Genomic DNA, 115,343 nt, shown 5'->3' with positions numbered 1-115,343 from the left:
TAGCGCATCTAGCACGTCAAATAACTGTTCGACGACCACAGGTTTAGTCACAAACTCATTCATTCCTGCATTGAGACAACGCTCTTTTTCACCCGCAAGGGCGCTGGCAGTCATCGCAATAATGATCGCATCTTTATACTTATCACCACCTTGACCTTGACGGATCGCTCTTGTGGCCTGATAACCATCCATTCCTGGCATATTACAGTCCATAAAGATTGCATCAAAATCAACCTCTTGATGCTCAAATAACAGTAGTTTATTCACAGCATCTTGACCATCAACGGCAAAACTCACCTTAGCACCTTGTCCTTCCAAAATACCTTTTGCCACAATCCGGTTGATTTGATTATCGTCTACCACCAAGAAGTGACAGCCCGCGACCAAGTTACCACTTAACGCGACTGTCTCACCTGACTTCTTCAAGCTAGGCTGTAATCGAATTGCTTTATTTAAGTCAAATAGCGCGACAAATTCTCCAACCCGAAGCGGTGAAGAGATATGCACTATGTTATCAGCATCGTTAATATTCTGAAGCTCATCCCCCACTAAAATAAGTTTTTCAAAGTGATTTTGAGCTGATTTCATTTGCATATAATCTTGCTCATTGGTAATGATGCATATATCACTCTGTGTCTCTCTATCAACGTACTCGCCACCGCATTTAGCGATAAGCTTAGCGATAGAGTATGACTCCAATTTGGTTTTACTGAGCACAGAGGCTGTTTTTCCGGCCAATACTTCAGGCACGTTGATGGGCTTAGTTTGCGCACTAGAAAACGGTAATTCAAACCAAAACTTGCTGCCTTTAAACTTTTCACTCTCAAAATGAATATGACCGAGCATTTTTTCAACTAACTGCTTACAAATAGAGAGTCCAAGGCCTGTTCCACCAAACTCGTTCGAGGTATTAGCTGATTCTTGACTAAACGATTGAAATAGCTTGTTTTGATTAGCTTTTTCAATTCCAACCCCAGTGTCTTCAACTATGACTTTAAGCCATACCGTGTCGTCTAACTGTTCGGTGATAACGGTCAATTTCACATGACCTTTTTTAGTAAATTTAATTGCGTTACTAAGGAGGTTATAAATTATTTGTTTAACGCGCGCCGCATCCCCGCACAGTTCAATATGCGCTAAACCAGTTTGGTCCAAAATATAAGTGATCCCCTGTTCTTTGGCTTTCGCCGACATAGACAGCGCGACATGTTCAATGACAGAGAGCGGGTTGAATGGTTCATTATCGATATCCAGCTTACCCGCTTCAATCTTCGACAAATCCAGTACATCATTAATTAACGACAAAAGCGTAGTCGAGCTTGTTTCCATCATTTCTAGGTACTTATGTTGGTGCTTAGTAACGGGCTCTTTTCTCACCAAGTTTAGTGATCCTAAAATCCCATTGAGAGGCGTCCTCATTTCATGGCTGATAGTGGAAATAAATGCACTTTTCACTTCTGACGCTTTCGCTGCTTTATCCCGAGCGTCCACCAGCTCTTTGGTACGCTCCTTCACCTCTTGCTCTAGTCGTTCATTTGCACCAACTAACTGTGCTTCCGCTTCTTTTTTCACAGTGATGTCTTCAACAAATAGTGCAACCCCCTGAATGCGTCCATTTCCTGCGTAGATTGGAGACAAGCTAAGCGAAAGCCAGATGTTTTCATGGGCGTTCAAGTCTAGTTGTAATGACTTAGACTCCACCACTTCGCCCTGTAAAACCATATTGGCATAGTGAAATAAAAACTGATGCACAGCCTCTGGCAAAAACTGTGGGTTGTTACCTAAACGACTGTCATTCAGCTGCTTAAAGAAGCGCTGTGCTGACTCGTTAAAGCTGGTGAGCTTTAAGTTGCTATCAAAGCCAAGCACACCATCTGATGCACCATCTAAAATCGCCTTAAACTCTGCTCGCGTTGAATCGAGCGCACGTAAACTGCTCGTATATTGCCAAAATGCAAAAAAGACTAGAGCGAATACACCGCAGGCAATAGCGAGTAAAACATAGGTGGTTAATCGTTTTTCATTGAGGCTTTGCTGATAAACAGCAAAAGGGATAAGATTAACGAGCTTAACTTCTAAGTTGTTAAAGTTAGCCCCTTCAACCTTGCTAATGAGCGCAAGAAACTGCTCTCCCGTTGATTTTTCTTCCACCAGTTGGATTTTATTGGACCATGGCGTCACGCGATATAATGTTTGAAAGTTGATTTCGGGGTTTATATCTTTGCTATATCGTAGCGAAAATTCAGGATGATAAATAAACGAGTCATCTGCACCTAAGAGCATCACTTTTTGCATACTTGGCGCTTGAGAGACAATTCTATCTATCATCTTTTCAGCATTGGTATTAATTACCAATATACCAAATAAGTCGTTATCTATATCGTAAGTCGGTAAAGTAAAACGTTTGGTTGGTTGAAAAGGCGTGACGACTTGTCCGTGCTCGCGATTTAAGTTGATTGTTGTGGAATAGATAGTGCGTTCTGGCAGTTGCAGTGCTTGGATAAAGTAATCACTTTCGCTCTTATCTTGTAGTTTGCTATCGGATACAGCAATTACCTGCCCTAGCTGTCGCTCAACCCTAACCATTTCCATCCCAGAATGGGCGTCAAGTAGGCGGATTTGGTTAAGGCCATCATACGAATATAACATTGACCTAAAAATCGTACTTAGTCGTGCCCGCCAAACATCAAGCGGCGTGTTTTCTTGAGGGTCGATACCATCGTTTTTTTCCGCTCTTGCAATACCCTGAATTGGCGGGGTGTCTAGCAGAAAATAAAGAAACCGGCGGTTATCGTCGATCTCTCCCAAGTAAATATTGTTTTGCGCCGAATGTACCTGCTCTAAGCGCTGATAAAAGCTTTCGTTAAGGTCGCGATGGATACTATTTTCAAAATATAAGATGGCACTCACCATCACGGCGAGCAGCAGTACAATAGCGCCCTTAGCAATATTGGAAGAAGACACATTTTCTCCTTGGACAGTGGCCTGACTGTTAGGCATAAAGACCTAAAATGCGTTTGCACTTAAGCACAAGGAGCAGCTATAAGCAAACGCATTATTAAATCTAGTCCAAATAGAAACAAAGACAAAGATTACTTACCCTGCACACGGAGGTTATTTACAACGTGATGCCTTTACGGTTATGAAAACGGTGATAATCAATGCTTGGCCCTTCTGGTACCACTTGGGTTGGATTGATCATCGTATGGCTAAAGTAGTAGTGCCTTTTAATGTGGTAAAAATCAACCGTATCTGCAATACCTTGATGTTGATATAAGTCACGCACATACGCAGAAATATTGGGGTAATCTTCGATTTGCTTAATGTTGCACTTGAAGTGACCATGGTACACGCTGTCGAAACGGATGAGAGTCGTAAATAGTCTCCAGTCGGCTTCTGTTAATTGTCCTTTCACAAGATAACGTTGCGCAGCGAGTCTTGCTTCGAGCTTATCTAGCGCGTTAAATAACGCGCTTACCGCACTGTGATAAGCATCTTGGGTTGTCGCAAATCCGGCCTTATATACGCCATTGTTGATGTTGTGATAAACAAAGTCGTTTATTTCATCGATTTCATGTTGTAGCGCCTCTGGGTAATAATCGGTGTCGTTTCCCGTTATCTGGTTAAAGGCACAATTAAACATACGAATGATTTCACTCGATTCGTTGCTCACGATTTGCTCCGTTTGTTTATCCCAAAGGACTGGCACCGTGACTCGACCCGAATAATTTGGGTCGTTTTTCGTATACAGCTGATGCATAAAACTGAGCTGATACAGGCTATCACCGACTTCTGGACGCTGACTGGTAAAACACCAACCTTGATCTAACATATCAGGGTCTACAATCGATACATCAATATGCGCCTCTAATTGTTTAAGCTGTCTGAAAATAAGCGTTCTATGAGCCCAAGGACACGCAAGGGAAACATACAAATGGTAGCGTCCGGATTCGGCTTTAAAACCCGCTTTACCCGTTGGCCCCGCACTGCCATCTTCTGTTACCCAATTTCTTAGTTTTGCAGACTCACGCTCAAACTTGCCTTGGCTACTTTTTGTGTCATACCACTTATCGTGCCACTGACCGTCAATTAATAATCCCATGTAAACCCCCTATACAATATCGCCGAAGCGTCCTTGTTGATAATCTTTTACCGCTTGATGAAGCTCCTCTTGGGTATTCATCACAAATGGTCCCATATGCGCTATTTTTTCATTAATCGGCTGCCCTGCAAGGATCAAAAAGCCAACATCATCCGTCGCGAGGAGAGCGAGGTTTTGACTTGGGTCAAGCTCAAGCAACGTTTGCTCCCCATAGTTTTCAAATCCAGCGATGCGGTTAATATTTACGCCAGCACCATCTTGTGTTGCCTGTGCTTTGTTCGTTCGGATAATGTTCATAATAGCTCTCGGGTTAACCTGAACTTGGAATAATCAGTTCAGCGCAATTATTTAATAGTTAGCCTACCAAACCTGCGCGAGAATAAAATTAGTCAAATTTGGCTATTTCGTTCTATTGCGTCGAATGATTGTTCCAATCTATTACAACGCGTAGTCACACTGGTCAGAACAGTCTTTAACATTGCTCTCACCTAACAATTTTTAACAGTATTTACACAATTATCTGACAAGCTTGTGGAGCTACAATTTAACCCTTAATAGGAGCAAAGGATGAGGTCCCTAAGTTTATTGTTTGCGCTGGCACTACTTGCGGCGTGTAGTTCAACAAGTCCGGTAAGCGTAAATACGGTTGCAGGTCCCCCAACGAATCTTACGGTTGAGATCACTGATGTGACCAATACCGATGGTCAAATGCTAGTACTGTTATTTGACAATAGCGCTGACTACCACAGCGATAAAAATGTGAATGATCCAGACGCTCACTTTTTTCGCAAGCTGATTGTCACACCACAAACTCCTACCACGACGGTCACTTTTGAAGGCGTGCCTGCAGGCCAGTATGCGATCCACGTGATCCATGACGAAGATGGTGATGGCGGCATGGATCGGATGATCTTCCCATTTACCGGCATGCCAAGTGAGCCTTATGCACTGTCGAATAACATTCACGATAGCTTTTCAAAAGGCGATTTTGAAGAGGCTTTGTTTACTGTAAAGGCCCCTGACACTAAGATCCAACTTGCCCTCTCTACGCATTTATCAAAAATGACGGGGCTGTAATACTTGAATACTCACAGGTGCTGCAATGCCTGTGAGTTACCTTTTAAGTTCTGACATTTGTCATTTTATTTTCTGACAACCCTCACTCACGCTTCATCTTATAGCAGCGCATACTGCAAATCGTACAGTTCAGTAGGAGCGAAGACGATGCGCAACGCCATTGAGTTATCAAATATCAGTTTTGCATACAACAATACTAAGCCAATATTATCAGACCTAAACCTTACGCTTGAACAGGGTAAGGTTTATTCCATTCTTGGTCCAAATGGCGCAGGAAAAACCACCCTGATCAATATAATGCTTGGCAGACTAAGACCCACATCAGGACGAGTTTCAGTTTTTGGCCATCAGCCTGAGTCTGATTTTTGTCGCCAGCGCGTGGGTGCCATGATGCAGTTAGGCGGGCTACCTCTGCAAACCAAGGTGAGGGAGTTTCTGGCGTTATTTGCAAGTTACCATCAAACCCCAATTCCATTGGAGCGATTAATTTCACTCTGCCAATTAGCACCATTTTTAGAACAAACTTTCGACACGTTATCTGGAGGTCAAAAGCAACGACTGTTTATGGCAATTGCACTAGCAGGCAATCCCGACATTGTTTTTTTGGATGAACCTAGTGTTGGTATGGATGTAGAGTCGAGGCAGCAACTGTGGCAGGCCATACGCACATTAAAACAGCAAAATAAAACGGTACTTCTTACCACACACTATCTTCACGAGGCAGAAGCATTAGCGGATGAATTATTAGTGTTAAAAGAAGGAAAATGTACCAAGCTTAACGACATACCTGAGCTTGCCAACACCTATCGTCGCTCACAAATCAAGTTCACCAGCGACCTGCCTGCTGCTGCACTGGTTAACGCATTTCCTATGATAGATCTGCATGTTAAAGGCGATCAGTTCACTATATTGACGGATGAGCCAAACCATATTGTGCAGCAGGTATTAGAAAAATTTTCTATCCGCAATTTGTATGTAGCCCCAATGAGCCTCGAAGAAGCTTATTTATCCCTAATGAATGCTAGGAGCGCTTAACCATGATAAACACAGCATCCTTTATACTTGAAAGCAAAACTGAACTTTTGAGCACATTTAGAAGTAAGGGTTTTGTGATCCCAGCCACACTATTTCCTTGCTTGTTTTATCTTTTCTTCGGCGTGGTGTTCAGTCATCATGACTCCCATAACTATATGTATATCAATTATCTGATATTTGGCATGATAGGACCTGCGCTATTTTCCTTTGGCGTTAACGTCGCCCTTGAAAAGCAAAATGGTTGGCTGATACTCAAGCAGCTCTCTCCCGTTTCTCCCTATCAGTATCTGCTCGCAAAATGTGTGAGTGCGACGGCTTTTTCATTGCTCGTAGCCTGCCTAATGAGCTTGCTGGCATTATTTTCCGGCGTGTCCTTAAGTTTAGCTCAATGGTTACTCGTGATTGCCATTGCCCTGCTCGGCACCTTGCCTTTGTGTATGTTAGGGCTGTTAGTTGGGCTGTCAGTGTCAGCAAAAGCGGCACCTGCGGTGGTTAACTTAATTTACCTACCACTCTCGTTGCTTTCTGGCCTGTGGCTGCCTATCATGTTATTCCCTGAAGCGATGCAATGGTTTGCTTGGCTGTTGCCAACTTTCCATATTTCCCAATTGGCGCTTTCGACCATTGATGCCACCTTGGGTTTTCCAGTTTATCTCCATGTGGCCGTCCTAATTACACAAACGCTTGCATTATTCTTTGTCGCGCAAATTAAATTTAAGCAGGCTTAACAGGACAACTAAAAGCGCACGGTCCCAACCTTGTGCGCTTTTATTTCGTAATTACTTAACCTGAGGTTTGGATAAGGAATGTTCCAACTCATTGTTGCTAAAGCACAACTTAGTTTTTTCCTTGTCTAGCCAGAGAGTTTTAGGGAAAACACCGCTTCCGCGTCCTGCTCTCGCTAAGGTACCTACATCCTGTAGGCAAGGCGAATTTACGCACCAATAGCTGGCTATTGGAAGTGAATTCAACGCAGTTAGCGCTAAAACTGGCTGCTAGAAAGGCATTAATTATCCGCAGCTCAGGTTACTTACTCTCTACTAGCTTACTATCAATGCTGAATTTACCAGCACCTGACGCGGCGAGTGCGAGAAAGCCACCAGCCATTGCAATATTTTTAAAAAACATTAAGAACTGCATTTGGTCGGCCAGATCAAAGTGAAACAGCAACGCACTGACAATACTAAACCCTGCAAATGCAATCGCTGTCAGTTGAGTATATGCCCCCGCAAGAATGAAAAGCCCTCCTATCAATTCAAAGGCTATAACCAATGGCAGCAGCTCGCTTGGTAATCCACTTGAAGCCATGTATGCAGCATTACCTTCGAAGTATTGGATTTTATTAATCGCAGCCAGTATAAAAATGGCTGATAGCCCTACTCGGCCAAATAAAGATAATACTGATGCCATTGTACTGTTCGGTTTAATGATGTTAATTAGCCTGAGGTTTGGATAAGGGATGTTCTAACTGGCTATTTTTAAACTCAAATTAAATTATTTCCTTATCTAGCCAGAGAGTTTTGGGGATAACTAGGCGAATTTACGCACCAATAGCTGGCTATTGGAAGTGAATTCAACACAGTTAGGACAAAAACTGGCTGCTAGAAAGGCATAAATTATCCGAAGCTCAGGTTAATTAGGTTCATGATACTTTCCTCGATAAATATAGATGGTATTGGATTGGCTCTCGGTGATGAGCCGTTGGAAGAAAGTATATGTTCGCTTTAAAACAATTAAATTAGTAAAAATATCATACATCATTCTATTGAAAAGAATTAAAGCTATCCAAACAGATTCGCTTCCAATAGGTAGTCAATCACCGCCCGTGTTCTAGGCGGAATTTGTTTACGTGATGGATAAACGAGAGAAAACACCAGTTGCTCGCTACTTAGCTCTGGACAGATCATTTGTAACTCCCCGCGTTCAACTTCTTGCTTCACAGTAGAAGGCAATAACTGCGCAACTCCTAACCCTGATACTGTCATTTGTTGTAACAGCATAGGGGAATTGCACCAATGCACTTGAGTTGGTGTAAAGTTTACGGCTTCACCACTGCGATAAAACTGCGTCATCCCCGTTGATTTAGCCTGCTCTAACAGTAACCAAGGTAGCTGGTTTAGCTGTGTGTCTTTGCTTGGTAACCCATGCAATGCTATCAGTTTAGGACTTGCATAGAGCTTAAAACATTCTTGATGTAATTGCCTTGCAATCAGTGCGCTGTCTTTAGGAAAGCCAACCCTGATGGCGAGATCTATTTGGTCGTTAATAATATCGCGCTTGTCATCATCAACGATGATATTTAATTGGATCTTCGGATATCGCGCCGTGAGCTCAGAAAGTTTTGGTAACAGAAACTTATGTGCGATGTCGTGTGTCATGGTTATTGAGACCATACCATGAGGCTCTTTGTTATCGAGCAATACCTCAACATCATCCAAAATAGCGTGCAATGAATGCGCTTGAGCCAAAATGTCACGCCCCTCTCGCGTTAGCGTGAGTTGCCTCGTGCTACGCTGCAGTAGTCGAACACCCAGCATGGTCTCTAACTGGGACACTTGTTCACTCACTCTAGAACGGCTAGTCGCGAGCTTTCGCGCAGCTTGAGCAAAGCTTCCCGCATCCACAACCGTTGCAAATATTGCTAATAGTTTTAATGCATTTAAGTCTATTGTACTCAATTTCAGAACTCACCATATCGAATTAACCCACTTATGATAACAAAAATTACCACGCATAATAGCCACATCCAATACATTCTCATTTTCAAAAGAGGTATACATCATGATCGCAATCACAGGCGCAACAGGCAAATTAGGTCAATTAGTTATCGAGTTTTTGGCACAAAAGATACCAGCTAAGCACATCGTGGCTCTAGTTAGAGATCTCGATAAAGGAAAGGCACTCACCAATTTAGGGGTCACCGTAAGGCAAGCTGATTACGACAAACCGTACACACTTGACGCAGCACTTACAGGTGTTGAAAAACTGCTACTGATCTCAGGCAATCAGATCGGAAGCCGAACAGCTCAACACAAAGCAGTTATTGACGCCGCAGTGAAAAACCAAGTGCGCTTAATTGCCTATACCAGCATTTTGAATGTGGACAATTCACCACTAGAGCTGGCTAAAGAGCACAAAGAAACAGAGGCGTATTTGAGAGCAAGCGGCGTGGCTTATAGCATGCTGAGAAATGGATGGTATAACGAGAACTACACTGATTTAGTACCTGTATTTACAGCAAATCATGCGATTACCTCAATCGCGCCGCAAGCTCAGATCAACAGTGCTGCTCGTGCAGACTACGCATTGGCTGCTGCCACCATATTAAGTAGCGCTGGCCATGATAATTCAGTCTATGAGCTGGCTGGCGATAACGCATTTACAATTGCAGGTTTGGCACAAGCGGTGTCAAAGCATACTCAAGTTGAAGTAAAAGCAAAGTTTGTATCTGACGAAGAATATTTGGCCCACTTGGTTGCTCTCGGCGTGCCAGCGGCGTTTGCTGCGTTATTGGTTGACGCTGAGGCACAAGCGCAACAAGGATATTTGGCAACCCAGAGTAATGCGCTCAGCCAGTTGATTGGTCGCCCGACCACAACGGTGGCCCAGTCGCTCGCAAAAAATTAAGCATATTTTACCGCTGATCTTGTGCACGGGCTTTGCTTGTGCACTTATTTTTTACTCAACCTTACCTTCTAAGGTTGATATCAATAAGTCTCGACTCACTAAAAAGCCACAAATGCTCACCACGACTAAAAAGATACCGTACATAGAGCCGATATAAACCCAGTCGCTTTGGCCAAACCAAAGGCTTGCACGAGTACCATCATTCACTAATAAGATATTAACAAGAGACAGTGTGATCACGCTGCGAAAATAAATCGGTTTATCCATATGGCTCGCAAATGCTGCGATAATGAGGGAGAACAGGCATAAGTAGAAGCCTATAACGGAAAACGCACCAGGTTGCATACTTGGATAAAATGCGACGAGAGAAAGGAGTACAGCAGCCCAACCGGTAGTTTTGTATATCATTATCAAGTCCTTTGAAAATGTTAAAAAGTGTTTGTTATGTAAACAGACTGGAGTATGAGGTAATACTCGTAATTACGCAACTAAATGGTGATAAATATTAGCTGATATGACCTTTATTCCTTAGTTTTAAACCTATCAGATTGCCTTTGATTTTAAACCTAATCCTAAAGCATTAAGTGAAAATTTAATTAACGCATTATCAAGATGATAGCGCAGCTGAAACTCTTGTCTTTAACTGCGGTACACTGTCTTTTTCAAACCAGTCGTGCTTTTTTAACCAGATCTGATTACGAGGGCTGGGATGAGGTAATGGCAAATGACTTTGACTGGAAAAGTCAGCATTTTTTACCATCTCAGTTACTGATGAATATTGCGTTAAGTAGCATTTTTGCGCATATTGCCCAATAAGTAGTGTCAACGATACATGGCTGAGTGTAGCTAGCACCTGAGAATGCCACGTTGGCGCGCAGATTTTAGGTGGTGGTAAATCTCCAGATTTCCCTTTACCAGGGTAACAAAATGCCATTGGCATAATGGCAAAGAGTTCAGGGTTATAAAACTGTATTCGACTTACACCCAGCCAGTCTCGCAATCTATCTCCACTTGGGTCATTAAACGGCTGGCAGGTTTGATGTGCTTTTAACCCCGGCGCTTGGCCTATAATTAAGACTTTGGCCTTATAACTGCCTTGGATGATAGGTTTTGCGCCCATGGGAAGCGCTCTATCACAAAGCTTGCACTGCCTAACACGTTCAAAAATATCCATCTTTCCTTACTCATTTTACCCAATGACACCAAGGGTCATTATGGCATAGCCATATTCAAAACCCCATTTAACCAACAAAACTTAAAGTGCTTAGTCGTTAAAACGACTCCACTCAACTTAAAACAAGTGCGAATCACTATCATTTAGATGCAAATTATTGGATAATATTCTATTACGTTTGCTGTCTTTTAAAGGGGTGCTATGCCTAGTCGGGATAACACAAATAATAAGGCTATTTTGTACAGAGCTGAAGTGCTTGCACGCTTTTTCATCGCTATTTTCGGCGGCTATTACGTGACTGTTTTAGCCTCATCTTTATTGGCTTTAACTTTACCTACTCCGCGCCTAGATGCGCTGTTATATGCATTAACAACTGGCATCGTCTTTTACGCCATTGTCTTTATTTGGGTGTTTGGATGCCGCTCTTTTAAAAAGGTATTTCTTGGCATGATCGGACTACTTTGTATTCTTTACGGTACTTTGACGCATTTTGGAGGCTCCCTGTGAGAGAGTCATTTTTCCGCAGTATGACTTGGCTACACACTTGGGTTGGTTTACTCGTTTGTTGGTTGCTGTTTTTAATCTTTTTTGCTGGTACTGCGAGTTTTTTCAGACATGAGATCAGTCTGTGGGCGCAACCTGCAACGCACCATCTACCTCATTATGATAGTGCCCAACAAAATGAAACGGTCAAAAAGAGTATCGAACGATTTCAAGATATAGCGCCAAACGCCGAGTCTTGGCGTATTGAAATGCCGACGGAGCGTCGCCCAAGCCTGCTATTAATGTACTCCGAAAAGCCAGCCGAAGGAGAAAGGCGCGGAAAACGTCACTCTGAGTATCTTGACCCAGTAACGCTGGAGGCACTTCCTGAGTTTAGGGAGACTAGAGGCGGTAACTTTTTTTACCGTCTGCATTTTGACTTGCATTACATGAACGCGATCACCGCGCGTTGGATAGTCTGTTTTGCAACTCTGTTTATGTTGATTGCGCTTATTTCTGGCGTGGTGATCCATAAACGCATTTTCAAAGACCTATTCCAATTTAGAAATGGGAAAGGACTAAGAAGTTGGCTTGACGCTCATAATGTTTCTTCCGTGGTAGCATTACCGTTTCATATTATGATCACTTACACCGGCCTAGTGACGCTCATTTTTATGTTACTGCCACAGCCCGCCGAACAGCGCTTTGAAGATACAAAAACGCTTAGAGCCGAACGCTATCCATTTCTGGCCCCTACCCAAGAGGCGGGACAACCACTGAAGGGGCTTGCATTAAATACAGCGTTAGATCATTATTTTACTAACTCTGGTGACGCACCGCTTCGCCGCATTGTGATCTCATCGCCAGGGGATGCAAGTGCAACGATTAAGCTTTATGCCAATGCTCAACGCGCAGTGCAGGATGATCCGCCCAGTTGGATGTATAGCGCAGCATCTGGTGAGTTGTTAAAAACACACAATGTGACGCTGTCTGGCGCTGAAAATCTCTATGGCGGAATGATAGCACTGCACACCGGGCGTTTAGCGGAGCCACTGTTACGTTGGCTATACTTTGTTGCCGGATTAGCAGGTTGTGCCATGATTGCAACGGGTGCTGTTATGTGGGCAAAAAGACTACGCCAAAAGCTCAAGGGTGATGACAAGCCGGGTGTAGGCCTTAGGCTTGTGGAGTCGCTCAATTTAGGCACCATCATGGGGCTGCCAGTCGCAACAGCGATGTTCTTTTATGCAAACCGTTTGCTTCCAATAGAATTAACTGGACGTGCAGACAAAGAAGTTCTGGCGTTCTTTGTTACGTGGGGAATATTCACTCTGGCCGCTCTATTTAAGTCGGATAGGCTCGCGTGGATGCTATCTGCGAAAGTAAATGCAATCATATGGGGCTTACTGCCTGTCGTAAACATGCTAACGACTGATGGCAGCCTCGTGAGCTATTTCATTAATGGTCAGTGGGTATTATTTGGTTTTGATGTGATGGCTCTTGGTATCGCATTCGGTTTCTTGGTTCAAGCCAAAAAGCTCAGCAGTACCAAAGCAGCACCAGCGACACCGCGTCGCCAAGCAAAACGCGAGGTAAATGCCTAATGGAATGGCTAACGTTTTTACTATGCCTGCTAGCATTTATGGGTTTTGCAGTAGCAAAGCCCAATCACTATAAAGAAGTATTTGGTACACGTCCAAAAGGTAACGTAACAAGTCAATTAACCATTGCCGGCTGGCTCTGCCTCGGCGGCAGCTTAGCACTTGCTCTTAAAACTCAGGGGACCTACGGTAGCTTAGAGTTTATTGGTTATATGACCTTAGCAGTATTACTACTTATCGCTATCTTTGCGACCAAACCTAGTTACTTCAGATCACTATTTTACCTAGTCATTATCACTATGCTGCTCAGTACGCTGTATTGGATCATATTTTAACTAAGGCGCCACTAATGGCGCCTTTTTTAGATCACAATTTTACTAACATTCCTTTGTTAACTCTTTGAAACCACATCATTTAGCATAAAATATCAGCAATAATGACGCTATACACCGCAAATTTACTAACTCAAACTAAGTTAGGTTAGTAAAATCATGATCTCATGAGCTCAATTAGCTTAATCTGTTGGTAAAAATATGATCTGGTAGTCTTGTTCTCGGACTAACTTAGTAAAATTCTGATCTAAGTGCCAAAGGAAATCTGTTGGTTAGTTAAATTCTGATCCAGAAAACGAGAAGAGTAATTCTGCTCAGATCCGAGCTTAAGCTTTATCTTACCTTCAAGGTCTATGTGATAAGAAGATTAGCGTGCAATTTCAATTTGAAACTACCTCTTAGGATGATGGCAGTTTATCAGTGCCAGTCCCTTTATCTTTGAGCCTTTATCAACTCAGGGTAGGAAGCGCCCCTACCCTGAACACGATTTACTCGGCTTTATTCCAATCCAGCTGCATATCCCACACATATCGGTGCTCTGGCTCTAGAGGCTGTTGAGAATCATCGACTTGTTCAAGCACATTACGCGCTTTTACTATAGTGGCGTCACGACCGAACAGGTAGCTTTGCTCTTTGACAATGGTTAAGTAGGCTTTATTCAGCGCCAGCGCACGTGGTTTTGATGGTGTGATCAATTCATAAAGGTTCTTCGCAGACTGCACTTTTTTGCTGTTTACCGTGCCATCTTCGTTAAACCAACGCATTAGCATCTCTTGGTTTTGCCTAAACTCATCACCGCCGCCAACACGCATCATATAGGTCAAGAATTCGCCCTGCTCTTCGCCTTTGTTAGGTACGTCTTGCATCTCTTTTAAATTGATATAACCCCAACCCAGTTTGCCTTCAACTTTACGCGCAAACGAGAAGGTTTGGTCATAGGTTGAGCCAATGGTTTTGTGACAGCCATTACAAAATGCAAGCTCTTGCTCATGTTGCGGACGAAGTGCGCCATTTTTATCCTCTATATAACCGTTAATCGTCCAACCAAAGTTGTTATTGATCCCTTGGTCGCCCAAATAAAGCGTTTGTGGGTAATTTTCGAATGACTTTTCTTTCGCTTCTCTGTAGTAAGCAGCACCGAGTGACTGCTTGGATTTAAAGTTGTGCTTCTTCATGTAGCGCACTTCTTTCATTCTTGGCGCATTAAATACTTGGCCATTATCATCCACCCCAATATACCGAACGGTATGTAAAAACTCGGTGTCTTGTGGGTATAACTGATGAGCAAGCTCGATAGTATTGGCATCACCAAGGTAACGTTCACTGCGCAGCATGCTAGTGATCTTCGTGAGTTTGCCATCACCATTTAAATCTACGCCAACTCGCGATTCAGAAATCACTGGCGTTGATATTTCGTCAAGTCCCTTTACAGCCATTTCAACTAGGCTTAAGTTGGCAAGGTAAACGTCCTGATTATACGTTTCGCCTTTTTCTCTGAAGGCGTCAGCAAGGCGGATCATGACATCCCCCGTCGAGCCATTGGTTGGCCAAAAAGTACTAGGAAAAGGTTTATAATTGAATGCCACCCAGCCACTGCCGTCCTTTGCTATACCAAGCTCATCGAACGCTTTTTCTGGATATGCCAAGTTGTTAAGTGGAGTGATCTCACCTTTCCAGTCAGGGTTATTTTTTAGTTTTTCGATAAAAGGGGTGTAATTATCTTGGTTGACCCAGTTAGTAATATCTTGATCTGATATATCCTTGATAAGCTCAGAGCGATCTTTAAACAGGTTTTTCCAATGGTTTTTAAACCCAAGATCGGAAAACTCATAAGCGCCTTGTAAATTGGCATCGCGCATCATGTTTGGTCGGTTTTTTTCATCATATGATTGATGGCAGGCATAGCAAGGGTTATTCACGCCATCCGTTTTGGTGTAACACTGAGGTGGGATCACTGATTCAGGGTTATAGACTTCATTGTGCTGCATAAATGCGGCCGCAGGAATATCATCACCCTGTTTATAAGGTGCTGTAGTTTGCGCCGACATAAGTGCGGTATTGGTTAGCCCTTGAGTCTGTTCATCATTACAACCAAACAAGGCTACGCTCGTCAATGCCACTAGAGTTAGGCTAACATATTTCATTTTTATGACTCCAAAATTTTGCTAAAAAAAAGCAGCGCACCATTCAGTGCACTGCTACTTGCTTAATTATTTTGCTTTAGGGTCATAAAGCCAAAGCGTGTTGTTTTCTTGGAAGCCATCTTCACCAATGATGATGCGACCATCTTCCATAACGATTACGTTATCAGGCTGCGAAAGCTGATTGACGTCACAACGCTCAGCGCCAGTTAGTGACGAGCGGTAAGTTGCGCCCATGACAACCGGCTCAATGCGAGTTAGGTTATAGTTGTTATCGATATGAGCACGGTATACACCGCCACAATCTTTAACACGCGCAGAAAGCTGCATGTCACCTTCGCCATCAATCATGGTGTTGTCGATATCAGAGATACCGATATACATATAGGCTTTATCTACCACTTCACCGGCAACAACATCTTGACCAGTTACCGCCTCAAGTACGCGGTTATGGTTGATGCTTAAGCCTTCAAGTTTACGCCATTCAGCCGTAGCGCCTTTTTGGCGTGCAGCCTGACGAGACTCTAGGAAGATAGCGCGGTTGTCCATCGCTTTACCTGCCGTTACTTTACCGCCACCGTTTGCAACTGTTGGATAAGTAGCAGCGCCTTCCGCCCACGCTTTTACATCAGCAACAGACAAATAGCTTGTTTGACCTTCAACATAGTCAGTCTCATTGATGCCGTCGTACTCAGCCACCCAAGTTTCAATCTGTGCATTACTGCCGCTACCCAGCTCAACCCAGCTAATGTCAAAGCCAGTTACAGCCGGATCGGTAAGGCCCGCATCTTGAGTTAGCTTTGCTGCGTATAGGGTACCTGCACTTAAGTCTTCTGGTTGATCTGCAACAAATTTAAATAGTACGCCACCGGTATCATCTTGTGATGAATAAACAGTACGACGGTCAGGCATTACAACTGAGTTTTCATGCTCATAACGACCGATTGTGAAGTGTTTTACAACATCAGGCGTTTCGGTTGTAGGATTTTTGATTTCCGCAATGTAACCGTAGCGATAAGGGTTAGGGAAATCAGGTGCCATTAACGCTTCCATTGTGTCATTGCCTGTTTCAGCAGGATTATTCCACTGTGGATCTTGTGTTGAATCAACTTCAGACCAGACAATCCATTCTTCCGAAGTCAGCGGTGTGCCCCAAGGTGATACTGAACCAAAGCAGTTAGCAGCAGTGCCTTTAACACCGTCGAAGTCTACCATCATGGCTTCTTCGATTGACCATTTACCCGTTGTCGCTTTACTCATTTTCAAACGACTGACACCACCTGGGTACGCTTCCCAGTTTGTGAATAGATAACCTGTGTTTGCATCGACTGGAATATAACCATTGAAATCAGGGTTATCATTTTTAATGATTTCTTCACCAGTTGAGATGCTGTAATGTACACCCAAACCACCCGCTACCCCTTTAGTGCCAAGGTTTGCGAATGTGTCACCTGTTTGGCCTAGAATTTGATATTGACCAATTGCAGAAATCACGGTTTGTTGTTCCATGGTCGAAGCTGGAACTGGCGCGCTTGGGATATTTGCAGGTAGATTATTAAAGTTCACACCGGTTAGTACACCGACAGTACCTGTATTGAATGGCTTGCTATTGAACTTATCAGTAGCTGTGTTGGTGTCATTTGGGTGCTGAACGTTGAAGAACAAGTCACCCCCTTCAGAAAGAAATAGGCCAGTTACTTCAGCACCAGCAGGGACGGTTGCGATGCGAACAAGGCCTGGTACGCTGTAACTACCATCACGACCATTTTGGCCGTCTTGTCCATTTTGACCATCCTGTCCGTCAGTACCATTTTGTCCATTTGTGCCGTTTGAGCCATTAGTACCATTCGATCCATTAGTGCCGTTTGCACCGTCTTGGCCAGCAGTGCCCTGCTCACCTTGAGGACCCGCAGGACCTTGTGCTCCATCGTCACCATCACAGGCTGTAAGTGCCATTGCAACTGCTGCTGCAATAAGAGAATATGCTACACGCTTCATGAGTTACTCCAGTTCCTAAGTATTATTTTTTGTAAAGCGTGCAACAGTGTGAAGTGTTCCTGTTACAGTTGACTGAATGATTTATTAACCATTTCCTACAGGAATAAGACACTTATACTCAACTCACATACAGCCTCCCTTCTGTTAGCAAGTTAAAATACCCATAAAAGGAACTTTAGTGTAAAGGGGGTTTACACTATTCTTTTCGAACGGTTTCGTGTCTCATATAGATAAGTTCATTGGTGTTAAAACCATATTGTTCTGACATGGTTTTAAACTTGTTCATTACAGTATCCGACACTTTAGGTGCTCTAGAAAGCAACCAAAGGTAATCACGATTGTAGCTGGTAACAAATGCATACTGGTAGTCTTCATCTAACTCGAATACCACATAACTGCCATAAAACGGACCAAAAAATGACACTTTCAGATGCGCTATTTCATCATTTGCAACAAACTTAGCTTTGCCAACCGCTTCTTTCCACTCTCCTTCCTCTGTTACATATCCCTTATTTACGACTTTAATTGAACCGTCGGGATTTTGGCTATAAGTTGCCGTGACGTTCTGCATTCCTCTTTCAAATGAATGGTCTAATCGCGCGATTTCATACCAAGTGCCTGTATAGCGCTCAACATTAAAGTCTTTAACTGGTTTGATGCCCTCAGGCAGCCCTGTGCATGCTGAAACTGCAAGCACTAAAATCGCTGTGAAAAATAGCTGTCGTACTTTCATATAAGTTCTCCATATTCCATCTTGATGTCATACGTAGTAACCAAGCACTAAGATTAACGATAGGTTCGATTTTTATTTAGTAAAAGCAAAATTTAATTCAAACCCTTACCATGCCAATTTCACTTTATTTATTTTAAACTTACGTGTAAATGAATAGATCGCAGCAAAGTATGATGAATACAGCACAGAGCAAAAAAATACTAACTCATGGTTTGGGTGTAGCAACGGGTAAGGTTGCGTTTTATATTGAACATCCGCCACGCATAGAACCTTATAATAATTTGATGCAAGTCAGTGCGTTAGCCAATAGGGAGATCGAACATATTAATGCGCATTGCGGCAATGGTTGGCGGAAAATCTTCAATGTTTTTGCCAAGTTTTTATTTGCTGCAAAGCTGCCAGATCACGATATTACTAACTATTCAACTTGGCAGTCATATCGAGATAGCGCGTTACTTCAAGCTTCAAGTCAAGAAGCCCTGCTCTTCTCAACGCCTGATTTTTCAGCAAAAACATACGATTGGCATATAATTGCAGGACGCACCTACGCGAAATCATTGCTTAGAGATCAGATTTTTACTAACAATCTAATTTGGCTAGATGATGAGTTCGCCGTTGACTATAACTTGCGCCTTATCATTTCGCCATTTTTGGATTACCGCCAGCTTAGTGATATAAAAATCAATAAGTTAGTAGATATAATAAGACAAAGTTAGATATTAGGCGGCAACTAAACAGCATGCCAAGTTGTGAAGAGATCAAATTTTTACTAAGTAAAATACTGATCTACATTTCCGTATCATGTCATTGAGATCAGAGTTTTACTAACTTTTTAGAAGTAAATGACCTGAGGTTTAGATAAAGCGCAGTGACGCCAGTGGCGGGGCAGCAATTGGCTTGGTATAGATCACTATTTTACTAACTTAATGTAAGCAACTTTGAAAGAGTAAGAAAGGAAAAGCCACACCCGAATATGGTCTGGCTTATTTAACCGAAGCTCAGGTTATTTAGATAAAAACTACTGCTTATCTACCACAAAGCCCGCAAAGCCAAGGGCTTTAAAGAAAGGTTTGGCAATGCCAAAACCTGCGGTGTCTAGCAACTCTGCAAGGCGCATTTTATCCACGGGGTAAAACTCATGTTCTAAATTCACCCTCATACGCTGCTCGCCAACATCAGTCAGCCCAAGTTGTTTGCAAACAATTAATTGCGCTTCACGTTCAAAGCTTGTCGCAGGTTTTTCTAAGTCGGCAATAAAAAGACGCCCATTCGACTTTAGCTGCTCACTCATTTGTTTAAACAAGCTTGCTTTATCGCCGTTATCTTTTACAAAGTGCATCACCAGCAAGCACAATACTGCATCCGCTTGGTAGGCCTGTGGTGAAATCGCGCCATGATGGATCTGCACACGCTCCTGTAGACCCAACTTAGTAAAATGCTGATCTGCAATTGCCAACATATCAGCAGATACATCTTGCGCTATAAACCGCCAACTCGGGTTTAGCTGAGCAAGTTCTACAATTTCTTTGCCTGTCCCTGCACCCACAACCAAAATGGTTGCGCTATCTGGGTAAAGTGCTAAAAGTTGCGCCCCGGTAAGTTGGTGAATTAACGCATAACCTGGCACCAGTTTTGTGATCCTAGAGTCGTAGTTTTGGGCTTCTTCGCCCGTAAAAGTCGGCATCCAAATTTCCTTATGTTTGTGGTACTAAATTTAAAGATGAGTAGCCTCCCGGCTGTTTATTCACATGGATACGGGTGGCGATCCGCTCGCTCATCTGAGCAACATGCGAGATCACTCCAACCTTGCGGCCTTGTGATTGCAACGCGTCTAGTGCATCAATTGCGACACCTAGCGTCTCGGGGTCTAACGTACCAAACCCTTCATCAATGAATAATGAATGTATTTGCACTTTATTTGATGAAAGCGCGGCAAGTCCAAGTGCTAAAGATAAAGATACCAAGAAGGACTCTCCTCCTGATAAGGTGTTGACGCTACGTTGTTCGTCAGCCATGTCTTTATCTATGACCGCAATTTCTAAAGATTGCTCGATATTGGTAAGCAGATAACGTCTAGAAAGCGTATGCAATTGCTGGTTAGCATACTGCAATAAGATTTTTAGCGTTTGCGTTTGTGCCCAATTACGCAACTTTTTGCCTGTTGCGTCGCCTAATAACTTATCTAGCAAATGCCACTGCTCGTAGTCTTGTTGCAACTGAGCGAGATTTGCGGCTTGCAAAGAGAATTGTTGTTTATTCTGAGCATCAACCTCTAATGCACTTTGCACTTGTAGTAACTGATTTTGAGTTTGTTCAAGTGCTTGCGTCGTCTCGGCATGACTTTGCTTAACTTGTTCACTATCAACCCCATCAGGGTACTTACTTTCAAGTTGGCTGAGTTCTTCACGCTGATGACTAAGCTGCAGCTTAGTGTTTTGAAAGGCTTGTTGAACTTGCGCACACTTTTCTAAATTCGCTCGAGCTTCATCCAAAGAAACCTCAAGTAACGCTAATACTTTTACTTTGTCTAGCTGCCCTTGCTGGTCGAGCAACCATTGTTCAAAACGCGCATCAAGTTGCTGCAACCGGGATGTTTGCTCGGCAATTTGCTTTTCTAGTTGCGTCAGACTGTGTTGGGTCTTTTCACGCTGTGCTTCGGTTTGGCTCAGCGCTAGCTGGGTTTGTGTGATCTGCTCTCGGCTTTGCTGTTCTTGCAGCTTAAGCTCTGCAATCCAATCATCCAATCTGGTGTGCTGCTGTGGTAAGTATTCAGCACGTTCGCGATTGAGGCGTTCAATATTCTGCTGATGTTGTAAAAGCGTATGTTCTAATTCTTCAAGTCGCTGCGCTTCATCTTGTTTTTGTTGACTGACAAGATGTAATTGATGCTCAAGCTGAACTTTTTCCGCCGTTAACGCATCGGTGCGCTCGGTGGTTTTTAACCAAGTTTGCACCCCCGTTTTAAGTTGCCTAATGGCAGCTTGAGGAGATGAATCAAAGTCTTGCCACCACGACTTATCGGAAATTAACGCTTCAAGCCGATTGCGTAAGGCAGCCACTGTTTGTGATAGCTGATCATATTCGGTTCGCAAAAAGGCAATATGATTACCTAAATCATGGTGCTGCTGCTGAAGTGCCTGCCCTTTATGTTTAGCCTGCTCGAGGTGTTGTTGTGCCTGCTGAACCAATTGCCACTGGCGGTCGATATTATTGCGTAACTTGGATAGTTCATTTAGCCGTGACTGAATACTCACGAGTTGCAATTCAGCTTGCTCAGCGCTGCCAACTTTATACTCATCACTCAACGCATCTAGTCGAGCGCGATTCTCATTTATTTGCTTAGTGCAGTGAGCAATTTCCTGAGTGACTGACTGCCATAGCGCATTTTCACGCTCTTTTTCACCGACTTGTTGATTATAACGCTGCAACACTTGCTCACGAGCTTGCTCAGCAGCTTGATACTGAGACCGAAAATCCGATAGTAACTGCTCCCAATGGGCATCGATGTGCTCTACACCATAAGGATGTTCTTTTGAGCCACATACCATGCATTCTTGCCCTGCTCGCAATTGAGCGCGTAAATCGCTGATCCGCTCACTTGCGCGTAACTGCACTTGCTCCAAGTTATCACGAGTTAGGGCTAGGCGCTGCTTAGACAACTCATCTTGCTGCTTGGTATCTCGGATCAGTATCTCAAGCCTTTCCAAGCCAATATGATGTTGAGTTTGTTGCGATCGTAGCTGATGCAGCAAGGCATCTCCTTCTTCGATACTACGATAAGCCTGCACGCATAGAGACCAATTCTGCAATGCCAGATTTAGGTCTTGTTGAGTCAAAGGTGCGAGTGCTTCTTTTAATGCGGAGAGCGCGCTGGCTTCGGTGTCGTAAACCTTTTGTAGGTGCTGTACCTCAGCCTCATGCTTGCTCAATTGTGTACCTAGCGCTTGCTGTTCGTTCGGTAATTTTTGCAACTGGACTTCGTAATCATTACGTTGTTGTTGGTACATTTGCAGATCATCGAATTGAGGTTGAACCACGTTCCATTGCCCGGCAATATTGCTAACTGAGTGCAAATTCGCTTGCTCATGCTCTAACTGCTGTAATTCAGTATCGATTTCGCCTTGTTGCACTTGATACTTCTGTATTGCAGCCTCATGTTGCGCAATAAGATTGGCGTGTTTATCTAGATAGGGCTTAGTTTCTCGTTCTTGCGCTTTATGTAGGCTCAGCTTTTCATCCAATATACGAATGCTGTTAAAGCTTGGTTCTAACTTTACAAAATTGGCTTGCTGCGTAATAAGCTGCTGTTCCAGTTGCTGCTGTTTTGCTTTGAGCGTTGTAATGGCGGATGCAAAATCTTGTTGCTGCAGTGCTAGCCGCTCTTGAGATAGCTGCGCAACGCGTTTATCCGCCAGCTCATGCTGCTCACGGTTATCACGCATCTCATTGGCTTTTAAGACTTGCTGCGCATATTCCTGCTGTGGCTTTCCCTCTTCTATTTGCTGCTCAAGCGTTTGTAGTGAGTGTTCCACCTCAGCTATTTTTTGCTTTCTTAGCTCGACATCCGCGAGCCATTGCAGCTGAGCCTGCAGCTTTGTACTTGTTTCTTGTTGTCGATTTCTTGTATCAAGCAATCCCAACTTCTGTGCTTCAAGTTCGGCTTGCTGCTCTGGTGACAAGAGCACAATTTGACCTAGCCTATCTTGCTGAGATTGCAGCTCAGTTTTCTTTTGCTTGTGCGCTTCAAAAACCGCTTTACCGATATTGCTGAACTTTTCGGTACCCGTAAGACATTCTAGTAACTGAGCCCGTTCATCTCCCCCTGCCTTCAAAAACGCGGAGAATTCATGCTGAGCAAGCAACACAGCTCGAGTAAACTGTTCAAAGTTAAGCCCGACTAGCTGTTCGATTCGTTGTTCTGTTTCTTTTTTCTTCTCACAGACTAGGGTCATATCTGGTAGGCTAAACAACTCAATAGTGGCAGTTTTTAAATTACCTTTAGGGCTTTTTTTAGCGCGCTCTACCGACCAACTAGCTTGATAACGTTTGCTATCTTGAGCAATAAAAACCACGCTAGCAGATGCCGCAACACAGCCCCGACGCAATAGGTTTCGCGGGTCGTTTAACTTAATGTTATCGCCATTAAAGGCAACTTTCTCTTTGTCGTCCGATTTTAACCGTGCGGTTTTGCCATAAAATGCAAGGCAAACCGCATCCAGTAAAGTGCTTTTTCCCGCCCCTGTATCACCGGTAATGGCATAAAGACCGGTGTCTTTGAGTGGTGCCGCAGTAAAGTCGACTTCAGCACTTTCTATAGAGGCAAGGTTGGTGATTAATATTTTTTCAAGTTTCATTGCACTACTCCTCCATGCTCGCGATCACTTCTGCTAATTTTTCATGCAATGTCGCGGGTGCTTTTTTCTGCTCAGGTTCAATTTCGCGATAGGCAATATCCAACAAGGTATTGGGCGATAACGATTCAACTTTGCCCAAATCTTCAAACAACCACTCACTGGCGGCTGCGCCTTTAGACACCCGCTCAATACCACAAAACTTAATATCCTTCCCTTTTAGCGCTTCATCAATCTCGGCTCGAAAGCGGCTATTGGTTTCAGCTGCAGATAATTTTAAGCGAACATAGGGAGCGCTATCGAACTTGCTAAAATCCTGCGCCGCGATAGCCTCGCATAATTCAGCCAAGCGCTTTGCACCATCTTCAGGGATATATAACACATCTTTAAAACGGGGAACGTAAAGGGGGTTTACATCGACCAGACCTTGCTCATTAAATTCAGCGAGCAATACTTGATGCTTATAATTGCGTTCGGAAAATGACATTGGCAAAGGTGTGCCGCAGTATCTGATAGCACTTTGCTTAGCGACGGTTTGCGCTTTATGTAAATGGCCTAGCGCAACATAGTCAAACTGCTCGCCAAACACGCCGGCAGACACCGCATCAAAGCCGCCAATGTTGAGGTTACGCTCAGAATCTTCAGAAATCGTTCCACCCTTGGCGTGCAGATGCCCCATTAGCACAATAGGACCTTTCACTTCTTCTATCGTGCTTAGCGCATGCTGATAAGCTAATTGTACCCCGGTTTGATAGTCAAACTCGTCATCTAGCGGTTTTGGTAAATCAGCACTGCGCAAAAATGGCATTGCCACAACATGCATATGCTGCGCGGCGATGGGTAAATCGATAACAACTTGTTCAGGCGCTTGCTTGTTAAAGCGTCCAATAACATGGGTGTTGAATAAGGTTAAGAGTGGTTTTGCGGTTTCAATGCGATTAGCGGAATCGTGGTTGCCTGCAATCAGAATAATGTGCAGCTTAGGACACAGTTGAGATGCTTTTTGGATAAAGGTATACAGTTGCTTTTCAGCACTCGCGGGCGGTGTTGCGGTATGAAAAATATCACCGCTGATCAACAGTACATCAATTTGCTGTTCAACCAGCGCATCGCATAGCCAGTCTAAAAACAGCTGATGCTCTTCACTGCGATCATGCTCGTAAAACGATTGCCCTAAGTGCCAGTCAGACGTGTGTAAAACCTTCATTTAGCGTTCCTTTTCCTATAGAAACGCTAATATAGCATCGTCGAGCAATATTCGTCTTGTGAATATTGACGCTTTAACAGCTTAGTGAGTCAACTGCCACCAAGCAAAAATGATTATAGGTAATGCCAGTAAAAAGAATTTAGCAGGTAACTTGAAAACACGACTATGCTTATCTTGCACGCGTTTAATCGCCGATTTCTCGTTACAGGCAGCTACTTTATCAACATAAAAATAGCCGTCATCTAAATAATCTTTACAGTTTTGTTCGTCTGCAGGAATTGCAACAAACTTCTCTTGTTTTTTTAGTATGTAGAAATCCATACTGCCCACCACATTTGATTCGCTAAACGGGTATTTAGTACAGAGCAAAACTAACGCCAGTTTTACCCATAGATTGTAAAGTGCGCGATTTTAAAGACAAACTTGGGTCAATATCAACAACTAATTTTGTTTTCTTTATTTATTTATAAAATGTAGACAATAACCCAGCAAAATACCTTTTTGGCATACAAATTAATTTTTTTGAGCATTGTATTTTTTCTATCAAAAACAACAGATTAAAAAACACTCAAAACAGCGTAATTTCAGTCGTGCCTAAATCTTGTTACTTTATCTCAAAACTTTGATTTATGTGTTTTTATTTGTCAGTTTATTGACACGTAGAAGGTTTTATTTGTCTTCCTTTGTCACCATGCAAATCCCCTCTACTCACTCCGAGCAAAAACTGAAATAAAAATGTTTATTGGTCAATGCTTTGGCACGATAAAATGGGAAATAACAATGAAAAAATCAACACCAGCCATGCCTTTATTGGTTGCACTAGCGCTATCCGGTGTCGCACACGCCAGCGCCATTTCGCAAACCAAAGGGCATTTTGAAGATAAGTTTCGCCAATTAGATGAGACTTTACCGACCCCAAATATCTACCGCAGCGCAGCCGGTGAGCCCGGAGAGCGTTATTGGCAACAAAAGGTGGATTATGATATTGATGTAAACTTGGACGAGAAAGCCAAAAGGTTAACCGCTACGCAGACCATACATTACAAAAATAACTCTCCTCACACCCTCAAATATTTATGGCTACAATTAGACCAAAATATCTTCAAAAATGATTCAATTGCTGAACGCACTGCAACTTTTGGGAACGAATTACAGAGTAATCCGGTTACAAAACATGCAAAAATTTCACTAAATCAACTCAGACGCCAGCAGTTTATGGATGACACTGAGCTTGGTTTTATCATCAATAATGTCAAGGACGGTCGCGGTAAACCGCTCAAGGTCACGATTGTTGATACCATGATGCGTGTTGACCTAAACGAACCACTCAAATCAGGTAAAGATCTACAATTTAGTATGGACTTCGCCTTTAATATTGTTGAAGAAGATGCCGTTGGCGCACGTTCGGGTTATGAGCACTTTGAAAAAGACGGTAATGACATCTTTTTGCTCGCGCAATGGTTCCCTCGCCTAACGGCGTATACAGATTATGAAGCTTGGACCAACAAGGCGTTTCTTGGCAGTGGTGAATTCACGCTCGAGTTTGGTGACTACGACGTTGAAATCACGGTGCCGGCCGATCATATCGTTTCTGCAACCGGTGAGTTAGATAACCCAAAGCAAGTTCTGAGCAAAACCCAGCGTGACAGACTAGCGCAAGCAAAAACAGCAAAACGCCCGGTATTCGTCGTTACTGAAGAAGAAGCACTAGAGAACGAAAAAGCGGGTACAGACGACACCAAAACGTGGCGCTTTAAGGCCAAGAATGTGCGAGATTTTGCTTGGGCTTCATCACGTAAATTTATGTGGGATGCTAAAGGCTATCAGCAAGGTGGTGACGAGCAGCCTCTCGTGATGGCCATGTCATTTTTCCCCAAAGAGGGGGGGGACTTGTGGAAAAAGTACTCCACCGAAGCCGTTATTCATACCATGGAAGTCTATTCACGCTTCTCGTTTGATTACCCCTATCCAACCGCGCAATCAGTAAATGGTCCTGTCGGTGGGATGGAATATCCGATGATCACTTTCAATGGTCCGCGTACGAAATTGCAAGATGATGGCTCTCGCACCTATTCACTGGCCGAGAAACGTTTTTTAATCGGCGTTGTCATTCACGAAGTAGGGCACATCTACTTCCCTATGATAGTCAACTCAGACGAGCGCCAGTGGACATGGATGGATGAGGGCCTCAATAGCTTTTTAGATGGCGTTGCTGGCCGCGAATGGGATCCCACCATTCCTTGGGGCGTTGAGCCAAGAGATGTTGCTGCCTACATGAAATCTGAAGATCAGTCTCCAATCATGACGCAATCAGACAGCGTATTGCACTTAGGCCCAAATGCCTACACGAAACCTGCTGCAGCGCTTAATATTCTGCGCGAGGTGATTTTAGGCCGTGAGCTATTCGATTTTGCATTTAAAGAATATGCCCTACGCTGGAAATATAAACGCCCAACGCCAGCTGATTTCTTTAGAACGATGGAGGAAGCTTCTGGGGTCGATTTAGATTGGTTCTGGCGTGGCTGGTTTTACAGCACTGATCATGTCGATATCTCACTAGATAAAATCTATCAATTGCGGTTGGACACCAAAAACCCAGACATCGACTTTGGTCGCCTACGTGAGTTTGAAAAGAACAAACCAATGTCGTTATTCGTCAAACGCAATCAAGAACAAGGGCGCGCACTTTGGATTGATAAAAACCAAGACATAACAGACTTTTACGATAATAATGACCAGTTTACGGTAACCAATGAAGAACGAAATGAGTATCGTGAGTTTTTATCTGAGCTTAAACCTTGGGAAAAACGTACTCTTGAGCGCGCGGTAAAAGAAGACAAAAACTATTACGTACTTAAGTTTAGTAATGTCGGTGGACTCGTGATGCCAATCTTACTTGAGCTCACGTACCAAGATGGTAGCAAAGAAGAGCGGACTATCCCTGCCGAGATTTGGCGTCGCAATGCCCGTAACGTCAGCAAGCTAATTATTACAGATAAAGATAAACCGCTTGCGTCCGTGACCGTTGACCCGCGGTGGGAAACTGCTGACGTTGATATTGAGAATAACCATTACCCAAGACGCATTATAGAATCTCGCCTAGAGCTCTATAAAAAGAAAGAACGTGAAGGTAAAGTGTATCGCGATATCATGCAAGACGTTAAAGCCGAGCTAAAACCACTTGAAGAGAAAAAGGATAACTAATGAAAACCTGGCGCTTAGCCTGTTTATTTGTGCTGATTTCACCGCTTTGTCAAGCGCACCAATTAAAAGCAGCGGTCAGCACGGTGTTATTTAACGAACGCAGTGGTAATATCGAAATCATGCACAGATTCTATCTCCATGATACTGAGCATGCGGTAGAGAGCCTATTTAGTCACAATGCCGATATATTTAACAATGTTGCTGATAGAGTAAGCTTTGCGAATTATGTCAGTAAGCGCGTTGAATTAAAAACAGGCGCAGGGAAAGTGCTGCCTTTAAATTTGGTTGGTGCGGAAATCGATGGCCAATTCTTTTGGGTATATCAAGAAACCCCGCTGTTCTCACCAATAACAGAGCTTAAAATGCGTCACAATGCACTCAGAGATGTGTGGTCAGAACAAGTCAATTTAGTAAACTTCGAAGGCAAAGGAAAAGTCAGGTCGCTGCACTTTGATGGTAATGATGATTGGCTAAGCGTCACGTTTTAGGTTATCTAACTCGCTAAAGTTAAAAGGCACTCCGGTGCCTTTTTTACTTTATCAACTCAAGTTCTGCGCTAAAGTTAAAGAATACTTTTTAATGCACGATGAGGAAAAGGAATGATAGCCTCAATAAAGCTGGTGTTGACCTGCATATTACTGACGTCATTTAGCGTCTGTGCAAACGATTTAGTGCGCTATAACATCTCTAAAGAATTTGCAGATCCAAAACAAGACTACTACATCGCGTTATTAAGGCTGGCTCTAAATAAGAGCCGCGATAAATATGGCGCTTACCAACTCAGTGAAAACTCTTTCGATCATACCCCTCAAGGACGCACCTTAGAAATTTTGGAGCAAGGGAAGCTTTTAGATGTTCACTGGAGTATGACATCCATCAAAAGAGAAAAGAGTTTAGCGACGGTATATGTGCCGCTACTAAAAGGAATGATGGGCGCGCGTTTATTTCTCATCCACAAAGATACCGAAGAAAGACTCTCTTTGCTTCACTCTCCCGCCCAATTAATGAGTTTCACGCTTGGTAGTGGTATCGACTGGCCCGATACTTCAATCTACGAAAAAAATGGCTTTGTTGTAGTCACTAGCATGGCTTCTTTGCTACCAAAGATGTTAGAAGAAAAACGCTTTGAGCTCTTCCCTCGCGCACTTCACGAACCATGGACAGAGTTACAAAGCATGGATAGCACAGTAGTAGAGTCTAGGTTCGCGTTTTGTTATCCCACTGCTATGTACTTTTTCGTCAATAAAAATAATAGTCGACTCAAGGAACGCCTTAGCTATGGCCTCAACAAAGCAATAGAAGACGGCTCATTTGATAGACTATTTTTCAATCATCCAATTACTCGTGAAGCCATTGCAAAAGCCAAATTTGAGGATAGGAAAGCTTTAAAACTTCAAAACCCAAACTTGAGTGGTCACACAAGGGATACCCTGTTTAACGCCAAATATACTTGGCAACCTATCCACCAGTGCATATCGCCCAACTAGGTCCAGTCCAGCGTGATAAGCTACTGACACTTGAATTATCGGCTTTGGTTAATTAATTTGGGATTGGTATGTGTAAGTAAGGGATCTCTAGTTTTTTGTAGATTTATCAGCCTAATCAGTAATTCGTTTTATACGATAACATCGCACACCAGCGCTTAGTGCCTAAGCCCTGTTTATCTTTCAAGTTTGTTTTTGCAGCAACGGTCAACAGGCCCTAGAACTTTCAGCTAGAATGAATTCACCACCAACAAATAACACAAATAAAGAAGGCCATTACCTTGATCAATATTCCACCCAATATCCCACGCTCAAACAGCCCGATTGGTCGAAAGCTTGGTAGCTTGATGCTTAAGATGATGGGGTGGAAGATAGCTGGCACCTTCCCAAGTGAAGAAAAGTTTGTAGCAGCCGTCGCGCCGCATACGTCAAACTGGGACTTTTTTATTGGCATTGCTGTCAAGCTTGCACTTGATGTTGAAATTCGCTTTTTAGGCAAGCACACCATTTTTACCCCACCATTTGGCTGGTTATTACGCAAATGGGGTGGAATTCCGGTTAGACGAGATACACCGCATGGTATGGTCACGCAGGTTCGCGATATTTTTAATGCCAGCGACAAATTGATTTTGGGCTTAGCTCCAGAAGGAACTCGTAAATACACTCCAGAATGGAAAAAAGGCTTCATCTACATTGCGCAATCCGCCGAAGTCCCCATTGTGCCTATGGCAATAGACTACCGCAGTAAAACTTTTGTTATTATGCCTGCGATCGACAATACAACAGAGCTCACGCCAGATCAGTTACTTAATCAAGTCAAACTACAATTTTCAAAACAAATGGCAAAATACCCTGCACACGCATCAGGACTATGAATAAAAATATCGATGAAGATCAAAAAGATTAAATTGAAATACCATTATTTCAGACAAAAAATAATAAAACTATCAGCTATTTCAAAAAATAAAGCTAATCCAATCAAACACTTTGAAACAGCACACTTTGATTACATTAGCTTGACAATTACAAGCCATAACACACTTAACACGCTCACATTGTAAAGATTTGTTAATGACATTTATACATATATATCATGAAGATATTTAATTTTAACCATCATCAATGAAAACATTCAGTAAATTAAAAGTTGATAAGAAGACCGCATCATGAATAGTATTTCACTACTTATTAACGTCATCGTGGTGAATTATGCGAGTGCTCATTGTTGCATTACTTATTGGTTTTATTGGAATTGCCTTTTGGAAAATGATGCCAGAAGCTCAACCTTCACAGGTAAATTTAATTCAAACTTCACACAACTTAGAAACTGATAACCAGGCAACTCCAAAGCATGAGACGCTTGAATCGAGCCCTGAGCAGGTCACCCCTACAGCGACGCCAATACAAAAGGGCAACGACTTTTACGCTGTGAATAAGGTATCAAATAAAGCAAAAGCAGTGCTTTCAGCCGCAAAGGTTTTACCACAAGATTTAAGCAACGAAGCGTATATTGAGTTTGACTTACCTACACTAAGAGAATTAGAAGGCGGTGATAACTTTGAATTGTTAATTCCGCAAACACAAGAGTCATTTGTAGCAGAAGTGACAGGCATATCTTTAGCGGAAAACGGCGATAAAAGTGTTTTTGGTAAGGTAACCGGTGCTGATGGTCGTTTCCATACCACCGTTTTAACCGTAGGCAAAGACGCCGTATATGGTCAACTTACCGCCCCAAGTGGCAACTATGTATTTGAATCAAAAGATCAATTTGGCTGGATTGCTGCCAAGCGAGACTTATACCGCTCCCACAAAGAAGAAGAACTACATCCGCATGATAGCCATGACGAAACAGACCATAACTCAGTTTCTGTGAAGAAAGATATTTTTCAACCCAAAAGTAACGTTAACTAAAAAGAAAGGAAAAACAATGAAAACAACAGTAAAGGCAGCATCGCTGGCAACGGCACTCGCTCTATCTGCAAGCGCATCAGCAGTAACCGTCGATATCGGCATTCTTTATACCGATCAATCTGCGGCTGCTACGTCAAACATTAATACTAAAATCAATCAGCTGATTGCGTTTACAAACCAAGTTTACAGCCAAAATGGCATCGATCTGCAACTACGTCTTGCAGGTACACAAAACTTAGGTAACTACAACATCACACCAACGAGTGCTTGGTTAGATTCTGTGACTAACAGTAGCTATGTAGCTAACCTTCGTAATACTTGGCGTGCAGATATGGTTGCGGTACTTGGTACAGGTGAGCGCAATGGTAACTACATCACATGTGGTCTAGCTTGGGTAGGTCAAGGTAGCAATGGCAACCTATATTCAAGCATGAGCAACCGTATGTTCAGCATTACAGGTATCGATTGTGGTGCAACAACCTTTGTACATGAGCTTGGTCACAACCAAGGTCTAGCGCATTCACGCAAACAAGGTGACACCAGCGGTGGTGTATACGTTGATGGCATGGGCCACGGTGTACAAGACAACTTCGCTAGTATCATGGCTTATCCACATGTATTTGGTAATGCAACACAATACGACTACTTTGCAAACCCGAACTGGTCTCTTGGCGGCGTGCCTTATGGTGTAGTTGGTCAATCATATGCTTGGAAAACGGTAGATGCGACTAAAACGAGTATCGCAAACTTCAAGTAATCGCAATGTAGTTAATTAAGCACTACTGCAATAAGTTAAAGTTTCAAACTAAAACACACCCAAACCCGCGCTCTTAGCGGGTTTTTTTGTGTTTTGTATGCTTATTTTTCCAGCCATTGATTGATTTCTTGATACATAAAGTCGCGGATTAGAGGTTGCGCTTCTTTGTTGGGGTGTAAGTTATCGCTTTGCATTAATTCCGGTTTGGCCGCCACTTCTAGCATAAAGTAGGGCATTAGGTAGCTACCGGTTTGCTCTGTCACTTGTTGGTAGCTCTCGGTAAACATACTGGTATAGCGAGGACCTAAATTAGGGGGGATTTGGATTTCCATTACGGCAACGTTGGCGCCTGCTTGTTGGCTAGATTGCACCAGCAGTGTGAGATTTGCCTTTAACCTTTTTACAGGAAATCCGCGTAGGCCATCATTACCACCCAATTCGATTAATACATGAGTAGGCGAAATCGCTTTCAATTGCTGATTTATTTTTGCCACAGCATTACCTGTTGTTTGACCGCTAACGCTAACATTGATAATTTCGATCGGATTTTGTTCTGTTTCGTATTTATTTTGTAACAATTTAACCCAACCATCATCTTGTTTCAGGCCATAAGCGGCGCTTAAGCTATCACCAACTATCATGAGTTTTTGCTTGGCATTTGCGCTTAACGGCGTCATTACAATAACAAGTATGAACAACAACTTTAGGAAATAGTACTTCATGTCAGTGCTTTCTCAGTTAAATATGATCCAAGTAAAAGGCCTTACTAAACAGGTCTCTACCGTTGAAGATAATCTCACTATCCTTAGTGATATCGATTTCACTGTCAAGTCAGGTGAGTCCGTGGCTATCGTTGGCGCTTCAGGCTCAGGTAAGTCAACCTTACTTAGTTTGCTTGCCGGATTAGATATCGCATCCAAAGGAGAAGTTCATTTAGATGGCGAATCATTACAAAAAATGGATGAAGAAGCTCGAGCTCAACTGCGAGCAGAAAAAGTCGGCTTCGTATTTCAGTCATTTATGTTAGTGCAAAGCTTAACAGCACTTGAAAATGTGATGCTTCCTGCTGAATTAGCTGGGGACAAAGGTGCAAAAAATCAAGCGACAGAGTTATTAGAAAAAGTTGGCTTGTCTCATCGTCTAACGCACTATCCTTCACAACTTTCGGGTGGCGAACAGCAACGAGTGGCTATAGCCAGAGCCTTTGTTGGCAAACCCAAAATCCTATTCGCCGACGAACCATCGGCTAATTTAGACAGCAAGAACGGCCATCTTATCGAGCGTTTGCTGTTTGACCTAAACAAAGAGAATGGCACCACTTTGGTGCTTGTTACCCATGATGAGCAACTCGCTCAACAGTGTGATCGCATCATTCATATTGAAGCTGGAAAACTAGAAGTAATAAAACAAGGAGCGGCTGTCAATGTGGTTTAAGTTAGCACTTACTTTATTCTCTAGGGAATTTAGACGAGGCGAGCTCACCATCATCCTAGCTGCAATTGCGCTTGCAGTATTGACTGTGTTTAGCTTGTCTTCCATTACCGAGCGGATCCGTTTGAATCTAGAACAAAAATCCGCAGACTTTATCGCTGCTGACAGGCGGCTTTCGAGCAACCATGATTTCGACGACCGAGTACTGACCACAGCACGAGAGTTTGGCTTAAATACCGCCAAGCAAGTATATTTTGACTCGATGTTATTTGCCAACGATGAGTTAATACTTGGCGCGCTAAAAGCGGTGACAGATACATATCCACTTAGAGGTAAACTTACTTTAAGAGATAGCCTTAATGGCGAGAATTACCAAGTTCAAGCCGCTCCGAAAAAGGGCAATGTATGGCTCAGCGAAGGCTTGTTTTATTCCCTTGGCCTTAAAATTGGCGATGTGGTAGAAATAGGGGCAGGGCAGTTTACAGTGAGTAAGGTGCTTATTAGCGAGCCTGATGCCCCTTTCTTCTCGCTGGCGGGGAACAAACGCGTCCTTATTAATCATGATGATATTGCGGTGACTAAAGCCATTCAACCCGGGAGCCGAGTATTCTACCGACTATTATTTTCGGGCTCAGAGCAGCAGCTGGGAGAGTACTACACTTGGCTCAAGCCACAACTCAAAAGCAACCAATCTTGGCAGGGAATAAAAGATAGGCAATCACCTTTAGGTGAAAACTTAGCTCGCTCAGAGAGCTTTTTGCTCCTTGCTGGACTATTTGGGATCATGCTCGCTGCCGTAGCGATGGCGGTTTCTGCAAAGCGCTACTGTGAGCGCCAATATGATCCCGTCGCCATGATGAAAACGCTCGGAGGTAGTCGCAAAACCATCCGCCGTATTTATCTTTTACACCTTTCTTTAGTGACCTTTTTTTCCGTTGTAGTCGGTCTTGCTATCGGTTACGGGCTGCAAAGTGTTGGGGCCGCTTACCTGATTAACTTTATGGATACGGCCCTGCCTGAAGCAGGGTTTAGGCCTTGGCTGTTGAGCATTGCCGTGGGTGTGGTGTGCGCAATGATGTTTTCATTAAAACCACTATTAGATTTATTTGATATCCCGCCGCTGCGCGTCCTAAGACGCAACCTTGGAGACACCATCGCGATTAGTCGAATTCATATGGCGCTTTCAGTATTAACAATTTTCGGGTTAATGTGGCTATTTAGTCGCGATATTAAGATCACCGCGATTTTATTCGGCGCAACCTTGCTACTCATGGCCGTGCTATACGTGATCTCACGACTATTATTTTCAGCGGGCAGAAAACTCGGGTTGAGTCCGGGCTCAAGTTGGTCTCTTGCCATTGCCACACTGCAAAAACGTGCCAATGCAAATGCGGTACAGCTTATTAGCTTTGCTCTAGCTATCAAATTAATGTTGTTTTTAGTGGTGCTGAAAAATGACATGATCTCAGATTGGCAGATGCAAGTGCCTGAAGACGCACCCAATGCATTTTTTATCAATATAATGGAACAAGAAATTCAGCCAATGCAAAGCAAACTTGATGAAAGTGGCATCAAGCATGAACATTTTTATCCGGTCTTTTTGGGTCGTGTAAATGCGCTAAATGGCGAAGAGTTTGCACGCAGGGTCTCACTGCAAGAGGGTGAAGAAAAAGACGAAGATGCACGTGATGGGGTAGGGCGTGAGCTCAATCTTACTTGGTTAGATGAATTGCCAGCGGGTAATGAAGTAGTCGATGGCGAGTGGTTTGATGACTCTGATGCGCTTCAAGTTTCCGTCGCTCAAGGGCTTGCCGAGCGGGTAGGGATAAAAGTGGGGGACACGCTTAGCTTCCTAATCAATAGTCAAACAATTGAAGCCAAAGTGACGAGTTTACGTAGTGTCAATTGGGGCTCGCTGAAACCTAACTTTGTGATGATATTCAACGATAAAATCGCCGGCCAATTCCCTGTGACTTACTTTACTGCCGCCAAGCTTGAAATAGCAGACACTAAGGTTATTAGTCAGTTTTTGAAAGCGTATCCAACAATTAGTATGATCGACATTCAGAGCCAGCTCAAACAGGCACAATCGATGATTTCTCAAGTCTCACTGGCGATTAGCTTTGTACTTAGTATCGTGCTTATCAGCGGTTCTTTGGTGCTCATTTCTCAGGTTCAGGCAAGCCTTGCCGAACGTATGCAGGAAATCGTTATCTTGCGCACACTCGGTGCCAAAGGTCGTTTGATAAAACTCGCCACGCTTTATGAATTTTTATTACTTGGCGGATTAGCAGGACTGGTAGCTGCCGTGGTCAGTGACATTGCACTGTTGGTGATCCAAGTTCAAACATTCGATGTGGATGGCCGTTTGCACCCCTATATTTGGCTATTAGGGCCTGCAACTGGCGCAACATTCGTCGCTGTGATTGGTTACTTTATGGTGGCGAACACGATGAAACAAAACACGCAAGGGCTACTACGCAAACTCGCATAAAACTTCGAAAAGACTAAAAAGTGGCTCACCGTTACCATCAGTGAGCCACTCATCTCGCAAAAGCAAAACTCCATCGTCTTGATCTTTACAAACTTCAATTACGTACCTACCTTTAAGTAGGGCTACGCAGTACACATGCGAAACCAAAGGATATTAAAAATGGATAGGATACCGGTTAAAGGCATTATTTTTGACCTAGATGGCACACTAGTGACATCTGAACTCGACTTCTCACTTATTCGGGCGCAAATTGGCTGTCCGGTAGGGCAAGACTTACTCAGTTTTATCAGTACATTGCCTTCACCTTACATGCGTGAAGAGGCTATGAACATCGTCCACCAACATGAATTATGTGACGCACAGCACTGTGAAGTTATTCCTGGAGTTAAGGAGTCTGTTGCGCACCTTTCGAGAATGGGGGTCCCGCTTGCCGTTGTGACCAGAAACTTTGCAAAAGCGGCGCGATTGAAGCTTAAAACAGCGGGATTGCCAATTCCATTGATTTTAACGAGGGACGATGCGCCAGCCAAACCAGACCCAGCCGCGCTGCTGCAAGTTGCTCAGACCTGGCAAGTGCCACCTTATCAATGTGTTTATGTTGGCGACTACCTCTACGATATAGAGGCGGCACATAACGCCAACATGCCGTCATGCTTGTTTGCCCCTAATGACAAACCTCACTACGCAGAGCAAGCAGATGTTGTCATTAGTCACTTTGCGGAGTTAGTGGATGCGCTGTACACGCTAGACATAAGAAGACACCGCTACTTAGCCTAGCGCGATAACATTGAAGCTATCAGTTATGTGTTATTTGGTAGTTTGCCTTTTTTCCCTCAGTCGACTCAAACGACCCTTTATCACCCACGGCAATAGCATCAACATCGCTTTGTACCACTGTAAAATTACTATGTGCTTTACCGTGCTTAAAACGACCATCGTGCATCAATACAACCTTGCCTTGTTGCCCAGAAAAGCACCCGATTACTGCTTCAAAGCCATTAAACTCAACATCTCCTTCTTCGGCATAGTGAAGCTGATAATAAACTTCGCTACTGCCTTCAATTTCGCCTTCGTAACTGAGGCTCACCACGGCTTTGGAGAGTTTGGCACCATCATCAAATTGTTTTTCTGTGGTTTCTTGCCAATTGATAATTTCGTACACACCTGTTAGTTGCATCGCATTTCCCTTAATTTTATAGTAAAAGAGTTTGACCTTGCTCTGCAGTTTTATGCAGCTTGTTTTAAATCTAGCACGCAATTTAAAATTGGTATTGTAAAAACGCGACAACAAACAATGAGCTCTATCCATAACAAGGCAGCGATGAAATCTAACCTTAGTCCAGTCACCGGTGTACTCCACCAACAACAAAGCGCTCCAAACTACCAGCTTAAACGGTATTTCCCATGCGCAGAGTTAAAAGGTCTTGTCGAGCAATTTTGGTTTGTCGACTGGTGTTTGCCGGATAATAAAACCCATACACAACGAAACTTACCAGATCCCAACTTTCATTTACTGCTAAGTACCGATGAGATAAAAATTATTGGCCCTGTAAGCAAAGTATACGATTACACAATGCATGGAAAAGGGCAGCTCTTGGGGGTTAAATTTAGGGTCGGTGCCCTAGTAGAACAATTTGATATCACTCCTTTGGCATGTGTCGATAAAACCTTTTCTTTGCAGCATCTTTGCGATGTGCCGTCAAGTTCGCTTGTTTCTTCATTAACCATGGCAAGTGATGATGCAGAGCGGGTAAAAGTGCTATCACAATTTTTAATGTCGTTTACACTCCCTCAAAGCACAGGTGCTGCTATGGCCGAAGGTATTCTCAACACCTTGCAAGATCACAGCGATATTTTTACGGTTGAGCAACTTGCCAAACAATGCGACATGCCAATACGACAAATACAAAGGCTTTGCCAACACTACATCGGTTTTAGTCCTAAATGGCTAATTCGAAAGTACCGCTTGCACCAAGCACTTGCACTGCTTGAATCCAAAGCGACTACAATGGCAGACATTGTTGCTCAGTTGAACTATACCGATCAGTCACATCTTATTAGAGATTTTAAAGAAATAATCGGTACCACTCCCAATCGTTATCTCAAGCGTCCCTAACAGGTACTTCGCCTCTATGTGTTGTAATGCCCCTTTACAACGCCACAACGCAATGACATTAAGCCTCAATCGCTTTACAAATTAGTGCAATTGTACCGTTTGTCATCGAGACATTTAACGCTTCTCTATCTGGGTGACACTCCATTGCAAGTGCAAAACCATGTAAATAATCAACCAGTAAGCAAATCGCATCTTGTTGTGCCTGCCCCTGTAATTCAAGTGTTTGAGTGATCTCCTCAAATCGAGTTTGAAACACTTCAGCTGGACCTACTGAGTCCATTGATAGCAGCACAGTTAACAGCCCCGGATAGTCGTCGAGTAGCTGTAAATAACTTACACTGAGCTTTTGTAGCTCTGTTTGCCACTGTTCATCGCAGCTAGGTTCATATATTTCATCGACTAAAGAGCAGGTCAAAGCTTCGAGCAAAGCCTGTTTGTTTTTAAAGTAGTGATAAATTGCCATCGCATCGACATTTAGGCTGCTCGCCAACGCTCGAATACTAGGCACTTTTCTACTTTCCTTCATCTGCAATTTGGCTGCTTGTATGATCCGCTCCTGACTTAGTGCTTTACCTTCCGCTAACGGTCGGCCACGCTTCTTATCCTTGACACTCATTGTTTACTCTCGCTAAGATAAAATAAATTCTACAGTGTAGAATTTATTTTATCTTGAAATAGTTTAGGGTTCAATTGGAGTATAAAATGGCAAACATCGTCTATATTGGGGCAAGCCTAGACGGCTTTATCGCGGATAAAAACAACCACTTAGACTGGCTACATGATTTACCCAACCCTGAAGGTTCAGACTTGGGGTTCGCCGATTTTATGGCCCGCGTAGATGCCATCATCATGGGACGTAATACCTTTGAGACAATCCAAGGATTTGATTGCGACTGGCCATACAATAAACCTGTTTTTGTATTAAGTAATACGCTTAAAGAAGTGCCAAAAGTCTTTTCAAATAAGGTATCGCTTGTACGGGGTGAACTGACAGATATCGTCGAACAACTGGCTCAGCAGGGCTTTAAAAATCTATACATTGATGGCGGAAAAACCATACAAAGCTTTCTTCAACAAGATCTCATTGATGAGCTAATTATCACGACCATTCCAACTATTTTAGGTGGCGGAATACCTTTATTCGGAAAATTAAACGAACCGCTTAAATTTAGACATGTGAATGCTGTGAGATATTTAGATTGCGTGGTAAAAAATTACTACGTACGCCAAAGATAACCCTAAGAAAGCGCTTAAAATAAGCGCCTGCAGTATGCAACTAAGCGCACAGCTTATCACCTGACGTAGCTTCCATATCTGCATGCTTTAACTGATATAAATCACGCCAAAGCAGAGGGATGATAATAACGGTTAACGTGATGTTTGAGATAGGCACCGCAAGCCACACCCCATCAACACCAAACCAGAAGGGCAATAAATATAAAAACGGCAATTGCACCAACATGTTTCCAAGTGAAATAACCAACGCTTTACCGCCTTTACCTACCGCAACAAAGTACATCGAGGTAAGAAATATAAAACCATCCAAGAATAACGTGGATAGATGCAGCTGCAAACCACGCTCGGCCGCGTTGAGCAAAGCAAAATCCTCACTGAAGAGCCCAAGTACATCCTTCGGAAACAGATAAAACATAGTTACCATCATCACACCAAAACCCAAGCTCACTTTGAGCGCCAGCTTAAACATAGTGTGAATGCGCTGGTAAAGGCCTGCTCCATAATAATAACTGATAGGCGGCTGGACACCATTCGCTACGCCTTCTGCGATAAAATAGTAAATAACGCCAAGGTAACCAACCACAGCGAAGGCCGCCACCTCAACTTCACTGGCAAATATCAGCAACTGCTTGTTATGTAACGCAACGATAAAGCCAAAATACAAAAACATCACCAATCCTGCTGCGCCTTGCTTTAGTATTTCTAGGGCTAGGGGCTGATTAAACGCACCTTTGGGTTTATTTTCTTCACCAGAAGTGAGTAAAAAGTAGAGCGCTGCAAGTGCGACTATCCCTTGTGAAATCAGCGTAGCAAGTGCAGCACCGGGAAGTTGCCATTGCATTTCCACAATCATAAAATAATCGAGCACTATGTTGCCGAGCGCCCCTACAATCAGCAAAGCCGTTGCCATTTCTGGTTTACCATTGTTTCTTAGTAGTAACGGCAACGCACCTGCCGCAATGGTAACCCCAGCTCCCCAGTTCAATACCTGCAAATAGGCCAAACTGGAATGTAAAAGCTCACCCGATGCACCTTGAAGCTCAAGCAAAGTAGGTCCGAATAATACAAGGACAGTCATTGCAACCACAGTCAAGATAGCGATGAGCCAAAAGCTAGTGCCCATCAGCTGCTGCACATCGGTATTGTCGCCAGCGCCACGATAAATCGACAGCAAACTGCCAGATCCCATCCCGATTAAAACGCCAAAACCAATAATGATCCCTATAATGGGCCAAGCAAGGTTTACAGCAGCCAACCCCTGAGCACCAAGGTAGTGACCAATAAAAATACCATCGACGATTTGGTACAATCCATTGACCATCATTGCGACAACGGCAGGGATGGTATAACGCCAAAAAGTGCGGGTAACGTTGGTGTCTTTTGTGGGGGTTTTGCTCGCTGAATCTAACAGCATGATGAAATCCTTAAGCAAGAAAAAACCGTTATTATCCTTGTAATTGAGATTGGTAAAAGTTAGTATCCATCCGAAATTCGGATAGGTTAATCATTATGCATTGGACACTCGATCAACTTGAAGCCTTTGTTACCGCCGTCAGGTTGGGGTCATTTTCAGCTGCAGCAAGACACTTGGGGAAGGCACAATCTCGGGTCAGCACCGCAATTGCCAATTTGGAAGCCGATCTAGGTTTTGCACTTTTTGACCGCTCCGCCAGACTGCCAGTGTTAAATCAAGCTGGCCTCGATCTGTTTAAAGAAGCTGAAGCGGTGCTCATGCAGTGTCAGCGCCTGCAATCAAGAGCCAATTCTCTTAATAGTGGCGAAGAGGTGTCTCTCACTGTTGCCATGGATGAAGCAGTGCCCATCATCGCATTTGAATCATTGTTTGAACGATTAGCTCAGCAATTTCCGCTATTAAAATTAGCCATTATTAATGGCTCTCAAGACGACATTGCACAATGGGTGAGCGCAAAAAGGGCAGAAATAGGCATTTTATTTCACCAAAAACCATTGCCAGAATCGCTGGATTTCACCTCAATTAGCAGCTTTAAACAAATCTTGATCTGCTCCCCTCACCACCCGCTGGCACAACATTCTGCTCCAAGCATTGAGGAGCTAAACCAACATCGGCAGCTCGTTATACGTGACCGCATTGGTAATACTCAGTCACAAGCCATATCTACAAGCCACTGGCATATTGACAGTTACTATTACATCATGGGTTTAGCTATTAGAGGGGTTGGTTGGGCATTAGTACCTGAACATGTTGTCAACACGCCATGGTACATGAACGAACTGGTCGAGCTATCAACCGAACATATTCCTAACCCGCTGGTCGTGGAAATGGGTATCGTGCAACGCAGAGATCAAAGCAAAGGGCCTATCGTGCGATGGCTATACAACGAAACAGCAAGCTTATTTTGACTAAACGTACACTGTCAATTTAAAGCCATATTGGCTCTGCATAGGCTGGTATTTTTTCTACACTGGTGGTTAAATTAACCTGTTTTGGATAAATTACCTTTTAGCAAACGCCAGTAACAAAAGTTCACATTTACATAGTAGAGTGGAATTAATACTGAGAACAAATATAGGAGCACGTAGTCTTAGCATTTAAGACCGCAGTTAGGATACATTATGTTTGATAAAAATACGCTTATTGAAGCTTACGAAAACGTTTTAATTACACTTATTAAAAAGCGCATCAACGAACTAAAATTTTATGTAAATCAAAGCGCTTATTCTCATATGTCGTTATCTGTTGAGTTTTGGCATTACGATGTAAATTGGAATATCTATAGCCTGCCAGAAAGCCGTTTTGAACAACATAAAAACGTTGCCTCAGACGAGTTTATCATCTTATCTGACTTTGAAGAAGACTGCGCAGAAGTCAGTAAACTGAGAGACATTTTCGAGAGCTGGGAAGATATAGAACTCGCTGAAGACGAGGACGAGAATATGGACCTGTTGTTCAAGCTTTCTCATGAAGCACTCGCCAAGGCGCTATGCGGAAACGCAGTAAAACCACTATTGTTAGACATCTTTGCTGAAAATAAGGCATTAAAAAACAAACCGCTTAACGAGCTTATCAAAGTAGAAGATCCGGACGGACGTTTCGACCTCAACTTTGTAGAAACTGTTGCTTAGTAAGCCTAGATAATATGTTTACCAGACTACTTTAAATAAGCCCCGTAAAGGGGCTTTACACGCTAGTTCATCTTACGTGCTTTCGTGATTGCAGCTTGAATGGCAGCTTTGGCCTGCGGGCTGTTTTTCCAACAAGTTGTTTGCAACATAGAAGCGACCCGCTCAGCTATTTCTTCAACTTCATAAGTCGCAAGTTCGCTCAAACTGCAAATACCGATTTCTTCAAAACGCTTTATCACCGTTGGGCCGACTCCCTTGAGTGCGAGTAAGGTATTTTTTTCACTTTCAGAGAAAACCATAATTCAGCTATCCTTTTCTTTATCAAAACGCTCAACATTAGCGCGATAATATTGAAATTCTATCACTATCTTGGCTTGAGAAGTCTGGATCAACATAAATATGCATTCTTGTGATCAAGTTATCAGAGAATTCGAACACACTACAAAAACGGCCAGATGAAATTTGATTATCAGGCCAGTGCGTACCATCACGCATCACACCGCCTTCGCGCCCTTCAACAACAACAGTTTTTCCAGACACAATGAAATTAAAATGCGCAATATCGTGCCAAATGCTGTTGAGTGAGCTGCCAATTTTATCGCCAAACTCAAGTAATGCTTGCTTACCAACAGCGTCACCAAACTTTGGAAAAAAGAAAGTCACTTCATCATGAAATAGGTCTAAATAGCTTGAATCTCCAACATCAATCTTTTTAAAGTACTCAGTCACCAATTCAATTAAGGTATTTTTATCCATCGTTTTTTCTTCCTAATCCTTTGCAATTAATTTGTAATCTCACTCTCTTTATTAGGGCAAACAAAATAAAAACAATATAGGTAACCTGAACTTAGATATTTTAGTAACTTAACTAACCTGAGGTTTGGATAAGGAATGTTCCAACTCATTGTTGCTAAAGCACAACTTAGTTTTCTCCTTATCTAGCCAGAGAGTTTTAGGGAAAACACCGCTTCCACGTCCTGCTCTCGCTAAGGTACCTACATCCTGTAGGCAAGGCGAATTTACGCACCAATAGCTGGCTATTGGAAGTGAATTCAACGCAGTTAGCGCTAAAACTGGCTGCTAGAAAGGCATTAATTATCCGCAGCTCAGGTTAACTAACTTCTTATCCCGAGTTCAGGTTAGGTAATCTCAGTTGAAGAATTTGCGGTGCAAGGCTTGAAGTTAGTATTGTGCATTCCTCGTCTAAAATAATTAACGTTATTTAATGCAATCAAAATACGCAAAATAAAGTCCGATGACGACAATCAACCCCAGCTTACTTTTCTCTACACAAAGCACGCATTGTATACCTCGAAAGGGAATGGTAACTTATTGATGAATTTACGTTTAAATTTATTGAAAGAGAGCTCAATGTTCAAACTAAGACCGTTCCAAGCCAATGATGTTGACAATATGGTCGTGATTTTGAACGATCCCGATGTCGTTCGGTATTTATCAACAAAAATTCCGCAACCTTACACCGAGCAAGATGCCATGTGGTGGGTAAATGAAGGCAGTAAACAAGGCTATGTTCGGGCGATTTGCGATGGTCAGCAGCTTATCGGCTGTATAGGTGTTAACCCTGGCGGGTTTGAATATGAGCGTTCTGGTGAAATAGGCTATTGGCTCGCAAAAAGCCATTGGCGTAAAGGAATTACTCATAAAGCCATTTTACACATTACGTCAGAGGTATTTAACGAGACCAATATTGAACGGATCTTTGCCGCAGTATTTGACGACAATCATGCATCAATGAAGCTACTAGAGAAGTCAGGTTTTGAGCAAGAAGCGGTGTTAAAACGCGCCATATTCAAAAATGAACGTTTCTATAACAATCATATTTTTACCTTATTAAAACCTTAGATATGTAGCTGTTTAGCTCGACCGTAAGTCGGCTACCCTAGCTGCTAAGTAGCCGATATAAACTTGTTAACCTAATGCAACTAACCTAGACCAAAGTAAGCGCTATCTCTAGCGACTCAATCTGCTTTTTTAAGCTTGGATTGATTTCTTCATCGGTAATAATTGCGTCAATTTCGTTAGCTGTAACAATCTGATAAGTAGCGACTTTATCTAGTTTATGACTCGGTCCCATAATCACAGTGTGGTCGCTCTGACGAATAGTAGCAGAAAGGATCTCCGCTTCTTCTATATAGCTCGCGCTAAAACCGTGGTGAATATGGAACGAGCAAATCCCCATAAAAACAATATCAAAACGGATCCGTTTCACCATTTCGATCGCCGTCATGCCTACCACCCGCATTGCTGGTTTAAACATAGGACCGCCTAATACAATCACATCCACCAGCGAATGATAGGCCAACTCTTTGGCGATCAGTGGACAACCCGTAACCACAGTCAACGGCATATTTTTAGGTAAGTGTTGTGCTAAATAACGGCACGTCTCGCCAGAATCAATCACTATCGTTTGTCCAGGCACGAGCATCGCTAAGGCAGGTTCAATATAACGAATTTTACTGGTATCGGGTTTATCTAAACGCTCGATATAGTCAGGAGTATTATCCTGCAGCGCTAAAGCGCCACCATGAACACGCCGCAGGAGCTTAAGCTCAGCCAGTTTGTTTAAATCCCGACGGATTGTGTCTTCGCTCACATCAAGTGTTTGCGCTAAGGACACTGAGGTGATCCGCCCTTGTAAATTAAGCTGATCGAGAATGAATTGATGACGTTCTGCCAATAGCATTGCATGTTCCTGCATGTTTTTGCGTAATTTTACTTGAAAAAGATCGAGATACAAGCGTATTATTTGCACACACATGCATGATAAAGCCGGTTTAATATCAATAAACGCCTGTTTATGCATGAAACATTATCATAAGGAGTAAAAATGGCACTTAATTCACTCAACCTGAACCATTATCAGGGATTGATATTCGATATGGATGGCACACTTGTTGATTCTGAAGTTGCAGTACGACAGGCCGTCGCGCCTTGGTGTGAGAAACATCATGTCAATTTGGAAATGGTATTAACAACGGGCCGAGGAGCACGTTTCAAAGACTTTATAGAACAATTTACTCCGCATTTAGATAGCCTGCATGAAGTCGAGCTGTTGGAACAAGCTGAAGCCAACCTTGCCCATACCGTAGCAGCCATTCCTGGAGCTAAATCGTTTTTAAGCGAAATAAAAGCACAGCAACGCAAATGGGCCATTGCAACTTCTGCAAATCGCCACAATGCAATTGCACGACTCACCACAGCAGGTTTACCTATTCCTAAAATATTAATTACCGCAGATGATGTTGGGCAAGGTAAGCCTCACCCTGAGCCATTTTTATTGGCGGCCAAACGATTGGGAGTGGCAGCCTCTAAATGTCTTGCATTTGAAGACTCAGATCAAGGGGTAAGATCCGCACTTAGCGCAGGCTGTGACGTAGTCGTGGTTAACCGTTTTTGCACAATTCACCACGACCATATTGTTGCCCGTATCAATCACTATCAGGATATCTACTTATCAGAGGAAGTAAGCGAATGAAAACATGGCTGACAGGCTTTTATCAAACGAAAGATACCTACTGGGATTTCGCCGGTGTATTCTTCGGCGGTATCGGTTTTATCGCATTATTCGGCCAGCTACTCAGCGAACTTGAGCGCCAAGGCCCAACCAACTTGTCCTTTACGTTTTTAATCGGGTATGTGTTGGTGTTTAGTTTTTGGCTGATGTATGGGCTGAGATTTCAGCGAATGGCAATCATTGTTACCAATGTACTTTGCCTACTTTTACAGATCTTAATTTTACTAACTGCAATTTTGCGTTGAGTAGTTGGCAAAGGAGAGAACCTTTCAATAAAAAGGGGGGGTGGGTGAGTGCCTACCCAAGAAATCACCGATAAAATGTTTAAAAATGGTGAATAAGAAATATAGGATACATTTTGATATCAGCGACTGAGGGCTAGATTACCTTATTACCTCACAAAGCTAGCTTATTAATACTTGTATTGACTAAACTATTCTTTTGGCAAGTTTTACGTGACTATTTAAAAATTCGAGGATCAAATCCAGACTCAAGTTTCTCATGGTTTTTAAAACTTGCTTTCATTGCAGGGTGATTCGGGTTAACAACATAGTTTTTATCTCTTGGTGAAATGGTTGATGGAACCTGTAGGGCAGCGTATTGAGGCTTTACTGCATTTAGAAACTCATCACCAATTTCCTGTGTTTCTTCACCTGCAGGAATGCTTCTCCAAGTTTTAGGTAAATCCTCTTCGTCAAGCTTTACAATAAGTTCATCAGGCACCTCTATACAGTAAAGATCGTATTGATCTACTATCTTTGGATCATTATTTACATGCACAAATACTTCTAGAGAGCACAGCGACTCTGATTCAGCGAAATACAAAGATTCTGTTCCCTTAGAGTTCCATCTACCGCCATATAGCTTCGCACCTTCGGGACTAAAAGGCGTGTCCGCAAACTTTTTTTGAGTTAAACGGTAAAGCTTCATTATGAGAAAACCCCGTGTTTAATTCTTCCTATAAGATCCTTTACAATCTCAAAGTCCACCGTAGTTGACACCATATCGAGCGGTCTCTTGCCACTCAATCCATAGACATTTTCACGAATCCATTCTAATGCTCTTTTCTCATCATTGAATAACTCGGTAGCTAACTTGATTAACATAGCCAACCTATAAATCGCGTCGCTTTCTTGGGTGCTAAAGCGTTCTTCATTTTTAAGTCGGCGCTTGATAGTGCTAACAGGTATATGAGTTACGGTGTGAAATTCATTTTGAGAAAGCTTTGTCATTTCTATAATATTGCGATACACCTTTGGCTTGAACCCCTGATGTACCGCTTCTGTCCGCGCTATATTTGCGTCTTCAATTCCAAGACTAATCCAAAAGTTTGTTTTGCTACTACGCTTGGGCTTGAAGCTTTTTAGTTGGGCTGTAGCCATCCTACCTCTCTCATTTTTTCGGCTCATATGACCTAATCATATGAGCTCAAATGAGCTGAACATGCAAACGATAAATTACACCGAACTGTATTAAGTAATCCAAAGTGATGTATGAGATATCGTACTGATAGCTTATATGGTGCGAGCAAAGAGCATAATTGCTATGAGTTAAAAATAGGCATAGGCGACGTTGTTTGCTTCATTCTCTATGTAGGTTCAAAAGAATGGACGAGAAGTGGATAAATAAAACAGAGGTAGATTATTTATTGCTAGACTTCCGATATAAGGAGAAAAGTCCTGAATGATATGTCTGTAATAACTGAGCAAAAGCTAGCATGTAAGATCAGACACCACGAACCCTCACCAAATACAACCCAAGCCACACACTTCAATCCAACCACAGTTTGGGAGGTATTCGCTCCGATGCAATGGCAAATTGCTCAACCCAGTCGATTAATCCTTCAACCGCCATTGGTTTGGCATAAAAGTATCCTTGTACATACTGACAACCAAGGTCTTTTAAGCAATCTAGTTGTCCTTGTTGCTCTACGCCTTCGGCTATCACTTTGAGCGATAAACTCTCCGCCATCGACAAAATCGCGTTGACCAAAACGGCAGCATCTTGGTTTTGATCTATATCTTGAATAAAACCTCGGTCGATCTTTAATATATTGATGGGGAAGCGTTTAAGATAGCTAAGAGAAGAGTAGCCAGTGCCAAAATCGTCGATTGCTAAGTTGACTCCCGTTGCCCGTAGGCTTTGAAGCCAAGCAGTTACGGCTTTATCATCTTCAAGTAAGATGCTTTCTGTGATTTCAAGCGTTAGATTTTCTGGAAGAAAGCCTGATTGCTGTATGATTTGTTTAATGGTAGTGGCGTTAAAGCCAAGTCGATATTGCTGACTCGAGACATTTACCGTCAAATAACAATTCATGCCAAGTGCTTTATTTAATCTGCGAATATCATTACATGCCTTAGCAAGTAACCACTCACCAAGAGGAGCAATAAGACCGCTTTCTTCAGCGACAGGAATAAATTCAGCAGGAGAAATATACTGGCCGAAATCAGTTGGCCAGCGCATGAGCGCCTCGACACCATATAATTTACCCGACACCGTATCGACAATAGGTTGGTAATGTACGGTTAAGCGCTGATGTTCAAGCGCAGCTCGGAGCAGCTGCTCCAGCTCAACTCGCCGATTCACCTGTTGCTGCATTTCTTGCGCAAAAAAGTGATACTGATTGCGTCCCGCTTCTTTTGCTTTATACATGGCTAAATCGGCAAGTCGTAATAACTCTTTTTGATCTTTTGCATCACTTGGTAAAATCGCGATCCCGATGCTTGCCCCCGTAAATACCTCAAAGCCGTTGATCACAAATGGTTCGCTCAGTGCTTTGACAATTTTATCGGCTACTTGAGCAGCATGATCCGGATGCGCAATTTGGCTCAATAACAATACAAATTCATCTCCACCAAAGCGGCTCAAGGTATCGCTTTTACGCAGCAGGCCGTTTAAGCGCTTAGCTACGGAGATAAGTAAGGCATCTCCGGCCTCGTGACCCATGGTGTCATTGACACGCTTAAACCTATCTAAATCAATAAATAACACTGCACTTTGATGATGAGTACGGCTCATGCGTTTAATATCTTGCTCAATGCGCTCAAGTAATAGCGTTCTATTCGGCAGTCCGGTCAACACATCGTAATAGGCTTGATATTCAATCTGCTCTTCTTGCGCTTTGCGCTCGGTCATATCAGACAATATAGCAACGTATTGCTGCACCAGCCCTTTGTCATCATGCACGACACTGATTGCTAGCCACTCTGGATATAAAGTACCGTCTTTACGCTTGTTCCAGATCTCACTTGCCCACTGTCCGTGCGAGTTGAGGGTGCTCCACATCTGCTCATAAAAATGTTTGTCATGCTTACCTGAACTTAAAATATTAGGTCGTTGACCGAGCACTTCATGTTCTTCGTATCCAGTAATTTTGGTGAAAGCTGGATTGACCGCGGTGATCTCAAGTTTTGCGTTGGTGGTCATGATCCCTTCTTGCGTTGCATTAAATACCGCCGCTGCGGTTTTAAGCTGTGCACTTGCGCTTTTTTGTGCAGTGATATCTTCTTTGATCGCAATAAAGTTAATGATTTCCCCTTGCTGGTTTTTAATCGGGGAAATAGACGCGTACTCCCAATAGTAATCTCCAGACTTACGGCGATTGTAAAACTCACCACGCCAGACTTTGCCTTGTTTGATGGTTTGCCACAGCGTTTTGTAGTCGGTAAATCCTTGTTTGGAGCCTAGTACTTTGGGTGTTTGTCCTTTCACATCCTCAAGTGAATACCCAGTAACTTGTTCAAACTTAGGGTTAACGTATTCAATGCGAGCACGAGGATCGGTGATCACAATAGAAGAGGGGCTTTGCTCAATGGCATGGCCCCACTTGCGAAGCTCTTCTTCCGCTTGTTTAAAAAGGGAAACATTAACACTCACAAACACTTGGCCATTGTTGTGTGTATTCGTTTGTTTTACCTGTAACCAAGCGCCAGATTCGGTTTGATGCAAATTGGCGTCGGAGTTAAAAATTTCTCCAAACTGCTGCTGCCACTCTTCTAACTTGCGTGGCATTTTTTCGCTATCGGCAATTGCAAAATGATTACGCCAAGCACTGTTACAGAGCAGCAAATTGCCACTGCGACTAAAAAGAGCAAAGCCTTCGGTTAAACGCGCAACGGCATCAGACAAAGTTTGGCTGGTGCTCAGAATTTTATTTTTGGCCACATAAAGCCGATTTGCAAACACAATCAAGAGCAAAAATAGCACAATGGTCAGCAGTAAAAGCAATTCACTTTGATGCTTGGTTTTTTCTATGGTTTCACTGTGATGCTGGCTATATGCCGCGTAAAGGGCTGAAAAAGCTTGATCACTCGGCAAAGACAAAAAGCGTTGTTTTGCCTTTTTTAATTCTGCACTGTTAGCAAGCGCGACGTTAAAATGCTGATAGATAAGCTGCTCTAAGCCACTTTCAGAGTTGATGGTCAGTAAAGGCTCTGCGACAAATTCATAGAGCTGACCCAACATTAAATTAGCAAGCATTCTATTGGCGTGGGTTGCCAGTTCGGGCTCACTCTGCTCCAGCTCGATTAGCAACTCGGGGAGATAAAGCAGGCTATTTTTAATATTTGCCGCCGCAGTTTTAATGGACTCGACTTGCAATACTTTATTACTGAGTAACCGACGATAAGCATCAAATTGCTGTCGAATGTCAGGCGTGGCTTCTGCAAATAATGCATCTCGCTGTGGTGTATTCAAAGCATCAATTGCATGCGCTAATTGCGCTAACTCATCATATTGATTGAGCTGTGCACTAAGCATTTGTAACACAGCGGCATCCAGTTTGGCATCAATACTTTTGGCTTCAAAGAGCAGGGTAACTCGTGCTTGGTGTGTTTGACTGCTGAGCTCTTGCTGCGAGTAAAAATACGCAAAAAGCGCAATTGGCGCGCACAGCAGTAACGCTTGCACACCAATGAAGGCCTTATTCTTCATTCGTGGTTTTCCAAATCCATTTCGTGGTGATGTCCTGCTAGGCTGTCAATAAAGGCAACTAGCTTGTTAATATCGGAGTCTGAGATATTGCGGCCAAGTTGGTATTTGGCCATGGTCGCAACGGCGGCTTCTAGGCTGCTATGACTAGCATCGTGAAAAAAGTATGCTTGTTTGCTAGCAAGTCGCAAGCTCGGTACTTTGAACACAAAACGATCTTGCTCATTGCCAGTGACGTTAAAACGACCATAATCCGCTTTTTGAATTGGTGTATTTCTATCGCCAAAATAATCACCAAAGGTGCCCATTTTGGCAAACATATTGCCACCAACATTGCGTCCTTGATGACAACTAATGCAACCATACCGTTTAAATAACTCATAACCGGCAATAGCCGACTTAGGTAATCCTATGCTGTTATCCTTAAGCCATAAATCAAACGGTGCATTAAGCGTGATTAACGACCCTTCAAAAGTCGCTATTGCGTCTTTTACCGTGTGTTTCGTTACGCCCTGCGAGTACACTTTAGTAAATTGCGCGACCAGCGTTTTATCTTGATTTAACTTGGCAACGACTTCTGGCCAAGTCATATCATGCTCTTTTGGGTTTAAGATAGGTGAGTCGATTTGATCATAAAGCGATTGCGCACGGCCATCCCAAGCTTGACGAATATTTAAAGCCGCATTGTAAACAGTTGGAGTTTTTAGCTCACCGAGTGCGCCATTAACGCCACTGGAAAGGGGCTTTACATCCGCGCCATGACTGGGTAATTGGTGACATGACGCACAGCTGACTTGGTTTCCTCGGGAAAGCCGCTTATCAAAAAAAAGTGATCTGCCCAAGCTGACTTTATCGGCATCAAGCCCTATTGCAGGCTCAAGTGGCAGAATTGGCTCATTTGTAGCTCCCAATAATGGAAACGCAAAAAGTAATAAACTCCAAATTCGCATACACTCCGCCCAAGTTGCCATCTTGGTGTAAAAGATAGCAACATTCGGCATTGCAAATTTTGATTTAAAATAAGCTTAGCAATAGAAGTTATGTGTTTTTATTCACTCACCCCGCACGGCTAGACTTGTCACTTCACTCAGCCAGTTATCAATTACCTCAGGAGTTGCTAAGTGCGCAGGGCCAAATAGCGTATGTTGAGTTGGCTCTATACCACAAAATCCTAGTGTCCCATGTTCTAGTTGAGCCATAAGCCCAGCAGCAACTTCTTCCAAATAAGTTTGCGGCGTGTCTGAGGTGAGAATGACTCTTGCGGTTTTATGCGGTAGAAGCTTTTCAATTTCAGTGCCGGCCTCACTGTATTTAAAAGCAAAGCCTGGAAGTAATGCTCTATCTATTAGCCCTTTGAGCTTGGCTGGTAACGCCAACCACCAAATTGGGCTTACTATCACAATGTGCTGCGCCCACAGTAAGTTCTCTTGGAATTGCTTAAGGCATGGCTCTAATGGTTGGCTCGCTTCATAACCATACATCAAATTGATTTCAAAGTGCATCTCACTAAGCTCCATTCTGCGTACTTGATGTTGGGTGTTTGCAGCTTGCTCATAACTTGTGGTGATAGCGTGGCACAGGCCTTTGGTTTTGGGGTTACCGTTTAGTAGCAGTATTTTTTTCATCGTCGTTTCCTTATCACATGACTGAGAAACGAGTGTACTGTCTCCCCTTAACGGGAGAGTCAAGTTATTCTACCTGAGACTAGGATAACCTGAGCTGCGGATAATTAATGCCTTTCTAGCAGCCAGTTTTAGCGCTAACTGCGTTAAATTTACTTCCAATAGCCAGCTATTGGTGCGTAAATTCGCCTTGCCTACAGGATGTAGGTACCTTAGCGAGAGCAGGACGCGGAAGCGGTGTTTTCCCTAAATCTTGCTGGCTAGACAAGGAAAAAACTAAGTTGTGCTTTAGCAACAATGAGTTGGAACATTCCTTATCCAAACCTCAGGTTAGGATAGTTTTATCTGTGGACATTCATCAAGTGATGCGATGCAATGTTCAATACGTTGTATTTTTTGCTGAAGCTGCGCAACTTGCTCTATGCAGGATGCTTTGAGTTCGACTAAAAATGTGTTGATTTCGACCCAGTTGACTTGCCGCCCTTTAATTTCAATCACTTGCTGTAATTGCTTAATCGACACACCGAGCGATTTTGCTTCTTTTATTAATAACAGCAGATCGACATCTACTTGAGAATAGACGCGATATTTACCAACACGCTCCGGGGTAGGAATAAGCCCTTTCTCTTCATAAAAGCGAATGGCCTTGACTGACAGCCCAGTTTGCTTCGACAGCTTGCCAATATACATTTTTGATTCTCCCAGCTAAAAGCAAAATAACGGTTTACAGCCTCCATAAAAGTTGCAACCATCTAATACCAATTGCACGCTAACAAAAAGTATCGTCAAGGAATAGCAAAAGATGTATCAGTTGTTTTACTACCCTCGTAATGCCAGTTGGGCACCACATCTCGTACTTGAGCACCTACAACTAGAAAAAGAACTGCTCTTGGTCGATAGAAAAACGCAACAACAAAAGTCTGCGACCTATTTAGAACTCAATCCTACAGGACGGATCCCGACATTGGTCGACGGTGACCAAATCATCTTCGAGAGTGCAGCAATTTGTTTGCATTTATGCGAAAAGCACCCTGAAGGAAAACTTATCCCAGCGCCAGCAACCCCACAGAGAGCCACGTTTTATCAGTGGCTTTTTTATTTAACCACGACGGTTCAGCCAGAACTCATGTTGTATTTCTATCCTGAAAAATATCAGCTGTCACCAGAGAGCAGCAAGACCATGTCTCAAGCCGCTGAGCAACGAGTCAGCGACATGTTTGCACTTATCGACAAGCAGTTAGCAACAAACACCTACTTAGTTGGTGAACATCTCACGCTTTGTGATTATTATTTATTTATGCTGGCCCATTGGGCAAGTGGGTTTAATACTGCGCCAAAAGACTATGCACATTTGGGCCGATTTATGCGAATGATGGCACAGCAAAAAGTGGTAAAAAGAGTGTGCGAAATTGAACAAACCGATCTAAATTTTTATTAGCATCCATTACACCAAGGAGGAAAAAATGGAAACCTTAGTGAAAAACTATATCTCTGCCTACAATCATTTTGATATTCCGGGAATGCTAGCTCAGCTCACGGATGATGTCGTGTTTGAGAATCTTGCCAATGGTGAAATTACAACGCGTACAACCAGTAAAATGGAATTTGCAGAATTAGCAAATCAGTCTGCTAAGTTATTTTCAGAACGCAATCAATCTTTAACCGCTGCCACGCAAGACAATGATCTGTTTATTGTTCATGTAACCTACAAAGCTAAATTAGCCCAAGACTTAGCCAATGGCATGAAAGCAGGACAAAGCATCTCCTTGCAAGGCCGCTCAGAGTTTGCGTTCCGCGATGGCAAAATTTGTTTAATAAGAGATATAAGCTAACTCCTTACTCCAAACTCAGGTTATTTATTTGGCAAAATCAGCGCGCTTTTCTATGCTGGTTTTGCACTTTCATCATTAATTCATTTCGACCTAAGCACTATCTTGAGATCAGCCTAAGACGAATTGAAATAAAACGGAGAACAACAATGGGACTATTAAGTGGTCTGCTCGGTAATGCAAGCGAAGTAGACAGTAGCGAAGTAGATAAGTTATTAGCAGATACATTAATTGCTGGAGAAGAAGTTGCACAAGCTTACAAGGTGATCCGCGACTTGTTTATTTTTACCAACAAGCGTCTAATTTTAATCGACAAGCAAGGCATGACGGGCAGCAAAGTAGAAATGCTCAGCATTCCGTATAGCAAAATCACAAAATACAGCAAAGAATCTGCGGGTCACTTCGACCTTGATGCCGAATTAAAAATCTGGATTGGCTCAGACCCAACACCAATTAGTAAAGAATTTAAAGCGGGCGACAATATCAACCAAGTATATCAGATCATTTCACAATATTGTTTATAGCCGCGCTTGCTGTAAAAAGGCACATGCGTGTTGTGCCTTTCTTTTCAGTAAGTAAATTAAGTTGGTTTTCGTTCTGCACGCAGGCAAAAAACCGCAGAAAAGAGCAAGGAAACAAATACTTGATTCCAAAAGTTAGAGACAAAGGGATCAGCTACAAACTGAGATGCAATATGCCAAATACTGAGGTTTAGCAGAAAACCAAGTACAAACCCATAGCCTTTGTATTTTGTGCGAGCAATAGCCCTAGCTCTTGCCTAAAACGCTGATATTGAGCTAATTTGCTCATTTTGATACTCCAGTTATTGATTCGCAACCGTAAGCTCTACCACTTCTTTCTTGGCCGATATTCGATTTATCAAAAGCACATCGTTGTCGTTAATGTCGGTGAGATAGTCGACACTGGTAGGCACTTCGCCGAGTATGGTAAACGACGTTTTGTCTAAATCATAGGACCAAAGTTGATTGTCTTCATTGACGCCATATATCCCATTGCCGCGCATTACAAAAGATTTTCCTCTGCCGCCTTGATTGTTTAGTGCACTGATCCGCTGAGGTTCAACAGCGCCTATTTGCCAAAACTGATCAAGTCTATCCTTATACACAACTTTACCGTGTTCACTTTCAAGTGCCCACAGCACAGGTTGCTGCGTCAATATTTGAAACGATTGTTGAGCAAAATCATAAGCAGCTAACTTCATTTCTCCCTTTACCCTAATCTGTGTTAGTGCACGTTGTGTTGCACTTTTCCATTGATATAAGCGTAAAACAGGGTAGGCGTGCGGGTAAGATGTCAAGCTACCATCTAAAGCAATTTGTGTCAGTACACCACTGGCACTGACCAATATGCTTTGGCCATCCTCAGCCCAGTGGATCCCGCGAATAAAAGTATCTAACGGGAAGTTAGTCAGTTGTCGCGTGTTATTGCCATCGCTTAGCCACACCTGTTCAGTACCTGAGCGTTCCGACCAAAATGCCACTAAGTCTCCATCAGGCTGAAAAACAGCCTGATCTTCACCAAGGTTGGTTCGTGCAAAGCTGGTGTATGTTTGAGCGCCTTGTGCTAACTGTGTCAGTGGTAATTTTACGATATCACCGTCGTAAGGTCCTTTGATCATCAGTATACTTTTGCCATCAGGGCGAAATTCAGGCTGCCTCATTCGATCCGAAAACGGCAATTGAATTTTACTCACAAGCCCGTCATAAGTCAGACTAAATAGCTGACGTCCGGTACTAAAAATCAATTGCTGGTTGAGTGGGTCAAAACTTGGGTAGATATCGTGAAATTTAGTAATTTCCGGCGGCCGCTGGATCTGATGACTAGAGAGCAACTCACCGTCAGGTTTTAGCATATCGATATAATGTAGGCCATCGGCATGAATACTACTGACCGCGATTAAATCATCTTGAGGAGAATAGGCGTAATCAATCAACGTCCCGTCTTCTACGATATAAAGATCGACACCGCTGTCGCCGTCAATGGAGTAATTGATCAGCTTCCAGCGCTCGCCTTGTTTTTGCTTCAATACCACATTGCCATCGTTCAGCCAGATAGGCTTATCAACCACCGAGTTTTTACACTGGAGAATAACTTTTGGCTGCTGAGGGCTTTCCAATGCCTTAGTAAAATCGAGAGTTACAAGGTCGTAGCAGCGCTTTTGTGTAACTGGTTCGCCACTACAAGCGTCGGTGGCCAAAAACAGCAACTGCTCACCATCTTTTGAGAAACTATGCCTGCCGTATGCTCCAAAGCGCTCTGTGAGCAGGATCTCTTGTTGGGTATCCGCCTTTTTTGCCCATATCTTATTATCGCAAAACTTATCTAAATAGCGGTGAAAAACAATGTACTGACCATCTGGGGAATAGCTTGCATCAAATTCTTTGTCGTCAGTTGCGGTCAATGAGCGCAAAGTATCAAAGAACAGTGGTGAAGGTTTTTTGGTGGAAAAATATTGATAGCCAATAGCCCCAAGCAAAATAGTGAAGGCGAGTAAAACAAACACATAAAGGTGTTTATTCCAACTTTGATTGAGGTGCTTATCTTGTTGCATTTCAGGTTCAGGGATTGGCATCACCTCGAGTTGCGGCTCAGCATTCGTCAGCTCGCTCGTTTGCCCTCCCCAACGTACTTCACACTCTAAGCTATACCCTTTTTTAGCATGCGTTTGGATGTAAGCTTGCACCTTACCATCATCCCCAAGCGCCTTTCTCAATTGCGCAATACTACGCTGCAAAGTATTAGGAGAGACCACGGTATCTGGCCATACTGTATCAAGCAAAGTATCAAGACTCATCACTTTGCCTTGATTCTGAGCCAAGCAAGTGAGCACCGCCAGAGCCTTTGGTGCAAGCGTTTGACATTCACCTTGGTGTGAAATCTGGTTACGTGATAAATCGACAAAAAAATCACCAACCCAATATTGTTCTACCATAAATCCCCAGTATGCCTAGCGCACGCGCTAACAATGCCAATTATTATAATTATCAGTATAAGGATAAACAGGGTAAAAATAAACAAAATCAAAAACTTAAGCTTTAGCGACCTGTAAGATTAAGGACAGTTAATAAACGTCTATTTCTCACATATGCGGGAGCTTTGTCTACCTCCATACCTGCGTTCGCTTTGGTAAAATACTACCAAAGCGAACAAACCTTAGCGACTGCTTGCTTTTTATCCAGCTTCATACCAAAATCAATGTAACCAATATCAGTTACTTATTTAAATGTAACCAAATTAAGTTACCTTTATGGCATCAATACCTCAAGGTGCGGTGATCACAGCAGACATTGTCGGCTCACAGTCACTGTCACAATTACAACTTACAAGGCTGCAAAGCGAGTTAAAGGATTACTTAGCTGAAATAGCGACTGTGGAACAGGGCTATTATAGTTTTTACCGCGGCGACGGCTTTCAGCTTGTGTTGCCAGATGCTACGAAACTGTTCAATGTGGCATTACAGCTAAGATTGTTTTTAATTAGCCGACATAGCGATGCCAGACTCAGCCTCGCGATCGGTGACGTTAATATCACAGCAGCAGATTTATCAACCGCGACAGGTGCTGCGCTGGTACTTGCGGGCCGAGGGTTGGACGCAATTGGACAAGCAAGACTCAGGTATAACAATGACAGTAATGCCCACTTTGCACTAAATCTGGCATTTGTGGATTTATTACTTTCGAACTTAACCCAAAAACAAGCAGAGGCCGCTTTTATTCATATTTCACACCCTAAGTTGAGCCATGCCGATATTGCAAAACAACTCAACACCAGTCGGGTGAACGTAACTAAATTACTCAATAGCGCACACTACGCTTTATTAGATCAATTTTTAGCAATTGCACGCTCACACCAATAGTCGAATGCTCAACACTTAAATATCACGAGGTGGACTTAATGAACGAATGGCAAGTATTGTTATTGTGGTTAGTAATAGGCCACACAATCACTGACTTTTACCTCCAACCTATGAGCTGGGTGCATGACAGAAATACCCGTCACTATAAGTCCATCAAGTTGTTGTGGCATAGTGTCGCGCATGGCGGGGCTGCACTTGCAATCATCCTACTTTGGCAGTCGACTTTGTTTTGGGGAGCACAGTGGAATGCGCTGCTCTTTGCGCTAGCGGTAGGTATTAGCCACTATTGTATCGACTTAGCTAAATCCTATTCTAACAAAGGCGTTATTCCTTTTGTGCTAGACCAATGTGCACATATTGCCATATTAGTGGCCGTCACTTGGCACATTGCTGAGCCTGAAATTGCGCTCAGTGCCTTTGCAAAGCTTTTTGCTAATGTCCAGCTGCTAATATTGGTTGTGGGCTATTTAATGGTATTGCATCCTGCATCGATATTCACCAGCATGCTGCTTGAACGTTGGCAACTCAATAATTCAGCTCTTGATAGCCTGCCGCAAGCAGGAAGTTTAATTGGTCAACTTGAACGTGTATTACTACTGAGCTGCATGTTACTGGATAGCTGGGCTGCTATCGGCTTTATTCTCGCCGCTAAATCGGTATTTCGCTTTGGCGATCTAACCCAAAGCCAAGACAGAAAGCTCACCGAATACGTGATGTTGGGCACGCTTGTCAGTGTGTTGCTGGCCCTTGTGGTCGGTGTCTTAATCAAACCATTTATGCCCATTCAATTGTAATTTAATCAATTCCGCGCCTTGACATTTAATCTAGGGCCTGTGTATCTTTCAAGTTTGTTTTTGCAGCAGTTTGATTGGTATTTATACAAGGCAGAGCCTGCGTAGCATAGTTATTCTATGTGAGTCAGGCGATAACACAGTAGAAATGCTAATCAAGCGCTGCCCTTTGGGTTCACCTGAGTGCGCTTTGTTCATTGTTGCTCAACTTTTGCCTAGATTACTAGGCGGCAAGTCGAGCGTCGCGACCAAAACACACTCAGGAGAACAAAAGTCAAACAGCAAAGATCAACAGGCCCTTGTGCCTGCAAAATAAGCGTGGGCACGATTTATCGCTAATTATTTGCCTCTATTCGTTTTATTTCCTCATTAGGAGTTGCCATCACAATGAATAACTAAGCCCTTTGTAACTGACGAACTTATTATTAATTTCCAGTGCAAGGCTTATGGTTATCTTTGAGGCTTCTCAGACCAATCTATAGACTCTCATTTTCTATTTTACTTTTTACCGCTTTTACGAGTCTTTGTGCCTTTAGCCTTTTGCACTGCTGCAACTAGGAGCATTAATGATGCCTTGGATACAGGTAAAGCAAGCAAACTTGACGCTTGCAAATGGTCAATGTTTATTTAGCGATTTCGACTTAACAATAGAGCGGCAATTTATTGCGATAACGGGCCCAAATGGGGCGGGCAAATCACACTTACTCAAAGTCTTATCCGGTGAACAGCCTCTAACCTCGGGCGAGCGACAAAGCCATGGAAAATGCTTCTATCTCCCACAAGATGCGACTAACCGCTTTACCACCGTTTCTGAACTACTCGGGCTTAAAGAGAAGCTAGTAGCACTGCATCGAGCCCATCAGGGGTTAGCCTCTGAGCACGATTTTGACTTAATCTCAGATGATTGGCAGTTAGAATCAAGTTGGCAAGCAACACTTGCACCGCTAGAACTCACTTTGGAAACCCCCTTTACAAGGCTTAGTCCAGGAGAGCGAATGCGTGTTTATATTGAGATACTACAATCTCAGCCTGCAATCCTATTACTGGATGAGCCGAGTAACCACATGGACAGCGTCAATAAGCACTGGCTAGCTGAGCAGCTAAAGCACCACAAACATGGTGTGGTTGCCGTCACACACGATCCTATTTTATTGGATGCAGCCGACCATATACTGCACATAAAACAGGGGGAGCTAACTCATCACTCGCTTGGATTTGACGCCTTCAGAGAGACACTCCTTCAAACTCAAGCTCGACAAAAACAACAACATTTGGCAAATCGCGCAGCACAAAAAGCACTTAAACAAGCCATGATTGCAGCGGATCTGCAACATCAACGGCAGGCCAGTAAAGGAAAAGCACAAGTGCGCGCTGGTAGCCAAAGTAAACTGGTTACTGACTTTAAGTCAGACAGAGGAAGTAAGCGTCATGCCGGACAAACCCATAAAATTCAGCAAGCTCAAGATAGGGTTAAGAAAAATGCAGTTTACTATCGAGAAGACAAACAGCAGTTTCATTTTAATTCAGCTCTGCGAGCGAAAGAAAAGATCCGCTTATGTGAAGCCGAACTGTGCTTTGGACCGGAAAAGACACTGAACCTTTTTGCGGATACAACACAAAAGCTCAGGGTAATTGGAGAAAATGGCATCGGAAAATCGACCTTGCTTAAAACCCTTGCAGGTAAGCTAGAGTTAAAGCGCGGAGAAATCCAGCGCCCAACAACATGTATTTACTTAGATCAGCATTGCGCTTGGCTTGAACAGGACCATAGCGTTTTAGATATTGCCGAGCGCTCACTTGACACGCCACATCATAATATCATCACCAGCTTTGCAAGCGTTGGTCTGAGTCTAGATAAGATTTCAGGACCTATCACGAGTCTCAGTGGTGGCGAGAGAATGAAAGCGGCCATCGTGCTGGCCGTGCAACTGCAAGGCTTTTTATTGCTTGACGAGCCGGATAATCACCTCGACCTCGAAGCACAAGAAGAGCTTGCTGCCATGCTTAATCAGCTTCCTTGTGGATTTATACTGGTCTCTCACAATGAGTATTTTTGCAGTCAGCTTACCAACATAAAAGTTCTACCGCTGCGTGATTAATAGTCATAGAAGGAAGAAAAGGGGGAGGAAGGAACGCCTCCCCCTTTGGGCACTTAGTGGCGTCTCTGTTATGACCACTAAATTAAATGGGCTGAGACGACTGCACGTCTCAAACCACATGGGGACGATGGATTAAAGCGGTAATACCTCGAGGGTCGTGACATAGCTGCCGGCACGTTTTGTGGCGGGTGCTTGTGCTTTGTCGTCTTCATATTCCACTTCAAACCAATACATGCCTGGCTCAGATAGTGTTAGCGTCACTTCACCTTTGGCATTCGTTGTATATTTGCTTGGTTGACTGTTATCACGGTACTTTTCATCCTGACGTACCACTATCACTTCTGCACCCTTGGCAGGTTCACCATCCATCGTATACTGCAAGGTAATTGGTTCACCGGTGTACAAATCATTAGGGTGAGTAACCGGGTTTAGTTCTAGCCCTTTGCCGGTTGGCTTAAGCGCGGTATTATTTGGTGCGCCCAAAGTTACAAATACTTCTAATCGTCTTGCAACGTCGGTCACACTTAAATCTTTTGCCGTTTTTGGTACTTCTTTGTTAAAGGCTTCTACTGAACCAACTTTGCCGCGTCCTGGCCAGTAATGCTTTTCACCGTTTTCATCAGTCCAGCGCGCCACCAGCGAGCGACTTTGATTAAACACTTTGTAAGTGCCTTGCTGATTGAGCTCAATGTCAAACACACTGCGATACTTAAGTTTTGCGGCGTTCTTAAGCTCAACCTTGCTACCAGAAGGAGACAGTGCAGATAGGCGCTCTAGTGGATAAGCATAATGATCTGGGTTAAAGATCCCGTTGGCGATGGCAGCATCAAACGTGATCCATTCGCTGTCACCAGATACCACGGTGGTACTTGGCTTTATCCATACTCGGTGTGCTTCACTTAACGGGCTATATGCGGCTAAGGCAACTAAGACACCAGAAACTAACGTTGAAATTTTCACGATTAAGGCTCCATTGTTAAAATTGTTGTAGCGAGTTCCGATTTACCTTCTGCAATCACAGTGACAGGCGCAGTGATAGGTAAGGTCACTGGCAGTTTCAATACTTCACGACCTCCAAGCTCACGAGCAGCCTCTACAAACAGCGTGTACTCACCCGCAGGTAAAGCTTTAAACTCATCGCGCCAAGGGGTTAAATCAATCTTTGCCGTACCTGGACGCCTTGTCGCACCAGTCACGCCATCTACAGGCATGGATAGGCTACGACCGCTTCTACGCCACCAAAGGCGTAAGTCTTTTAACCACTTTTCACCCTCTTTATCGGCCATGTTAACGTCATACCAAACGGCAATATCGGCAACTCGCTGTTGCTTGCTGTCTGCCAGCCATACTGCTACATAAGGTGGGTGATATTCCGCAACGTTTAAGCGCGGGATAGTGATTTCAACTTCATCAGCTTTAGCGTGCGCGGGTACCATCAGCACTAAAACAGGTAATACAAAGCCTGCTGCTACGAGCGGCCAAGTCGACTTTCTTCCTCGAGAATGCTTGTATAAAAGCCATAACCCTGTGAGTGAAAACACTACACAAGCTACTGAAAACACATCAATAAACATACGCCATGCAAATCCTGTATTACGTCCTTTGTGAAGATCGTTAAGGTATGATACCCAACCACGATCCGTGATCTCTTGATAAAACTCACCGCTATCAAGGGCGATGCTAAACCAGCCATCGCCACCAGCTCTTGGCAGCGCAACATACAATTCGTACTCACTCCACTGCACTTGCTGTAGTGCAGGTAACGCCGAGCCTGTGTGTGACTGATACCAAGATTGAAAGCTGTGCGGCAGCGCTGTTTGCTCTGCCGCCGCGTTAAGCTGGGTCAACAAAGCGCTTGGCAGCACCGCTTCTTTAGCATATGTAGTAGGTGCAGCTTCTATCTGGCTTGCGTGATTTAAGGTGATCCCAGTCACGGCAAACAGCAGCATTCCCACCAAACACACGGCAGAGCTCATCCAATGCCAAGTGCGCCAATCAAACAGCTTTTTAAGTCGCCGATTCGACGACTTAGCCGCTGAGCGAGCTCGTGTCATTAAAAGCTCCACGCCAATGAAGCCCAATAGCGACGACCATCTTCAAAGTAGCCGTATTCTGCTTCAGTAATTTCTTCATCGAAGAGGTTGTAAATCCCAAATCCAAGCTTAATTGCTTCGTTCAGTTGATAATTTGCACCTAAATCAGTTAGGTTATACGAAGGTGCGACTAAGCTACTTTGCGAAGGCCCTGTTACAGGCTGGCTTTCTTCACCACGATAATGGAAACGTAACCACGTGCTCAGCTCATCCGAATACTGATAATTAAGCGAAGTTTGGAACAAATGTTTAGGTAACTGGTTTAATGGGCTACCAGCATACACTCCGGTTTTTTGCTCCGAATCTGTGTAGGTATAGTTTGCGCTAAGCTTTAGTTTTTCCGTCAATTGACCCGAGAAGCTAATTTCACCACCTTGGGTTACGGCTTCATCAACGTTGACATAGGTTGTCGGTAACGAGCCAAACTCGTTAGGGCCGTCCGTGCATTGAGTTAGTGGGCACGAAACCCGTGAAATTTTATCATCAAACTCGTTATAGAATACCGTTGCTGAGGTGCTGATCCCTTTAGCAAGCTCAACGTATACACCTACCTCGTAATTAATTGAGGTTTCAGGGCTTAAGTCTGGATTTCCATAAATATTGCCACCACGACTCACTTGGCCCCACGCCGCAGTACTTTGACGCAAGTTCGGCGCTCTAAATCCGGTTGAGATCCCACCTTTAACCGTCACCGCCTCTGATGCAGTATAAACACCGTATAAGCGCGGGCTAACGTGGCCGCCAAAGTTACCGTCTTTGTCGTAGCGTAGGCCCATAGTCAGGGCAAATGGCTCAACGATGCGCCACTCATCCTCAGCAAATACCGACCACTGATCGTTGTCGACTTGCTGCAAATCACTAATGCGGTTACTGGTTTTGTCGGTCAAATCTTCATTAAGATAGGCAACACCGATTGAGCTAGTATGAGACTCGCCAAGCGGTAACGTCCAAAGAGACTGGAAGTCTACGTTTTTGACCGTCATCTCGCGGGATTTATTATCAAACTCTTCATGTTTTAGGTAACTACGAGAGCTACCAAATGACCAATAACCGTTATGCGTCAAAGAGATTGACTCACTATCGTATTCGGTTGTAGTGGACTCAGGACAACCACGGCGGCCACACGGCTCACCTGGCGCAAGCGGTGCTACTGTTTTACCTAGCGTCGTATCAAGCGTTTGTGAAGCAATACCATAATCCAATAACCATTCGTGTTCATCTGATGGTGTATAGGCCAGTTTTACCTTCAGCGTATCTGCATCGCGACCTCTAAAGCCAGACACGATTTCGTCTTCATCTCTGTGCGTAGTTTGGCCGTAAATTTGTACCCCTAAGGTATCTTTGATTAGCGAGCCTGCTGCAAAGAAATTAGCCTGATAAATATCACCTGAGCGACTGTTTTCTTGGCTGGTTGCATCAACTCTGACTTCTCCGTGCCACTCGTCAGGCGTTTTTTTAGTGATAATGTTAATTACGCCGCCAATTGCATCAGAGCCATACAGCGAAGACATAGGCCCGCGTACAACTTCGATACGTTCGATGGCAGCAACAGGAGGCGTCCATGCACCTTCAACACCTGGACCGTCACTATTTGGCCGAGTCTCACGCGAACTTTGTCTTTGCCCGTCGACTAAGATAAGCGTGTACTGACTGCCCATGCCGCGAAGGCTAATATCTTCCCTGTCTCCGCCTCCAGTTACTACAACTCCGGGAACATCTGTCATGGCATCGGTAAGGTCTCGATAAAAGCGCTGCTGTAGCTCCTCTTGGTTGATAACGCTAACAGACGCCGGCGCATTTTTTAGCAGTTGCTCAAATCCAGAAGCGGATACGACGATCACTTCCATCTCTTCTTTTATTTCTGATTTTGCATCACTTTGTGCAAGTGAGGAAAAAGGCAGGGCAGCTGCAACAGCTAAAGAGAGTGGCGCCAAACTACGACAGGCCATCAACATCGAGAAACCTCCATGATAGAATACAAGATAAATAACAATTATTTTCATTTGTAATGTTATGATGATTGCGTATTTTGGAGCAATGCGATTTTTCTTAAAGGTATTTTAAGCAGGGCTTAACAATGAATCAAAAATTGACTCGCGGACTTAAAGTGTTCGCCAAAACAGTAGAAGCAGGCAGTATGAGCAAAGCCGCTGACTTATTGCACATGACCACCTCAGCCGTTAGCCAGCAGATCAGTAAATTAGAGCAAGACATAGGCCTAAGTTTATTTAATCGTAATACTCGCAGCCTAACACTCACTGAAGCTGGTACTATCTATTACAAGTCCGCGATACAAATACTGCAAACCGCAGAACAGGCAGAGCATGAACTTGAGTTATTACAACATACGCCATCTGGCATATTGAAGATTTCTGCCCCCATCGGGTTTGGAGGAGGGCTACTCAGTAAGCCACTGCGCTATTTGAGTGAACAGTTTCCACAAATAAAAGTCGATTTGATCCTGACTGACGAGCCCATTGACATCATTACTGAAGGTGTCGACTTGGCTATCTGTATAGGCCCTTTACAGGACTCAAACCTCATTGCTCGTCATCTTGCTGACTGGCAACTTATCCCCTGCGTTAGTTGCCACCATCCATTGGCACAACTCAATATATCGCACCCAGAAAGCTTAGCGCCTCACGCTTTGATTGGTCATTCGAGTAGCAAACAAAACCCCTATCATTTGAGCCATCAACAAACTCATCAGCAAGTGGCGCTGCCAACAGCACGTTTTATGGTGAATAATATGCAGGCTTGCATTCAGCTCACGCTAGATGGCATCGGCTATGGTGTTTTACCTGAACCAGAAATTAGGCACCACCTTTCATCAGGTAGACTTAAAAGATTGTGTACTGAGTGGTCATTAAGAGAATATAGTGTTTATGCCGTGACGCCACACCGCAATACTGTTGCAGCAAAAACAACCGCTGCAATTGAAAGCCTAAAAGAGTGGTTTACCCAAGTTTCCAACGACAGCCAAGTCTTTGTTGGCGACTTTAGTTTTATTTAACCTAAGTTTTGATTAGTAAAAAATAGCAAGCCAAATAGTTGGCTCTAAAGTGTCTGTGTAGCTTACTTTGTGCTTTTGGTGTGCGGGAATGTTAAGGCTATCACCCGCTTTTAAGGTTATCGTTTTACCGTCACCAAAGATTAGTTCAGCGCAGCCCTGCAACACCAGCACCCACTCGTTTTCATCTTGGTCATAATATCCAGAGCTAGGAGAGGTATGGCCGTTTGATACTATCCGTTCAATACGAATATTTGAATGAGAAAGTACCGTCTCAAAAACTTCTTCAGTTAAATCAGCAGGAATATCTTTTAGAAAGTTCATAAGCTTGAAACTAGGGCCTAGCAATTAGTCAAGGATAGAGAAATAATTTGCCGCAACAAGCACATCCATTTATCTAGTAGCGGCAAATTGGGAGAATGGTACAACTTGATCGATAGAAATGTTCAATACATCGCTCTCAATCTTTCAAAACAATCCATCAGGCGATTAATTAAAAATCCCCCAACTTTAGCGACTCCACTCGGACCTCTTGCCTAGCTGTACAGTCGCCATTAAAGTTACATAATTTAACAATATTTGTAAAATATAATTTAACATTAAATGAATAAGTTTGGAGTTTTCTAAAATCCCTTGAGTTCCACACGCCAAGGAGGGTCTAATCGATTTTCACCAGCCCAGTACAATTTTATCTTATTTCCTGCAGGATCAAACAGTATCGCTTCTCGCCACAGGTAGCGCTGTTCAGTCGGGAGCTGCTCAAATAAAATACCTCGAGTCTCTAGCTCTGAGACCCACTCATCTAACTGTTCATGTTCAAAGTAAATAACTGCACCATTGCTGATAGGGGGCACTTCTAGCGACAAGGAGAAGGTTGCATTACCTTCAGGACATTCAAATCGAGCATAATGCGGCGTATCAACAATTTGAGTAAAGCCGAGCGTTCGATAGAATTGACAAGCTGCAGTCATATCATCGACAGGCAGCGTAACTTGATTGAGGTTCATGATTGTTTTTCTTACTACAGTGCACTTTTTAAACATTTTGCCTTAAACGTAAAAAAATACCAGCCTAGATTAGGCTGGTATTACAATCATCACATCTTAATGCAAGTTACAAAGCAAATGTTCTCGACACAGAAAGTACAATACGTTCATCTGCCGTATCCCAATCTAGGCTCGTATTTTCAGCCGCCACTTCAATATCAAACCCTTTAAATGCAGTTTGATAAGCAAGGCGATAGTGATTGTAAGATTTATCGTTACCATCCCACGTATATTTATCGCCATCCAATGAATTGGAGATATCAAAGCTTGCTCTTAGTGCATGACCTTCTGCAATTTCAAAAGTATGTGCTACCATCGCAATAGTGTGACCCGCTTCGGTACCAAAATAATCCCAGCTGTACCAGAAATTAAATTCGGTTTGGCCAAATTCACTGGCGTAACCAAACTTAGTATAGATCTCTGGATAGTTACCGTCGCTTGAGTTGTCACCACCATGATAAGAATAGTAAGCAATACCATAGTCAACGCTCCAGCTTTGGTTCAGCTCGACGAAGCGACCAACGTAAAAGTCCCACTCTAGATCTGTGTCACCACCAAAATCGACGTTAGACGCCCAGCTTCCAACATATACACCGTTTGAAAAGGCTTTATCTATACTGCCTTGTAGGGCTGGGTCATTTTGCGTTTGACTCACACCGTTAAAGGTATAATCAGATACACCCGTTAGGGTTGCAGACCAGTCTGCCGCCGCATAGTTAGACGCGAGTAAAAGTGGTAGTGCACAAAGTGTTTTCTTTAAGGTTGTCATGTAGTTGTATCCCTAGTTTACTGATTCAATTTTTCTAAAGTCGATAAGGTTGTCTTTTGGCGAGCTATCAATCTTGCTCACAGTTTTGTATTTGCTATAAGCAATGTAACCAAAACATGAGAAGAACAAGCCTATAACTAACGCACCAACCCATTGGATCTGTAAAAAGTTTAGTTTAAATAACAGCGTAAGCAGTGATAACGCCACGATATTAAATAAAATATAGTTTCTTTTTCCTAAACGGCTAACCGTGAGGTTAAGGTTGTCTGTATATAGGCGGATCAAAGAGTCGAGTGAGTTAATCACAAACACCACGCCAACAAAGACCATTGCAAAGTTTTTAATACCCGCAGTAGGGATCCCAGCCTCATGGTAGTGATAAAGCACACTAAACCATGCTGCGATTGGAATAGACGGGAAAATTAACATCGCCGCTAGCACTTGATAGGTTTTCAAGCCACCGACAAAACGCGATGTGAATTGCCCTATCATGATGCTCCACGCAAACCACCAAAACAGATAAAACTCGTGATAGTCATTCAGTGGCAACACAAACTGATCTAAATTGGTAAAGTAACCGCCGATCAGTGCCAAGTTGTTGGTATAGCTCGACATTGCACTGTCACCAAAGACAAACGCTGACGCCCACATAAAGGCGATTAAACCGATAAAGACCCATGTTGTCGTGATACTTAAAAAACGCACGTACTTAAGGCTAGTGCTTGAGTAAACCGCAAAAGCAATCGCCGCAAACACAATCAGATAGAAACTAGGAATAATCGACTCACCGTCGCCTAAACTGGGTAAATACCAAGGTAGATTAGACAACAATAAGAATGCAGTAAACGCACAAGTACCGATAATAACTAGGTTATTAATGAATTTAACCCAAGGAATTTCAAAGAATTTTACCTTGGGCTCTATTACGCAGAAATAAAAGCACGTAAGAAAGTAGAACCCCCAGATTAAAAATCCCCAAAAACCAAACTCTATGGCCAGCGGATTAGTAAATGCATACTCTGGGCTTGCTTTTATGTCTGCGTAACCCGCAAACTCCGTAAGCGGAAACATGATGAGGCCAACATCTAGGCCAGAAGTAAATAAGATTGCAATAAAAGTGAACGTTTTAACCGGTGTAACACCAACGCACTGTAAATTCCCCCACTTCAATAAGATAAAGGCAATTGCCAATAGGGTGAAAATGATGCCTGCACTAAGCCATACTGTCATTGTCACCCTCCCAAAATTGATAGAAGTAACTCATTTTTTCTCCGTTGTTTTTATTTACATTATTCCCGCATTAACGCAGTGCAAACGATTTGCACTGCGTGCCACTGCAGGTCTCATATGGGGCACGAACTTTCCCATACGAGTGGCGAAACTAGATCTCCGAACTACGTTGAACCTGTTGCCAGTTTTGTGTCATAGCAACGTTTGCTCCCTCAGCGGCAAGTGGTGAATTGCCTAAAATCATATCCGCTGCTTTTTCCGCGACCATAATAGTCGGCGCGTTGAGGTTGCCATTTGGAATGGTTGGGAAGATAGATGAATCCACAACGCGTAGCCCCTTTACACCGTGCACACGGGTTTGTGAATCTACAACCGCCATTTCATCCTCACCCATTTTGCATGAACAAGAAGGGTGATAAGCACTTTCTACCGCTTGACGCACAAAGGCATCAATTTCTTCATCGGTTTGGATATGCTCACCAGGTTGGATCTCGCTCTGTCTAAAGTCATCAAACGCACTTTGCTCGATGATTTCACGAGTCAACCTGACACATGCTCTAAACCCTTCGATGTCTTCTTGTTCTGCCAGATAATTAAACTGTATTTTAGGCGCCACCGTTGGATCTGCTGATTTAATCGTTACTTCACCACGGCTCTTTGGTTTATTGTGGCCGACATGAACTTGGAACCCATGACCATCAAAGGCACTTTTACCATCATAGCGAATGGCTGCAGGTAAAAAGTGGTACTGAAGATCTGGCCACTCAACGCCCGCTTTCGAACGAATAAAAGCACAAGACTCAAAGTGGTTGGTCGCGCCAAGACCTGACTTATCAAGTAACCATCTTGCACCGATCAAGCCTTTAGAAATTAACCCCAACTTGCCATTCAAGGTGATGGGCTGCTTACACTTGTATTGGAAATAAAACTCCAAGTGATCTTGAAGGTTTTTGCCCACTCCGGGTAAATGGTTTTTTACTTCAACGCCTGCGGCAGTCAACGCTTCTTTATCGCCAATGCCAGATAATTGTAATAAGTGCGGTGAACCGATTGAACCCGCACTCAAAATGACTTCTTTTGCAGCATTCACTATTTTCAGGTTACCTTTCACACTGTATTCAACGCCTGTAGCGGTTTTGCCATCTAACAGTACTTTTTGTACCAAGGCACCCGTGACTATGGTGAGGTTACTGCGATGTTTAATTGGATCTAAATAGGCGCGACTTGATGAACAACGCTTACCACCTTTTACGGTCATATGCATTGGCCCAAAGCCTTCTTGCTGCTCACCGTTATAGTCTTTAGTAAACGCATAACCCGCTTGCTCACCGGCGCTAATAAAGGCGCGATAGAGCGGGTTTGCCATTTCATTACCATTATTGGTGCCAAGAGGACCTTGCTCACCACGATACTCGTCGCCACCTAAATACCAAGATTCAGCGCGCTTGAAGTAAGGTAAACAAGACTGATAATCCCAACCTTGTGCACCACTGTATTGCCACTCGTCAAAGTCTTTAGCATGACCTCGAACGTACACCATGCCATTGATTGACGATGAACCACCAAGCACCTTGCCGCGAGGACAATGCATAACGCGATTGTCTAAGTGCGGCTCGGGCTCAGTATGGAACTGCCAAGCATATTTATCGGTATTCATTGGAATAGATAGCGCGGTTGGCATCTGAATAAAAATACTCTTATCACTACCGCCAGTTTCGAGTAGTAGCACTTTGTGCGCTGGATTTTCCGATAGGCGGTTTGCAAGCACACAGCCTGCAGAGCCTGCACCTACGATAATATAATCAAAATCAGTCATCATACTCCTCGATTAAAATGGACTTTCAATATCGCTCATACCAACATACACAGACTTAGTCTGGGTATATTGATCTAGCGTCTCGATGCCATTTTCGCGGCCAATGCCCGACTGCTTATAGCCTCCAACGGGCATTTCAGCGGGTGAGTTGCCATAACTATTGATCCAACAAATACCAGCCTCTAGCTGGTGGATGACACGGTGTGCACGTTGAATATCTCTACTAAACACACCTGCAGCCAAACCTAAGTGGGTGTTGTTTGCACGTTGAATGACTTCTTCCTCGTCATCAAATACCAATACCGACATCACTGGACCAAAGATCTCTTCTTTCACTATGGTCATGTCATCATGACAGTCGATAAATACGGTCGGTGCGACAAAGTAGCCGTTTGGCGCGGTTTCAGGACTAAGTGCCTCACCACCGGTCAGTACGGTTGCACCTTCAGCTTTACCTTTTTCAATGTAATCCATCACCAGTGTGTGATGCTGCTTTGAGATTAGGGCACCAAGATTTACGTTTGGATCGAGCGGATCGCCCGCGATGATATTTTGTTCGGTACGCTGCTTTAACTCAGCTAAAAAGGCGTCGTAAACCTTACGCTGCACAAATACGCGTGTGCAGTTGGTACACACTTCACCTTGGGTGTAGAAGTTGCCCAACATCGCGGCACTTATCGCTTGAGAGATATCAGCATCTTCAAAAACGATAAGCGGTGATTTGCCGCCTAGCTCCATCGTCACTTCTTTTAAATTGCTTGCCGCACTTTGCATTACTTTTTTGCCAGTACCCACTTCACCGGTGAACGATACTTTTTCAATATCAGGGCTGGTAGTTAGCCATTGGCCCACCTCAGCGGCACCTTGTACCACATTGAATACGCCCGCAGGGATACCGGCTTCAATAAATATTTCGGCCAGCTTAATCGCGCCTAGTGGTGTTTCTTCCGATGGCTTGAAAATGAGGGCGTTACCAGCGGCAAGTGCAGGGCCTGATTTCCAACACGCAATTTGCAGTGGATAATTCCACGCGCCAATGCCTGCACAAATCCCTAGAGGCTCTTTGCGAGTATAGAAAAAGTCCCCTCCCACAGGCTGCTGAGTGCCAACTTGAGCGGGAGCCAACCCTGCAAAATATTCAATTACATCAGCGCCTGTTTGAATGTCTACACATTCCGCCTCTTGCCAAGGTTTACCTGTATCTAACACTTCAATCTTGGCAAGCTCATCATTGCGCTCGCGCAGCAGAGATACCGCTTTATGTAAAACACGACTGCGCTCAATTGGCGCCATCGCTGACCATAATGCAAAGCCCGCTTTGGCACTTTCAATCGCAGCTTGCTGAACATGACTATCGGCAACCTCTACCTCGTAGATCACTTCATCCGTTGCTGGATTTTTTACTGCAAACTTTTCGCCTGAGTGGTTTGCCAAGAACTGGCCATGAATAAAATTTTGATATACAGGGACTGTCACATTATCCTCCAAACTGCTTAATAAGTGATTGAATGTAGCGTTTTGCGAGCGTTTCACTGTGATGAAACGCATGATGGTCAGCTTTGCTTAGCACCGCTCTTAACCAAAGTCCGTCAATCATACCGGCGGCAAGCTCAGCCGCTTCTTTTGCCTGTGCTCGCGGCATAAAAACAGCAAACGAAGTCGCTAGGTTACTCTGCAGACGGCGACTGTTAACGCGCTGTAGTCGGTGAAGTTCATCATCGTGCATAGATTGCGCCCAAAAACTCAACCAGGTACGCGTCGTATTTGACTGCTGCTGTACCATGGCAAAGTTAGCTTCTACGATATACATGAGTCGCTGCTCGGCACTACAACCACCGCAGGTTTTGTCCAACAAACTGTATTTCAAGTTGTTTAATAGATAGCGCACGGTTGCTTCAATCAAGCCTTGTTTGCCACCAAAATAGTGGCTGATGATCCCCGATGAGAGACCCGCTCTTTTACTGATACTATTAATAGTGGTTGCTTGTAATCCTAACTCGGCAACTGACTCTAAAGTGGCGTCAATTAGCTGCTGACGACGAACAGGTTCCATTCCGACTTTTGGCATAGCTTTTTATTAATTGACCGTTCAATTAAAATAAAGCTTAGGGTGATAAAGATGAGACTTCAAGGTTGACTTTTTGTAAAAAGCCAAATTTTTGACGTTTGTACCTAGGTTAATCCCATGATAGCTAAGGGGTTTTAAAGGATTACAAAAAATCTTAAAAAATTTTAAAAAATCTGAGATTTTGCAGGTATTTGCGATAATTTACCGTTTTGATGTGACAATTTGATTAAGTTTGGTTTGGCTAGAAAAAATCAAAATCAAATGAGGGAACTGAGTAAGACTAAAAACCCTTGCTAGTCAAGATTTGAAAGCGGTAACGGTTGGTAACTAGGAAACCTATTTGAGACAGTGGAAACCCCAAAAGAAGCGTTTGACTGATAACTCGCCACTAACAATTCAATCTTAGGTTTAAGCGCTAAGATCGCCTCATCAATTTTACTTTTCAGCCTCGCACTAAAAACATTTTTACGCAGCAAAAAGTGTACTTGGTTATCATGTACCACGTAAGGCCACGCCTGCGCAGCGTCAAGCCCTCGCTCTTTGATAAAATAGTTTCCCGTGATCATATCATCCACAATAAAATCAACGCGCGCTTTCATTAACATTTCAACCCGCCGCTGCGCACTGGCAATACTCACAAACTGATCTTTATAGTGGGGATCTTGTTTAAGCTTATCAAGTTCCTCTCCATAGTAAGATCCGATGCTCAACCCTATGGTTTTCGATTGCTTTAGTAATGAAGCTAAATCGGCAAGCGCTGTGGGAGGTGATAACGAAAATAATCGCATACGTTCAAAACGGTAGGGCAGAGAGAAATCTCCGTATGCTTCTCTATCTTTAGTGTAGCTAACCATTACCGCGACATCTATCACTCCTTTTGACATTTCTTCAAAAGTGCGAGCGCTGGAAGGGAGGCGAATATAGGTGGTACACACGGCAACATGCTGGAACACCATCTCGGCAATGTCTACGTCTAGGCCCCAAGGCCCGAGCTCATCAAACACAGTTAATGGCGGCCAATCGGCAACAACGCCAATATTCACCGTTTTACTGCATTCGCTCGCACTGACAGGGGGAAATACCAAACCCCACACTAATATAGCCATGCCAATCAAGTTATTCACTGATATGTACTGCTTAACCATGACACCTCGTGAGCAAGTCTATGACAATCGGCCTTATAACATGACGACTCAGTTCATTGCATAGGCACTATCTTTAGTAGTAACAATATATTTACCTAAAGCCTAGATTACAATGCCTAATTATTAAACTATTTAAGTCAAAAAACGTATCGGTGCTCACAGAAACAAAAAAGCGTGACGTAAACCCCCTTTACATCACGCTTGTTTTGCACTTTATGGCTGATATTCGAATACTTCTTCGATAGGTACATTAAATACATGAGCGATTTTAAAGGCGACTTCAAGCGAAGGGGAGTACTTGGCAGCTTCAATGGCCATAATCGTTTGTCTCGTAACACCCACTCGCTCAGCAAGCTCTTTTTGTGTCATTTCACCGCTCATAAAGCGTAGCATTCTGATTTTGTTTTTTATTGGTAAATCAGCCATACACAGCTCCCAAACGAGCTTTGACAAGCTGGGTTCCATAACCGACCAATTCAGCCAGCAAAAATGCAATCACTAAAATATGAAGTGGTGCAAACGGTAGTTCAAAAGGAAGCGCTTGCGACCAATCTTGCGCTTCGGCAGAATACTGGAAAATAGAGATACACACACCAACCTGAAGCACCCAGTAGGCAGGTTTGCACCCAGATAGTGCAATCAACTTTTCACGCTCATCTAACGGCTTATCCATATCTTTATCGCTAACAAAGCTCAGTAGCAGCTGACCTGCAATAGATGTCACGATAGAAATAATAATCACCTTAAGCAACAATCCTGATACCCAACTCGGATCTTGACGTAACTGCTCTGTAGCCGCTGTTATTTCGCCTAAATAAAAATACAAGATATAACCTGTTACCAAAAACTCTATCGCAACCGTTAAGTCACGGAAACTCAACGAGTCTAAAAACGCTTTAATCTTATTATTGCTTTCCATGTTACCCTCACTTTACTCAAGGTTAAGTATTTTTTACATTAAAAGCGTAAACTTTGACCAACAACAAGTCAAATATTTTTTACTTTAAGTCAAGTTTAAATAACTAACCTGAACTCGGGGTAAGAAGTAAGTTAAGATACTAAAATACCTAAGTTCAAAAGCGTAATATCACTCTAGCCAGAAGTTATTTCTTAGTACAAGGCAAATTTGTGCGTCAATAGCTGGCCTATTGCAAGCAAATTTAACGCAGTAGTAAGGGATAACAGCTGCTAGAGAACAAGTTGTTATCCTGGGTTCAGGTTAGCTAGAAACGTTTTCGAAACTCGCTTGGTGTTAAGCCCATACACTTATTAAACACCTTACGGCAGGCTGTCGTATCCTCGTATCCTACCTGGTGCGCAATCCAATCAAATGGTTTGCTCGTGCTTTCTAATAAATCACACATTTTCTGCACCCGAAACCGTTGCAGATATTGATTTGGATTGAGTCCGAGCACCTTAGCAAAACGTCGCTGTAAGGTTCTTTGCGTAAGTAGAGCGATATCAGCTAGTTCTGTAATTGAAATATTGTGACCATAATGGGTGTTAATATATTGCTGAGCGCGCAGCACAGCATCGTCACCATGTTGAAAGTTTGGCTGAAATTGATGATAGTAGCTCTGCTCCCGCTGAGCCGTATCTACGACAAGCGTTTTGCCTAACTTGCGCATGACTAAGTGACAGCTATATTTTTTGACTAGCTCTAATCCAAGATCAAGCCATGACATCATGCCGCCAGCCGACATAATATCATTGTGATCGATTAAAATTTTTCGTGTATCAATAGACTGGTTAGGAAAGTGCCGTTTAAATGCCTCAGTTAACCCCCAATGCGTGGTAAGTAAGCGCTGATGACTTAGCCCCGAGGCCGCAAGTATAAAAGCCCCCGCACAGGCAGAGGCGATAACTGCACCTCGTTGGTGCTGCTCGGTTAACCAAGCAAGTAATTGAGGTTCAGGTTTAAGGTAATAATCAGAACTAACACTCGGCGGCAATAACACAATATTGTAATCCCCCTTTACAGCACTACTAAAGGTGACAACATGTGTTGTAAAGCGGGTATCCTGTGACTCTTCGATACAAATTCTATCTGCTAGAAAAAACAGCTCTTCTAGACCATACACAGCCGACTTCATCGCATGAGGATAGTGACAAATCGCCACTTTGATTGGTTTCATCTACATTGTCGAATTTGAACTCAAAAATGTCATTTTAGACACTCCAGTCAAAGTTACAACTCCAGCACAATACCTCTGCAAACTAACTAACGAGGTAAAAAATGAACAACAGCGCACTATTGGTTATCGATATTCAAAATGACTACTTTCCTGGAGGACTTTTCCCGCTATGGAATAGCGAAAATACACTAGCAAACATCAATACAGCTATCCAAAAAGCAGCAGAGCAAAACATGGAAGTCATTTATGTCCAGCACATAGCTAATCCAGAGCAAGGAAAAGCACCATTTTTCAATGCCGACACAAGCGGTGTCGAGCTTCATAATGGCCTACGCCAAACGCAAGAAAACGGCCACCATATCGTAAAGTCCTATGCCGACAGCTTTGAGCAAACCTCCTTAAACGATTTGCTCCAATCTAAAGGTATCGACACTTTATATATCTGCGGCATGATGACACAGAACTGTGTAACCCATACCGCGCTATCGAAATCGGCGGAGCAGTACAATGTCTACATTCTCAGTGATTGCTGCACTACCATAGATGAAATGATCCACAAAATTGCACTCAACGGTGTTTCAACACGAGTACCTTTGATTGTCGTGTCGCAAATATAGCCCATGTAGGTCGAGGTTTACCTCGACACAAGCAGAAAAACCAAAAAGGCTGGATTGACCAGCCTTGATTTGAGTGACGTCGAAATGAAAAGGTGCTAATTAGCCTGCTGCTTATAGGCTTGTCGATAGGCGTGAAGTAGCGGCTCGGTGTAACCATTGGGTTGTACTCGGCCTTCAAATACCAAAGATAACGCCGCTTTATAGGCGAGGTTTTCACTAAGCGGTTTATGGTCATTGAGCATTGGTTGGTAGAGGCTGTCACCTTCGTTTTGACCATCTACTACAGCCGCCATGCGTCTAAAGGTTTTTTCTACTTGTTCTTCGCTACAAATGCCATGATATAACCAATTGGCGATATGCTGGCTTGAAATCCTAAGCGTTGCTCTGTCTTCCATTAATCCAACGTGATTGATATCAGGCACTTTTGAGCAACCTACACCTTGATCTATCCAGCGCACCACGTAGCCCAAAATGCCCTGCGCATTATTGTCTAATTCGGCTTGAATATCCTCCGCAGACAAATCGTTTTCTAACATCAACGGGGGCGTAAGTAAGTTATCGAGCGATGCTTGCTGACGTGTTTTTATCTCAAGTTGGCGTGCAAACACATCCACATAGTGATAGTGCATCGCATGGAGCGTTGCTGCGGTAGGAGAGGGCACCCATGCAGTATTAGCACCAGACTCAGGATGGCCTTGCTTTTGCTCCATCATCAGCGCCATTTTATCTGGCATTGGCCACATTCCTTTGCCTATTTGTGCCTTTTTCCTAAAACCGGTTTTAAGGCCAATATCCACATTTTGATCTTCATAGGCCGCTATCCAAGACTGTCCTTTAATTGCCACTTTGGGCAATACAGGGCCCGCCAGCATTGAGGTATGAATTTCATCGCCTGTTCTATCCAAAAAGCCAGTATTGATAAATACTACACGCTGCTTAGCGGCAGCAATACACGCTTTTAAGTTTACCGAAGTACGGCGCTCTTCATCCATAATCCCCATTTTAATGGTATTTTTGGGTAGCGAGAGCAGCGCTTCAACACGACTAAATAGGGTATCAGTGAAAGCGACTTCTTCAGGCCCGTGCATCTTCGGTTTCACGATATTGATACTTGCTGCCGTCGAGTTTTTGAACGGACTATTGCCTTGTAAATCATGCAGCGCAGCCGTGCTTGTCATGATGGCATCTAAGATCCCTTCAAACTGCTCGTTACCTTCTGCATCCAGTACCGCTGGCGTTGTCATTAGGTGGCCAACATTGCGCACAAACATCATAGAGCGACCTTTTAGTGTCATACGCTGGCCTTGTGTATCTACGTAACTTCGGTCGGCATTTAGCGTCCGAGTCAACGATTGACCTGACTTTTCGAAGGTCTCACTCAAGCTCCCTTTCATCAAGCCTAACCAATTTTGGTATACCAATACTTTGTCTTGTGCATCCACCGCCGCAACTGAGTCTTCACAATCCATGATTGTCGTAAGTGCAGCCTCAAGGACGACATCTTTGATCCCGGCTTTGTCTGCCTGTCCGATCGGATGGTGTGGATCAATTTGGATCTCAATATGCAGATCATGGTGGCGCAGCAATACCGCGCTTGGATTTTGTGCCTCCCCCTGATAACCCACCAGCTGATCAGGCTTTTGCAGTGCAACTTGGGTGCTGTCGTTGAGTGTAATCACCAAATTGCCGTCTAGAATCGCGTAGTTCGTACTTTCTATGTGAGAGCCTTCTGCCAACGGCAGTGCTTTATCGAGGAATTGCCTAGCATAAGCCATGACTTTAAACCCACGGTTCGGATTATAGGCTTGAGTACGCTCAGCACCATCCTCTTCGCCAAGAACATCCGTTCCATAGAGCGCATCATACAAAGAGCCCCAACGCGCATTCGCCGCATTGAGCGCAAACCTTGCGTTACTGACAGGCACCACTAACTGAGGACCGGCTGCGCTCGCAATTTCAGGCTCCACATGCTCGGTTTCGATGGCAAAATCTTCAGGCTCAGGCTGCAAATAGCCGATAGATTCAAGAAATGTCCGATATTCTGCCGATTGCCAATCAGGATGAGAGAGATGGTAATCGTCAATTTGCTGTTGCAGGGTATCGCGTTTGTTGAGTAACGCTTGGTTTTGCTTCCCAAGTTCCGAAAAAATATCCACTACGCCTTGCCAAAATTGATTGACCGCGATCCCCGTACCGGGAAGTAGAGATTGCTCAACAAAGTGCGCCAGTGGAGTCGCAATTTGGAAGCCTGAATGAGTGACATACTTGCTCATGGAGAGTCCTTGATTAACATTTTTTGAACGGGATAGGTCAAACATAAAACAATTTTTGGAAAAACGAACCCCTTTTCCCATTCATAAAAAATATACTCGCAATAATAACTATAAATTTAAAAAATCTAATTTATCGGCCTAGTGTTTAATTAAGCCCGCAGCCAACCACTCTCACACCGGTTGGTTTCGTGTAACAAACAACCAGAATTTAATTTGATTTATAGTACCCGTTCAAAGGAAGCTAATTATGTCTCAGTATCAAACTCAGTTAGATCATTTCTCTAGTCTATGCCAAAGCCAAGGAAAAACTTGGCAGTCTATCAGTCCTGAGTATGCCAGCCGTATGCACCTACAAAACCGTTTTAAAACCGGTTTGGACATTGCAAAATACACGGCAAAAGTGATGCGTGAAGACATGGCAGCGTACGACGCAGATAGCAGCCAATACACGCAATCGCTTGGTTGTTGGCACGGTTTTACCGCGCAACAAATGATGATGGCAGTGAAGCGTCACAATAAAACCACAAAACGCTCTTACGTCTACCTAAGTGGCTGGATGGTTGCTGCGCTGCGCTCAGAGTTTGGCCCACTACCAGACCAAAGTATGCATGAAAAAACAGCGGTTCCAGCTTTGATTGAAGAGATCTACACTTTCCTCAAGCAAGCCGATGCGCGAGAGCTAGATCATCTCTACAAAGATCTTGATGCAGCGAGAGCAAAAGGCCAAGACACAACTGAAATCCTTAACAAAATCGATAACTTCGAAACCCATGTAGTGCCTATCATTGCTGATATTGATGCCGGTTTTGGTAACGAAGAGGCGACCTACCTTTTAGCTAAACAAATGATTGAAGCGGGCGCTTGTGCAATTCAAATCGAAAACCAAGTATCGGACGCAAAACAGTGTGGCCACCAAGCAGGTAAAGTAACGGTTCCTCATGAAGACTTTTTAGCCAAGATTAACGCTGTACGATATGCTTTCCTTGAGCTTGGTGTTGAAGATGGCGTTATCGTCGCTCGCACTGACTCATTGGGTGCAAGTTTGACGCAAAAAGTGCCAGTATCAAAAGCGCCAGGCGACCTTGCGAGCCAATACACTAGCTATTTAGACACCACGCCAGTTACCTCGGCCGCTGACTTACAAGAAGGTGAGATGGCAATTAAATTGAGTGGCGAACTGCAAAAGCCAGTTCGCTTAGACAACGGTTTATACCAGTTCAGAGCAGGCACAGAAAAAGATCGTGTGGTACTAGACTGTGTAACCAGTCTTCAATCAGGCGCAGATCTATTGTGGATTGAAACCGAAAAGCCAAATATCGAGCAAATTGCCGAGCTAGTTAACCGAGTTCGCGAACAAGTGCCTAACGCTAAGCTTGTGTACAACAACTCGCCATCGTTCAACTGGACATTAAAATTCCGTGAACAGGTATACCAACAATGGCAGGAGCAAGGTAAAGACTTATCGGCATACCCAAATCCAAGCGCGGATGCAAAAGTATTGATGGCGCCAGAGTTAGACGCAACCGAGTTGGCAACCGAAGCCGATTTACTGGTGCAAAACTTCCAGCGTGACTCGGCAAGAGAAGCGGGAATTTTCCATCACCTTATTACACTGCCAACTTACCATACAGCAGCGCTCAGTACTGATATTCTGGCTGAAGGCTATTTTGGTGACGCGGGTATGCTTGCCTATGTGCGCGATGTGCAACGACAAGAAATCCGTCGCGAACAAGCATCAGTTAAACACCAAGACTTGGCGGGCTCTAATATCGGTGACACGCACAAAGAGTATTTCTCTGGTGAGAACGCACTCAAAGCAGGCGGTGAAGCCAACACCATGAACCAGTTCTAAACACTGGATTTAGATAACGACTTATATAGTTCCTTAATCAGCAAGGGCCGTCAGGCCCTTTTATCTATTGTGGATCAGATTTTTACTAGCCACTGGTAACTGAGATCACGTATTTACCAACGCCAGTTATTCAGATCATATTTTTACTAACCTAGACCTATTTGAGATCAGAATTTTATTAACTCAATACCTAACGATCCCGATCTTTACAGTAAAGATCTAAGATCCAGACAAAAAAGAGCGCATTTGTGACTTTTTTCACTTTCACAAACCAAAATTTTACTAACTAAACCAGCGACAGGTCACATTTTTACTAACTTACTTAGTAAAATTTTGTTCTGAGTTTACTTTGACTAAAAATCAAAATATGACTAACCTCAGATTTATAAGCACTTCATTCTGCTGTAAACCCCCTTTACACTTTCCATATTTACCCCACTTTTCCATGTAAAACTATAAAACTGATTACAGTACATTGAAGTTGATACATGACCCCCATTAAGAACTTAATAAAAGCAGTAGCACTGCTTACAGCGATGCATTGCCAGGCCGGGAATACAGTTATCAAGGAAATAGAAGATTTAGAAAAGGCAGGAAAATACACCGAAGCCTTAGTTAAAATTGAAACGGCCAGCGTCAGTGAAGAAGAAGAAACGCGATATCAAGCGATTTATTTGCAGGCCATGATTTATCGAAAGCAAGACTTATATGAGAAATCAATATCTACTCTTAGCTATATCGAAAAGCAGTTTTTCCTTACCGAAGCGCGCAAGTATGATTTATACAGAGAGATAGGCATTAACTATCGTAACTTAAGCCAGCTTGAGCAGGCCGAGTCTTTTTACTTAAAAGCGCTCGCTTCAGCCGAGGCAATGGATAAATCAAATTTAGTGGCGCAAACCTATAATAATCTAGGTGTTGTTGCCGACCATAGAAATCTGCTTGCGCAATCTATGCAATATCACTTAAAAGCCTATGAATTACTAAAAGGAACTGATCAGTACGAAAAGCAAGGGGCTAACTTTTACAATCTCGGTGATATTTCTGTGCGTATGGGGGATGAGGAAAATGCAGAGTATTTCTTTCAACAAGCTCTCGTTGCAGATAAAGCTTCAAAAGAATTACGCAACGTCGCAGGCACGGCCCTTCGCTTGGGAGAGCTGAAGTTTAAGAACGGTAAAACGGACGAAGCATTAGCGCAAACAAAAGAGGCCATTGAATTTCTAAAAGAACTCAATGCTAGGGTTTCACTCGCTAGGGCATATCGAAACTCCGCATTGATCCATATAGCCAAGGCAGACTTAGACAATGCCCTGTCGGATGCACTTGCAGGCATTGAATATGCCACTCAAACCAGTTCAACACTGCAACAATTTTACGCCTACCTGACGGAGTTAGAAGTTAGGCTAAAACGTAAAGAATTAGCCAAAGCAAAAACACTACTCACCAAGCTGGACGCCCTAACCGAAATAGAAACGGCAGAGGTGCTGCTCGAAAAATATCATCGCCTTAAAGCGATAACGCTTGCTGCACATCATGAATACGCCCAAGCTTTTCAATTTATGAAGTCGACTTCAAAGCTACAGACTCAACTTCATGAAACATTACTAGAAAAACAAGTAAGTACCTATAAAGCCAGTATTGACGCGCTTATTCAATCTCAACAACTGGAGCAAGCACGCTCTGCACAAGCCATAACCGAGGTTAACTTACAAAACGCCAAGCTATCCACACAAATGTGGGTGATCACTACAATCTCGACCTTTTTAGCTGGATTATTTCTAGTCGGATTTTTTGTCGTCAAGCATAGAAATGCGGCGCTAAAAGCAAAAATGTATCAATTGAATATTGAGCATAAAGATAAAATGCTGGCCGATATTTCCCACGAGTTACGCACGCCACTCAGTGTCTTAAAACTCCATATAGAAGCGATGGAACACAATCTTATTGATGACAGCACACTTGCGTATGCCAAGATCAACAACAAGATAAATCAGCTAAATGAATTGATCTCGAACGTATATCAATTGTCTCAAGCAGATCATGACGCGCTTGTGATCCATCCCCAGCAGCATGGCGCGAAAACGGTTATCCAAAGCTATGTGTACGATATTGAAAGATTAGTAACAAGTAATCAGCTGCAATTTATCGCCGACATTCACGTCGATGATATGAGTATTTACATTGATAAACCAAAGCTAGATAGGGTTATCGATAATCTTGCTAAGAATGCATGTTTATACACAGATAAACCCGGCAAGGTAAGGTTTAAAGCTGTGGTCAATAAACAAGAACTATTCCTACAAGTAGATGATAGCTCACCAGGCGTATCTGAGGCCGAGCAGAACAAACTGTTTGAACGCTTGTACCGTGTCGAAGCATCGAGAAGTCGTGCAACAGGAGGCTCAGGTCTTGGTTTGTCTATTTGTAAGAGCTTAATTGAAGCGATGAATGGAAAAATCACAGTGAAGTCTGGGAAGTATGGCGGTTTGTGTATTCAGATAAACTTACCTCATGCGGTAGATGTACCAGCATAAAGTACAAAAGGCTAAGCAGATGCTTGGCCTTTTGTCTTTCTGAGCTTGCTTAGAAACGGTAGCTGATATTGCCATACACAAAACGACCATCGGTGTTATATGCCGAGAACGCAGAGTAAGGGAAGATCTGGTTAAACGTTGTATAACCAATATTACTAACAGTATCTTGAGGATATTGATCAAATAAATTGTTAGCGCCTACAGCAAACTTCCAGTTGTCACCTAGGTTATAAGCCACTTCTAAATCAGTGATCCATTTAGCGTCTAATACTTCATCGCCTTCTACTGCGCTAGAAGAGTCCACCGTTTCACCATAGCGTGTGGCACGTAATGTCGTCTGCCAATCGCCAAATTGCCAAATTGCAGCTAAGTTCCACTTATCTTTTGGTGTTCCATCTTCAAATCGTGCAATTTCACGACGAGCAAAGTACTCATAGCTGTCACCAAGGGCTTCAAGCTCAGCAGGGTTTGCTTTTACATGCGTCACTTCAGTGTCATTGATGTTTACCGCGGCACTTAAACGCAGATTACCGTAGTCGGCAAGATCAAAACTGTACGTTGCTACGATATCCACACCTTGAGTGCGCGAGTCGATAGCATTAGTGAAGTACCTTACACTTTGCGTATTAAGCTCACCCGCTTGCTGCAAAATATTAATGACCTCAGGACCGCCCAAGTTCTCAGAAAGGACGATGCGATCGTCGATGTCAATTCGATAGGCATCCACAGTAAATGAGAACGCGTCTAGTGTGTAGACAAAGCCCGCCGTCATATTGACCGACTCTTCCGGTTCAAGCTCTCGAGCACCCAGCGCTTTTGCAGCTGGCGTATCAACAGGGAAGTGGCCAACTTCACTCGGTACGCCATTTTCAAATACCGTAGCAATTGATTTATAGGACGTTTGAGCCAATGAAGGCGCTCTAAAACCTGTGCTTACTGCACCACGTAGTGAAAAGTTATCCGACACCACATAGCGCGATGCCAGTTTACTAGTGAAAGTGCTGCCAAAATCACTGTAATCTTCAAAACGACCCGCCAAGACGACATTCCAGTCCTGCGTTAAGTAGGTATCAAACTCTGCGAATAAAGCGATGTTATGACGAGATTCATCGACAGCACTTGCTGGTGAGAAACCAGCGAGCACCTGCGCACCACCAGCTGCAACGGGATTGCCTTCTGCATCAAGCACGGTGAGGTAAGACGCTTCTTCACCGACTTCAATTTCATAGGTTTCGCGGCGATATTCTGCACCAATCGTGAAAAATACGTCATCCGGTAAGCCCAAATCCAATGCCGTTTTAGCATCAGCATTCACAAGCCACTGCGAATAAACTAAAGCGCCGTTATTAAACTCAGTCGGACTTGTTACCCCCATCGAAGTATTCAAACTATTTACGACACCCAAAGCGAAGTCATTCACACCATAGTTTGTACTGATATCGTAATCCCACTCACCTTGAGTGCCTTTTACACCAACCGCAAAAGAGTAATCATCTACATCGCTGACAATTTGAGGCAAGAAACCATCTGGGTATACCGCAGTTAAGTTGCGGCTGTCATTTGCGCGACGATAGAAACCACCGGAGTTACCTTCACGTGTTGAGTAGCTACCAAATGAATAAAGTTCGGTTTCCGCATCTAGGTTGTAACCCGCATTATAAAATAGTGCAAAGTCTTCCACTTCAGCTTTACCAAAACGGTGGTTGTAGCGATCAAATGAAAACTCTCTTGAGTCAAGTTGACCATTTTCATCACGAGTATATTGCTCTCTTGGATCAAAGCCTGAACGATTAGTCGGTTTTTTATCTCTATATTCGGCAGACAGATTAATAAAACCTTCATTACCTAAAGCAAAACCAACGTTGGCACCAATTGTTGTAGTACCGCCATCATTGCGCTTGCGGTCATCTCCAAGCACAAAATCTAAATCGCCCGCAGCGTTTGCACGGGTTTGTAATAAGTCAGGGACACCTGCCATCTGTGTATCGTGCTCACCATAGGTCACACTAATACTGCCGCCTTCTTCGGCATCTTTAAGCACAATATTAATAACGCCAGCAATGGCATCTGAGCCGTATTGAGCAGCAGCGCCATCACGCAGTACTTCTATACGCTTAATCGCGGCAGCTGGGATAGTATTTAAATCAACCGCCGTTGAACCACGACCAACGGTACCATTTAAATTCAATAATGCGCCAGCATGACGACGCTTACCATTAACCAGCACTAAGGTGTGATCCGGTGCTAAACCTCTAAGCACTGCCGGGCGGGCGTGATCCGTACCATCCGCCAGCGTTGAATTTGGGAAGTTAAAACTTGGCACGAGCGTAGTGAGTACTTGGCTCAGCTCCAGCTGACCGGTACTTTGCATATCTTCTAAAGAAATCACATCTACCGGCACCGTGCTCTCGGCAATACTACGAAGACTTCTTCGCGTACCAGTGATTTCGATGACTTCAACACTTTCTTTGGCTTCAGTGTTGTTACTTTCTGCTTGCGCATGAATTGAAATAGTTGAAAGAAGCGCAGCACCGACAGCCAACGAGATTGGCTTGCGAACAGCGTTTTCCAGCTTGTTATTAATAAATTGCATAGTTTGTCCCGTGAATATGTTGAACGCAGAGTCTGTAAAAGACCGATTATTACTTAATTTAGTCGATATGAAGATAAATCAAGACTGAATAGGTACCCAAGTAAATAACACAAATTCGGTACGACACCCATTAGACTTAAGACTAAAATGTTGGTACTTACTAATTCAATACCACCCTAAGATTAAGCAACTCTCATCAGAAAAGATGCGAATTTTAGAATTATTCTTTCATCGACAATAAAGAATTTTTAGATCTAACTTATACCTCATAAGGGCACTGGTCTGATGTTTACTCACTCCATCTTTACTCCACATTGAAGCGCTTAAATACCAATATGCAGAAACGGAGAGTACCAATGACACAACGGACGCTAAAACATGCTGAATGGTTGAAAATTGTTGAATCTAGAGCGAACCAGCAGCAACTTCAAATAAAGCCAAAAAATAAACTATCACCAGCTGTAATTTGGACTTTTGTACTAGCCACTATTATTTCACTGATAAGTGCATGGGCATTTGTTACCGAAACGCCTGAGGCACCCACTCAGCAGCTTAGTCAAGAATCCCAAATGCGTATCAATCGCTACTTTACCAAACAGTATATGGTTGGAAGCTGGCAGTTCTCACATTTAAAAACCAGTAAAGATGACATCAATGTGTTTATCCGTATCCCGACTAAATTAGCATTAACGGGACAGGCACTGAAGGGTTATATCGAGCAGTCACTATGCCCACCGGCCAATAGCAATGTTTGGCGTGATGTCAGCCAGTTTGCGCTTTATATGCACTTGTATTCGGATACGCCACGCCACAGTGACTATGCCAAGTGCAAGACACCTTAATCATTTCAGGTTAAATTCTTTTATCTTTCGTTCAAAGGCCCAATGGGCCTTTTTTGTTTTTTTGGATTTCAAGCGTTATTTCGAGCTATCGTGGTTGCCAAGCTGACTTACCGGCTCGAGCTCAAGTTTAGCTTTTTCTTCGAGTTCTTCGGGTAGCTCCTTGACTACGGCAACGCCTAGTTCTTTAAATTCAGAAGCTTGCTTAATTAAGTTGCCTTTACCCATATATAACTGAGAAAACGCTCGCTCGTAGCTCTCTTTTGCTTTATCAAGCTGTTTACCCACCCCTTCCATACTATGTAGGAAGCTATTGAGCTTGTTATAAAACTTCTCAGCTCGAAGCGCCAGCTCTCTGGTATGCTTGCTTTGCTCTTCAAAACGCCATAACTGTTTAACGATATTAAGACTGGTTAAAAGCGTTGTTGGCGTTGCCACCAATACATTGTTTTGTAAAGCGTCCTGATAAAGCGTTGGCTTATGCTTAACCGCCTCAACAAATGCAGATTCCACAGGGATAAACATGATGACCACCTCTGGGGAGTTAAGACCTGGTAAGCGCTCATAAGATTTACTACCCAACTCTTTGATCCGTGCAGTGATGGCTTCGGTGTGTGCCACAATGGCTTGATTCGCTTCACTATCGGTTGTGGCATTAATATACCTTGTATAGGCATTCAATGAGGTTTTAGCGTCAATTACCAGGTGACGAGATTGCGGTAAGTAAACCACGACGTCAGGGCGAAACTTGCCTTCGTCGGTATTAAAGTTGACTTCTCGCTGATAGTCGTAACCCGGACGTAGCCCAGCGCTATCTAGCACATTTTCGAGCATGAGTTCGCCCCAGTTGCCTTGTGCTTTCTTTTGCCCTTGTAACGCCGTGGTCAAACGATCTGCTTGCTCGGTCATGGCTTTATTGTTGGCTTGTAAGTGCAGCAATTCGGTTTTTAATGACGCCCGTTGCTTCAGCTCTTCACTATGAATGGCTTCCATTTTATCTCTAAAGCCCTTTAATTCACCTTGTACTGGCTGCAGCAACTGCTGGATTTTTTCTTTGCTTTGATGACTAAAGCGCTCGCTTTTCTCATCAAATATTTGATTCGCGAGATTGTGAAACTCTTCTTTCAGCTGGACCTTCGCTTGCTCAAGCTGCGCGAGCTGCTGCTCAAAGCTCAGTTGCTTTTGCTCCAGCAAGGTTTGCAGATTGGCCATTTCAACTTCTAGCTCATGAGCATGCACTTGAATTTCTTCCTTGGCATCGAGCTCTCGCTGCCACAGCTGCTGATATTCAGCGGCTTGCCGTTGACGCTCAGCTAATCTCGCTTGCAATTGCTGCTGTTGACCATGACTTTGCAATTGCTGCGCTCTTAATTGCTCAGCGAATTGCTCGGCTTGGCTTAGTTGCGACCTAAGTGCTTGCTCGGAGGCGAGTTGATTATTGAGTTGATTCTTGAAAGTGCTGCGCATAACCCAAACGACGGGGAGTAGGGTAGCCGCACCGCCTGCAAATAGCGCAAGACTATACCATGCAGGCGTATTGGAGAGCATTGACCAAAGCATATTGAGATCTCATCGGTTCTTCTGCTTTGATAATACCTTAGATATAAATTTCAATCACTTAGTCATTCAGTGATCTGTTGACCATTGTAGCGATATCCGGCGCCATATACCGACTCTACAATTTTCGGAGATAAATCTAATCCTTTGATTTTCTTTCTGATATTTTTAATGTGGCTGTCGATTACGCGATCCGAAATATCAAAGTTATCCGGCTGAATATAATCAAGAATTTGCTGTCTTGAAAAGACACGGTTTGGTGCGTCATATAAAAGCGCAAAGACGTCAAACTCAACTTTGGTTAAGCCTAATGTACTGCCATTCAGTTTAACCGTTAATTCTTCCCGATTTACTTCGATAGGCTTTTGATACGCATTGGTATTCACACAACGACGTAAGATCGCTTTCATGCGCATCACTAATTCAGCGGCGCTAAAAGGTTTACATACATAATCATCTGCGCCGACTTCTAAGCCCTTTAAACGGTCTGCTTCTGCCACTTTGGCAGTCAGCATCACAATAGGTACTTCAGAAAACGCTCGAATTTGACGCATACACTCTACGCCATCTTGGTTCGGCAACATGATATCCATCAAGATTGCATCAGGTTGGTTTAACTTTACCCAAGGTACAACTTCTGCACCGTCTGCAATATGAAACATTTCAAAACCGGATGCTCTAAAAAACAACAGCACCTGCTCTGCAATATCTTGGTCGTCTTCGACAAGCAAAATTCTTGATGAGGTAGACATAGGATTTATTTACTCTTTGCTTTTAACTTCTTCAATTGTTGTCTAACTTGGCGCTTTAACTTATCTGAAAGCGTGTCATCGAACAGTAACATGGTAAGTATACTAGACAAGTCTTCTGAACTCGCAACTTCATTAAGTAGATCATAGTCAGATTCTGATTGCGTCTCAATAAAGTTTAAGTGTGAAATTGTCGCGTCGTAGCAAAGCATAACGTTATCCTAATTGGTCTATGGCGTTTCTCCGTTGTAGTTATTAAAGCGCAAGATTATGGAATAAAAATGGAGTGAAAGATGTTTTAGGGCCTGTTGACCTTTGCTGTTTAATTTTTGTTCTTCTGAGTGTGTTTTGATCGCGACGCTCGACTTGCCGCCTAGTAATCTAGGCAAAAGTTGAGCAACAATGAACAAAGCGCACTCAGGTGAACCCAAAGGGCAGCGCTTGATTGGCATTTCTACTATGTTATCGCCAGACTTACATAGAATGACTATGCTACGCAGGCTCTGCCTTGTATAAACACCAGTCAAACTGCTGCAAAAACAAACTTGAAAGATAAACAGGCCCTAGAGCCAGAAAAAAGAAAAGCCAACTTAATTAAGCTGGCTTATTACAATCAGTAACAAAGGGGGAAAATCAACATATGCCTACTGTTTCAACAATGTCACAACAAGCACTATCATAGACCTTCACCTTTGTTGATTAGTTCCAAATTATTTTTAATTTTTTATCAGCGCTAGCATTTGCGACTCATCAAACTGACCAAGATTGACTCCAGAGTCTGCAAATAGGGCGTCAACAAGGGCTTGCTTATCGCGCTGCATCTTAAACACTTTCTCTTCGATAGAATTCGCCATAATCAACTTGTACACGAACACCGGCTTATCTTGTCCGATACGATAGGCGCGATCTGTTGCTTGATTTTCTACCGCAGGATTCCACCAAGGGTCGAAATGGATAACCGTATCTGCTTGAGTCAAATTCAAACCAGTTCCCCCTGCTTTTAGGCTTATCAAAAAGACATTGCACTTGCCTTGAGTAAACGCCTCAATGGCTTTATCCCGTTGTCTGGTCTGCCCTGTCAGCATAGTGTATTTCAACTGTTGCTGTTGGCACTGCTCAGCAATGAGATCTAACACGCTGGTAAACTGGCTGAAGATAATTATCTTACGGCCCTCACTGAGTAGCACAGGCAGGTGTTGTGCAAGCCACTCAAATTTAGCGCCATGTTGGTCGGTCAGTAATTTATCAACCAATTGTGGGTGACAGCAGATCTGACGTAACTTTAACAAGGCATCGAGAAATGCCAGCTTGCTTCTTTCAACGCCTTGCTCCTGAAATAGATTGAGCAATTTGCTTTCTACTTGGTGCTGGACACCTTGATATAGCTTATGTTGTTCATCAGAGAACTCTAATTCTTTGATGAGTTCTGTCTTATTGGGTAGCTCTTTCACTACCTCAGCTTTGGTACGACGAAGAATAAAAGGTGCGATCAGCGATCTGAGTTCTCGAGCTCTAGGGCGATCTTGTTCTTTTTCAATTGGGATCTGGAAGTGTTGCTTAAACTGCTGCTTAGTACCCAGCACATCAGGCATGACAAAATCGAGCAGCGATTTAAGCTCGAGTAAATTGTTCTCTACCGGTGTGCCACTTAAACAAAGTTTAAAACGCGCGGATAGGCTCTTTACGCATTTAGATATTTGTGCGCTTTCGTTTTTAATATATTGCGCCTCATCCAACACAATAGAATCAAAATCAAGCCCTTTATAATACGCCACATCGCGCTTAAGCAGTGGATACGTCGTTAGAATAAATCGTGCACCTGACAAGTTAGTGAGTGCTTCCTCTCTATTGGAACCATGAATAATAGTGAGAGGTAGATGCGGTGCGAAACGTTTAAATTCGTCACGCCAGTTCCCCACTAAACTCGTCGGACAGACAATTAAACTTGGTTGTGTCACTAGCGTATTATGCTGAGAAATAAAGTAGGCAATAACCTGAAGCGTTTTTCCAAGGCCCATATCATCGGCCAGAATGCCACCTAGCTGATGACGATTAAGGAATTTAAGCCAGTTAACACCTTGCACTTGATAATCTCGTAGGGTGAAGCTCTGTCCTTCGCTGGCAGGGATCACGTCAAGATTTTCTATCGGTTTATCTAGCTCAGCGAGATACTCAAGTAGCTTTTGATCGTCTGAGTCAGCATGAATATGCGTCAGTTCAAACAGCTTTTTGGCATACGACAACGGAAATTTAAATTGTGAGCTCGAAAGGTAATAACTAAAACGAGATTTCAGCTCCAGCAATTCATCAAATATGGATTTGCTAATGGCATAGAACTGCTCGCCAATTTCGACGTAGCGATATTCATGGGCGAGGTTGTTAAGCTCATGAACCGGATGCTTATCCCAGTTGAGCGTAACGGGCTTGTCATCTAACATCACCTTTCCAAGCACATGATGTTGCTTATCTCTCTTAAGGCTTAACAGCACTTTTGGTGTAACAACGAGGCCATTGCTTGGCAGCTCGTCAACAATCCAACGTTTACCCTGCAAAAGCGGCCTGATCTCCCTGTTAAACCAATGGACTTCAACGCCATCCTCAGTTGGTAATAAAAATTCGTCGCCCTCATGGATAAAGCCGAGACCAGTGAGTACCTGCTCCAGCCTTGCTAATTGCTTTTTCGTCGCGCCTTTTCCAAGCGGCTCAATTGCAAAGCGAATTTTATTTGGCCTATCTAGTTTTATAAGCTTAGCAACATTAGATTGCTTACTCGCTAACTGCGAAAACCCAGCAGGAGGCGCAATGACATCATCCGTAAAGATATCTTGGAAACGCGCCATCACCTGCTCTAGCTTTTCAGCCGTGATGGTAGGCATAGTATGAAGATGGGCGATTTCCTGCGCGGTAAGCTCTGACTCAATTCTGCCAACGACCAAGTTTTCAGTATCTAGATACACCGGAGGTTCGGTTTTAATCAAGCGCCAGTGTTCAACATTCGCTAGACGGCTTTTAAGTTGGTATTCATTGCCTTCTTGATGCCAGTAAAAATCAAGCGTTTGCTTATGCCCTAGCTCCAAAGGTTGGCGCTGGTTACGATAAAAACAGCGATGGGTATGCACAAGTTGTGTGAGTGCATTAAAGCCCCAGGCGCCAAATAACTCAAAATGACCCGGTGTATTTTGCGAGCGGATCCAGCTAAATAAGCGAAAATCGTTTTCTAATAGACCAGCTGGAGCGACCTGACTATTGAGCTGTTGCTCAGTTAACACTCGGCCTAAGGGGTAAACACCGTCGGGCCTATTTGGCGAGACCTTTGGACTTACAAGGATTTCGTTTGCTCGAGGCTCTAACACGAAGAGTAAGACGTTTTCTGCGTCTGCTTTATCAACTTGCTGCAACTGCCCTAGTTCGTTAAACCAGTCATTAACTAAATAAGCCTCACCAAAGCCGCCAGAATGTTCAATTTTAAGTTTGAGTAATACCGCAGCAATGTGCCGACATTTAGGATTATTTGAACACGAGCAGTTTGCTTCGACCGAAACGCTACTTTGCGTTTGGTTTATTTTGATGTGCTGGGTGAAGGTATTGCCGTAATTTCCCAATACCTGTGCATCAATTTGCGCGAAGTTTTCGCTGTGTTGAAGGTAACAGACTTGCTCGTCTTTCAAATACTCCTTAGCTTTCGCAAGTAAAGCTGAATTGAAGTATTGACGAAGAAAACGTTCAGACAAAGGAAATTGATTAGCCTGCTCCTGTTTGATCTCTTCAAATAAGGCGAAAAGTTGCTCTTTAGATAACTGCGAAGACATTAAGTGCACGTCAAAATTAAAATAAAAAGCCAGTATATGAAATTAGTGATTTGAGCTAAAGAGAGAAATGTAAGAAATTCGCTAAAAAAGGACTGGTTGGAGGTCAACTGACTAGAAAAAGCGCCGAGTTGCTTGATAATTCAACCAACGCGGCAATTTTTGAACGAACCTTAATTATAACTGCTTAGCAGCTTTTGCAATTGTTCCAGACGCTTATCAGTCAATACTCGATTATCTATTTTCACGGTAACATCACCACTCTTTAGATTTCTCTGTACTCGAATGTAGTCGTTCTCTAGCATGGATTCGACACGTGAATCGCTACTTCCGAATGTGGTCAAGAATTTAGTGATCTGAACAGCACGTTTCTCGTCTGACATCTCTTCTGTCATAAAGTCTTGCGCTTTTAGTGCGGCAATTTGCTCTGAAAACTGCTCAGGCTGTTCTTGTTTTGCTGTGATGAGCTTTTTAGCTGCTTCACGGCCTAAATGATTTGCCGTTGGATACAACTGCAATACTTCGACCGGAATACTTTCATAAGCTTTCAACGCGTCTGCGATAGCTGTGTGAGAAACACCTTCCACGGCAGCGATTTCTCGATACGATCCTTTTTGGCCTTGTTTGATCAAGTTATGCTTAGTATCAAAATAGGCTTTACCCAATTCCCAAAGGCTCGGGGCGATGTATTGATCGGAAGATACCGCTAATGTTTTTGCATCTTCATCACTAAAGTCTTTCGAGCTCAACACCACATAATCCGCTTCGGCCAGCATACAGGCTTTACGGCGTCTAGAACCCGATAAAACGTGAAGTTTGCCATTGTGCTGCCAACATAGGGCAGGGTGGAGATTACGTTTATCTTTTTTAATGGCAGGTAATATATCTGCGACCGCTTTTTCGCTTAATAGGGATTGCTCACGGCGATTCTGCCCATAAACTGTGGTTTTACTCTCAATTTCGCTAAACGGTACCACTTCACAGGTCAGTACTATGGTTTTTGTCGGATCGCTTGGCGCAGGCATAGTAACCACATCACCTACTTTCGCCTGATCTAAAAGATCGTCGAGGCTACTGCCTTCAACCGCAGTAGCAAAAGGATCTATTCGAGTGTCATTTTTACGTTTTCTAGCCATTATTAATACCCTTTTATTCTGCTAGCGAAGACTGTGTTGAAGGCCAATTTGAACGGATCAGCATTTCTAATTCATCAACCACGTCTTTGATATTTTCTTGTGCTTTTAGCAATGCTTCGCGACTTGCTAAGCTATCAGAAGTCTTTTGATCAAAAATAGTGTTAAACGATGAAGAACTCGCCGTAATTGCAGAGCTGTGATTAATTGGATAACTCATTACTTGACGGCCAAAAGCACTACGTACATCTTTAACGATATCGCGCTGAGAATGATTGCCTTTAACATAGTTAGTGACTAAAAATTGCATAAAGTCCCAGCCTTCGTGACCAAGAGCAGCAACGGTATGGTATATCTCACCAAGACGTTTCAGATATTTATTATTAGCGTCGAAGTCTACGGCCTCTGGATGTACAGGTATTAACATAGCCGTAGACGCCATCAATGCGTTATAGAACATAAAATTAAGTGAAGGTGCGGTATCTACTAGGATAATATCAAACTCGTCTTGTACGGGCTCTATAACCTTCTCTTTAAGCTTATGGTAATGACGTGTCTTTTCGTAGCTTGAACTTTCTTTTAACTCTGTTGCTGTTTCGTGTTCAAAGTAAAAGTCATCCATACCAGAAGGTAATACGCGAATATTTGGAATGTGGGTTTCTTGGAATGAATTAGAGACAAGATCTTTCCATGTTTCACCTTCATCTAATTCGATGCAATCTCTCATCAGATCACCAACTGTGATCGGTTCATGATCATTAGATGGAAAAAAGCTTGATGATGATCCTTGCGGATCAAGATCAATGATCCCGATGCGATAGCGCTTAATATTCGTTGTAGCTAGAGCTGCTGCAATATTCACCAAACTTGTTGTTTTACCACAACCGCCTTTCAAACTATTAATCACAATGACTTGTAATTTATCGCTAGGCTTTCGTTGATCAGCATTTACACCCAGAACATCTGCCATCGCAAAGATATTTGCTAATGTGTATGCATAATGACCGTTTGCGCCTTTCTTTATATTGATGGTATCAAAGTCACCTTGGTCATGACGTCTTTTGAGTGTTCTATTATTCACACCAAGTAGATCTGCAGCAGCTTTTTGCGTGTAAGTTCTAAGCTCTTTTTCTTCAGTTTTAAGATGAGCTCTATAATGTTGAATACGACCAGCAAGTGATTGTTCTGCTACTTCTGCTGTAGCTTTCAACAGCCGGTACGTTGATAGCGCATTGTTATTTATAGACATACACATTATCCTTTATTTGATAACGATTATTATAATGTCCATATATTTTGCTGTAAACACAAAAAAACAAAGACATTTGTAATTTTGATTTACATCTAAGTATAAATAAGAAAGTTTAGATATGGTTAGATATATAGGTATTAAAGGCTAAGGCCAAGAAATTATATTATATCCTACTGTTTTACATAACTTTTTTTAATTTTCATAGATCTACTTTTTACTAGGTTAAGATCTGATCTCTTATAACTCCCAGATCGAAATTTTACTAACTACTATTTCAAAAAGTTATATATAAACAGCTTATACACAGAATTACTCACAGGTATGGTGGTTGGGATCGATTTTTTACCAAGTAAGATCAAACAGTTATGCACAGGTGATATAAGATCAAGTGCTTTAAGGTATGTATAGATCTGATCTCTACCTAGCATAGATCAGATCTTTACTAATTAAGGACCTAGTTTTCCACAAGGGCGTCGGATTTGCCGTTGTAAATCCGCTAAATATGCCTTAAACAAAGGTTTTTCAGCGATCATTTTACCTTTGTTAGTAAAAACTTGATCTGAAAATGAGCCTTACTTAGTAAAACAATGATCCCAACAAAAAAAGTTACTCCGGATCACTTTTTTACTAACTTTAATCATTAACTTTTTCTGTCGAATATGTTGTTATTAGACGTCATGAAAATTTGGAAGTAAAACAATGAGCCGGAAGGTGAACATCTCTGTTGACAATTTGCCCGATTCACTTCGTGGACAGATCCATGGTGTAGAAAGTGCAATCGATAACGAAAGTTTGGCGTTGTTTACGGACAATAAAGATGTTCGAGTATCTTTAGAAAATGCAGCCCATGGGTTAAGAGCTTATTCTAACACCTTTAATCATTACGATTTATGGGGACGCTTTGTTCGTTCTGGACATAAAAAATTACCATTAGAAGAAGCGCCCAAAAAAACAATCGTAACGAGAAAAATATCAGAAAAAGTAGATGGTATTCTATACGAAGGTGAGATAAAAATTACCCCTGCTGTTGTTAGTACTAAAAGAGATGGTGATGACGAAGAGTTTTTAGTTTGGCCATCTGACCGAGAAGAAAAAGTTGAGCGCGCACTGATCCGCCTAGCTTCTAAAGGTAAGATTGTTAAAATAAATTTTAAGTCCGGTATTCAATACGCGGTTATTTTTTCGATGAACGAGCTTGCTCAAGAATTAAAAGCTGTTGGTCAATCAATGCCTTATCCGCAAATTAAGGAATCTTTGGAAGCTCTTCAAGGTTCTAAACTTTCGTTCAAATATACGGCTACAGATACTAAAAACCCAAGTATTGATGATTCATTTTACGAATCAAACATGAACTTTCTGTCGTCGCTACACTTTAGTGGTAAAAAAGGGCAGGGTGGGAACATCAAATGTGTTGCATGTTTAAATGCATTTGTTCATAACATGATCGATAACTTGGAGTATAAAGGCTATTATTTCAACAGTGCTCAAGAGTTAAAACGCGGTTTGTCTCGTTGGATGATGCTACGTTTGTATCATCTATGGCGTTACGCAGCTCCAGGTAAAACTTATCATTTTCGCCTAATTTCAATTATGGAAAAGTATGGTTCAATTTATTCTGATGATGAAATAACAGAGAATAAATTGAAGGCACTTCGTCGTGATATGACCACAACAATGAAAGATTTGATCGAGAAAGGGGCGATATCAGAATACAATATTTCAAATGTCAAGGATGAAAAGTCCGGGAAAATCGTTGATTATGTGTACGAAATGCACCCATCAGCTCAGTTCTGTGATGAAATATTGGCTCTCAATAAACACCATAAACGTATCGAAATTCAAGGCGGAAAACGGATCGTTGAAAATGTTGAAGTAATTGATGAAGATACATTAGAAGAAATCGTTAAAAAATAAAATTTCTTATTTTGGCTAGAATGGTATTTCTAGCCAAAACAAAAAACTTTTATATCAAAGCTAATTTCTATTTCAACTTAAGATACTTTCTGAGCGAAATTTATCACAACCCAATTCTTCAAAATGATGAAGTCTATAAAGCTAAAAATTTTCTGTGGTGGAAAATACTGACATAAATAAATCTTGAAACTACATCAGCAGATCAAGTTAATTCTCTAATCCTTGGAAGAGGGGAGAATTATATCAATAATTGAAATTTTCCTATTTAAAACAATTAAATAGAAAAGCATGTTAGCCAACAGAAGTTGATTTTTTGTAATTTATAGATGCGACTCCGTGGTCGATAAGCTATTTCAGAGCTTAACATGTAATGATAAATCAAAATTTAACCTGAAAAAATTTAGTACTTAATCTGTGAAGATAACGATTTCATCATAGTCTTATAATACCAATTAGCCTTGATACTTGTTCAATTTGAAGGAGCAAATCTGATGCTAACTGCGTTAAAAATTTCTTATTTAGAACAACTAAATAGCAAAAATTTTCGCCTTGCCTATATGGATGTAACTTGGCGATAGCTGGATGCGGTAATGGTGTTATCGACAAGATTTTCTTCGCCTCAGAAGAGATCACTTAATTAAGCTAATTGGTATAAGTTTTAAAATGGATAGAACACATCATACTATAATGAGGACAAGTCAGTTAGCACTTGCATGGACTATACTAATTCAACAAGATTATGTTAAATTGCGTGCTATCGTTAGATTCCGTATGAATTACTTACTATTACTCAAATCTTTCTAAATAAATTCTATCGACTAGAAAGTTGTACTCTCGCTTTCTTGGATGATCATCTTTTTGTGTAAAATGACTTAACTCTCCAAGTTTAGTGTCTGGATACGGGTTAAAGAGTATAAATGGAAGTGCGGCACTTACATGATAGCGATTTTGAGCTGTATATCTCACATTCACCTCAGGTGTTACTCTGGTTGGCCTTCTAATTCTGAGCTTTGCATTTTCTGATAGACTAGAAACTCTATATTTTTCTTGTTCTACTAGCTGTTGCCACTTTTCCTGATCTATCATCCTCGGATTTGAATATAGTGAAGAGCGATTCAACATCTCCATAGCAAGTTCTTTACTCAAAACTCTGGTTGCATGTTTTTTCATCCAGGTAAATCGAACGGAATAGGGAGCTTCGGATTCGCTATGTATTTTTCGATAGGCAGCCAAAGTCATTAAGTTAGGAACTGCACTATGAACAGCTTCGAATCTGGCATCATTGTTAGAAATTTCCAGAATAGCATTTTTAAAATTTTCTTTGGCAAGATTCACTGCATTCACCCTAGAGTTGATAACTTCTTTAGGGTCATTAACTAACAAAAGACCAGGAAACCTTTGCAACAACTTTCCGCTTTCTCGGTCGTTTAAGTAGAGGTCGCGATAAGCATCTAAACATTTAGAGAGTGCTTTTTCACCTTCTATTTTTTTAACAGTTATATTTGTTGGAGCGGTTTCTTCATCTTGTTTTTTGATATCAGGCAGTTCATAAAATGTTGCCTTTTTTATATCGGCTTCTGTCAGTTCATGGCATAGCTGGTTAATTTGTTCATTAAGAATATCGAAAGTTGAACGTATATTAAATTTATTCATTGTATGATGTGTTCTTGTTATCTCTCTCGCATTATATCAAAAATAATGAAATCTCGCTAAGCGATTTTATTATGAGTATCTAATGGAACAAACTAACCATATCACTTGCCGTTTGCTAAATTAAGCTAAGTATCGTTTTAGTCGATCGTTGTTGAGAACTTAGTTATTTGATCAATTAGCTGTGGGTATTTTGTGATGATGCATACTTTTATTGATCTCGTAAGTATGATGTGTTCCCTGAGATATATGTAAATTATATCAGAAATATTCTGTTAGCTCATATTTATCTTCACTTATTAAGCTTTTATTTGGAGCGTCTAGGTTTTAGAGAAATAAAATATCTGCTAGTGAATTTTAAAATAGGAAAGTGATTCTATGTCGTCTTGATGAAATTGCTAATTAGTTTTGTAGAGTTGAAATTGTTTTACCTCACTTTGTATGATGTGTTCCTTTCAGATAGACTAAATTATATCAAATTTTTTTGGATTTCTCCTATAAAATTAGCTTTTTGTCACTTTTGAAGGGAGTTTCTAATGGGCAATACTATCAGGCTAAAAAGCAGTGGCTAGTAACCACTCAGAACAACAACGCTACTTGTCAGTTTTTTGATTAATTTTTAAATTCAACACTGATTTTATATTTATGAAAAAACTGTATGATGTGTTCCTTTATCCTCGCGATAATACTCTTTTTTATAAATTAAAGTCAACTTTTGATACTGACAGAGTCTTCTTCTGGTTCAAGATTTTAGTGTTGAAAAACAATAGTAAGTGTTCACTTATTTTGTTCCGACCGAGCACTTTTCCGTAGGCATGAAGGTTTAATAAATTCTAGTTAGGCCGAAAAGGGAAGGTGATAGATGGTTAGTAAGTGTGTACTCACTTTGCAATAAGCATCATTTGGGATCCTTTAAAGGGATTGGCTAAATTGTAGAGTAGAACACTGAGTTTAATTTTGCACTTTCAAAGAGAACAATCGTACCACTTCTTTTTCTTGGCTATGAATCTTCGAGTAACATCCGCACTTTTGTAGTCGTACCTGACTAAAACACGAAGACGGTTATAGCACAAGTTTCTTTTGCTACATGCACATGTACAGTTCGAAGTAGCTGGTGTACTTCTTTATAATAACTACACCAGCTACTTCAGTGATTACTTACTGTTATTCACGTTTCGCCGGAATAAATACTAATGTCAGTGTCTTACTCGATTTGTAGCGAAGTTAAAATAACGGAAAAACGAGTAGATAGAAGACACGTCTCCTGTGCTTTTATTATTTAAATATCATATAGTTTTTACACCTGAATTCATGGTCTGATCGTCAAAGAGCAAAGTAGACAGAGATCTTTTCAAGCGTCTGAACAGCTTGTTTGCGAACGAGTCAAGCTAGATTAGCTAACTGTTCATGGAAAAATATCTCTGAAACTAACTGGCCAGAAACTAGCGAGAGTTTTGGAATTGAAAATAGCTATTAAGCGAGTAACCTTATGCCCAATTATATTAGGCAAAGTGACTACCCCTTGATACTGTAAGAATAAAAGTCGTTGTGTTAGATATCAAGAAAAGAATGAGGGGCAAGAGTAAACTCAGTAGTACTACGTAATCAATATCACCTTTTTGACAGTAGAGTTTTATTTTTATCTAGTGATAGATTGTTCGGCGTTCTCGCCGTTTCAATAAGATAGCTTAATCAGGAAAATTTATTTTAATAACCCAGATCACTGAAGAGAAATCTCCCCAATTTTTCAGCATTGAGTTCTCATTGGAGGAGTTAGCTGTTGGAAGTACCTATACGTGTTAATACTTCCAAATACTATATAGCACATGTGATTAGTACTCATAGCAATCACTATAGACTCATTTTTTCTTGCTTCCTTCCTACTCATAAAATACGACGAGTCACTACAAGCAATTACTAGTCTGAACTTAAATAAACATCAATTTAACATAATAATAGGCTAAAGTCAGTGTGTCATCTTTGTATATAAATGCTCTGTAAGATGATTTTCTGAAGAGGTAGGTGGGGTCCTCTTGATCACAAATTCTTGAATTGACTTCTAATCAAGGCACTCAAAGTGAAAAACAAGACTTCGACAAGATTATGTTTGATACTGGTATAGGTTCCAGGGTCTTCAATTCACTCAAAATGCGTGATGATACTCATTATAGCGATTTAAAGATCAGATCTTCCAAGTCTGATAGTCGCCAATTTTAGGTCTGCTTTTTTGCTAGCTGGAAAGATGTATTAAAAACCACCATATCTCAAGAAGTTCAATACTTTGATAAATATTTTGAATAGTTTTAGCTAAAGCGTCATATTATTAAACCAACAGTAGTATGATGTGTTCTTTGATGAAAACAAACTAAAGTTTTTCCTTGATGAATAAGGGGGCTTGGGGTACTGTTCAATGGTGGTAACACATATTGGAATGAGGAAAATACAATGGCTAATTGGAGCCCAAATAGCTGGAGAGATAAACCTATCTTGCAGCAACCTGAATACCCAAATTCAGAGAAGTTAAAATCAGTTGAAAAAGAACTAAATTCAGCACCGCCGCTCGTTTTTGCAGAAGAGACACGAAGCTTGTATAAAAGCCTTGCAGATGTTTGCGAAGGTAAAGCTTTTATATTGCAAGGTGGTGATTGCGCAGAATCGTTTTCAGATTTTAGTGCCGCTAATATTCGTGATACGTTCAAGACACTTTTACAAATGGCTGTCGTATTAACATATGGCGGTAAATGCCCGGTAGTTAAAATTGCTCGAATGGCAGGGCAGTATGCTAAGCCACGTTCTTCAGATTTTGAGACTATTGATGGTGTTTCTTTACCTTCATACCGTGGTGATATCGTTAATAGTTTTGAGTTTACGGAAGAAGCGCGTATCCCAGATCCTGATAGATTGATGAAAGCATATCATCAGTCAGCAGCAACACTTAACCTACTTCGCGCGTTTGCGCAGGGTGGTCTTGCTGATCTGCATCAGGTAAATCGCTGGAATATGAGTTTCGTAGCTGCAAATCCGTTAAAAGACAAGTTTCAACAGCTCGCAGAGCGTATTCAAGAAGCGCTTGAGTTTATGGAAGTTTGTGGCATTGATTCAACAGTAGCACCAAGCCTGAAGGAAACTCCGCTTTATACCTCACACGAAGCGCTATTGTTAGGTTATGAAGAAGCGTTAACTAGACGAGACCACTTATCTGGGGATTGGTACGATTGTTCTGCTCACTTTGTTTGGATTGGTGAACGTACGCGTCAATTAGATCACGCTCATATCGAATTTTTCCGTGGTATTAAAAACCCTATTGGCGTAAAGGTTGGCCCAGGGATGCAAGAAGATGAGTTAATTAAACTTGTCGATGCGCTTAACCCTGATAATATTCCTGGTCGTCTAACACTTATCACACGCATGGGTGCAGATGTGCTGCCGGAAAAACTGCCTAAATTAGTTCGTAGAATTCAAGAAGAAGGCCGCAAAGTTATTTGGACTTCGGATCCGATGCACGGAAACACTGAAAAAGCGACGACTGGATATAAGACACGTAGCTTTAACAATATCCTAAGAGAAATCAGTCAGTTCTTCGCAGTGCATAAAGCTGAGGGTAGCTATCCTGGTGGTGTGCATTTAGAAATGACAGGGCAGCACGTCACTGAGTGTGTTGGTGGTGCCTACGGTCTATCAGACGAAGACTTATCTCAGCGTTACCGCACCCAGTGTGATCCGCGTCTAAACGCAGACCAAGTTTTAGAGCTAGGCTTTTTAGTTGCTGATCTACTAAAAGACGCTCGCAAAACAGTATAAATAACAAACAAAAGGCCGCATTGCGGCCTTTTTAGTATTTATGGCGCTTTAACCCAGTTTCAGAAATAATCTTTGCTGATATTTCCTCAACGGAATAACGTGTACTGTTTAAGTAAGGCGTTTTATTCTTTTTAAATAGCATCTCAACTTCTTTGACTTCAATACGGCATTGTCTGATTGATGCGTACTTTGAGTTTGCCATTCTCTCTTGTCTTATTGCGGCTAGTCTTTCGGGGTCTATGGTTAAGCCAAAGAGCTTACCTTTGTATTTATCAAGACATTTAGGCAGTCTTCCACTTTCTAAATCATCCTCTGTCATCGGATAATTCGCGGCTTTTATCCCATATTGTAATGCTAAATATAAGCTTGTCGGCGTTTTACCGCTGCGGCTGACACCTACCAATATGATGTCTGCCTCGTCATAATCTTTAATATTTGCGCCGTCATCATTTGCAAGTGCGTAGTTAACAGCATCTATTCTAAAATCATAAGAAGATTCGTGAATGCTATGCGTGCGGTGCATTTTTGGCACCGGCTGAACTTTTAGCTCTCTTTTTACTATTTCGCTCGCATAAGATAAAAAGTCGTAACAAACCCCTTGCGACGATAAAATAATATCGGACAATTCTGGATTAACGAATGTAAAAAACACCAATGGTTTTTCACCTGAAGTCTCAGCAACCGAGTCTATTAATTTTTTGATTTCATTTGCTTTTTTTACTGTTTCTACAAATGGTATCGTTTGGTGATTAAATTCTACAGGGAACATTGAAAGCGTTGCGTGACCAAACACTTCAGAGGTGATAGCGGTACCATCGGAAATATAAAATGCTGTTCTCATTTTGCTATTATTCATTCAGAAATTGTTGAAAATAAGCCATCGCGGTTTACGAAGACTGCCTTACCGTTGTAGAATGCCCTTGACCAAGTGGAAAGGTCAATTAATCTCTCACATTTAATACAATTTGTTTTGGAGACAGTTCCGTGCAAGACTACGTTCTCTGGTATCAAGAGTTGGGTATGCAAGATGTACCTCGAGTTGGTGGTAAAAACGCTTCTCTAGGTGAAATGATATCTAACCTTGCTAACGCTGGTGTACAAGTACCTGGTGGATTCGCAACAACTGCTGATGCGTTTAATGAATTTCTTGAGCAATCAGGCCTCAATGAAAAAATCCACTCAATCCTAGATACTCTCGATGTTGACGATGTCAACGAATTAGCCAAAGTCGGCGCCCAGATTAGACAATGGGTTATCGATACACCATTCCAACCAGAATTAGATAAAGCAATCCGTGACGCATATAGCCAGTTACACGGTGACGCAAGCCAAGATGTCTCCTTTGCTGTTCGTTCATCAGCAACAGCAGAAGATATGCCAGACGCCTCCTTCGCTGGCCAACAAGAAACTTTCCTAAATGTTCGTGGCATTGATGCCGTAATGGTCGCTATCAAGCATGTTTTTGCTTCGCTATTCAATGACCGTGCAATTTCTTATCGTGTACACCAAGGCTATGATCACAGAGGCGTGGCGCTTTCTGCTGGTATTCAGCGTATGGTGCGTTCAGACAAAGCGTCGTCTGGTGTTATGTTCTCAATCGACACCGAATCAGGCTTTGAAGACGTTGTCTTCGTTACTTCTAGCTATGGTTTGGGCGAGATGGTAGTTCAGGGCGCAGTAAACCCAGATGAATTTTATGTTCATAAGCAAACGCTTGCAAAAGCAAAACCAGCTGTTCTTAAGAGAAATATTGGCTCAAAAGCAATCCAAATGATCTACTCAAGTGATGAGTCTCACGGAAAGCAAGTTGAGATTGTTGATGTAGACTCAGCACTATCTAACCAATTCTCGATTACAGACGCAGAAGTAGAAGAATTAGCAAAGCAAGCTGTTATTATCGAAAAGCATTACGGTCGTCCAATGGATATCGAATGGGCAAAAGATGGCAACGACGGTAAGCTTTATATCGTTCAAGCCCGTCCAGAAACCGTCCGTTCAAACGAAGATGCGAACGTAATGGAACGCTTCCAGCTAAAATCAAAGTCTGAAGTTATTGTTGAAGGTCGTGCAATCGGTCATAAGATTGGCTCAGGCGTAGTTAAAGTCCTGTCTTCAATTGATCAAATGGACTCGGTAAAGCAAGGCGATGTACTTGTTACTGATATGACGGATCCTGATTGGGAGCCTATCATGAAGCGTGCCTCTGCTATCGTAACTAATCGTGGTGGACGTACTTGTCACGCTGCAATCATTGCACGTGAGCTGGGGATCCCAGCGGTGGTTGGATGTGGTAATGCAACCGATTTGATCACCAATGGCGACACGGTAACAGTTTCATGTGCTGAAGGCGACACAGGTTATATCTACAAAGGTGAACTTGAATTCGATGTTATTTCTTCTCGCATCGATGCAATGCCAGCTATTCCGATGAAGATAATGATGAACGTAGGTAACCCAGATCGCGCGTTTGATTTTGCGAAGTTACCACATGCAGGTATCGGTCTTGCGCGTCTTGAATTTATCATCAACCGTATGATTGGTATTCACCCTAAAGCACTACTTCATTTTGATAAGCAAGATGCAGAGCTACAGGCTGAAATTAAAGAGCTAATCGCAGGATATGAGTCACCAGTAGAGTTCTATATCAGCAAGCTAGTTGAAGGTATTTCTACGCTAGGTGCGGCATTTGCTCCAGAGCGTGTAATCGTTCGTATGTCTGACTTTAAGTCAAATGAGTATGCAAACTTGGTTGGCGGTCAGCAGTATGAGCCCGAAGAAGAAAACCCAATGATTGGTTTCCGCGGCGCATCTCGTTACATTTCTGAAGACTTTAGAGAGTGCTTTGCATTAGAGTGTGAAGCCATTAAACGTGTTCGCAACGAGATGGATTTAACCAACGTTGAAATCATGATCCCATTCGTTCGTACCCTAGAAGAAGCAGCTCAAGTTATTGAAATTCTTGAAGCTCATGGTCTAAAACGTGGCGAGAACGGTCTAAAAGTCATTATGATGTGTGAACTTCCATCAAACTGCCTGCTTGCTGATGAGTTTTTAGAATATTTCGACGGCTTCTCGATTGGTTCAAATGACCTTACCCAGTTAACACTTGGTCTAGACCGCGATTCTGGTCTTATTGCGCATCTGTTTGATGAGCGAAACCCAGCTATCAAGAAACTACTTTCAATGGCAATTCAAACTGCTAAAGCGAAAGGCAAATATGTAGGTATTTGTGGCCAAGGTCCATCGGATCATGAAGATTTTGCAGCTTGGTTAGTTGAAGAGGGGATTGACTCTGTTTCACTTAACCCAGATACAGTACTTGAAACTTGGCTTTATCTAGCTGAAAAGTTTACTAAATAATTTAATAGCCCCAATGTAACACATTGGGGCTATTTCATTTCTGAAATGTCCTATCTAACTTTTCGCAGCCAAGCCTAAACAAACGCTGCACATTTTTTAAGTGCTTCTTAGCGCCTTCATGATTCATCGAGAAACACACCAGAGCCGCCAGTAAAAAGATAACCGATGGACCGGGCACAACAAAGAAGATCAATGCTAGAATACAAAATACAATACCAACAAGGTCGTAAATAATTTTCATGTTATTTCCTCCTATACAATATGAGTATAAGGTATGTGGTGAAATAAACTATTTCCAATTGTAACAAACCATAAAATTCTCAAGTTGATCATTAATCCTTCGTGATACAATTAATTCAAAGCAAGTAAAATATACCGTCATGATCGCAAATATTAGTCAGCAGGATTCTGCAAACGAACTTATCAACCTCTATCAAAGTAAACTAACTGATGCAGGTTTTAGTGGGGACATTGATACGAGTTATGCAACTCGTCTTGTTACGTCAACCGACAATAGTATCTATCAGGAAATCCCTCAAGCAGTATTATTTCCTAGAACAAATCGAGACGTACAACTTGCACTTGAAATCGCTCAACAAGACCCATTTTTGTCTCTCACTTTTGGTCCTAGAGGCGGAGGAACTGGTACGAATGGTCAATCACTTACACCCGGTATTGTGATTGACCTCTCGAGACACATGAGAGAAATTCTTGAGATCAATGAACAAGAAGGCTGGGTTCGAGTTCAGGCGGGTGTGATCAAAGATCAGCTTAATGACTTTCTAAGACCTTACGGCTATTTCTTTTCGCCAGATCTCTCCACCAGTAACCGAGCAACAATAGGTGGTATGGTAAATACTGATGCGTCGGGCCAAGGTTCACTCGTTTATGGCAAAACAAGCGATCATGTTCTTGGGCTTAAAACCTTTTTAGTGGATGGAACAGAGTTAAATACCTCGAAGTTAGCGATCGATAAAGCGGAGCTACTAGCTGAGCAAAACTCAAAGACTTCTCACATTTATGCGAATGTCATCGAGATCTGTCGAAACAATCGAGCACTTATACTTGAAAAATTTCCGAGACTAAATCGCTTTTTAACCGGTTATGACCTCGAAAATGTATTCGACGATTCACTAACTACTTTTGATTTGTCTCGAATTATTACGGGTTCTGAAGGTTCACTTGGTGTTGTAACCGAAGCAAAACTTAATTTAACGCCAATTCAGCCATATAAAACCCTAATCAATATCAAATATGACTCATTTGAATCAGCGCTTAGAAACAGCCCTTTCTTGGTTTCCGCTAATGCTACATCGGTCGAAACTGTAGATAGTAAAGTTCTAGGTCTTGCCAAAGAAGACATCATTTGGCATTCAGTATCGGACTTAATTCAAGATGTCCCAGGTGTTGAGATGCAAGGTCTTAACATGGTTGAGTTTAATGGTGAATCCGAAGATGAAATTTCGTCTAAAGTCGATAGTTTATGTCAACGATTAGATCAGCTTATTGCGAACAAAGAAGCGGGGGTTATTGGTTATCAACTTACTAATGATAAAGCGGATATCCTTAAGATCTATGCGATGCGTAAAAAATCAGTTGGCTTGTTGGGTAACGCAAAGGGTAATAAAAAGCCACTTGCTTTTGCTGAAGATACAGCCGTTCCACCTGAAAACCTTGCTGATTTTATCATTGAATTTAGAGAGTTGCTTGATAGTTACCAATTAGATTATGGCATGTTTGGTCATGTTGACGCCGGTGTTTTACACGTGCGCCCTGCGCTTGATATGTGCGACCCCAAACAGGAAAGACTACTACGTGTGATCTCAGATAAAGTAGTAGCGTTAACTGCAAAATACCGAGGACTAATGTGGGGTGAGCATGGAAAAGGTTACCGAAGTGAATATGGACCAGAGTTTTTCGGTGAGCAACTATTTAATGAACTTCGAAAAATTAAAAGTTTGTTTGATAAAAACAATCGCCTAAATCCTGGAAAAATTTGTACACCACTGGATTCAAGCGATCAATTAGTGTCAGTCGATGCACAGAAAAGAGCTTGGTTTGACCGTACAATACCAACTGAAGTAAAAGTAAACTACGAAGCGCCAATCAATTGTAATGGTAACGGACTTTGCTTCAACTATGATGACAACTCACCAATGTGTCCATCGTACAAGGTAACCAAAGATCGTAGAAACTCTCCAAAAGGACGCGCTGGGTTATTTAAAGAGTGGTTAAGACTCCAAAACAATAAAGGGGTAGATTTGATTGCTGCAGAAAAGCAATTAATCAATCATGAAAATGATACTACTTGGTGGGAGCGCTTTCTCAATACCCGAAAGAAAAACGAATATGACTTTTCCCATGAAGTTAAAGCATCAATGGATGAATGTTTAGCCTGTAAAGCATGCACAACGGCTTGCCCAATAAAAGTGGATGTTCCTACGTTTCGAGCTAAGTTTTTAAACTTTTACTACAGCCGTTACAATCGTCCATTTAAAGACTACTTAGTTGCGAATATTGAGCGAGCACTGCCTACCATGGCTAAGTTTCCAAATTTAGTTAACGCTCTACAAAGTAATCGCATATCCAACTTTTTTGTTGAACGGCTGATTGGGTATATTGACTCCCCATCGCTAAGTAAGGTGCAACTTAGCAAATTAGTTTCAAGCAAACACTTTTATTCAGAACACAGTTTTGAAATGTTAAGCGATGAAGAACAACAAAGCGTGGTATTTGTTGTTCAAGACCCGTTTACTAGTTTCTATGAAGCAGAACTAGTATCGGACTTTGTGCAAGTTATATCAAAGCTTGGGTTTTATCCGCTCGTGTTACCATTCAAACCGAACGGTAAGCCACAACACGTTAAAGGCTATTTAAAGGAATTTAAATCGACCGCGAAGACTGCCGCAGAGTTTTTAAATACTGTCAGTGAGTATAACAGACCTTTAGTTGGGCTGGATGCCTCTTTGGTGATGTGCTATCGCGATGAATATAATGATATCCTCAAAGAGAGCAGGGGAGACTTTAAGGTACAATTAGCACATGAATGGCTTGCAACAGTCGATATCCCAACGGCTGCGACAATCAGTCCATCAAAATTTACATTGATAAGTCACTGTACAGAAACAACAGCGATGCCTGAATCTAAAAATGTTTGGCAAGGTATTTTTAATAAGTTGAACTCTAATTTAGAAGCGGTTAATACAGGATGTTGTGGCATGGCGGGAACTTATGGCCACGAAGCGCAAAATCAAGAAAACTCAAAAGCGCTCTACGAATCCTCATGGCAGCATCATATTGATAACGCAGCTCAAGATGAAATATTAGTGACTGGCTTCTCTTGTCGGTGTCAGGTTAAACGCTTTAGTGGAGAAAAACCAAAACACCCGCTTCAAGCACTTAATAAACTACTAGATTAGTTTAGTAGTTAGTTGAACGAGCCCAGTTTACTGGGCTTTTTTTATTAATAGTTTTAGTAGAAAGTAAGCTGAGCGAGTTTACAAATTTGTATGATGTGTTCTTATAGGCGTACTGCTCTAATACAAGTCCGTTATTCTCGAGCCACTATAATTTGACGGCTTAATGACATTGATCCAATTAACGGCTCAAAAGCTATATTTACCATTATCTACACAACACCAGCAAACGAGTATTCGATAGTGCAGTCGCCGATAAGTCGATAAGTCGATAAGTCGATAAGTCGATAAGTCGATAAGTCGATAAGTCGATAAGTTATTATTATCGCTTGACCATAATTCGAAAGGGGATTGGGCGTTGTGTTTCCAGCTGCTTAAGTTTATCTATCGACTTATCAGTAAAGATATGGCCTTTTGGTAGCAATAAAATTCCTTGATTACTGTGAAGCGCTAAACCTAATATCATGCCAGGCTTGAGTTTTTCAGTTGTCAATATATCAACCGAACCGACTTGCTCTTGGCCTAGCTCGTTGTTACTCACTGCTGTCTCTAAAATATCAACGACTTCTGGGGAGTAGAAATTTCCTCTATAGGTTCGGATAAGATCTAGCGCTAAATCGGCTTTCTCTTTATCAGAACCGTTAGCGCTGTATAAGTTGTCATAATAATCTCGGGCGACCGCAAGTATCTGTGAGCCCAAAGGAATTTCTTTGCCTTTAAGACCTTTAGGGATCCCTTGACCATTAAATTTTTCAAACTGATGATAAATCGCCTCGGATACGTCAGATAGGTGCTGCGCTGGCATCAACATAAGCTGTGCAATGGAAGGATGCGTATAATAAATTTTCTTTTGGGCTTCGCTTAGTTTTCTGGGTGGCGATTTATAAATTTCTGGGTCCATAGCAAGTAAACCTACTTCTGCTAAATACCCTGACATCATAGCCGTTTCAGCTAATTCACTAGAGAGTTCTAGCTTCTTAGCTATAATTTTACATAATTTGGCTATGCTCTTCGCTTTTTTACCATCGATAAATGGATTTGCATTCAGAAAATTATAAAGTAACTCGACGGTAGCCCGATGTTCTTTACGTTCTTTTTGATTAGCTTGCTCTAGTTGACTTAACACTTTGCGGATCTGCACAGTGCGTTTTTGTACAAGTCCTTCAAGGTTTTCATTTAACTCTGTAAGTTGCGCATTTTTTTGTACTATCTCTTCATTTAGTCTCTTATTGACGCTTTTTAACCTGTATTTCTCTGAACATTCTCTCACAGTATGTACGAGTATATCGTTATCCCAAGGCTTTTGAATATATGCATGGATCCCACTTTCATTAATGGCTTTAATTGTTGAAGCAAGATCAGAGTATCCTGTGAGTAATATCCGTTGTGTATCTGGGCAAATACGCTTTACTTCATGCAAAAATGTGGCGCCATCCATTTCAGGCATCCGCATATCACTAATAACAACTTCAAAGGAGGAGTCTCGGACAAGCGCCAAGGCCGTCTGTGGATCACTACAGAGCTCGGCGTGTATTCCATTTTGACGAAATAAGCGATTTAATGACCGTATCACATTCGTCTCATCATCGAGACAAAGCACTCGTATCGCTTCATTTGAAGTCGTTGATAGCTCAGCAAATTCCAAAGTTCAATCTCCTAAATGAATTAATTTAAACTTAGTTCAAAAAGGAAGCCACGACAAGAAACCGTTAAAATACGCCTTAAGTCTAATATTACCCTTAAACCTGATTAATAACTTTTTAATATATGCATAAGAAACAAACTGGTAACTGTAATAAATTTAGAGATGTGGCTAGCAACTATCGCTTAATATTAAATAATTACAGTTTCATTTCCATGTGTCAGCGAACCAAAACTAAGCATATGAATCAATCATTTAGTGTTACATTTTGATGAAAAACACGGTTCAATTTACGCTTACGTTAACGTTATCGGCTGGAGAAAAATGTTGTTGCCATATTGATTTTATGTGTTAGGTTTATGTTGTTATTGTTAACCAAATACAATAAATGGTTGGAGAACCAAACTATGAAACAACATGTAAAGACCCTTAAATTATCGCAAATGGCTTCGATCCTCGGAGCCATTTTCTGCGCTAACTCATATGCTTATAATTGTGATGGCTTACCTGAATGGTCACAAAATTCGGCATACAATGGTGGTGCTCAAGTACAAAAATCGCAACAAGCTTTTGAAGCGAAATGGTGGACTCAGGCTGATCCAGTTACCCATTCGGGTCAGTGGGATGATTGGAAAAAATTGGGGGGCTGTGACAGCGTTGTCACAAACACACCACCCACAGTACAGAGCTTACTGCCAGCTGATGGCAGCGCTTTTAACGAAAATGACAGCGTTGCCATTTCTGTAAATGCAACAGATAGTGATGGCCAAGTAGCGCAGGTAGAGTTTTTTGTAGATGGCACGTCAGTTGGTATTGATACCACAGCGACAGGTGATAATTTTTCATTTAACTGGTCAGCTACCGCTGGAACACACGCAATTTCAGTAGTTGCAACAGATGACAAGCAAGCTGTGTCCAACACATTAATAACCAATGTCATCGTTAATACGGCAGGAAATCAGTTACCTACAGCAAACCTTTCATTAGGCGGAGGTAATAATCTGGTTATTAATCAGCCTGTAGACATCGTTCTTGATGGTTCAGATCCCGACGGCTCAATAGCAAAACTAACACTGCTTATTAACGACCAAGTCGCATTTGAAAGTGCAACAGCACCAGCTCAGCATACTTGGACACCAACGCAACTGGGCGCCGTAACTTTAAAACTTATTGTTGAAGACAATACCGGTGCCACAGCAGAGAGCGTACTCAGTGCGAATGTCGTTGAAACGCCACCAGTTGTAAACAACTGTGTTCCACATGGCCTATATCAGACCCCTAACACATCGCCTAACTACTGTGATATTTACGACGAGAATGGCCGCGAGAAAATGGGCACTGATCACCCTAGACGTGTCATCGGTTACTTTACTAGTTGGAGAACGGGTAAGAATGGTCAACCGAGCTATCTAGTTGATGATATTCCTTGGGATAAGATCACCCACATCAATTACGCTTTCGCGCACGTTGATGCCAATAACAAGGTGTCAATAGGCAATCCAACAGCTCCTAACAATGCAGCGACGAACATGACTTGGCCGGGGGTTGCTGGTGCAGAGATGGATCCGTCTCTTCCTTATACCGGTCACTTTAACTTGCTGAACAAATTTAAGAAACAGCATCCTGATGTTAAAACCTTGATCTCAGTCGGCGGTTGGGCAGAAACTGGTGGCTACTTTGACGAAACAGGTAAGCGAGTTGCCAGCGGCGGCTTCTATACGATGACGACCAATGCAGATGGCAGCGTGAATCACGCAGGTATTGATGCGTTTGTAGCAAGTTCAGTTGAATTTATCCGTAAATACAACTTTGATGGTGTCGATATCGACTATGAATATCCATCTTCTATGAATGACTCTGGTCACCCAGATGATTTTGCGATATCAAACCCGCGTCGAGCAGCATTGAATGCTTCTTATCAAGTGTTGATGAAAAAGCTAAGAGAAGCATTAGACCAAGCTGGCCAACAAGACAATACACACTATCTATTGACGATCGCATCACCATCTTCTGGTTACCTTCTACGTGGTATGGAGACATTCCAAGTCACCAAGTATCTAGATTACGTCAATATCATGTCTTATGACTTACACGGAGCGTGGAACCAGCACGTTGGTCATAACGCATCGCTATTCGACACTGGCGAAGATTCAGAGCTTAAACAATGGAATGTATATGGCACCAAAGAGTTTGAAGGAATTGGTTACCTCAATACCGATTGGGCGGTCAAATATTTCAGAGGCTCGGTCTCCGCAGGACGCATCAACATTGGTATTCCTTATTATACTCGCGGTTTTAGAGATGTAACAGGCGGTACAAATGGCCTTTGGGGGCAGGCTGCATTACCTAACCAAGCAGATTGTCCTCCGGGAACTGGTAGCGGTGAAAAGAATAAATGTGGTAATGGTGCTGTAGGTATTGATAACTTGTGGCACGACAAGAACGACGTTGGCTTAGAAGTACCGGCAGGTTCGAACCCACTTTGGCATGTTAAAAACCTTCAAAATGGCGTGTTAGGTAGTTACCTAAGTGATTATGGACTAGATCCAGTTAATAACCCTGAGCATCAAATTAATGGCAGCTACACGCGCCATTATGATTCGGTAGCGGTTGCTCCTTGGCTTTGGAATGCCACTAAGAATGTGTTCCTATCCATAGAAGATGAAGAGTCAATGGCCGCCAAAGTCGACTATGTCATCAACCAAGAACTAGGCGGTATCATGTTCTGGGAGCTTGCAGGCGATTTCGATTATGATGTGAGCAAGAATGAATATTTCATGGGTTCATCGCTAACAAGCTTAGCCTACAACAAGTTTAACCAAAGTGGCACACCATACTCGGTTAAACAAGGAAATAAGACTTTTGTAAAACCAGCTTCAGCAGTTGATGTTACGTTTGTTGCCAAAGATTTTCCAGCTGGAGATGCTAACTATCCAATAGCACCAACTTTTGCCTTTACCAATAACTCAGCGATAGATTTGAGTGGCGCGAAAATTTCATTTGATGTTCCTGTTGCGACTTCGGCCATTTTCAAATCTAACTGGAATGCGCAAGAAAAACTTGGCATGGCAGTTGACGTAAATGGCTCAAATGCTGCGGGAAATAATATTGGCGGCTTCGAAAACGAATTCCATCGATTCTCAATCACGCTTGTGAACGAGTGGGGTGGAACGCCTAAGTCTTTTGCTCCTGGTGAAACCATCAATGCCCAAGTCATGTACTACATGCCGATTTCTGGCCCTGTTAACTTTGTGGTTGAGAAAGACGGTAATCGCTATGCATTTACCAGTGAATATAACGACCTACCAATCGCAACACCTGGCACAGGGCCTACAGATCCGGTAACTAGCTGTAAAGGTACACCTATCAGTCAAATTGTGGTTTACCCGAACTTGCCACAGGGCACACATGCAGCTCAAGGTGATTTAATTGTTGAAGGAAACGCGGTATATGAAGCGAAATGGTGGAGCAATAAGCAACCATCAGTCAGTAGCGACTATACCAAGGTTTGCAACTTGTAAATAATAAATGGGGAGCTTTGCTCCCCTTTATAAAAGGCGAATAAGCATGAATAGTTTACACCGTAAATATGCGCTTGGTCTTTTGGGCGCAACCTCAGTTTTGCTTTCAAGCGCAGTTTCAGCTCATGGTTTTATGGACTTTCCCAAAGCAAGACAAGCGATCTGCCAAGCGCAAGGAGGTTATTGGTGGCCGGATGATGGCTCAAATATCCCAAATTTAGCGTGTCGAGCAGCTTTT

At 42.6% G+C, this 115,343-nt stretch carries 95 protein-coding genes (2 of these 95 running past the window's edge); 41 read left to right on the top strand and 54 right to left on the bottom strand.

The window, feature by feature from the left end:
- The 3 genes from QSH61_RS21490 to QSH61_RS24445 form a co-directional block, all read right to left on the bottom strand.
- Positions 1 to 2,964: the 5' portion of an ATP-binding protein gene (locus QSH61_RS21490; RefSeq protein WP_206473707.1), read on the bottom strand. It extends 435 nt beyond the left edge of the window; only the first 2,964 of its 3,399 coding nucleotides appear in the window; it begins with the start codon at positions 2,962 to 2,964; its stop codon lies beyond the left edge, outside the window.
- 154 nt (positions 2,965 to 3,118) lie between these two features.
- A complete protein-coding gene (locus tag QSH61_RS21485) occupies positions 3,119 to 4,102 on the bottom strand; it encodes a glutathione S-transferase family protein (RefSeq protein WP_206473709.1) in 984 nt (327 codons plus the stop codon).
- A 9-nt stretch (positions 4,103 to 4,111) separates the two neighbouring features.
- The gene (locus QSH61_RS24445; protein WP_174169108.1) at positions 4,112 to 4,399 is read right to left on the bottom strand and encodes a pirin-like C-terminal cupin domain-containing protein; all 288 of its coding nucleotides are present in this window, start codon (positions 4,397 to 4,399) and stop codon (positions 4,112 to 4,114) included.
- 270 nt (positions 4,400 to 4,669) lie between these two features.
- On the opposite strand from QSH61_RS24445, the gene QSH61_RS21475 reads away from it, so the two are divergent.
- The 3 genes from QSH61_RS21475 to QSH61_RS21465 all read left to right on the top strand — a co-directional run bounded on the left by QSH61_RS21475 (position 4,670) and on the right by QSH61_RS21465 (position 6,942).
- Positions 4,670 to 5,179: a DUF2141 domain-containing protein gene (locus QSH61_RS21475; protein ID WP_010376030.1), complete on the top strand. Its 510-nt coding sequence runs from the start codon at positions 4,670 to 4,672 to the stop codon at positions 5,177 to 5,179.
- Positions 5,180 to 5,326: 147 nt separating this feature from the next.
- Entirely contained in the window at positions 5,327 to 6,214 is an 888-nt protein-coding gene (locus tag QSH61_RS21470; RefSeq protein WP_206473711.1) for an ABC transporter ATP-binding protein, read from the top strand.
- A gap of 2 nt (positions 6,215 to 6,216) precedes the next feature.
- Complete coding sequence (locus QSH61_RS21465; protein WP_174169110.1) at positions 6,217 to 6,942, top strand: ABC transporter permease; 726 nt, start codon at positions 6,217 to 6,219, stop codon at positions 6,940 to 6,942.
- A gap of 298 nt (positions 6,943 to 7,240) precedes the next feature.
- Here QSH61_RS21465 and QSH61_RS21460 read toward each other — a convergent pair whose 3' ends face one another.
- Positions 7,241 to 7,624 carry a DoxX family protein gene (locus QSH61_RS21460; protein ID WP_206471875.1) on the bottom strand — a complete coding sequence of 128 codons (384 nt, stop codon included), beginning with the start codon at positions 7,622 to 7,624 and terminating at the stop codon, positions 7,241 to 7,243.
- A 371-nt stretch (positions 7,625 to 7,995) separates the two neighbouring features.
- Complete coding sequence (locus tag QSH61_RS21455) at positions 7,996 to 8,892, bottom strand: LysR family transcriptional regulator (RefSeq protein WP_206471874.1); 897 nt, start codon at positions 8,890 to 8,892, stop codon at positions 7,996 to 7,998.
- Between the two features lie 103 nt (positions 8,893 to 8,995).
- Between QSH61_RS21455 and QSH61_RS21450 the strand changes: the two genes are divergently transcribed.
- A complete protein-coding gene (locus QSH61_RS21450) occupies positions 8,996 to 9,841 on the top strand; it encodes an NmrA family NAD(P)-binding protein (protein ID WP_010605605.1) in 846 nt (281 codons plus the stop codon).
- Positions 9,842 to 9,892: 51 nt separating this feature from the next.
- On the opposite strand, the gene QSH61_RS21445 is transcribed toward QSH61_RS21450, so the two are convergent.
- Positions 9,893 to 10,249, bottom strand: coding sequence for a hypothetical protein (locus QSH61_RS21445; protein WP_010605604.1), 357 nt, complete (start codon positions 10,247 to 10,249; stop codon positions 9,893 to 9,895).
- 199 nt (positions 10,250 to 10,448) lie between these two features.
- Positions 10,449 to 11,015, bottom strand: a complete 567-nt coding sequence (locus QSH61_RS21440; RefSeq protein WP_206471873.1) for a uracil-DNA glycosylase family protein — start codon at positions 11,013 to 11,015, stop codon at positions 10,449 to 10,451.
- Positions 11,016 to 11,216: 201 nt separating this feature from the next.
- Between QSH61_RS21440 and QSH61_RS21435 the strand changes: the two genes are divergently transcribed.
- Genes QSH61_RS21435 through QSH61_RS21425 form a run of 3 tightly spaced genes read left to right on the top strand, consistent with a single transcriptional unit; the run spans position 11,217 to position 13,434 of the window.
- Positions 11,217 to 11,522, top strand: a complete 306-nt coding sequence (locus QSH61_RS21435) for a hypothetical protein (RefSeq protein WP_010605602.1) — start codon at positions 11,217 to 11,219, stop codon at positions 11,520 to 11,522.
- Positions 11,519 to 13,102, top strand: coding sequence for a PepSY-associated TM helix domain-containing protein (locus QSH61_RS21430; protein WP_206471872.1), 1,584 nt, complete (start codon positions 11,519 to 11,521; stop codon positions 13,100 to 13,102). The genes QSH61_RS21435 and QSH61_RS21430 overlap by 4 nt, the downstream gene beginning before the upstream one ends.
- Positions 13,102 to 13,434 (top strand): DUF3325 domain-containing protein, encoded by a 333-nt coding sequence (locus tag QSH61_RS21425; protein WP_010605600.1) that lies wholly within the window; start codon positions 13,102 to 13,104, stop codon positions 13,432 to 13,434. The genes QSH61_RS21430 and QSH61_RS21425 overlap by 1 nt, the downstream gene beginning before the upstream one ends.
- Before the next feature lie 485 nt (positions 13,435 to 13,919).
- Here the strand turns inward: QSH61_RS21425 and QSH61_RS21420 are convergent, their stop codons facing one another.
- From QSH61_RS21420 to QSH61_RS21410, 3 genes are all read right to left on the bottom strand, one after another.
- On the bottom strand, positions 13,920 to 15,575 hold the full coding sequence (locus tag QSH61_RS21420; protein ID WP_010605599.1) for an Aq_1262 family (lipo)protein: 1,656 nt from the start codon (positions 15,573 to 15,575) through the stop codon (positions 13,920 to 13,922).
- Between the two features lie 66 nt (positions 15,576 to 15,641).
- Entirely contained in the window at positions 15,642 to 17,570 is a 1,929-nt protein-coding gene (locus QSH61_RS21415; protein WP_206471871.1) for an alkaline phosphatase PhoX, read from the bottom strand.
- Positions 17,571 to 17,766: 196 nt separating this feature from the next.
- Complete coding sequence (locus tag QSH61_RS21410; protein WP_102058187.1) at positions 17,767 to 18,303, bottom strand: lipocalin family protein; 537 nt, start codon at positions 18,301 to 18,303, stop codon at positions 17,767 to 17,769.
- A 170-nt stretch (positions 18,304 to 18,473) separates the two neighbouring features.
- Between QSH61_RS21410 and QSH61_RS21405 the strand changes: the two genes are divergently transcribed.
- Positions 18,474 to 19,019 (top strand): DUF6942 family protein, encoded by a 546-nt coding sequence (locus tag QSH61_RS21405; protein WP_227387980.1) that lies wholly within the window; start codon positions 18,474 to 18,476, stop codon positions 19,017 to 19,019.
- Positions 19,020 to 19,321: 302 nt separating this feature from the next.
- On the opposite strand, the gene QSH61_RS21400 is transcribed toward QSH61_RS21405, so the two are convergent.
- The 4 genes from QSH61_RS21400 to QSH61_RS21385 all read right to left on the bottom strand — a co-directional run bounded on the left by QSH61_RS21400 (position 19,322) and on the right by QSH61_RS21385 (position 25,182).
- Entirely contained in the window at positions 19,322 to 19,987 is a 666-nt protein-coding gene (locus QSH61_RS21400; RefSeq protein ID WP_010605596.1) for a class I SAM-dependent methyltransferase, read from the bottom strand.
- Positions 19,988 to 19,997: 10 nt separating this feature from the next.
- The gene (locus tag QSH61_RS21395) at positions 19,998 to 23,657 is read right to left on the bottom strand and encodes an SbcC/MukB-like Walker B domain-containing protein (protein ID WP_206471870.1); all 3,660 of its coding nucleotides are present in this window, start codon (positions 23,655 to 23,657) and stop codon (positions 19,998 to 20,000) included.
- A gap of 4 nt (positions 23,658 to 23,661) precedes the next feature.
- The gene (locus QSH61_RS21390) at positions 23,662 to 24,861 is read right to left on the bottom strand and encodes an exonuclease SbcCD subunit D (RefSeq protein ID WP_206471869.1); all 1,200 of its coding nucleotides are present in this window, start codon (positions 24,859 to 24,861) and stop codon (positions 23,662 to 23,664) included.
- Between the two features lie 81 nt (positions 24,862 to 24,942).
- Positions 24,943 to 25,182, bottom strand: a complete 240-nt coding sequence (locus QSH61_RS21385) for a hypothetical protein (protein WP_010376069.1) — start codon at positions 25,180 to 25,182, stop codon at positions 24,943 to 24,945.
- Between the two features lie 459 nt (positions 25,183 to 25,641).
- On the opposite strand from QSH61_RS21385, the gene QSH61_RS21380 reads away from it, so the two are divergent.
- From QSH61_RS21380 to QSH61_RS21355, 6 genes are all read left to right on the top strand, one after another.
- Positions 25,642 to 28,065: a M1 family metallopeptidase gene (locus QSH61_RS21380; RefSeq protein ID WP_174169116.1), complete on the top strand. Its 2,424-nt coding sequence runs from the start codon at positions 25,642 to 25,644 to the stop codon at positions 28,063 to 28,065.
- A complete protein-coding gene (locus QSH61_RS21375; RefSeq protein WP_206471868.1) occupies positions 28,065 to 28,553 on the top strand; it encodes a DUF6702 family protein in 489 nt (162 codons plus the stop codon). Before QSH61_RS21380 ends, QSH61_RS21375 begins: the two co-directional genes overlap by 1 nt.
- A gap of 111 nt (positions 28,554 to 28,664) precedes the next feature.
- Positions 28,665 to 29,552: a transporter substrate-binding domain-containing protein gene (locus QSH61_RS21370; protein ID WP_010605591.1), complete on the top strand. Its 888-nt coding sequence runs from the start codon at positions 28,665 to 28,667 to the stop codon at positions 29,550 to 29,552.
- A 278-nt stretch (positions 29,553 to 29,830) separates the two neighbouring features.
- On the top strand, positions 29,831 to 30,424 hold the full coding sequence (locus QSH61_RS21365) for a 1-acyl-sn-glycerol-3-phosphate acyltransferase (protein ID WP_206471867.1): 594 nt from the start codon (positions 29,831 to 29,833) through the stop codon (positions 30,422 to 30,424).
- Between the two features lie 334 nt (positions 30,425 to 30,758).
- Positions 30,759 to 31,460 carry a protease inhibitor BamI-like protein gene (locus QSH61_RS21360; protein ID WP_206471866.1) on the top strand — a complete coding sequence of 234 codons (702 nt, stop codon included), beginning with the start codon at positions 30,759 to 30,761 and terminating at the stop codon, positions 31,458 to 31,460.
- A 16-nt stretch (positions 31,461 to 31,476) separates the two neighbouring features.
- Positions 31,477 to 32,217 carry a reprolysin-like metallopeptidase gene (locus tag QSH61_RS21355; protein WP_010605588.1) on the top strand — a complete coding sequence of 247 codons (741 nt, stop codon included), beginning with the start codon at positions 31,477 to 31,479 and terminating at the stop codon, positions 32,215 to 32,217.
- 101 nt (positions 32,218 to 32,318) lie between these two features.
- Here the strand turns inward: QSH61_RS21355 and QSH61_RS21350 are convergent, their stop codons facing one another.
- Entirely contained in the window at positions 32,319 to 32,939 is a 621-nt protein-coding gene (locus tag QSH61_RS21350; protein WP_206471865.1) for an arylesterase, read from the bottom strand.
- On the opposite strand from QSH61_RS21350, the gene QSH61_RS21345 reads away from it, so the two are divergent.
- From QSH61_RS21345 to QSH61_RS21335, 3 genes are all read left to right on the top strand, one after another.
- Positions 32,938 to 33,651: an ABC transporter ATP-binding protein gene (locus QSH61_RS21345; RefSeq protein WP_206471864.1), complete on the top strand. Its 714-nt coding sequence runs from the start codon at positions 32,938 to 32,940 to the stop codon at positions 33,649 to 33,651. The two genes, QSH61_RS21350 and QSH61_RS21345, sit on opposite strands and share 2 nt — an antisense overlap.
- Positions 33,641 to 36,142, top strand: a complete 2,502-nt coding sequence (locus QSH61_RS21340; RefSeq protein ID WP_102058178.1) for an ABC transporter permease — start codon at positions 33,641 to 33,643, stop codon at positions 36,140 to 36,142. Before QSH61_RS21345 ends, QSH61_RS21340 begins: the two co-directional genes overlap by 11 nt.
- Before the next feature lie 159 nt (positions 36,143 to 36,301).
- Positions 36,302 to 36,919: an HAD family hydrolase gene (locus QSH61_RS21335; RefSeq protein ID WP_010605585.1), complete on the top strand. Its 618-nt coding sequence runs from the start codon at positions 36,302 to 36,304 to the stop codon at positions 36,917 to 36,919.
- A 19-nt stretch (positions 36,920 to 36,938) separates the two neighbouring features.
- Here QSH61_RS21335 and QSH61_RS21330 read toward each other — a convergent pair whose 3' ends face one another.
- Complete coding sequence (locus QSH61_RS21330; protein WP_010605584.1) at positions 36,939 to 37,319, bottom strand: DUF3224 domain-containing protein; 381 nt, start codon at positions 37,317 to 37,319, stop codon at positions 36,939 to 36,941.
- A gap of 144 nt (positions 37,320 to 37,463) precedes the next feature.
- Between QSH61_RS21330 and QSH61_RS21325 the strand changes: the two genes are divergently transcribed.
- Positions 37,464 to 38,258: a helix-turn-helix domain-containing protein gene (locus QSH61_RS21325; RefSeq protein ID WP_248298685.1), complete on the top strand. Its 795-nt coding sequence runs from the start codon at positions 37,464 to 37,466 to the stop codon at positions 38,256 to 38,258.
- 58 nt (positions 38,259 to 38,316) lie between these two features.
- On the opposite strand, the gene QSH61_RS21320 is transcribed toward QSH61_RS21325, so the two are convergent.
- Positions 38,317 to 38,874, bottom strand: a complete 558-nt coding sequence (locus QSH61_RS21320) for a TetR/AcrR family transcriptional regulator (protein ID WP_206471862.1) — start codon at positions 38,872 to 38,874, stop codon at positions 38,317 to 38,319.
- Between the two features lie 86 nt (positions 38,875 to 38,960).
- Between QSH61_RS21320 and QSH61_RS21315 the strand changes: the two genes are divergently transcribed.
- The gene (locus QSH61_RS21315) at positions 38,961 to 39,494 is read left to right on the top strand and encodes a dihydrofolate reductase family protein (RefSeq protein ID WP_206471861.1); all 534 of its coding nucleotides are present in this window, start codon (positions 38,961 to 38,963) and stop codon (positions 39,492 to 39,494) included.
- A 40-nt stretch (positions 39,495 to 39,534) separates the two neighbouring features.
- On the opposite strand, the gene QSH61_RS21310 is transcribed toward QSH61_RS21315, so the two are convergent.
- Entirely contained in the window at positions 39,535 to 40,908 is a 1,374-nt protein-coding gene (locus QSH61_RS21310; RefSeq protein WP_206471860.1) for an MATE family efflux transporter, read from the bottom strand.
- 95 nt (positions 40,909 to 41,003) lie between these two features.
- On the opposite strand from QSH61_RS21310, the gene QSH61_RS21305 reads away from it, so the two are divergent.
- Positions 41,004 to 41,876: a LysR family transcriptional regulator gene (locus QSH61_RS21305; protein ID WP_102058172.1), complete on the top strand. Its 873-nt coding sequence runs from the start codon at positions 41,004 to 41,006 to the stop codon at positions 41,874 to 41,876.
- A 213-nt stretch (positions 41,877 to 42,089) separates the two neighbouring features.
- On the top strand, positions 42,090 to 42,599 hold the full coding sequence (locus QSH61_RS21300) for a hypothetical protein (RefSeq protein ID WP_206471859.1): 510 nt from the start codon (positions 42,090 to 42,092) through the stop codon (positions 42,597 to 42,599).
- A gap of 62 nt (positions 42,600 to 42,661) precedes the next feature.
- Here the strand turns inward: QSH61_RS21300 and QSH61_RS21295 are convergent, their stop codons facing one another.
- Together QSH61_RS21295 and QSH61_RS21290 are read right to left on the bottom strand one after the other, a co-directional pair.
- Positions 42,662 to 42,898, bottom strand: coding sequence for a helix-hairpin-helix domain-containing protein (locus QSH61_RS21295; protein ID WP_010605577.1), 237 nt, complete (start codon positions 42,896 to 42,898; stop codon positions 42,662 to 42,664).
- A gap of 37 nt (positions 42,899 to 42,935) precedes the next feature.
- Positions 42,936 to 43,355 (bottom strand): nuclear transport factor 2 family protein, encoded by a 420-nt coding sequence (locus QSH61_RS21290; protein WP_010605576.1) that lies wholly within the window; start codon positions 43,353 to 43,355, stop codon positions 42,936 to 42,938.
- Between the two features lie 615 nt (positions 43,356 to 43,970).
- Between QSH61_RS21290 and QSH61_RS21285 the strand changes: the two genes are divergently transcribed.
- On the top strand, positions 43,971 to 44,462 hold the full coding sequence (locus QSH61_RS21285) for a GNAT family N-acetyltransferase (RefSeq protein ID WP_029215811.1): 492 nt from the start codon (positions 43,971 to 43,973) through the stop codon (positions 44,460 to 44,462).
- Between the two features lie 85 nt (positions 44,463 to 44,547).
- On the opposite strand, the gene QSH61_RS21280 is transcribed toward QSH61_RS21285, so the two are convergent.
- On the bottom strand, positions 44,548 to 45,303 hold the full coding sequence (locus QSH61_RS21280; protein ID WP_206473713.1) for a DeoR/GlpR family DNA-binding transcription regulator: 756 nt from the start codon (positions 45,301 to 45,303) through the stop codon (positions 44,548 to 44,550).
- Positions 45,304 to 45,447: 144 nt separating this feature from the next.
- Between QSH61_RS21280 and QSH61_RS21275 the strand changes: the two genes are divergently transcribed.
- Positions 45,448 to 46,095, top strand: a complete 648-nt coding sequence (locus tag QSH61_RS21275; RefSeq protein WP_206473715.1) for an HAD-IA family hydrolase — start codon at positions 45,448 to 45,450, stop codon at positions 46,093 to 46,095.
- Complete coding sequence (locus tag QSH61_RS21270; protein WP_019647463.1) at positions 46,092 to 46,379, top strand: hypothetical protein; 288 nt, start codon at positions 46,092 to 46,094, stop codon at positions 46,377 to 46,379. Before QSH61_RS21275 ends, QSH61_RS21270 begins: the two co-directional genes overlap by 4 nt.
- Before the next feature lie 214 nt (positions 46,380 to 46,593).
- Here the strand turns inward: QSH61_RS21270 and QSH61_RS21265 are convergent, their stop codons facing one another.
- The 6 genes from QSH61_RS21265 to QSH61_RS21240 form a co-directional block, all read right to left on the bottom strand.
- Complete coding sequence (locus QSH61_RS21265; protein WP_206473717.1) at positions 46,594 to 47,064, bottom strand: RES family NAD+ phosphorylase; 471 nt, start codon at positions 47,062 to 47,064, stop codon at positions 46,594 to 46,596.
- Positions 47,064 to 47,516, bottom strand: a complete 453-nt coding sequence (locus QSH61_RS21260; protein ID WP_010376128.1) for an Xre family toxin-antitoxin system antitoxin — start codon at positions 47,514 to 47,516, stop codon at positions 47,064 to 47,066. The genes QSH61_RS21265 and QSH61_RS21260 overlap by 1 nt, the downstream gene beginning before the upstream one ends.
- Positions 47,517 to 47,904: 388 nt before the next feature.
- Positions 47,905 to 51,066, bottom strand: a complete 3,162-nt coding sequence (locus QSH61_RS21255) for an EAL domain-containing protein (RefSeq protein WP_206473718.1) — start codon at positions 51,064 to 51,066, stop codon at positions 47,905 to 47,907.
- Positions 51,063 to 52,013, bottom strand: a complete 951-nt coding sequence (locus QSH61_RS21250; RefSeq protein WP_206473719.1) for a cytochrome-c peroxidase — start codon at positions 52,011 to 52,013, stop codon at positions 51,063 to 51,065. Before QSH61_RS21250 ends, QSH61_RS21255 begins: the two co-directional genes overlap by 4 nt.
- 102 nt (positions 52,014 to 52,115) lie before the next feature.
- Positions 52,116 to 52,688: an NAD(P)H-dependent oxidoreductase gene (locus QSH61_RS21245; RefSeq protein ID WP_206473720.1), complete on the bottom strand. Its 573-nt coding sequence runs from the start codon at positions 52,686 to 52,688 to the stop codon at positions 52,116 to 52,118.
- 327 nt (positions 52,689 to 53,015) lie between these two features.
- Positions 53,016 to 53,375 (bottom strand): MerR family transcriptional regulator, encoded by a 360-nt coding sequence (locus tag QSH61_RS21240; protein ID WP_102058166.1) that lies wholly within the window; start codon positions 53,373 to 53,375, stop codon positions 53,016 to 53,018.
- Positions 53,376 to 53,487: 112 nt separating this feature from the next.
- On the opposite strand from QSH61_RS21240, the gene QSH61_RS21235 reads away from it, so the two are divergent.
- From QSH61_RS21235 to QSH61_RS21225, 3 genes are all read left to right on the top strand, one after another.
- Positions 53,488 to 54,123, top strand: coding sequence for a glutathione S-transferase family protein (locus tag QSH61_RS21235; RefSeq protein WP_102058165.1), 636 nt, complete (start codon positions 53,488 to 53,490; stop codon positions 54,121 to 54,123).
- Positions 54,124 to 54,148: 25 nt separating this feature from the next.
- The gene (locus QSH61_RS21230; protein ID WP_010605566.1) at positions 54,149 to 54,517 is read left to right on the top strand and encodes a nuclear transport factor 2 family protein; all 369 of its coding nucleotides are present in this window, start codon (positions 54,149 to 54,151) and stop codon (positions 54,515 to 54,517) included.
- Between the two features lie 146 nt (positions 54,518 to 54,663).
- Positions 54,664 to 55,038, top strand: coding sequence for a PH domain-containing protein (locus QSH61_RS21225; protein WP_010605565.1), 375 nt, complete (start codon positions 54,664 to 54,666; stop codon positions 55,036 to 55,038).
- Positions 55,039 to 55,337: 299 nt separating this feature from the next.
- Here QSH61_RS21225 and QSH61_RS21220 read toward each other — a convergent pair whose 3' ends face one another.
- Positions 55,338 to 57,467, bottom strand: a complete 2,130-nt coding sequence (locus QSH61_RS21220) for a winged helix-turn-helix domain-containing protein (protein ID WP_206473721.1) — start codon at positions 57,465 to 57,467, stop codon at positions 55,338 to 55,340.
- Between the two features lie 315 nt (positions 57,468 to 57,782).
- Here QSH61_RS21220 and QSH61_RS21215 point away from each other — a divergent pair, with 315 nt between their 5' ends.
- From QSH61_RS21215 to QSH61_RS21205, 3 genes are all read left to right on the top strand, one after another.
- Positions 57,783 to 58,391, top strand: coding sequence for a hypothetical protein (locus QSH61_RS21215; protein ID WP_174169136.1), 609 nt, complete (start codon positions 57,783 to 57,785; stop codon positions 58,389 to 58,391).
- 38 nt (positions 58,392 to 58,429) lie between these two features.
- Positions 58,430 to 59,185, top strand: a complete 756-nt coding sequence (locus QSH61_RS21210) for a DUF3307 domain-containing protein (protein WP_206473722.1) — start codon at positions 58,430 to 58,432, stop codon at positions 59,183 to 59,185.
- 563 nt (positions 59,186 to 59,748) lie between these two features.
- Positions 59,749 to 61,281: an ATP-binding cassette domain-containing protein gene (locus QSH61_RS21205; RefSeq protein ID WP_248298763.1), complete on the top strand. Its 1,533-nt coding sequence runs from the start codon at positions 59,749 to 59,751 to the stop codon at positions 61,279 to 61,281.
- Between the two features lie 132 nt (positions 61,282 to 61,413).
- On the opposite strand, the gene QSH61_RS21200 is transcribed toward QSH61_RS21205, so the two are convergent.
- Genes QSH61_RS21200 through QSH61_RS21190 form a run of 3 tightly spaced genes read right to left on the bottom strand, consistent with a single transcriptional unit; the run spans position 61,414 to position 65,329 of the window.
- Positions 61,414 to 62,241, bottom strand: a complete 828-nt coding sequence (locus QSH61_RS21200) for a DUF4198 domain-containing protein (protein WP_010605557.1) — start codon at positions 62,239 to 62,241, stop codon at positions 61,414 to 61,416.
- Between the two features lie 2 nt (positions 62,242 to 62,243).
- Entirely contained in the window at positions 62,244 to 63,335 is a 1,092-nt protein-coding gene (locus tag QSH61_RS21195) for a PepSY-associated TM helix domain-containing protein (RefSeq protein WP_010605556.1), read from the bottom strand.
- Complete coding sequence (locus QSH61_RS21190; protein ID WP_206473742.1) at positions 63,335 to 65,329, bottom strand: ligand-gated channel protein; 1,995 nt, start codon at positions 65,327 to 65,329, stop codon at positions 63,335 to 63,337. Before QSH61_RS21190 ends, QSH61_RS21195 begins: the two co-directional genes overlap by 1 nt.
- 122 nt (positions 65,330 to 65,451) lie before the next feature.
- Here QSH61_RS21190 and QSH61_RS21185 point away from each other — a divergent pair, with 122 nt between their 5' ends.
- Positions 65,452 to 66,387 (top strand): LysR family transcriptional regulator, encoded by a 936-nt coding sequence (locus tag QSH61_RS21185; protein WP_010605554.1) that lies wholly within the window; start codon positions 65,452 to 65,454, stop codon positions 66,385 to 66,387.
- A gap of 12 nt (positions 66,388 to 66,399) precedes the next feature.
- Here the strand turns inward: QSH61_RS21185 and QSH61_RS21180 are convergent, their stop codons facing one another.
- The 11 genes from QSH61_RS21180 to QSH61_RS21130 form a co-directional block, all read right to left on the bottom strand.
- Entirely contained in the window at positions 66,400 to 66,708 is a 309-nt protein-coding gene (locus QSH61_RS21180; protein ID WP_102058156.1) for a cupin domain-containing protein, read from the bottom strand.
- A gap of 299 nt (positions 66,709 to 67,007) precedes the next feature.
- The gene (locus QSH61_RS21175; protein WP_102058155.1) at positions 67,008 to 67,391 is read right to left on the bottom strand and encodes a VOC family protein; all 384 of its coding nucleotides are present in this window, start codon (positions 67,389 to 67,391) and stop codon (positions 67,008 to 67,010) included.
- Positions 67,392 to 67,497: 106 nt separating this feature from the next.
- The gene (locus tag QSH61_RS21170; protein WP_206473723.1) at positions 67,498 to 68,199 is read right to left on the bottom strand and encodes a TorF family putative porin; all 702 of its coding nucleotides are present in this window, start codon (positions 68,197 to 68,199) and stop codon (positions 67,498 to 67,500) included.
- A 12-nt stretch (positions 68,200 to 68,211) separates the two neighbouring features.
- Complete coding sequence (locus QSH61_RS21165) at positions 68,212 to 69,429, bottom strand: BCCT family transporter (protein ID WP_174169141.1); 1,218 nt, start codon at positions 69,427 to 69,429, stop codon at positions 68,212 to 68,214.
- 151 nt (positions 69,430 to 69,580) lie between these two features.
- On the bottom strand, positions 69,581 to 71,248 hold the full coding sequence (gene betA / locus QSH61_RS21160) for a choline dehydrogenase (RefSeq protein WP_206473725.1): 1,668 nt from the start codon (positions 71,246 to 71,248) through the stop codon (positions 69,581 to 69,583).
- Between the two features lie 9 nt (positions 71,249 to 71,257).
- Positions 71,258 to 72,721 (bottom strand): betaine-aldehyde dehydrogenase, encoded by a 1,464-nt coding sequence (gene betB, locus QSH61_RS21155; protein ID WP_206473726.1) that lies wholly within the window; start codon positions 72,719 to 72,721, stop codon positions 71,258 to 71,260.
- A 1-nt stretch (position 72,722) separates the two neighbouring features.
- On the bottom strand, positions 72,723 to 73,313 hold the full coding sequence (gene betI, locus QSH61_RS21150; protein WP_206473728.1) for a transcriptional regulator BetI: 591 nt from the start codon (positions 73,311 to 73,313) through the stop codon (positions 72,723 to 72,725).
- A 293-nt stretch (positions 73,314 to 73,606) separates the two neighbouring features.
- Positions 73,607 to 74,458, bottom strand: coding sequence for a substrate-binding periplasmic protein (locus QSH61_RS21145; protein ID WP_206473730.1), 852 nt, complete (start codon positions 74,456 to 74,458; stop codon positions 73,607 to 73,609).
- Between the two features lie 213 nt (positions 74,459 to 74,671).
- Positions 74,672 to 74,884, bottom strand: a complete 213-nt coding sequence (locus QSH61_RS21140; protein WP_010605545.1) for a helix-turn-helix transcriptional regulator — start codon at positions 74,882 to 74,884, stop codon at positions 74,672 to 74,674.
- Positions 74,877 to 75,377: a hypothetical protein gene (locus tag QSH61_RS21135; RefSeq protein WP_206473731.1), complete on the bottom strand. Its 501-nt coding sequence runs from the start codon at positions 75,375 to 75,377 to the stop codon at positions 74,877 to 74,879. Before QSH61_RS21135 ends, QSH61_RS21140 begins: the two co-directional genes overlap by 8 nt.
- Before the next feature lie 304 nt (positions 75,378 to 75,681).
- Positions 75,682 to 76,593, bottom strand: coding sequence for a GlxA family transcriptional regulator (locus QSH61_RS21130; protein WP_206473732.1), 912 nt, complete (start codon positions 76,591 to 76,593; stop codon positions 75,682 to 75,684).
- 101 nt (positions 76,594 to 76,694) lie between these two features.
- Here QSH61_RS21130 and QSH61_RS21125 point away from each other — a divergent pair, with 101 nt between their 5' ends.
- A complete protein-coding gene (locus QSH61_RS21125; protein WP_010605542.1) occupies positions 76,695 to 77,210 on the top strand; it encodes a cysteine hydrolase family protein in 516 nt (171 codons plus the stop codon).
- A gap of 95 nt (positions 77,211 to 77,305) precedes the next feature.
- Here the strand turns inward: QSH61_RS21125 and QSH61_RS21120 are convergent, their stop codons facing one another.
- The gene (locus tag QSH61_RS21120) at positions 77,306 to 79,483 is read right to left on the bottom strand and encodes a malate synthase G (RefSeq protein ID WP_206473733.1); all 2,178 of its coding nucleotides are present in this window, start codon (positions 79,481 to 79,483) and stop codon (positions 77,306 to 77,308) included.
- Between the two features lie 247 nt (positions 79,484 to 79,730).
- Between QSH61_RS21120 and QSH61_RS21115 the strand changes: the two genes are divergently transcribed.
- Positions 79,731 to 81,335 (top strand): isocitrate lyase, encoded by a 1,605-nt coding sequence (locus tag QSH61_RS21115; RefSeq protein WP_174169147.1) that lies wholly within the window; start codon positions 79,731 to 79,733, stop codon positions 81,333 to 81,335.
- Between the two features lie 488 nt (positions 81,336 to 81,823).
- Positions 81,824 to 83,872 (top strand): ATP-binding protein, encoded by a 2,049-nt coding sequence (locus QSH61_RS21110; protein ID WP_206473734.1) that lies wholly within the window; start codon positions 81,824 to 81,826, stop codon positions 83,870 to 83,872.
- Between the two features lie 49 nt (positions 83,873 to 83,921).
- Here the strand turns inward: QSH61_RS21110 and QSH61_RS21105 are convergent, their stop codons facing one another.
- Positions 83,922 to 86,465 (bottom strand): TonB-dependent receptor plug domain-containing protein, encoded by a 2,544-nt coding sequence (locus QSH61_RS21105; RefSeq protein ID WP_206473735.1) that lies wholly within the window; start codon positions 86,463 to 86,465, stop codon positions 83,922 to 83,924.
- A 356-nt stretch (positions 86,466 to 86,821) separates the two neighbouring features.
- Here QSH61_RS21105 and QSH61_RS21100 point away from each other — a divergent pair, with 356 nt between their 5' ends.
- Complete coding sequence (locus QSH61_RS21100; RefSeq protein ID WP_206473736.1) at positions 86,822 to 87,307, top strand: hypothetical protein; 486 nt, start codon at positions 86,822 to 86,824, stop codon at positions 87,305 to 87,307.
- Positions 87,308 to 87,382: 75 nt separating this feature from the next.
- On the opposite strand, the gene QSH61_RS21095 is transcribed toward QSH61_RS21100, so the two are convergent.
- From QSH61_RS21095 to QSH61_RS21070, 6 genes are all read right to left on the bottom strand, one after another.
- Positions 87,383 to 88,864 carry a DNA recombination protein RmuC gene (locus QSH61_RS21095; RefSeq protein ID WP_206473738.1) on the bottom strand — a complete coding sequence of 494 codons (1,482 nt, stop codon included), beginning with the start codon at positions 88,862 to 88,864 and terminating at the stop codon, positions 87,383 to 87,385.
- Between the two features lie 62 nt (positions 88,865 to 88,926).
- On the bottom strand, positions 88,927 to 89,613 hold the full coding sequence (locus QSH61_RS21090) for a response regulator (RefSeq protein ID WP_174169152.1): 687 nt from the start codon (positions 89,611 to 89,613) through the stop codon (positions 88,927 to 88,929).
- A gap of 5 nt (positions 89,614 to 89,618) precedes the next feature.
- Complete coding sequence (locus QSH61_RS21085) at positions 89,619 to 89,822, bottom strand: hypothetical protein (RefSeq protein ID WP_010376203.1); 204 nt, start codon at positions 89,820 to 89,822, stop codon at positions 89,619 to 89,621.
- Positions 89,823 to 90,326: 504 nt separating this feature from the next.
- Positions 90,327 to 93,419, bottom strand: coding sequence for a DEAD/DEAH box helicase (locus QSH61_RS21080; protein ID WP_206471352.1), 3,093 nt, complete (start codon positions 93,417 to 93,419; stop codon positions 90,327 to 90,329).
- Positions 93,420 to 93,589: 170 nt separating this feature from the next.
- On the bottom strand, positions 93,590 to 94,552 hold the full coding sequence (locus QSH61_RS21075) for a ParB N-terminal domain-containing protein (RefSeq protein ID WP_102058138.1): 963 nt from the start codon (positions 94,550 to 94,552) through the stop codon (positions 93,590 to 93,592).
- A 13-nt stretch (positions 94,553 to 94,565) separates the two neighbouring features.
- Positions 94,566 to 95,798: an AAA family ATPase gene (locus tag QSH61_RS21070; RefSeq protein ID WP_102058137.1), complete on the bottom strand. Its 1,233-nt coding sequence runs from the start codon at positions 95,796 to 95,798 to the stop codon at positions 94,566 to 94,568.
- 702 nt (positions 95,799 to 96,500) lie between these two features.
- On the opposite strand from QSH61_RS21070, the gene QSH61_RS21065 reads away from it, so the two are divergent.
- Positions 96,501 to 97,715 (top strand): hypothetical protein, encoded by a 1,215-nt coding sequence (locus QSH61_RS21065; protein WP_010605529.1) that lies wholly within the window; start codon positions 96,501 to 96,503, stop codon positions 97,713 to 97,715.
- A 786-nt stretch (positions 97,716 to 98,501) separates the two neighbouring features.
- Here QSH61_RS21065 and QSH61_RS21060 read toward each other — a convergent pair.
- Positions 98,502 to 99,368, bottom strand: coding sequence for a DNA replication terminus site-binding protein (locus tag QSH61_RS21060; protein WP_206471351.1), 867 nt, complete (start codon positions 99,366 to 99,368; stop codon positions 98,502 to 98,504).
- A gap of 2,442 nt (positions 99,369 to 101,810) precedes the next feature.
- Here QSH61_RS21060 and QSH61_RS21055 point away from each other — a divergent pair.
- A complete protein-coding gene (locus tag QSH61_RS21055; RefSeq protein WP_010605527.1) occupies positions 101,811 to 103,166 on the top strand; it encodes a class II 3-deoxy-7-phosphoheptulonate synthase in 1,356 nt (451 codons plus the stop codon).
- Between the two features lie 31 nt (positions 103,167 to 103,197).
- Here QSH61_RS21055 and ppsR read toward each other — a convergent pair whose 3' ends face one another.
- The gene (ppsR, locus tag QSH61_RS21050; protein ID WP_010605526.1) at positions 103,198 to 104,007 is read right to left on the bottom strand and encodes a posphoenolpyruvate synthetase regulatory kinase/phosphorylase PpsR; all 810 of its coding nucleotides are present in this window, start codon (positions 104,005 to 104,007) and stop codon (positions 103,198 to 103,200) included.
- Positions 104,008 to 104,150: 143 nt separating this feature from the next.
- On the opposite strand from ppsR, the gene ppsA reads away from it, so the two are divergent.
- A complete protein-coding gene (gene ppsA / locus QSH61_RS21045) occupies positions 104,151 to 106,526 on the top strand; it encodes a phosphoenolpyruvate synthase (RefSeq protein WP_010605525.1) in 2,376 nt (791 codons plus the stop codon).
- Between the two features lie 34 nt (positions 106,527 to 106,560).
- Here ppsA and QSH61_RS21040 read toward each other — a convergent pair whose 3' ends face one another.
- Positions 106,561 to 106,767: a PGPGW domain-containing protein gene (locus tag QSH61_RS21040; RefSeq protein WP_174169156.1), complete on the bottom strand. Its 207-nt coding sequence runs from the start codon at positions 106,765 to 106,767 to the stop codon at positions 106,561 to 106,563.
- Positions 106,768 to 106,906: 139 nt separating this feature from the next.
- Between QSH61_RS21040 and ydiJ the strand changes: the two genes are divergently transcribed.
- Entirely contained in the window at positions 106,907 to 109,945 is a 3,039-nt protein-coding gene (gene ydiJ, locus QSH61_RS21035) for a D-2-hydroxyglutarate dehydrogenase YdiJ (RefSeq protein ID WP_206471350.1), read from the top strand.
- A 319-nt stretch (positions 109,946 to 110,264) separates the two neighbouring features.
- Here the strand turns inward: ydiJ and nosR are convergent, their stop codons facing one another.
- Positions 110,265 to 111,587 carry a response regulator c-di-GMP phosphodiesterase, NosR family gene (gene nosR / locus QSH61_RS21030; protein ID WP_206471349.1) on the bottom strand — a complete coding sequence of 441 codons (1,323 nt, stop codon included), beginning with the start codon at positions 111,585 to 111,587 and terminating at the stop codon, positions 110,265 to 110,267.
- A gap of 404 nt (positions 111,588 to 111,991) precedes the next feature.
- Here nosR and QSH61_RS21025 point away from each other — a divergent pair, with 404 nt between their 5' ends.
- Together QSH61_RS21025 and QSH61_RS21020 are read left to right on the top strand one after the other, a co-directional pair.
- The gene (locus QSH61_RS21025) at positions 111,992 to 115,105 is read left to right on the top strand and encodes a glycosyl hydrolase family 18 protein (RefSeq protein ID WP_206471348.1); all 3,114 of its coding nucleotides are present in this window, start codon (positions 111,992 to 111,994) and stop codon (positions 115,103 to 115,105) included.
- 46 nt (positions 115,106 to 115,151) lie between these two features.
- Positions 115,152 to 115,343: the beginning of a lytic polysaccharide monooxygenase gene (locus tag QSH61_RS21020; protein ID WP_174169160.1), read on the top strand. Its footprint extends 1,236 nt past the window's final position; 192 of the gene's 1,428 nt are visible here — the first part of the coding sequence; the start codon lies at positions 115,152 to 115,154; its stop codon lies off the right edge, out of view.

The sequence above is a fragment of the Pseudoalteromonas sp. JC3 genome (assembly GCF_030291895.1).
Lineage (GTDB): Bacteria > Pseudomonadota > Gammaproteobacteria > Enterobacterales > Alteromonadaceae > Pseudoalteromonas.
This window is presented reverse-complemented; position numbering and strand designations above follow the sequence as displayed.

Coding starts and splice junctions, on each gene's coding strand:
- QSH61_RS21485 (WP_206473709.1), bottom strand. CDS start 4,102: ATGGGATTATTAATTGACGGTCAGTGGCACGATAAGTGGTATGACACA.
- QSH61_RS24445 (WP_174169108.1), bottom strand. CDS start 4,399: ATGAACATTATCCGAACGAACAAAGCACAGGCAACACAAGATGGTGCT.
- QSH61_RS21475 (WP_010376030.1), top strand. CDS start 4,670: ATGAGGTCCCTAAGTTTATTGTTTGCGCTGGCACTACTTGCGGCGTGT.
- QSH61_RS21470 (WP_206473711.1), top strand. CDS start 5,327: ATGCGCAACGCCATTGAGTTATCAAATATCAGTTTTGCATACAACAAT.
- QSH61_RS21465 (WP_174169110.1), top strand. CDS start 6,217: ATGATAAACACAGCATCCTTTATACTTGAAAGCAAAACTGAACTTTTG.
- QSH61_RS21460 (WP_206471875.1), bottom strand. CDS start 7,624: ATGGCATCAGTATTATCTTTATTTGGCCGAGTAGGGCTATCAGCCATT.
- QSH61_RS21450 (WP_010605605.1), top strand. CDS start 8,996: ATGATCGCAATCACAGGCGCAACAGGCAAATTAGGTCAATTAGTTATC.
- QSH61_RS21445 (WP_010605604.1), bottom strand. CDS start 10,249: ATGATATACAAAACTACCGGTTGGGCTGCTGTACTCCTTTCTCTCGTC.
- QSH61_RS21440 (WP_206471873.1), bottom strand. CDS start 11,015: ATGGATATTTTTGAACGTGTTAGGCAGTGCAAGCTTTGTGATAGAGCG.
- QSH61_RS21435 (WP_010605602.1), top strand. CDS start 11,217: ATGCCTAGTCGGGATAACACAAATAATAAGGCTATTTTGTACAGAGCT.
- QSH61_RS21425 (WP_010605600.1), top strand. CDS start 13,102: ATGGAATGGCTAACGTTTTTACTATGCCTGCTAGCATTTATGGGTTTT.
- QSH61_RS21420 (WP_010605599.1), bottom strand. CDS start 15,575: ATGAAATATGTTAGCCTAACTCTAGTGGCATTGACGAGCGTAGCCTTG.
- QSH61_RS21415 (WP_206471871.1), bottom strand. CDS start 17,570: ATGAAGCGTGTAGCATATTCTCTTATTGCAGCAGCAGTTGCAATGGCA.
- QSH61_RS21410 (WP_102058187.1), bottom strand. CDS start 18,303: ATGAAAGTACGACAGCTATTTTTCACAGCGATTTTAGTGCTTGCAGTT.
- QSH61_RS21405 (WP_227387980.1), top strand. CDS start 18,474: ATGATGAATACAGCACAGAGCAAAAAAATACTAACTCATGGTTTGGGT.
- QSH61_RS21400 (WP_010605596.1), bottom strand. CDS start 19,987: ATGCCGACTTTTACGGGCGAAGAAGCCCAAAACTACGACTCTAGGATC.
- QSH61_RS21395 (WP_206471870.1), bottom strand. CDS start 23,657: ATGAAACTTGAAAAAATATTAATCACCAACCTTGCCTCTATAGAAAGT.
- QSH61_RS21390 (WP_206471869.1), bottom strand. CDS start 24,861: ATGAAGGTTTTACACACGTCTGACTGGCACTTAGGGCAATCGTTTTAC.
- QSH61_RS21385 (WP_010376069.1), bottom strand. CDS start 25,182: ATGGATTTCTACATACTAAAAAAACAAGAGAAGTTTGTTGCAATTCCT.
- QSH61_RS21380 (WP_174169116.1), top strand. CDS start 25,642: ATGAAAAAATCAACACCAGCCATGCCTTTATTGGTTGCACTAGCGCTA.
- QSH61_RS21375 (WP_206471868.1), top strand. CDS start 28,065: ATGAAAACCTGGCGCTTAGCCTGTTTATTTGTGCTGATTTCACCGCTT.
- QSH61_RS21370 (WP_010605591.1), top strand. CDS start 28,665: ATGATAGCCTCAATAAAGCTGGTGTTGACCTGCATATTACTGACGTCA.
- QSH61_RS21360 (WP_206471866.1), top strand. CDS start 30,759: ATGCGAGTGCTCATTGTTGCATTACTTATTGGTTTTATTGGAATTGCC.
- QSH61_RS21355 (WP_010605588.1), top strand. CDS start 31,477: ATGAAAACAACAGTAAAGGCAGCATCGCTGGCAACGGCACTCGCTCTA.
- QSH61_RS21345 (WP_206471864.1), top strand. CDS start 32,938: ATGTCAGTGCTTTCTCAGTTAAATATGATCCAAGTAAAAGGCCTTACT.
- QSH61_RS21350 (WP_206471865.1), bottom strand. CDS start 32,939: ATGAAGTACTATTTCCTAAAGTTGTTGTTCATACTTGTTATTGTAATG.
- QSH61_RS21340 (WP_102058178.1), top strand. CDS start 33,641: ATGTGGTTTAAGTTAGCACTTACTTTATTCTCTAGGGAATTTAGACGA.
- QSH61_RS21335 (WP_010605585.1), top strand. CDS start 36,302: ATGGATAGGATACCGGTTAAAGGCATTATTTTTGACCTAGATGGCACA.
- QSH61_RS21330 (WP_010605584.1), bottom strand. CDS start 37,319: ATGCAACTAACAGGTGTGTACGAAATTATCAATTGGCAAGAAACCACA.
- QSH61_RS21325 (WP_248298685.1), top strand. CDS start 37,464: ATGAAATCTAACCTTAGTCCAGTCACCGGTGTACTCCACCAACAACAA.
- QSH61_RS21320 (WP_206471862.1), bottom strand. CDS start 38,874: ATGAGTGTCAAGGATAAGAAGCGTGGCCGACCGTTAGCGGAAGGTAAA.
- QSH61_RS21315 (WP_206471861.1), top strand. CDS start 38,961: ATGGCAAACATCGTCTATATTGGGGCAAGCCTAGACGGCTTTATCGCG.
- QSH61_RS21310 (WP_206471860.1), bottom strand. CDS start 40,908: ATGCTGTTAGATTCAGCGAGCAAAACCCCCACAAAAGACACCAACGTT.
- QSH61_RS21305 (WP_102058172.1), top strand. CDS start 41,004: ATGCATTGGACACTCGATCAACTTGAAGCCTTTGTTACCGCCGTCAGG.
- QSH61_RS21300 (WP_206471859.1), top strand. CDS start 42,090: ATGTTTGATAAAAATACGCTTATTGAAGCTTACGAAAACGTTTTAATT.
- QSH61_RS21295 (WP_010605577.1), bottom strand. CDS start 42,898: ATGGTTTTCTCTGAAAGTGAAAAAAATACCTTACTCGCACTCAAGGGA.
- QSH61_RS21290 (WP_010605576.1), bottom strand. CDS start 43,355: ATGGATAAAAATACCTTAATTGAATTGGTGACTGAGTACTTTAAAAAG.
- QSH61_RS21285 (WP_029215811.1), top strand. CDS start 43,971: ATGTTCAAACTAAGACCGTTCCAAGCCAATGATGTTGACAATATGGTC.
- QSH61_RS21280 (WP_206473713.1), bottom strand. CDS start 45,303: ATGCTATTGGCAGAACGTCATCAATTCATTCTCGATCAGCTTAATTTA.
- QSH61_RS21275 (WP_206473715.1), top strand. CDS start 45,448: ATGGCACTTAATTCACTCAACCTGAACCATTATCAGGGATTGATATTC.
- QSH61_RS21270 (WP_019647463.1), top strand. CDS start 46,092: ATGAAAACATGGCTGACAGGCTTTTATCAAACGAAAGATACCTACTGG.
- QSH61_RS21265 (WP_206473717.1), bottom strand. CDS start 47,064: ATGAAGCTTTACCGTTTAACTCAAAAAAAGTTTGCGGACACGCCTTTT.
- QSH61_RS21260 (WP_010376128.1), bottom strand. CDS start 47,516: ATGGCTACAGCCCAACTAAAAAGCTTCAAGCCCAAGCGTAGTAGCAAA.
- QSH61_RS21255 (WP_206473718.1), bottom strand. CDS start 51,066: ATGAAGAATAAGGCCTTCATTGGTGTGCAAGCGTTACTGCTGTGCGCG.
- QSH61_RS21250 (WP_206473719.1), bottom strand. CDS start 52,013: ATGCGAATTTGGAGTTTATTACTTTTTGCGTTTCCATTATTGGGAGCT.
- QSH61_RS21245 (WP_206473720.1), bottom strand. CDS start 52,688: ATGAAAAAAATACTGCTACTAAACGGTAACCCCAAAACCAAAGGCCTG.
- QSH61_RS21240 (WP_102058166.1), bottom strand. CDS start 53,375: ATGTATATTGGCAAGCTGTCGAAGCAAACTGGGCTGTCAGTCAAGGCC.
- QSH61_RS21235 (WP_102058165.1), top strand. CDS start 53,488: ATGTATCAGTTGTTTTACTACCCTCGTAATGCCAGTTGGGCACCACAT.
- QSH61_RS21230 (WP_010605566.1), top strand. CDS start 54,149: ATGGAAACCTTAGTGAAAAACTATATCTCTGCCTACAATCATTTTGAT.
- QSH61_RS21225 (WP_010605565.1), top strand. CDS start 54,664: ATGGGACTATTAAGTGGTCTGCTCGGTAATGCAAGCGAAGTAGACAGT.
- QSH61_RS21220 (WP_206473721.1), bottom strand. CDS start 57,467: ATGGTAGAACAATATTGGGTTGGTGATTTTTTTGTCGATTTATCACGT.
- QSH61_RS21215 (WP_174169136.1), top strand. CDS start 57,783: ATGGCATCAATACCTCAAGGTGCGGTGATCACAGCAGACATTGTCGGC.
- QSH61_RS21210 (WP_206473722.1), top strand. CDS start 58,430: ATGAACGAATGGCAAGTATTGTTATTGTGGTTAGTAATAGGCCACACA.
- QSH61_RS21205 (WP_248298763.1), top strand. CDS start 59,749: ATGATGCCTTGGATACAGGTAAAGCAAGCAAACTTGACGCTTGCAAAT.
- QSH61_RS21195 (WP_010605556.1), bottom strand. CDS start 63,335: ATGACACGAGCTCGCTCAGCGGCTAAGTCGTCGAATCGGCGACTTAAA.
- QSH61_RS21190 (WP_206473742.1), bottom strand. CDS start 65,329: ATGTTGATGGCCTGTCGTAGTTTGGCGCCACTCTCTTTAGCTGTTGCA.
- QSH61_RS21185 (WP_010605554.1), top strand. CDS start 65,452: ATGAATCAAAAATTGACTCGCGGACTTAAAGTGTTCGCCAAAACAGTA.
- QSH61_RS21180 (WP_102058156.1), bottom strand. CDS start 66,708: ATGAACTTTCTAAAAGATATTCCTGCTGATTTAACTGAAGAAGTTTTT.
- QSH61_RS21175 (WP_102058155.1), bottom strand. CDS start 67,391: ATGAACCTCAATCAAGTTACGCTGCCTGTCGATGATATGACTGCAGCT.
- QSH61_RS21170 (WP_206473723.1), bottom strand. CDS start 68,199: ATGACAACCTTAAAGAAAACACTTTGTGCACTACCACTTTTACTCGCG.
- QSH61_RS21165 (WP_174169141.1), bottom strand. CDS start 69,429: ATGACAGTATGGCTTAGTGCAGGCATCATTTTCACCCTATTGGCAATT.
- betA (WP_206473725.1), bottom strand. CDS start 71,248: ATGATGACTGATTTTGATTATATTATCGTAGGTGCAGGCTCTGCAGGC.
- betI (WP_206473728.1), bottom strand. CDS start 73,313: ATGCCAAAAGTCGGAATGGAACCTGTTCGTCGTCAGCAGCTAATTGAC.
- QSH61_RS21145 (WP_206473730.1), bottom strand. CDS start 74,458: ATGGTTAAGCAGTACATATCAGTGAATAACTTGATTGGCATGGCTATA.
- QSH61_RS21140 (WP_010605545.1), bottom strand. CDS start 74,884: ATGGCTGATTTACCAATAAAAAACAAAATCAGAATGCTACGCTTTATG.
- QSH61_RS21135 (WP_206473731.1), bottom strand. CDS start 75,377: ATGGAAAGCAATAATAAGATTAAAGCGTTTTTAGACTCGTTGAGTTTC.
- QSH61_RS21130 (WP_206473732.1), bottom strand. CDS start 76,593: ATGAAACCAATCAAAGTGGCGATTTGTCACTATCCTCATGCGATGAAG.
- QSH61_RS21125 (WP_010605542.1), top strand. CDS start 76,695: ATGAACAACAGCGCACTATTGGTTATCGATATTCAAAATGACTACTTT.
- QSH61_RS21120 (WP_206473733.1), bottom strand. CDS start 79,483: ATGAGCAAGTATGTCACTCATTCAGGCTTCCAAATTGCGACTCCACTG.
- QSH61_RS21115 (WP_174169147.1), top strand. CDS start 79,731: ATGTCTCAGTATCAAACTCAGTTAGATCATTTCTCTAGTCTATGCCAA.
- QSH61_RS21110 (WP_206473734.1), top strand. CDS start 81,824: ATGACCCCCATTAAGAACTTAATAAAAGCAGTAGCACTGCTTACAGCG.
- QSH61_RS21105 (WP_206473735.1), bottom strand. CDS start 86,465: ATGCAATTTATTAATAACAAGCTGGAAAACGCTGTTCGCAAGCCAATC.
- QSH61_RS21100 (WP_206473736.1), top strand. CDS start 86,822: ATGACACAACGGACGCTAAAACATGCTGAATGGTTGAAAATTGTTGAA.
- QSH61_RS21095 (WP_206473738.1), bottom strand. CDS start 88,864: ATGCTTTGGTCAATGCTCTCCAATACGCCTGCATGGTATAGTCTTGCG.
- QSH61_RS21090 (WP_174169152.1), bottom strand. CDS start 89,613: ATGTCTACCTCATCAAGAATTTTGCTTGTCGAAGACGACCAAGATATT.
- QSH61_RS21085 (WP_010376203.1), bottom strand. CDS start 89,822: ATGCTTTGCTACGACGCGACAATTTCACACTTAAACTTTATTGAGACG.
- QSH61_RS21080 (WP_206471352.1), bottom strand. CDS start 93,419: ATGTCTTCGCAGTTATCTAAAGAGCAACTTTTCGCCTTATTTGAAGAG.
- QSH61_RS21075 (WP_102058138.1), bottom strand. CDS start 94,552: ATGGCTAGAAAACGTAAAAATGACACTCGAATAGATCCTTTTGCTACT.
- QSH61_RS21070 (WP_102058137.1), bottom strand. CDS start 95,798: ATGTCTATAAATAACAATGCGCTATCAACGTACCGGCTGTTGAAAGCT.
- QSH61_RS21065 (WP_010605529.1), top strand. CDS start 96,501: ATGAGCCGGAAGGTGAACATCTCTGTTGACAATTTGCCCGATTCACTT.
- QSH61_RS21060 (WP_206471351.1), bottom strand. CDS start 99,368: ATGAATAAATTTAATATACGTTCAACTTTCGATATTCTTAATGAACAA.
- QSH61_RS21055 (WP_010605527.1), top strand. CDS start 101,811: ATGGCTAATTGGAGCCCAAATAGCTGGAGAGATAAACCTATCTTGCAG.
- ppsR (WP_010605526.1), bottom strand. CDS start 104,007: ATGAGAACAGCATTTTATATTTCCGATGGTACCGCTATCACCTCTGAA.
- QSH61_RS21040 (WP_174169156.1), bottom strand. CDS start 106,767: ATGAAAATTATTTACGACCTTGTTGGTATTGTATTTTGTATTCTAGCA.
- ydiJ (WP_206471350.1), top strand. CDS start 106,907: ATGATCGCAAATATTAGTCAGCAGGATTCTGCAAACGAACTTATCAAC.
- QSH61_RS21025 (WP_206471348.1), top strand. CDS start 111,992: ATGAAACAACATGTAAAGACCCTTAAATTATCGCAAATGGCTTCGATC.